The sequence below is a fragment of the Massilia sp. LMS1-1-1.1 genome (assembly GCF_040815535.1).
Lineage (GTDB): Bacteria > Pseudomonadota > Gammaproteobacteria > Burkholderiales > Burkholderiaceae_D > Janthinobacterium > Janthinobacterium aestuarii.
In genome coordinates this window covers 228,051-336,466 of record NZ_JBFPNG010000045.1, presented here as the reverse complement: position 1 = coordinate 336,466, position 108,416 = coordinate 228,051, and the positions used below count along the sequence as shown (strand labels likewise).

The 108,416-nt window shown below is 63.1% G+C and carries 112 protein-coding genes (2 of these 112 cut by a window edge); 68 read left to right on the top strand and 44 right to left on the bottom strand.

All coding sequences use genetic code 11. The annotated features are described in order from the left end of the window. Positions 1 to 1,181: the 5' portion of an exodeoxyribonuclease I gene (gene sbcB, locus MRBLMS1_RS23535; protein ID WP_485882316.1), read on the bottom strand. Its footprint begins 268 nt before the window's first position; the window shows 1,181 of its 1,449 coding nt (coding positions 1-1,181); its start codon is at positions 1,179 to 1,181; the stop codon falls past the left edge of the window. 153 nt (positions 1,182 to 1,334) lie between these two features. Here sbcB and MRBLMS1_RS23530 point away from each other — a divergent pair, with 153 nt between their 5' ends. Beyond that, positions 1,335 to 1,949, top strand: a complete 615-nt coding sequence (locus MRBLMS1_RS23530) for a DUF5610 domain-containing protein (protein ID WP_485882314.1) — start codon at positions 1,335 to 1,337, stop codon at positions 1,947 to 1,949. A gap of 1 nt (position 1,950) precedes the next feature. Here MRBLMS1_RS23530 and MRBLMS1_RS23525 read toward each other — a convergent pair whose 3' ends face one another. The 5 genes from MRBLMS1_RS23525 to MRBLMS1_RS23505 form a co-directional block, all read right to left on the bottom strand. Next, complete coding sequence (locus MRBLMS1_RS23525; RefSeq protein WP_128140368.1) at positions 1,951 to 2,916, bottom strand: GGDEF domain-containing protein; 966 nt, start codon at positions 2,914 to 2,916, stop codon at positions 1,951 to 1,953. Positions 2,917 to 3,176: 260 nt separating this feature from the next. Next, complete coding sequence (locus tag MRBLMS1_RS23520; protein ID WP_034781728.1) at positions 3,177 to 3,554, bottom strand: HPF/RaiA family ribosome-associated protein; 378 nt, start codon at positions 3,552 to 3,554, stop codon at positions 3,177 to 3,179. 185 nt (positions 3,555 to 3,739) lie between these two features. Continuing rightward, a complete protein-coding gene (locus tag MRBLMS1_RS23515; protein ID WP_485882311.1) occupies positions 3,740 to 4,405 on the bottom strand; it encodes a DUF1345 domain-containing protein in 666 nt (221 codons plus the stop codon). 38 nt (positions 4,406 to 4,443) lie between these two features. After that, positions 4,444 to 5,715 carry an MFS transporter gene (locus tag MRBLMS1_RS23510; RefSeq protein ID WP_485882309.1) on the bottom strand — a complete coding sequence of 424 codons (1,272 nt, stop codon included), beginning with the start codon at positions 5,713 to 5,715 and terminating at the stop codon, positions 4,444 to 4,446. An 83-nt stretch (positions 5,716 to 5,798) separates the two neighbouring features. Further along, the gene (locus MRBLMS1_RS23505) at positions 5,799 to 6,824 is read right to left on the bottom strand and encodes a CDP-6-deoxy-delta-3,4-glucoseen reductase (protein ID WP_485882307.1); all 1,026 of its coding nucleotides are present in this window, start codon (positions 6,822 to 6,824) and stop codon (positions 5,799 to 5,801) included. A gap of 12 nt (positions 6,825 to 6,836) precedes the next feature. Between MRBLMS1_RS23505 and MRBLMS1_RS23500 the strand changes: the two genes are divergently transcribed. From MRBLMS1_RS23500 to MRBLMS1_RS23485, 4 genes are all read left to right on the top strand, one after another. Further along, positions 6,837 to 7,754, top strand: a complete 918-nt coding sequence (locus MRBLMS1_RS23500; RefSeq protein WP_485882305.1) for an SDR family oxidoreductase — start codon at positions 6,837 to 6,839, stop codon at positions 7,752 to 7,754. Positions 7,755 to 7,837: 83 nt separating this feature from the next. After that, positions 7,838 to 8,098, top strand: coding sequence for a hypothetical protein (locus MRBLMS1_RS23495; protein ID WP_128140363.1), 261 nt, complete (start codon positions 7,838 to 7,840; stop codon positions 8,096 to 8,098). A gap of 187 nt (positions 8,099 to 8,285) precedes the next feature. After that, positions 8,286 to 8,555, top strand: a complete 270-nt coding sequence (locus MRBLMS1_RS23490) for a hypothetical protein (RefSeq protein ID WP_485882302.1) — start codon at positions 8,286 to 8,288, stop codon at positions 8,553 to 8,555. Positions 8,556 to 8,797: 242 nt separating this feature from the next. Continuing rightward, the gene (locus MRBLMS1_RS23485) at positions 8,798 to 9,037 is read left to right on the top strand and encodes a hypothetical protein (RefSeq protein ID WP_029496207.1); all 240 of its coding nucleotides are present in this window, start codon (positions 8,798 to 8,800) and stop codon (positions 9,035 to 9,037) included. A gap of 87 nt (positions 9,038 to 9,124) precedes the next feature. Here the strand turns inward: MRBLMS1_RS23485 and MRBLMS1_RS23480 are convergent, their stop codons facing one another. The 3 genes from MRBLMS1_RS23480 to MRBLMS1_RS23470 all read right to left on the bottom strand — a co-directional run bounded on the left by MRBLMS1_RS23480 (position 9,125) and on the right by MRBLMS1_RS23470 (position 13,840). Then, entirely contained in the window at positions 9,125 to 9,838 is a 714-nt protein-coding gene (locus MRBLMS1_RS23480; protein WP_139090239.1) for a glycine-rich domain-containing protein, read from the bottom strand. Positions 9,839 to 10,025: 187 nt separating this feature from the next. After that, entirely contained in the window at positions 10,026 to 11,873 is a 1,848-nt protein-coding gene (locus tag MRBLMS1_RS23475; protein WP_485882299.1) for a sensor histidine kinase, read from the bottom strand. A 200-nt stretch (positions 11,874 to 12,073) separates the two neighbouring features. Continuing rightward, positions 12,074 to 13,840: a glutamine--tRNA ligase/YqeY domain fusion protein gene (locus tag MRBLMS1_RS23470; protein WP_456148699.1), complete on the bottom strand. Its 1,767-nt coding sequence runs from the start codon at positions 13,838 to 13,840 to the stop codon at positions 12,074 to 12,076. A gap of 161 nt (positions 13,841 to 14,001) precedes the next feature. On the opposite strand from MRBLMS1_RS23470, the gene MRBLMS1_RS23465 reads away from it, so the two are divergent. The 4 genes from MRBLMS1_RS23465 to MRBLMS1_RS23450 all read left to right on the top strand — a co-directional run bounded on the left by MRBLMS1_RS23465 (position 14,002) and on the right by MRBLMS1_RS23450 (position 16,568). Continuing rightward, entirely contained in the window at positions 14,002 to 14,295 is a 294-nt protein-coding gene (locus MRBLMS1_RS23465; RefSeq protein ID WP_010395442.1) for a DnaJ domain-containing protein, read from the top strand. A 93-nt stretch (positions 14,296 to 14,388) separates the two neighbouring features. Then, positions 14,389 to 14,901 carry a hypothetical protein gene (locus MRBLMS1_RS23460; protein ID WP_034759931.1) on the top strand — a complete coding sequence of 171 codons (513 nt, stop codon included), beginning with the start codon at positions 14,389 to 14,391 and terminating at the stop codon, positions 14,899 to 14,901. Then, a complete protein-coding gene (locus MRBLMS1_RS23455) occupies positions 14,891 to 15,676 on the top strand; it encodes a hypothetical protein (protein WP_076567276.1) in 786 nt (261 codons plus the stop codon). The genes MRBLMS1_RS23460 and MRBLMS1_RS23455 overlap by 11 nt, the downstream gene beginning before the upstream one ends. A 19-nt stretch (positions 15,677 to 15,695) precedes the next feature. Next, on the top strand, positions 15,696 to 16,568 hold the full coding sequence (locus MRBLMS1_RS23450) for a hypothetical protein (RefSeq protein ID WP_485882295.1): 873 nt from the start codon (positions 15,696 to 15,698) through the stop codon (positions 16,566 to 16,568). 70 nt (positions 16,569 to 16,638) lie between these two features. Here MRBLMS1_RS23450 and MRBLMS1_RS23445 read toward each other — a convergent pair whose 3' ends face one another. Beyond that, positions 16,639 to 17,541 (bottom strand): LysR substrate-binding domain-containing protein, encoded by a 903-nt coding sequence (locus MRBLMS1_RS23445; protein ID WP_072454357.1) that lies wholly within the window; start codon positions 17,539 to 17,541, stop codon positions 16,639 to 16,641. A gap of 107 nt (positions 17,542 to 17,648) precedes the next feature. On the opposite strand from MRBLMS1_RS23445, the gene MRBLMS1_RS23440 reads away from it, so the two are divergent. After that, positions 17,649 to 18,932 (top strand): MFS transporter, encoded by a 1,284-nt coding sequence (locus MRBLMS1_RS23440; RefSeq protein WP_485882293.1) that lies wholly within the window; start codon positions 17,649 to 17,651, stop codon positions 18,930 to 18,932. A 206-nt stretch (positions 18,933 to 19,138) separates the two neighbouring features. Next, positions 19,139 to 19,465, top strand: a complete 327-nt coding sequence (locus MRBLMS1_RS23435; RefSeq protein WP_128140358.1) for a hypothetical protein — start codon at positions 19,139 to 19,141, stop codon at positions 19,463 to 19,465. Positions 19,466 to 19,484: 19 nt separating this feature from the next. On the opposite strand, the gene MRBLMS1_RS23430 is transcribed toward MRBLMS1_RS23435, so the two are convergent. Both MRBLMS1_RS23430 and MRBLMS1_RS23425 read right to left on the bottom strand, forming a co-directional pair. Next, positions 19,485 to 20,387, bottom strand: a complete 903-nt coding sequence (locus tag MRBLMS1_RS23430) for a LytR/AlgR family response regulator transcription factor (protein ID WP_485882290.1) — start codon at positions 20,385 to 20,387, stop codon at positions 19,485 to 19,487. After that, on the bottom strand, positions 20,384 to 21,487 hold the full coding sequence (locus MRBLMS1_RS23425) for a sensor histidine kinase (RefSeq protein ID WP_485882288.1): 1,104 nt from the start codon (positions 21,485 to 21,487) through the stop codon (positions 20,384 to 20,386). Before MRBLMS1_RS23425 ends, MRBLMS1_RS23430 begins: the two co-directional genes overlap by 4 nt. Positions 21,488 to 21,684: 197 nt before the next feature. Here MRBLMS1_RS23425 and ugpQ point away from each other — a divergent pair, with 197 nt between their 5' ends. After that, positions 21,685 to 22,428 carry a glycerophosphodiester phosphodiesterase gene (gene ugpQ, locus MRBLMS1_RS23420; RefSeq protein WP_485882286.1) on the top strand — a complete coding sequence of 248 codons (744 nt, stop codon included), beginning with the start codon at positions 21,685 to 21,687 and terminating at the stop codon, positions 22,426 to 22,428. Between the two features lie 103 nt (positions 22,429 to 22,531). Here the strand turns inward: ugpQ and MRBLMS1_RS23415 are convergent, their stop codons facing one another. After that, positions 22,532 to 24,589: a TonB-dependent receptor domain-containing protein gene (locus tag MRBLMS1_RS23415; RefSeq protein WP_485882284.1), complete on the bottom strand. Its 2,058-nt coding sequence runs from the start codon at positions 24,587 to 24,589 to the stop codon at positions 22,532 to 22,534. A 158-nt stretch (positions 24,590 to 24,747) separates the two neighbouring features. Between MRBLMS1_RS23415 and MRBLMS1_RS23410 the strand changes: the two genes are divergently transcribed. The 6 genes from MRBLMS1_RS23410 to MRBLMS1_RS23385 all read left to right on the top strand — a co-directional run bounded on the left by MRBLMS1_RS23410 (position 24,748) and on the right by MRBLMS1_RS23385 (position 32,292). Then, a complete protein-coding gene (locus MRBLMS1_RS23410) occupies positions 24,748 to 25,203 on the top strand; it encodes a Fur family transcriptional regulator (protein ID WP_034759891.1) in 456 nt (151 codons plus the stop codon). A gap of 121 nt (positions 25,204 to 25,324) precedes the next feature. Then, entirely contained in the window at positions 25,325 to 27,937 is a 2,613-nt protein-coding gene (gene alaS / locus MRBLMS1_RS23405) for an alanine--tRNA ligase (protein WP_485882282.1), read from the top strand. A gap of 237 nt (positions 27,938 to 28,174) precedes the next feature. Next, complete coding sequence (locus MRBLMS1_RS23400) at positions 28,175 to 28,402, top strand: sulfurtransferase TusA family protein (RefSeq protein ID WP_010395510.1); 228 nt, start codon at positions 28,175 to 28,177, stop codon at positions 28,400 to 28,402. A gap of 243 nt (positions 28,403 to 28,645) precedes the next feature. Next, positions 28,646 to 29,395, top strand: coding sequence for an electron transfer flavoprotein subunit beta/FixA family protein (locus MRBLMS1_RS23395; RefSeq protein WP_034759884.1), 750 nt, complete (start codon positions 28,646 to 28,648; stop codon positions 29,393 to 29,395). 81 nt (positions 29,396 to 29,476) lie between these two features. Continuing rightward, positions 29,477 to 30,409 carry an electron transfer flavoprotein subunit alpha/FixB family protein gene (locus MRBLMS1_RS23390; RefSeq protein WP_034759881.1) on the top strand — a complete coding sequence of 311 codons (933 nt, stop codon included), beginning with the start codon at positions 29,477 to 29,479 and terminating at the stop codon, positions 30,407 to 30,409. A gap of 92 nt (positions 30,410 to 30,501) precedes the next feature. After that, entirely contained in the window at positions 30,502 to 32,292 is a 1,791-nt protein-coding gene (locus MRBLMS1_RS23385) for an acyl-CoA dehydrogenase (protein WP_456148708.1), read from the top strand. 136 nt (positions 32,293 to 32,428) lie between these two features. Here the strand turns inward: MRBLMS1_RS23385 and MRBLMS1_RS23380 are convergent, their stop codons facing one another. After that, the gene (locus tag MRBLMS1_RS23380; RefSeq protein ID WP_070303695.1) at positions 32,429 to 33,052 is read right to left on the bottom strand and encodes a glycine zipper 2TM domain-containing protein; all 624 of its coding nucleotides are present in this window, start codon (positions 33,050 to 33,052) and stop codon (positions 32,429 to 32,431) included. A gap of 136 nt (positions 33,053 to 33,188) precedes the next feature. Further along, entirely contained in the window at positions 33,189 to 33,623 is a 435-nt protein-coding gene (locus MRBLMS1_RS23375; RefSeq protein ID WP_070303694.1) for an NINE protein, read from the bottom strand. 288 nt (positions 33,624 to 33,911) lie between these two features. Between MRBLMS1_RS23375 and rpsP the strand changes: the two genes are divergently transcribed. The 10 genes from rpsP (at position 33,912) to MRBLMS1_RS23325 (ending at position 41,407) form a co-directional block, all read left to right on the top strand. After that, positions 33,912 to 34,163 carry a 30S ribosomal protein S16 gene (gene rpsP / locus MRBLMS1_RS23370; protein WP_010395524.1) on the top strand — a complete coding sequence of 84 codons (252 nt, stop codon included), beginning with the start codon at positions 33,912 to 33,914 and terminating at the stop codon, positions 34,161 to 34,163. Positions 34,164 to 34,176: 13 nt separating this feature from the next. Continuing rightward, positions 34,177 to 34,734 carry a ribosome maturation factor RimM gene (gene rimM / locus MRBLMS1_RS23365; protein WP_058051091.1) on the top strand — a complete coding sequence of 186 codons (558 nt, stop codon included), beginning with the start codon at positions 34,177 to 34,179 and terminating at the stop codon, positions 34,732 to 34,734. Positions 34,735 to 34,784: 50 nt separating this feature from the next. Further along, positions 34,785 to 35,531, top strand: coding sequence for a tRNA (guanosine(37)-N1)-methyltransferase TrmD (trmD, locus tag MRBLMS1_RS23360; protein ID WP_046685326.1), 747 nt, complete (start codon positions 34,785 to 34,787; stop codon positions 35,529 to 35,531). A gap of 131 nt (positions 35,532 to 35,662) precedes the next feature. Beyond that, the gene (rplS, locus tag MRBLMS1_RS23355) at positions 35,663 to 36,046 is read left to right on the top strand and encodes a 50S ribosomal protein L19 (protein WP_010395528.1); all 384 of its coding nucleotides are present in this window, start codon (positions 35,663 to 35,665) and stop codon (positions 36,044 to 36,046) included. 195 nt (positions 36,047 to 36,241) lie between these two features. Continuing rightward, positions 36,242 to 36,901 carry a CoA pyrophosphatase gene (locus MRBLMS1_RS23350; protein WP_456148709.1) on the top strand — a complete coding sequence of 220 codons (660 nt, stop codon included), beginning with the start codon at positions 36,242 to 36,244 and terminating at the stop codon, positions 36,899 to 36,901. Between the two features lie 97 nt (positions 36,902 to 36,998). Continuing rightward, positions 36,999 to 37,958 carry a CobD/CbiB family protein gene (locus MRBLMS1_RS23345; protein ID WP_034759859.1) on the top strand — a complete coding sequence of 320 codons (960 nt, stop codon included), beginning with the start codon at positions 36,999 to 37,001 and terminating at the stop codon, positions 37,956 to 37,958. Between the two features lie 225 nt (positions 37,959 to 38,183). Continuing rightward, positions 38,184 to 38,519 carry a DUF3579 domain-containing protein gene (locus tag MRBLMS1_RS23340; protein WP_029496213.1) on the top strand — a complete coding sequence of 112 codons (336 nt, stop codon included), beginning with the start codon at positions 38,184 to 38,186 and terminating at the stop codon, positions 38,517 to 38,519. Between the two features lie 81 nt (positions 38,520 to 38,600). Then, positions 38,601 to 39,050: a CBS domain-containing protein gene (locus tag MRBLMS1_RS23335; protein WP_485882275.1), complete on the top strand. Its 450-nt coding sequence runs from the start codon at positions 38,601 to 38,603 to the stop codon at positions 39,048 to 39,050. 78 nt (positions 39,051 to 39,128) lie between these two features. After that, the gene (locus MRBLMS1_RS23330) at positions 39,129 to 39,947 is read left to right on the top strand and encodes an AraC family transcriptional regulator (RefSeq protein ID WP_485882272.1); all 819 of its coding nucleotides are present in this window, start codon (positions 39,129 to 39,131) and stop codon (positions 39,945 to 39,947) included. After that, positions 39,944 to 41,407 carry a nitrilase-related carbon-nitrogen hydrolase gene (locus tag MRBLMS1_RS23325; RefSeq protein WP_485882270.1) on the top strand — a complete coding sequence of 488 codons (1,464 nt, stop codon included), beginning with the start codon at positions 39,944 to 39,946 and terminating at the stop codon, positions 41,405 to 41,407. Before MRBLMS1_RS23330 ends, MRBLMS1_RS23325 begins: the two co-directional genes overlap by 4 nt. Positions 41,408 to 41,599: 192 nt before the next feature. Here the strand turns inward: MRBLMS1_RS23325 and MRBLMS1_RS23320 are convergent, their stop codons facing one another. Continuing rightward, a complete protein-coding gene (locus tag MRBLMS1_RS23320; RefSeq protein WP_034759852.1) occupies positions 41,600 to 42,340 on the bottom strand; it encodes a GntR family transcriptional regulator in 741 nt (246 codons plus the stop codon). A gap of 459 nt (positions 42,341 to 42,799) precedes the next feature. Here MRBLMS1_RS23320 and MRBLMS1_RS23315 point away from each other — a divergent pair, with 459 nt between their 5' ends. From MRBLMS1_RS23315 to MRBLMS1_RS23305, 3 genes are all read left to right on the top strand, one after another. Next, a complete protein-coding gene (locus MRBLMS1_RS23315; protein WP_181877898.1) occupies positions 42,800 to 45,451 on the top strand; it encodes a TonB-dependent receptor in 2,652 nt (883 codons plus the stop codon). 124 nt (positions 45,452 to 45,575) lie between these two features. Then, a complete protein-coding gene (locus tag MRBLMS1_RS23310; RefSeq protein ID WP_485882269.1) occupies positions 45,576 to 46,898 on the top strand; it encodes a glycoside hydrolase family 18 protein in 1,323 nt (440 codons plus the stop codon). After that, positions 46,895 to 48,007 carry an acyltransferase family protein gene (locus tag MRBLMS1_RS23305; protein ID WP_485882267.1) on the top strand — a complete coding sequence of 371 codons (1,113 nt, stop codon included), beginning with the start codon at positions 46,895 to 46,897 and terminating at the stop codon, positions 48,005 to 48,007. The genes MRBLMS1_RS23310 and MRBLMS1_RS23305 overlap by 4 nt, the downstream gene beginning before the upstream one ends. Here the strand turns inward: MRBLMS1_RS23305 and MRBLMS1_RS23300 are convergent. From MRBLMS1_RS23300 to MRBLMS1_RS23250, 11 genes are all read right to left on the bottom strand, one after another. Next, the gene (locus tag MRBLMS1_RS23300) at positions 48,004 to 49,206 is read right to left on the bottom strand and encodes a DUF5009 domain-containing protein (protein ID WP_485882265.1); all 1,203 of its coding nucleotides are present in this window, start codon (positions 49,204 to 49,206) and stop codon (positions 48,004 to 48,006) included. The genes MRBLMS1_RS23305 and MRBLMS1_RS23300 overlap by 4 nt on opposite strands. 80 nt (positions 49,207 to 49,286) lie before the next feature. Then, positions 49,287 to 50,594 (bottom strand): tetratricopeptide repeat protein, encoded by a 1,308-nt coding sequence (locus MRBLMS1_RS23295; RefSeq protein WP_139090255.1) that lies wholly within the window; start codon positions 50,592 to 50,594, stop codon positions 49,287 to 49,289. Between the two features lie 160 nt (positions 50,595 to 50,754). Further along, the gene (locus tag MRBLMS1_RS23290) at positions 50,755 to 51,888 is read right to left on the bottom strand and encodes an ABC transporter ATP-binding protein (protein ID WP_485882263.1); all 1,134 of its coding nucleotides are present in this window, start codon (positions 51,886 to 51,888) and stop codon (positions 50,755 to 50,757) included. Positions 51,889 to 51,902: 14 nt separating this feature from the next. Next, positions 51,903 to 53,231 (bottom strand): MFS transporter, encoded by a 1,329-nt coding sequence (locus MRBLMS1_RS23285; RefSeq protein WP_485882261.1) that lies wholly within the window; start codon positions 53,229 to 53,231, stop codon positions 51,903 to 51,905. A gap of 26 nt (positions 53,232 to 53,257) precedes the next feature. Beyond that, positions 53,258 to 54,106, bottom strand: a complete 849-nt coding sequence (locus MRBLMS1_RS23280; protein WP_436482744.1) for a carbohydrate ABC transporter permease — start codon at positions 54,104 to 54,106, stop codon at positions 53,258 to 53,260. Between the two features lie 12 nt (positions 54,107 to 54,118). Beyond that, on the bottom strand, positions 54,119 to 54,991 hold the full coding sequence (locus MRBLMS1_RS23275; protein ID WP_485882259.1) for a carbohydrate ABC transporter permease: 873 nt from the start codon (positions 54,989 to 54,991) through the stop codon (positions 54,119 to 54,121). A 4-nt stretch (positions 54,992 to 54,995) separates the two neighbouring features. Beyond that, positions 54,996 to 56,255 carry an ABC transporter substrate-binding protein gene (locus tag MRBLMS1_RS23270; protein ID WP_485882257.1) on the bottom strand — a complete coding sequence of 420 codons (1,260 nt, stop codon included), beginning with the start codon at positions 56,253 to 56,255 and terminating at the stop codon, positions 54,996 to 54,998. A 132-nt stretch (positions 56,256 to 56,387) separates the two neighbouring features. Further along, complete coding sequence (locus tag MRBLMS1_RS23265; protein ID WP_034759831.1) at positions 56,388 to 57,401, bottom strand: SIS domain-containing protein; 1,014 nt, start codon at positions 57,399 to 57,401, stop codon at positions 56,388 to 56,390. Then, complete coding sequence (gene nagA / locus MRBLMS1_RS23260) at positions 57,391 to 58,503, bottom strand: N-acetylglucosamine-6-phosphate deacetylase (protein ID WP_139090264.1); 1,113 nt, start codon at positions 58,501 to 58,503, stop codon at positions 57,391 to 57,393. The genes MRBLMS1_RS23265 and nagA overlap by 11 nt, the downstream gene beginning before the upstream one ends. After that, positions 58,500 to 59,234 (bottom strand): GntR family transcriptional regulator, encoded by a 735-nt coding sequence (locus MRBLMS1_RS23255; protein WP_046685618.1) that lies wholly within the window; start codon positions 59,232 to 59,234, stop codon positions 58,500 to 58,502. The genes nagA and MRBLMS1_RS23255 overlap by 4 nt, the downstream gene beginning before the upstream one ends. 2 nt (positions 59,235 to 59,236) lie before the next feature. After that, positions 59,237 to 60,109: a glucosamine kinase nucleotide-binding domain-containing protein gene (locus tag MRBLMS1_RS23250; RefSeq protein ID WP_485882254.1), complete on the bottom strand. Its 873-nt coding sequence runs from the start codon at positions 60,107 to 60,109 to the stop codon at positions 59,237 to 59,239. Between the two features lie 348 nt (positions 60,110 to 60,457). Between MRBLMS1_RS23250 and MRBLMS1_RS23245 the strand changes: the two genes are divergently transcribed. After that, positions 60,458 to 60,745, top strand: a complete 288-nt coding sequence (locus MRBLMS1_RS23245; RefSeq protein WP_034759823.1) for a hypothetical protein — start codon at positions 60,458 to 60,460, stop codon at positions 60,743 to 60,745. A 51-nt stretch (positions 60,746 to 60,796) separates the two neighbouring features. Here MRBLMS1_RS23245 and MRBLMS1_RS23240 read toward each other — a convergent pair whose 3' ends face one another. Next, positions 60,797 to 61,069: a hypothetical protein gene (locus tag MRBLMS1_RS23240; protein ID WP_485882252.1), complete on the bottom strand. Its 273-nt coding sequence runs from the start codon at positions 61,067 to 61,069 to the stop codon at positions 60,797 to 60,799. 421 nt (positions 61,070 to 61,490) lie between these two features. Between MRBLMS1_RS23240 and MRBLMS1_RS23235 the strand changes: the two genes are divergently transcribed. The 8 genes from MRBLMS1_RS23235 to bufB all read left to right on the top strand — a co-directional run bounded on the left by MRBLMS1_RS23235 (position 61,491) and on the right by bufB (position 69,028). Beyond that, entirely contained in the window at positions 61,491 to 62,015 is a 525-nt protein-coding gene (locus tag MRBLMS1_RS23235) for a hypothetical protein (protein ID WP_139090270.1), read from the top strand. 51 nt (positions 62,016 to 62,066) lie between these two features. Beyond that, complete coding sequence (locus MRBLMS1_RS23230; RefSeq protein ID WP_485882249.1) at positions 62,067 to 63,710, top strand: ExeA family protein; 1,644 nt, start codon at positions 62,067 to 62,069, stop codon at positions 63,708 to 63,710. Position 63,711: 1 nt separating this feature from the next. Next, positions 63,712 to 64,386, top strand: a complete 675-nt coding sequence (locus MRBLMS1_RS23225; RefSeq protein WP_485882247.1) for a general secretion pathway protein GspB — start codon at positions 63,712 to 63,714, stop codon at positions 64,384 to 64,386. 100 nt (positions 64,387 to 64,486) lie between these two features. After that, positions 64,487 to 65,959: an alkaline phosphatase family protein gene (locus tag MRBLMS1_RS23220; protein ID WP_485882245.1), complete on the top strand. Its 1,473-nt coding sequence runs from the start codon at positions 64,487 to 64,489 to the stop codon at positions 65,957 to 65,959. A gap of 94 nt (positions 65,960 to 66,053) precedes the next feature. Further along, complete coding sequence (gene mobB, locus MRBLMS1_RS23215; RefSeq protein WP_485882243.1) at positions 66,054 to 66,590, top strand: molybdopterin-guanine dinucleotide biosynthesis protein B; 537 nt, start codon at positions 66,054 to 66,056, stop codon at positions 66,588 to 66,590. Positions 66,591 to 66,647: 57 nt separating this feature from the next. Beyond that, positions 66,648 to 66,848 carry a YjfB family protein gene (locus tag MRBLMS1_RS23210; protein WP_086141004.1) on the top strand — a complete coding sequence of 67 codons (201 nt, stop codon included), beginning with the start codon at positions 66,648 to 66,650 and terminating at the stop codon, positions 66,846 to 66,848. A 237-nt stretch (positions 66,849 to 67,085) separates the two neighbouring features. Further along, a complete protein-coding gene (locus MRBLMS1_RS23205) occupies positions 67,086 to 67,388 on the top strand; it encodes a BufA1 family periplasmic bufferin-type metallophore (RefSeq protein WP_485882241.1) in 303 nt (100 codons plus the stop codon). 17 nt (positions 67,389 to 67,405) lie between these two features. Beyond that, positions 67,406 to 69,028, top strand: coding sequence for an MNIO family bufferin maturase (gene bufB / locus MRBLMS1_RS23200; protein ID WP_485882239.1), 1,623 nt, complete (start codon positions 67,406 to 67,408; stop codon positions 69,026 to 69,028). Positions 69,029 to 69,032: 4 nt separating this feature from the next. Here the strand turns inward: bufB and MRBLMS1_RS23195 are convergent, their stop codons facing one another. The 3 genes from MRBLMS1_RS23195 to fumC all read right to left on the bottom strand — a co-directional run bounded on the left by MRBLMS1_RS23195 (position 69,033) and on the right by fumC (position 71,153). Continuing rightward, positions 69,033 to 69,317: a hypothetical protein gene (locus MRBLMS1_RS23195; RefSeq protein WP_034759786.1), complete on the bottom strand. Its 285-nt coding sequence runs from the start codon at positions 69,315 to 69,317 to the stop codon at positions 69,033 to 69,035. A 124-nt stretch (positions 69,318 to 69,441) separates the two neighbouring features. Continuing rightward, entirely contained in the window at positions 69,442 to 69,663 is a 222-nt protein-coding gene (locus MRBLMS1_RS23190) for an RNA-binding S4 domain-containing protein (protein ID WP_035825476.1), read from the bottom strand. Between the two features lie 95 nt (positions 69,664 to 69,758). Next, positions 69,759 to 71,153: a class II fumarate hydratase gene (gene fumC, locus MRBLMS1_RS23185; RefSeq protein WP_485882236.1), complete on the bottom strand. Its 1,395-nt coding sequence runs from the start codon at positions 71,151 to 71,153 to the stop codon at positions 69,759 to 69,761. 172 nt (positions 71,154 to 71,325) lie between these two features. On the opposite strand from fumC, the gene MRBLMS1_RS23180 reads away from it, so the two are divergent. Then, positions 71,326 to 72,432: a type IV pilus assembly protein FimV gene (locus MRBLMS1_RS23180; protein WP_485882234.1), complete on the top strand. Its 1,107-nt coding sequence runs from the start codon at positions 71,326 to 71,328 to the stop codon at positions 72,430 to 72,432. A 416-nt stretch (positions 72,433 to 72,848) separates the two neighbouring features. Here MRBLMS1_RS23180 and MRBLMS1_RS23175 read toward each other — a convergent pair whose 3' ends face one another. Continuing rightward, the gene (locus MRBLMS1_RS23175) at positions 72,849 to 73,145 is read right to left on the bottom strand and encodes a flagellar protein FliT (RefSeq protein ID WP_139090283.1); all 297 of its coding nucleotides are present in this window, start codon (positions 73,143 to 73,145) and stop codon (positions 72,849 to 72,851) included. A gap of 243 nt (positions 73,146 to 73,388) precedes the next feature. Between MRBLMS1_RS23175 and MRBLMS1_RS23170 the strand changes: the two genes are divergently transcribed. The 3 genes from MRBLMS1_RS23170 (at position 73,389) to MRBLMS1_RS23160 (ending at position 76,549) form a co-directional block, all read left to right on the top strand. Next, entirely contained in the window at positions 73,389 to 75,473 is a 2,085-nt protein-coding gene (locus MRBLMS1_RS23170; RefSeq protein WP_485882231.1) for a M13 family metallopeptidase, read from the top strand. A 70-nt stretch (positions 75,474 to 75,543) separates the two neighbouring features. Beyond that, complete coding sequence (locus tag MRBLMS1_RS23165) at positions 75,544 to 76,188, top strand: class I SAM-dependent methyltransferase (RefSeq protein ID WP_485882229.1); 645 nt, start codon at positions 75,544 to 75,546, stop codon at positions 76,186 to 76,188. A gap of 175 nt (positions 76,189 to 76,363) precedes the next feature. Further along, on the top strand, positions 76,364 to 76,549 hold the full coding sequence (locus tag MRBLMS1_RS23160; RefSeq protein ID WP_034759763.1) for a CsbD family protein: 186 nt from the start codon (positions 76,364 to 76,366) through the stop codon (positions 76,547 to 76,549). A 69-nt stretch (positions 76,550 to 76,618) separates the two neighbouring features. On the opposite strand, the gene MRBLMS1_RS23155 is transcribed toward MRBLMS1_RS23160, so the two are convergent. From MRBLMS1_RS23155 to MRBLMS1_RS23145, 3 genes are all read right to left on the bottom strand, one after another. Next, a complete protein-coding gene (locus tag MRBLMS1_RS23155; protein WP_485882227.1) occupies positions 76,619 to 78,826 on the bottom strand; it encodes a S9 family peptidase in 2,208 nt (735 codons plus the stop codon). Positions 78,827 to 79,017: 191 nt separating this feature from the next. Further along, positions 79,018 to 79,857: a PhzF family phenazine biosynthesis protein gene (locus tag MRBLMS1_RS23150; RefSeq protein WP_485882225.1), complete on the bottom strand. Its 840-nt coding sequence runs from the start codon at positions 79,855 to 79,857 to the stop codon at positions 79,018 to 79,020. An 18-nt stretch (positions 79,858 to 79,875) separates the two neighbouring features. After that, on the bottom strand, positions 79,876 to 81,270 hold the full coding sequence (locus MRBLMS1_RS23145) for an MATE family efflux transporter (RefSeq protein WP_072454390.1): 1,395 nt from the start codon (positions 81,268 to 81,270) through the stop codon (positions 79,876 to 79,878). Positions 81,271 to 81,459: 189 nt separating this feature from the next. Here MRBLMS1_RS23145 and MRBLMS1_RS23140 point away from each other — a divergent pair, with 189 nt between their 5' ends. From MRBLMS1_RS23140 to MRBLMS1_RS23120, 5 genes are all read left to right on the top strand, one after another. Beyond that, positions 81,460 to 82,149 (top strand): beta/gamma crystallin family protein, encoded by a 690-nt coding sequence (locus tag MRBLMS1_RS23140; protein WP_485882222.1) that lies wholly within the window; start codon positions 81,460 to 81,462, stop codon positions 82,147 to 82,149. 277 nt (positions 82,150 to 82,426) lie between these two features. Further along, positions 82,427 to 83,422 carry a beta/gamma crystallin-related protein gene (locus tag MRBLMS1_RS23135; RefSeq protein ID WP_485882220.1) on the top strand — a complete coding sequence of 332 codons (996 nt, stop codon included), beginning with the start codon at positions 82,427 to 82,429 and terminating at the stop codon, positions 83,420 to 83,422. Between the two features lie 159 nt (positions 83,423 to 83,581). Continuing rightward, entirely contained in the window at positions 83,582 to 84,268 is a 687-nt protein-coding gene (locus MRBLMS1_RS23130; RefSeq protein ID WP_128140320.1) for a beta/gamma crystallin-related protein, read from the top strand. 96 nt (positions 84,269 to 84,364) lie between these two features. Further along, a complete protein-coding gene (locus MRBLMS1_RS23125) occupies positions 84,365 to 85,285 on the top strand; it encodes a DnaJ C-terminal domain-containing protein (RefSeq protein ID WP_319992454.1) in 921 nt (306 codons plus the stop codon). Between the two features lie 3 nt (positions 85,286 to 85,288). Next, a complete protein-coding gene (locus MRBLMS1_RS23120; protein ID WP_485882217.1) occupies positions 85,289 to 85,600 on the top strand; it encodes a MerR family transcriptional regulator in 312 nt (103 codons plus the stop codon). Between the two features lie 3 nt (positions 85,601 to 85,603). Here the strand turns inward: MRBLMS1_RS23120 and MRBLMS1_RS23115 are convergent, their stop codons facing one another. Both MRBLMS1_RS23115 and MRBLMS1_RS23110 read right to left on the bottom strand, forming a co-directional pair. Next, positions 85,604 to 85,831, bottom strand: coding sequence for a hypothetical protein (locus MRBLMS1_RS23115; protein ID WP_034759733.1), 228 nt, complete (start codon positions 85,829 to 85,831; stop codon positions 85,604 to 85,606). Between the two features lie 157 nt (positions 85,832 to 85,988). Next, on the bottom strand, positions 85,989 to 86,906 hold the full coding sequence (locus MRBLMS1_RS23110; protein ID WP_034759729.1) for a LysR family transcriptional regulator: 918 nt from the start codon (positions 86,904 to 86,906) through the stop codon (positions 85,989 to 85,991). A gap of 134 nt (positions 86,907 to 87,040) precedes the next feature. On the opposite strand from MRBLMS1_RS23110, the gene MRBLMS1_RS23105 reads away from it, so the two are divergent. The 3 genes from MRBLMS1_RS23105 (at position 87,041) to MRBLMS1_RS23095 (ending at position 88,808) form a co-directional block, all read left to right on the top strand. After that, positions 87,041 to 87,646, top strand: coding sequence for an FMN-dependent NADH-azoreductase (locus MRBLMS1_RS23105; RefSeq protein WP_485882214.1), 606 nt, complete (start codon positions 87,041 to 87,043; stop codon positions 87,644 to 87,646). Positions 87,647 to 87,798: 152 nt separating this feature from the next. After that, positions 87,799 to 88,305, top strand: a complete 507-nt coding sequence (locus tag MRBLMS1_RS23100) for a hypothetical protein (RefSeq protein ID WP_485882212.1) — start codon at positions 87,799 to 87,801, stop codon at positions 88,303 to 88,305. Positions 88,306 to 88,634: 329 nt separating this feature from the next. Further along, entirely contained in the window at positions 88,635 to 88,808 is a 174-nt protein-coding gene (locus MRBLMS1_RS23095; protein ID WP_223278830.1) for a hypothetical protein, read from the top strand. On the opposite strand, the gene MRBLMS1_RS23090 is transcribed toward MRBLMS1_RS23095, so the two are convergent. Beyond that, positions 88,790 to 88,966, bottom strand: a complete 177-nt coding sequence (locus MRBLMS1_RS23090; protein WP_485882210.1) for a TIGR02450 family Trp-rich protein — start codon at positions 88,964 to 88,966, stop codon at positions 88,790 to 88,792. The genes MRBLMS1_RS23095 and MRBLMS1_RS23090 overlap by 19 nt on opposite strands. Positions 88,967 to 89,101: 135 nt before the next feature. On the opposite strand from MRBLMS1_RS23090, the gene MRBLMS1_RS23085 reads away from it, so the two are divergent. Together MRBLMS1_RS23085 and pncB are read left to right on the top strand one after the other, a co-directional pair. Further along, positions 89,102 to 89,965 carry a cysteine hydrolase family protein gene (locus tag MRBLMS1_RS23085; RefSeq protein ID WP_485882208.1) on the top strand — a complete coding sequence of 288 codons (864 nt, stop codon included), beginning with the start codon at positions 89,102 to 89,104 and terminating at the stop codon, positions 89,963 to 89,965. A gap of 79 nt (positions 89,966 to 90,044) precedes the next feature. Beyond that, entirely contained in the window at positions 90,045 to 91,235 is a 1,191-nt protein-coding gene (pncB, locus tag MRBLMS1_RS23080; RefSeq protein ID WP_070303660.1) for a nicotinate phosphoribosyltransferase, read from the top strand. Positions 91,236 to 91,243: 8 nt separating this feature from the next. Here the strand turns inward: pncB and MRBLMS1_RS23075 are convergent, their stop codons facing one another. The 3 genes from MRBLMS1_RS23075 to MRBLMS1_RS23065 form a co-directional block, all read right to left on the bottom strand. Further along, on the bottom strand, positions 91,244 to 91,543 hold the full coding sequence (locus MRBLMS1_RS23075; RefSeq protein WP_128140312.1) for an antibiotic biosynthesis monooxygenase family protein: 300 nt from the start codon (positions 91,541 to 91,543) through the stop codon (positions 91,244 to 91,246). 83 nt (positions 91,544 to 91,626) lie between these two features. Continuing rightward, a complete protein-coding gene (locus tag MRBLMS1_RS23070; protein WP_485882205.1) occupies positions 91,627 to 92,100 on the bottom strand; it encodes a host attachment protein in 474 nt (157 codons plus the stop codon). Between the two features lie 27 nt (positions 92,101 to 92,127). Then, positions 92,128 to 92,538, bottom strand: coding sequence for a hypothetical protein (locus MRBLMS1_RS23065; RefSeq protein WP_128140310.1), 411 nt, complete (start codon positions 92,536 to 92,538; stop codon positions 92,128 to 92,130). Positions 92,539 to 92,709: 171 nt separating this feature from the next. Between MRBLMS1_RS23065 and MRBLMS1_RS23060 the strand changes: the two genes are divergently transcribed. From MRBLMS1_RS23060 to MRBLMS1_RS23045, 4 genes are all read left to right on the top strand, one after another. Further along, a complete protein-coding gene (locus MRBLMS1_RS23060) occupies positions 92,710 to 93,291 on the top strand; it encodes a DJ-1/PfpI family protein (protein ID WP_128140309.1) in 582 nt (193 codons plus the stop codon). Between the two features lie 64 nt (positions 93,292 to 93,355). Then, a complete protein-coding gene (locus MRBLMS1_RS23055; protein ID WP_485882202.1) occupies positions 93,356 to 94,588 on the top strand; it encodes a GAF domain-containing sensor histidine kinase in 1,233 nt (410 codons plus the stop codon). Positions 94,589 to 94,620: 32 nt separating this feature from the next. Beyond that, on the top strand, positions 94,621 to 95,268 hold the full coding sequence (locus MRBLMS1_RS23050) for a response regulator (protein ID WP_034759680.1): 648 nt from the start codon (positions 94,621 to 94,623) through the stop codon (positions 95,266 to 95,268). 155 nt (positions 95,269 to 95,423) lie between these two features. Continuing rightward, entirely contained in the window at positions 95,424 to 96,119 is a 696-nt protein-coding gene (locus MRBLMS1_RS23045; protein ID WP_034759676.1) for a Crp/Fnr family transcriptional regulator, read from the top strand. A gap of 7 nt (positions 96,120 to 96,126) precedes the next feature. Here the strand turns inward: MRBLMS1_RS23045 and MRBLMS1_RS23040 are convergent, their stop codons facing one another. Beyond that, positions 96,127 to 97,320, bottom strand: a complete 1,194-nt coding sequence (locus MRBLMS1_RS23040; RefSeq protein ID WP_485882199.1) for an MFS transporter — start codon at positions 97,318 to 97,320, stop codon at positions 96,127 to 96,129. 87 nt (positions 97,321 to 97,407) lie between these two features. On the opposite strand from MRBLMS1_RS23040, the gene MRBLMS1_RS23035 reads away from it, so the two are divergent. Both MRBLMS1_RS23035 and MRBLMS1_RS23030 read left to right on the top strand, forming a co-directional pair. Next, the gene (locus MRBLMS1_RS23035; RefSeq protein WP_485882197.1) at positions 97,408 to 97,875 is read left to right on the top strand and encodes a winged helix-turn-helix transcriptional regulator; all 468 of its coding nucleotides are present in this window, start codon (positions 97,408 to 97,410) and stop codon (positions 97,873 to 97,875) included. Further along, complete coding sequence (locus MRBLMS1_RS23030) at positions 97,872 to 99,092, top strand: D-amino acid dehydrogenase (protein WP_485882195.1); 1,221 nt, start codon at positions 97,872 to 97,874, stop codon at positions 99,090 to 99,092. The genes MRBLMS1_RS23035 and MRBLMS1_RS23030 overlap by 4 nt, the downstream gene beginning before the upstream one ends. Here MRBLMS1_RS23030 and MRBLMS1_RS23025 read toward each other — a convergent pair. Together MRBLMS1_RS23025 and MRBLMS1_RS23020 are read right to left on the bottom strand one after the other, a co-directional pair. Beyond that, positions 99,067 to 100,146 carry a hypothetical protein gene (locus MRBLMS1_RS23025; protein ID WP_485882193.1) on the bottom strand — a complete coding sequence of 360 codons (1,080 nt, stop codon included), beginning with the start codon at positions 100,144 to 100,146 and terminating at the stop codon, positions 99,067 to 99,069. The genes MRBLMS1_RS23030 and MRBLMS1_RS23025 overlap by 26 nt on opposite strands. A gap of 67 nt (positions 100,147 to 100,213) precedes the next feature. Continuing rightward, entirely contained in the window at positions 100,214 to 101,248 is a 1,035-nt protein-coding gene (locus MRBLMS1_RS23020; protein ID WP_485882191.1) for a MerR family transcriptional regulator, read from the bottom strand. A 339-nt stretch (positions 101,249 to 101,587) separates the two neighbouring features. Here MRBLMS1_RS23020 and MRBLMS1_RS23015 point away from each other — a divergent pair, with 339 nt between their 5' ends. From MRBLMS1_RS23015 to MRBLMS1_RS22980, 8 genes are all read left to right on the top strand, one after another. Continuing rightward, a complete protein-coding gene (locus MRBLMS1_RS23015; RefSeq protein WP_034760300.1) occupies positions 101,588 to 102,598 on the top strand; it encodes a zinc-binding alcohol dehydrogenase family protein in 1,011 nt (336 codons plus the stop codon). Between the two features lies 1 nt (position 102,599). Beyond that, positions 102,600 to 103,736: a mannitol dehydrogenase family protein gene (locus MRBLMS1_RS23010; protein ID WP_485882189.1), complete on the top strand. Its 1,137-nt coding sequence runs from the start codon at positions 102,600 to 102,602 to the stop codon at positions 103,734 to 103,736. 114 nt (positions 103,737 to 103,850) lie between these two features. Continuing rightward, positions 103,851 to 104,768: a GntR family transcriptional regulator gene (locus tag MRBLMS1_RS23005; RefSeq protein ID WP_485882187.1), complete on the top strand. Its 918-nt coding sequence runs from the start codon at positions 103,851 to 103,853 to the stop codon at positions 104,766 to 104,768. 25 nt (positions 104,769 to 104,793) lie between these two features. Further along, entirely contained in the window at positions 104,794 to 105,129 is a 336-nt protein-coding gene (locus MRBLMS1_RS23000) for a UxaA family hydrolase (RefSeq protein ID WP_072454408.1), read from the top strand. After that, positions 105,126 to 106,349, top strand: a complete 1,224-nt coding sequence (locus MRBLMS1_RS22995) for a UxaA family hydrolase (RefSeq protein WP_485882184.1) — start codon at positions 105,126 to 105,128, stop codon at positions 106,347 to 106,349. The genes MRBLMS1_RS23000 and MRBLMS1_RS22995 overlap by 4 nt, the downstream gene beginning before the upstream one ends. A gap of 11 nt (positions 106,350 to 106,360) precedes the next feature. Further along, entirely contained in the window at positions 106,361 to 107,380 is a 1,020-nt protein-coding gene (locus MRBLMS1_RS22990) for an aldo/keto reductase (protein ID WP_485882182.1), read from the top strand. Continuing rightward, entirely contained in the window at positions 107,377 to 108,207 is an 831-nt protein-coding gene (locus MRBLMS1_RS22985) for an amidohydrolase family protein (protein ID WP_485882180.1), read from the top strand. The genes MRBLMS1_RS22990 and MRBLMS1_RS22985 overlap by 4 nt, the downstream gene beginning before the upstream one ends. Positions 108,208 to 108,330: 123 nt before the next feature. After that, a protein-coding gene (locus MRBLMS1_RS22980) for an L-rhamnose mutarotase (RefSeq protein WP_485882178.1) crosses the window boundary here: on the top strand, positions 108,331 to 108,416 show its beginning. The gene runs 244 nt beyond the window's last position; the window shows 86 of its 330 coding nt (coding positions 1-86); it begins with the start codon at positions 108,331 to 108,333; its stop codon lies off the right edge, out of view.

Here is a 108,416-nt window from a genome sequence, read left to right as displayed (position 1 = left end):
GCCGTGGCCAGCTTGGCCGGCGTTTCGCGGCGCAAGGATTCGAGCAGGCGGCGGTCGTCGTTGCTGACGAAACCGTTATACAAATCCTCATCCACGTCCAGCGCGACATTCGCGCCAGGGCGCTGGAACACTTCGGCCCAGATCGCATCCATGTTCGGCGCCGTCGCGGCCAGCTGCGCGTTGACCTTCGCGGCGTCCACGTCGATGCCCCATTGCGCGGCCATGGCCGGCGACAGGGTTTTCAGGTTGCCGACCAGCATGGGCGATTTGTTCAGGTGCACGCTTTTCACAGGCAGGCGCGTCATGCCTTCGGGCATGGCTTCCTTGCGCGTGAACAGCCGCGTGCGGATGGTGTCGGCGTCCAGCTGGAACAGTTCGCGCGGGTCGTAAGCGCAATCCCAGACGAGGATCTCGTTCTTGTTGCTCGGGTGCGTGGCCAGCGGCCAGACGACGCCCACGCAGCCCCGTTCGGCGGGGAACATGCCCGACACGTGCAGGAAAGGCTGGCGCTCGCCGGCGGCCAGGTGCATGCCCATTTCGCTGGCGACCCGGTCCTTCTTGTGCAGGGCCAGGCAGAATTCGAACAGTTTCGGCTGTTTCTGCTTGATCAGGCGGGCCAGGGCGATGGTCGCGCGCACGTCGGACAACGCATCGTGCGCCGCCTCGTGGGCCAGGCCGTTGGCCTTGCTCAAGTGTTCCAGCTTAAAACTGGTCTGGCCATCGTCGCGTTTCGGCCATTCGATGCCTTCCGGGCGCAGCGCATGCGTCATGCGCACCACGTCGAGGATGTCCCAGCGGCCGCAATGGTTTTTCCATTCGCGCGCGTACGGGTCGATCAGGTTGCGCCAGAACAGGAAACGCGTGACTTCATCGTCGAAACGGATGGTGTTGTAGCCCACGCCGATGGTGCCCGGCTCCGAAAAGGCCGCTTCGATGGTGGCGGCGAACTGGTGTTCGGGCACGCCCAGCTGCAGACACTGCTGTGGCGTGATGCCCGTGATCAGGCACGATTGCGGGTCGGGCAGGAAATCATTGGCAGGCTGGCAATACAGCATGATCGGTTCGCCGATCTCGTTGAGCTCGGCATCCGTGCGGATGGCGGCGAACTGGGCCGGGCGGTCACGGCGCGGCTGGGCGCCAAAGGTTTCGTAGTCGTGCCAAAGAAAGGTCTGGTTAGTCATTGATGGTCAATACTTGGTTACTTGATTGGTTATCCGGGCCGTAAACGCGCCGCTGCTACAGTTTTCTGAAAACCTGCCGATACTACACGAGAGGATGGTCATCATCGAGTTTCCCGCATGGTGGCATACATTGCCCGTTCAAGGAGGTCTATCGTGTCAATTCCCATCGCCGCAGGCGGCAATTCCAACCCTTCCGTGACTTCCGTCAGTACGGGTGTTGCCGGCAAGGACGAGAAAGTCCAGCAAAAGGACGGCGTCAACGCTGAAATGAGCGTCAACGACCGGACGAAGCTGCAATTGAACGCTTCCATCATGCAGGCGTCGCTGAACGTGTCGATCGGTTCCGAGAATGAGCCGCTGGCGCTGCTGTACAAGACGGCCATCACCAACATCAATGAAGCGCTGAAGGGCCAGTACGGCGACGATGCAATCCAGAACGCGGCGTCGCAGGACAATAGCGCCGAAGCGACGGCGAGCCGCATTGTATCGCTGTCGACCGGTTTTTTTGACGCCTTCAAGAAACAGAATCCCGACCTGGATGACGATGCGGCCCTGACCAAGTTCATGGATACCATCAGCGGCGGCATGGAAAAAGGCTTCAAGGAAGCGCGCGATATCCTGGAAGGCTTGAAAGTGCTGGGTGGCGATATCGCCGGCAATATCGACAAGACCTATGAACTGGTGCAGAAGGGCTATGCGGATTTCATCGCCGCGCACAGCAGCAAGAAGGATGAGGCTGCCAAGCCTGCCGACAGCAAGGTCGCCTGATCTACAGCATGACCTGGTTGCGTCCGCCTGCCTTCGCGCGGTACAGCGCCGCGTCGGCGGCCGCGATCAGCGCATGGTCGTCCTGTTCGGCCGCCAGGCTGGACACGCCGAACGAGCCCGTGATGTGCGGCAGCGCGCTGCGCATGTCGGCGAAGATGACGGCTTGCTGCATCCGTTCGCACAGGCGTTCGGCCACCCGCAGGGCCACGTGTTCGTTGGTATCGGGCAAGATCACCATCATTTCCTCGCCACCATAGCGCACGGCAAAATCCGTGGGCCGCAGGGCCGCGCCCAGCACTTGCGCGGCGATGCGCAGCGCCTGGTCGCCCGCCTGGTGGCCGTGCGTGTCGTTGAAACGCTTGAAATGGTCGAGGTCTATCATCACTAGCGACAGCGGCGAGGCACTGGCGTGGGCGGTGACGATCATGTTCGGCAGTAAATCCGTCAGCCAGGCGCGATTGTACAAGCCCGTCAGGCTGTCGACCATCGACAGCTGGCGGTAGAATTCGCCCAGTTTCTGGCGGCGGCGCAGCAGGGCATTGGCGGCGCGGATGCGGAAGGACAGCAGCCGCAGCAGGTTGCGTGCCAGGCCGTTCGATTGCTCGATCAATTCCCAGACGACGGCCGCGTCGATCACCAGCAAGTCGGTTTCTTCCAGGGCGGAAATGGCGGCCAGGTTGCTCGCTTCATCGAGCACCGATTGTTCGCCCACGCTTTCGCCGGGCAAGACCTTGCTGACGGTGCCGTCATCCATGCCCGTGTGGATGTCGGCGGCCACGGCCAGCGAACCGCGCAGGACGATGTACAGGCAAGTACCCTGTGTGTCGGCAATGGCTTCGCCCGCTTCGAGGCGCATGACGGGGCAGGGCGCCAGCATGGCGGCCGTCTGGCTATCCGCCCCATCGCGAAATAACTGTAAATCGCCGATGTTGCAGCCTGAAGCGCCGAAGTTGCCGATCTGTTCCACAATCACACTTTCAAAAAGCCGGCGCGCGCGAGCAGGGGGCCGGTAGCTTCATGATAGCGTAAAGCGGCCTTGGCTGTAACGGCAAATGCTTGCTTGATGTCACTTACTGTGAGAAATACGACAATTATTTCATTGCGGTGTTAATGCGCCGGAATGCTTGCTGTTTTGCTATGGGTGTTGTCGCGCAGGAAGGTGGCCCAGATGTGCAAAGGCAGCCTTGAACGGCTGCCTCAGTCTCTGGAAATCCTGCGGGTGGGGAGTTACTCGGCGGTTTCTTCCGCTTCGGCCGTATCGATCACGGCATTCTTGCCGGTGGCGTGGCGCTTGCTGTCTTGCAGGCGGCCCAGGGCGCTATCGATGGCGCGTTTCAGTTTGTCGGTGGCGCCGGCAACGGATTGATGCACGGTGGCGTTCTGTTCGGTCACGGCAATCGGTTGATAGCCAGCAACGCGTGCTTCCATGACGCAGCGAATATCGTCTGCGCCGCCTTTCGGGCCATTCGTGTCGCTGATGTGGACTTCGATGCGGGTCAGGTTGTCGCGGAAGCGGTTCAGTGCGCTTTCAAGTACGGATTGCACATGTTCGTTCAGTCCAGCGGTGTTGGCGATGGTGCTGTCGGTATGAATATTGATTTGCATATGCTTACTCCTGTCAATTCAAAAAAAACCCATCTCAGGCGTGCTGCGGCCTGGTTGCTGCCCCATGCACATGACCTCTGTGCATGGAACTTATCTTACTCCTCTTTCCAGTATTTCAAGAGGGTGCGCACGATTAAGATGAGCTTAACCCTTCAGCCAGGTCAAGTTTCCACTACGAAATTATTTCAACCATTGATCAGGCCGGCGGCGATATTGATCGACAGCCCCAGCACGACCAGGTTGAAGAAAAAGCTCAGCACGGATTGCCCCAGCACGATCTGGCGCATCATGCGCGTCTGCACGGAAACGTCCGACGTTTGCACGGCCACGGCGATGGTGATGGCGAAATAGAGAAAATCCCAGTAATCGGGGTTTTGCTCGTCGTCGGGAAACTTCAGGGGGCGCAGTGCGGGATCGGCCTGGTAATACAGGTGGGCATAGTGGAAGCAGAACAGGGTGCCGACGAGGAACCAGGAACCGACCAGGGTGAGTATCGTCAGGCCGTAGTGCAGCGCGCGCTCGTCCGGCGCCAGGTCTTTCATCGAAGACAGCTGCGAGACGATGGCCACCAGGCTCATCACGGAAGCGACGGACAGGGCCGACAAGACTGTTGCCGCCCGCTCGTCCTGGCGCGCCGCCATGGCTTTGACCTTGTGATGGTTGGCGCGCATCATCATCCAGGCCATCGTCGCCAGGTAGAACCAGACGGCCACGTTCCACGCCGTCAGCAAACGCGTCATCTGTTGCCACGATGCGGGCAGCAGCAGGCCGGCCGCCACGCCGATGACCGTGGCCATGCTCAGGTGGGGGCGGCTGCGGATGAAGCTGCGGAACGGAAACGTGATTTTCATGGTACGGGTTCGTCAGTGGCGATAGCGCATCTTAGGCCTTATGAACTTGCCGTGGTAGCCGTCCTGGCGGCCGCTTCCTTCTCGTGGTGGGGGAAGCGGTCCATGCGCGACAGCACGGGGAACAGCACGGCCCAGATGCCCGTCACGGCCAGGGTGGCGGCGCCGCCGAAGAGTACGGCGCGCACGAGGCCGAACCAGCCGGCCGTCAATCCCGATTCGAATTCGCCCAGCTCGTTCGAGGCGCCGATGAAGACGGCATTCACGGCGCTGACCCGGCCGCGGATTTCGTCGGGCGTCTCGAACTGCACCAGCAGGTGGCGGATGTAGACGCTGACCATGTCGCCGGCGCCCATCAGGAACAGCGCCGCCAGCGCCAGCGGGAAATAGCTGGTGCTGCCCAGCACCAGGGTGCCCAGGCCGAAGACGGCCACGCCGCCGAACATCCATGGGCCAACCCTGCGCGTGATGGGGAAGATGGCCAGCGCGATCGAGCACAGGGCTGCGCCGGCCCCGGGCGCCGTGCGCAGCAAGCCCAGGCCGCTGGGGCCGATATGCAGCACGTCGTGCGCGAGCGCCGGCAGCAGCGCCGTGGCGCCGCCGAACAGGACGGCGAACAGGTCGAGCGAAATGGCGCCCAGCACGATGGGTTTCGACCAGACGAAGCGCAAGCCTTCGAGCAGGGTATGCCAGCTGACGGGTTCGCGCTTGACCACCTGCGGCGCCGGCGTGGTGGCGCGCATCAGCAGGACGGACACGACCAGCAGCGCGGACGAGATCAAATACACGACCTTGGGGCCGAAGTAATACAGTAAGCCACCCAGGGTAGGCCCCAGGATGATGGCCACGTGCGAACTCGACGAGCTGAGCGCGACGGCGCGGCTGAAGTGTTGCGTGGGCACCATGTTGACGAGCACGGCCTGCGTGGCCGGCATCATGAAGGCGCGCGCACTGCCGAACAGCACCAGCACGGCAAACACGGGCCAGACGATGGAGAGCCCACTCAGAGTGAACGCCAGCAGGGCCAGCGCGCAAGCGAGCTGCGCCGCCAGGCACCAGGCGATGATGTTGCGGCGGTTGTAGCGGTCGGCCACATGGCCTGCCGGCAAAATCAATACGAGGAAGGGCGCGAATTGCGCCAGGCCGATCAAGCCCAGGTCGAACAGGCTGCCCGTGATCTGGTACACCTGCCAGCCGATGGCCACGCTTTGCATCTGCACGGCCACCGTGCCCAGCACGCGGGCGGACAGGTAAAAGGCGAAGTTGCGGTGACGCAGGGTACTGAAGCCGTTGCCGGCGAAAGCGAGAGACATGAAATTTCCAGGAAGCAGCGGGGTAGAGCGGTGGTGGCAGCGGGCGCCGCACCAGCCGCGCCCCGCTGTCTGGACGGTGACGCTTACTTGGCCAAGTCGGCTTCCGTGGTGAAGGCGTCCGCGTAAAACTCGTCGTCTGGCAACTGGCACAGCTGCACGAAGTCGCGGTGGGCCGAATCGACCATCACGGGCGCGCCGCAGGCATATACCTGGTGGCCCGACAGGTCGGGCAAGTCGGCGATGACGGCCTGGTGCACGAAGCCCGTGCGGCCGCTCCAGCCGTCTTCCGGCAAGGCGTCCGACACGACAGGCACATAGGTGAACTGCGGCAAGTCGGCGGCCCACTGGCGGCACAGCGCATCCATGTACAGGTCGTGCGGACGGCGCCCGCCCCAGTACAGGGTGATCGAGCGCGTGGATTGCTCGTTGATCATGTGCTCGACGATGGCTTTCAAGGGTGCAAAGCCCGTGCCCGAGGCCAGCAGCACGACGGGCTTGTCGGAATCTTCGCGCAGGAAGAAGGTGCCCATCGGGCCTTCGAAGCGCAGGATGTCGCGCTCCTTCATGGTGCCAAATACCTGGTCGGTAAACAGGCCGCCCGGCAGGTGGCGGATGTGCAGGGTCACGGGGCCGCCGTCGGCGGGCGCGCTGGCCATGCTGTAGCTGCGGCGTTTGTTGTCGCGCAACAGGATTTCGATATACTGTCCGGCGCGGTAGTTGAGGCGCTCGCTGGCCGGCAACTGCAGGGTCAGCACGACGACGTCGGGCGCGACTTTTTCGATGGTGGTCACGCGCGACGGCATTTTCTTGATCGGGTAGTCGCTGCTGCCCGCCACTTCGCGCGCTTCGATGACGAGGTCGGCGTCCGTGGTGGCGCAGCAGAACAGGGAAAAGCCGGCCGCTTCCTCTTCCGGCGTCAGGGCGCGCTGCTGGTGCGCCTTGTGTTGGACGGTGCCGGAAACCACTTTGCCCTTGCAGGAACCGCAGGCGCCATTTTTACAGCCATACGGCAAGCCCACGCCGGCGCGTATCGCCGCCGCCAGCACGGTTTCGTCCGCTTCGCAGCTGAACTGGTGGCCGCTGGGCTGAACAGTAACTTGAAAAGTCATACAATCCTTGAGATGAAAAATATGTTAATGCACTCTTTGCGCAAGCCGTCAGGCTTGCCGCGCCTGCTGATCCTGGGCTGCGGCGACGTCGGCATGCGCTTGCTGCCCCTGCTGCGCGCGCGCTTTCGCGTCTTTGCCGTCACCAGCCAGTCGGCGCGCTGCGCGCAGTTGCGGGAAGCCGGCGCCGTGCCCATCGTGGCCAACCTCGACGACCGGGCCAGCCTGAAACGGCTGGCGGGACTGGCGACGATGATCGTGCACCTGGCGCCACCCTTGTCGTCGGGCTTGCTGGACCGGCGCACGCGCAATCTGGCCGCCATTTTACCCGAGCATGCACGCATGGTGTATGTGAGCACCAGCGGTGTGTATGGCGATTGCGCTGGCGCCTGGGTCGATGAAACGCGGCCGACGGCGCCAGCGAATGCGCGCGCGAAGCGGAGGGTGGACGCCGAACAGGTCTTGCGCGGCTGGGGCGCGCGACGCGGCGCCAAGGTGGCCATCCTGCGCGTGCCCGGCATCTATGCCGACGACCGCCTGCCCTTGAAACGCTTGCGCGAAGGCACGCCGGCCCTGGCCGCGGATGACGATGTGTACACCAACCATATCCATGCGGACGACCTGGCGCGCATCATCGAGCGGGCCTTGTGGCGCGGCAAACCGGGACGCGTATATCACGCCAGCGATGACAGCGAACTCAAAATGGCCGAGTATTTCGATGCCGTGGCCGACACGTTCGGCCTGCCGCGCCCGCCGCGCCTGCCCCGTGCCGCGCTGCGGCAGGTGGTCACGCCGATGCTGCTGTCGTTCATGTCCGAATCGCGCCGACTGCACAATACGCGCATCAAGCGCGAGCTGGGCGTGCGCCTGCGCTATGCGCGCGTGGCCGATGCCTTGCGGCCGCTGTCCGCCGATGGCGCCGGCATCGGGTAAAATGGCCGGTTATCTGCGCACTTTGCTGGGCCGGCGCGCAGCGCGCCGTTCCCGCGCTGCGCCACTCACTTAAGGAAGACAGCATGAGCACCCTCACTTACGAAGCATACCTGGACGAGGTCACCACCGTCCTGACGGAACTGTACGACCTCGACGACGAAGCCGCCATCAAGCTGGTCGTGGCGGCGCAGGACGCCGAATTTTTCGTCCCGCACGATGCGCATGAAGAAATGCGTACTGTCGAGCAAGCCAAGAAAGATGCGGTCACCCTGTTCGAGCGCAAGCAGAACCGCCAGCAAACGCAGGAAAAACAGCAACAGCGCGTGCGCCAGCAAAAGAAATAAGACGGAAGCAGGCCGTGGGGCAGTACGGGTTCCGGCGCAACACCGGGGCCGTGCCATTTGATGCACCGCAAACGCGCCATGGCGCGCTGGCGATATGGTGAGCAATGTCGTCACGCGTCTGGGCTCTTGTGGCGGGCTCTGCATCTACAACCAGCGTGACGTTGTTTCCCGTCAGCAGGAGCGAGCCATGCGAGCAACGAGTCACCCCAGCAAGGAGCAAGTGCGCGCTTATATGCGCCGGCGCGAACATGCGCTGCAACCCCCACCACCGCCCGATGAAATTCGCCGGCAACTGGCCTGGTGCCGCGCGGACGATTCCCCATGCACTTGCCCGCTTGCCACCCCGGCCGGCGTGGCCGTGCAAGGCTGGCATTTATCCGCAGAAATGGCCCGCCTGGGCACCCTCATGGCCATAGCCTGGCTCATGCATAGCGGTGTTGCTCATCGTAAAAATTGATGACGTGCAGCAAATTTTTCCGATTTGAGTTATCCTCTAGCACATTCCAAGTGCGTCAATTCTCTTCAATTATCACAATTTTGCTCTAAGTTACGCAAAAATCAACAATAGCGTGTATTATATTGTTTGTGGCGTAAAAGCCGCATAAGTGATGGCGCTTTTTAGTGTGTTTACCCTGAATTAGTGCAGAAGAGACATTCTGTTTTTTCTTGCTCTAATACAACAAGTACGGATTTTTGATCATGTCTCTCAAACAAATTACCTCTTTGCCTACCTACAACCCGAATCGCGTCCTCGATGCGATCATCGACAAGCTGCAACTGAAAAACGATGCCGCCTTGTCGCGAGCTCTGGAAGTGGCGCCACCTGTTATCAGCAAGATTCGTCACAACACCTTGCCGATCGGCGCCACGATCCTCATCCGCATGCATGAAATCAGCGATTTCAGCATTCGTGAACTGCGCGAGTTGATGGCTGCCTAAGAGCGCCTGACAGACGGCAAACTGAGAGGTGCCGTCTGGGTAAGTCAGGCTTGCCGCGTGCGGCAGCCACATCTGTTTTCCGCTTTTCTATTGCGGATCGCGGTTCAATACCGGACGATCAACATAGAAGCGCCCCATTTCCAGGCCAGTCGAAGACGATTTGACCACCGCTGCGGTAAGTGAGGCAGGCGCGCTGGAAAATGCGGTGCTGGCAGCCCCCGTCGCGCGGCCCGAATACGCCGTCGCCTGCACGGCCGCACTGGAAAACGCCGTTTGCACGGCCCGGCCCGAGTATGCCGTTGCCTGTACTGCCGCACTGGAAAATGCTGTTTGGACAGCCCGTCCTGAATACGCAGCCTGCACCGCCCGTCCCGAATACGCCGCCTGTACGGCGCGCCCCGAATACGCCGTCTCCGCGCGGATATAATCTTCTCCGAACGTTTGCTCATACAGCTGCTTCATGCGCTCGCCCACGCGATGGTGCGCTGCTTCGTCGTCTTCGCCGCGCAGGCCGATGTAGGGGAAGTGATGGAGGAAGTAACCGAACACCTGTTCGCAGTCGGCCGCATATTTCAGGGTGTCGAGGATGTGGTAGTGCCAGAAGGTATCAACGTCCATCAGCGGCGCTGTTTCTTCTTCCGGAAACTGTTTCATCAGGATCAGGAAGCGGCGGTATTCGAATTCCACCGCATTTGCCTTTTCCAGGCTCCATCCTTCGCCTGACTCCCGGTGCATCAGCTTGACCTTGATCGCGTCCAAATCCAAATCGGCAATTGCCTTGAAACTGTCGTTCGTATCCATGAATGTCCTTTTGTAAAGAGCGTTGTGGGAAATACGGTGAAACAAGGGAAAGCGGTGGGATGTACTCCTGGCAAATGGTCGAGGAATGCCTGGCCCATGGCGGGCGGGCGCTGAGTTGTTCTACACCAATATTGCATCTAATTACAAAATATGCAAGCTGAGCTTGCTCCATGCGAACGCGCGCCCGTCAGTTGCTGACCCGGCTTTCTTCCTGGTAGGGAAACGCGGTGGCGTCCGCACCCAGCGGTACGCTGACGTGCACGCTCATGCCGGCGCCGGGGCTGCTTTCGATGTAAAAAGTGCCGCCTAGCAATTTTATGCGCTCCTCGATGCCCACCAGGCCAAACGAGCCCAGCTTGTTGCGCCCGTCGATGGCGGCGCCCACGCCGTTGTCGCTGATGCTCATCGATACCGTATCGCGGCACTTTTCCAGTTTGACTTGCACGCGGCTGGCATGGGCATGCTGGGAAATGTTGCTGAGCGACTCTTGCAGGATGCGGAACAGGGCCGTCGCGCATTGGTCGCTGAGGCAAATGTCGTCATGGCTTTCGCTCACTTCGCAAGCGATGCCCGTGCGCTGGCGAAATTGCGCCACCTGCCATTCGACGGCCGCATTCACGCCCAGGTCCAGCACGGTAGGGCGCAAATCGTTGATGATCTGCCGCACGCTCTTGATGGTGGCGTCGATCTGCTCCAGGGTCGAGCGGGCGCGGGCGTTCAGGCGCGGGTGGCGGCGATGCGTGCGCGAGGCCAGCATGTCGGCGTCGATGCGCAAGACCAGCAGGTTCTGCCCCAGGTCGTCGTGGATTTCGCGCGCGATGCGCTTGCGCTCTTCTTCCTTGATCTGGTCGGCATGGGCCGCCAGGCGGCGCAGTTTCTGATGCGACAGCTGCAGACGGATCTGGCTGGCGCGCAATTCCTCCGTCATGCCGTTCGCCATCTGGATGGCGCGCTGGCGCGACGATGCCAGAGTGTGGAACAGCATGTATAGCAGCATGGTGCTGGCAAAGCCTATCAGCAGGGCCAGCCATGGCAAAAAGACGTCGAAGCGCGTGTACAGGTCGCTCTTGCGCACGCTGAACAGCGCTTGCCACACGCGGCTATTGTGTTCGATCAGCATCGTGCTGCTCAGGTAGCGGCCGGAATTGCCGGGCAGCCACCATGGCGCATGCATGCCCGCCGTCGTGCTGTCGAAGATGGGACGCATGTCGTGCGGTAAGTCTAGCGGTGCGCGCGCCTGCGGGCCGATATCGAACAGGGTCAGGCGGACGTTGCGCACCGGCATGTCCGCCAGCGCGCTGCGCATCATCGTTACCAGGTCGTAACCGATTCCGACGGAACCCTGGTACGCCGCGCGCCGCTGCTCCACCGTATCGACCGGCATGCCAAAGTGGTACACGGGCAGGCGCATGGCCATGCCCGTCAATTGGGGACGGCCTTGCATAGGCACGGGCACGCCGGAATTGCTGATGTTGCCGGAATCGCGTGACTGCGCCAGCATTTCGGCGATCAGGGGGCGCGAGGCGATGTCATAGCCATATTTTTCAGGGGCGCTGGCAATCGGTTCGATATACACCAGCACGGAATAGTGCGCGCGCGGGGCGGGTGGATGGATGGCAAACGCCGGATAGCCGTCGCGCCCGGGCGGATAGTCGCGCTGCATGGCCGCTTCGAAGGCGGCACGCTGCGTCTCGTCCAGTTCCTGGCTGTAATTGAGGTTCATCACCCCCGGATAGTTCTGTTGCAGGGCGATGTTCGCCACGTAGCGGTGGAATTGCTCACGGCTCACGTGTTCGTTGGCGTGGAACAGGCTGGCCGTGCCGCGCAGCAGGTTGGCATACGACTTGACGCGCGATTCGATGTTTTTCTGGGTATTGCGGGCCAGATTGTTGAATAGCTCGCTGGCATCGTTTTCGATCGACAGCGAGGCGGCCATATAGAACAGCAGGCCCACCATCGTCGACATCACGAAGCCGAGCAGCCACTGCGGCCTTTTTTCAGCAGATAAGGGGTGTTCGCCGGCAGTAGAAGACATCGCCATCCGCATCAGGAAGAGGAATCGGGTGCCGCCTGGGCGACGGAGGCTAGGCTGCGTTGTACAAGCACTATTAAAATTGTAAATTGCTCAATAGCTGCCTAATATACAAAATTATCGTTATTATAGTCAACAAGCAATATTTCTCGTTGAAACGAAAAAAAACCGCCGCAGCGGTTTTTTTTGTGTGCCGTCAGCCTTTATTTGGCGGGCTGCCAGCTGTCTTTCAGGGTGACGATGCGGTTGAAGACGGGCTTGCCAGGCTGGCTGTCGACACGGTCGGCCGCAAAATAACCGTGGCGCTCGAACTGGAAGCGTTCTTCCGGCTGGGCCAATTCAGCGCCCGGTTCCAGCCACGCTTGCACCACTTCCTTGGCCAGCGGATTCAAGGCCAGCTTGAAGTCCTTGCCGCCCGCGTCCGGCTGCGGGTCCGTAAACAGGCGGTCGTACAGGCGCACTTCCGCGGGAATGGCCGTCGGTGCGCTGACCCAGTGCATATTTCCCTTGACCTTGTAGTTGGCGCTGCCTTCCGTGCCCGACTTGCTGTCCGGGAAGTAGGTGCAATGCACGGCGATGACCTTGCCGTTTTCATCCTTGTCGTAGCCCGTGCACTCGATCACGTAGCCGTAGCGCAAACGCACGCGGCTGCCCGGCTTGTCGTCGATCGGCGGATACAGACGGAAATAGCCCTTGTTCGGCACTTCCATGAAGTCGTCTTCCTCGATCCACAGCTCGCGCGAGATGGGGAAGGTGCGCAAGCCGCGCTCGGGAAAGTGCGGGTGCACGGGCGCCGTGCATTCCACGCTTTCGCCTTCGGGGAAATTGTCGATGATCAGTTTCAATGGACGCAGCACGGCTACCGAGCGCGGCGCTTTCGGGTCCAGGTCTTCGCGCAAACAGCCTTCGAGCACGCTGTAGTCGATCCAGCCGTCCGATTTCGTCACGCCCGTGCGTTCGCACATCAGCTGAATGGCTTCCGGCGTGTAGCCGCGGCGGCGCATGCCCACCAGGGTCGGCATACGCGGGTCGTCCCAGCCGTCGACGATTTTTTCTTCCACCAGCTGGCGCAGCTTGCGCTTGCTGGTCACGATGTAGGTCAGGTTCAGGCGCGAGAATTCGTACTGGTGCGGCACCGGCTTGGCGAAGAAGCCGCCGGCCGACAGCGTTTCCAGCAGCCAGTCGTAGAACGGGCGGTGATCCTGGAATTCCAGCGTGCAGATCGAATGCGTGATGTTTTCCAGCGCGTCCGAGATCGGGTGCGTGTAGTCGTACATCGGATAGATGCACCAGGCGTCGCCCGTGCGGTGGTGGTGCGCGTGGCGGATGCGGTAGATGGCCGGGTCGCGCAAGTTCATGTTCGGCGAACTCATGGCATCTTCGCTCATCTTCGCGCGCAGGATGTGTTCGCCATCCTTGAACTGGCCCGCCTTCATGGCGCGGAACAGGGCCAGCGATTCGTCGCGCGGACGGTCGCGGAAAGGCGAATTCTTGCCGGCCTGGCCGAAATTGCCGCGGTTGGCGGCCATGTCTTCGGCGCTCTGGCTATCCACGTAGGCAAAGCCGGCCGTGATCAGGTATTCGGCCATCGCGTACAGCTGGTCGAAATAGTCGCTCGCATAGTGCAGGTGGCTCTGGCCATCGGCATGCTTCGGTTCCCAGTCAAAGCCCAGCCATTTCACGCTGTCCATGATGGTGTCAACGTATTCCTGCTCTTCCTTGGCCGGATTGGTGTCGTCGAAGCGCAGGTTGCACTGGCCGGCGTAATCGCGCGCCAGGCCGAAGTTGACGCAGATCGACTTGGCGTGGCCCACGTGCAGGTAGCCGTTCGGCTCCGGCGGGAAACGCGTGATCACCTGGGGCAGGCCGGGACGCACATGGGCGCCGGCAGCCAGGTCGGCTTCGATGATGTTACGCAAGAAATTGGGCGCCAGCGCTGGCGCGGCGGTATTCGGTTTATCGTTGCTCATTGATCAATGCGGAAGAGTGACAGTAAAGAGCATTTTACCGTACCGCAAGCGCTTTATAAGCACGTATTTGGCCCCATATCCGAGCATGCAAGCGACGCCGACGCCGTTCTATAGGATAATTCGCCTTTAATTAGTAGAAAAACGTGACCCCGGAGCCTTTTATGGAAAATTTATATAACGTCCTCGGTGTCGCGCCCAATGCCAGCGACGATGAAATCAAGAAGGTTTACCGTTCGCTGGCCATGCGCTTCCACCCCGACCGCAACCAGGCCCCCGGCGCCGAGGCGCGCTTCAAGAGCGTCACCAAGGCCTATGAAATCCTGGCCGACCCGGCCAAGCGCGCCGAATACGACCAGAGCGTGAACCACCGCATCATCATCGACCCGGAAGCGGAAGCGTATGCGCTGTGGTGCGGCGTGTTTCGTTTACATGGCACAGTATTACCTGCCGACTAAACCGCTGCGGCCCGCTTCAGCCGGCCCGAATTACTTGAAAACAACAACAACGGCGCTTTTATCAGCGCCGCGCATTACATTGGAAAGCACAGCATGAGAAGAGTACACCCTGAATTCGCGTATCAGTCGCGTGAGCTGGAAGGCCAGATCGAAGGCATCCTCGGCGATCCGCCGAACCGCAAGAACTACAAGAGCATGGTCGATGCATTGGTCGGCGAATATGCGAGCGGCGGCGGCATCGAAGACGTGAACATGCTGGCCTTCGCGCTGGTCGACCACATCACCTTCAGTGACCCGAAAGGCTTGCTGGCCGAAAGCGAAGACTACGAGTTCGGCGACCCGGCCCGCGTGTTTTCCATGGCCGCGTGCGCCGCGCCGGAAGCGGCGAAGATGTACGCCGCCATCGAAGAGAGCTTCCCCGACCTGGCGCGCCAGGCCATCATCACGGCTTTCCTGCACAAGAACCCGCGCCTGTGGGACGACGACGACCAGTCGCTCGACCAGCTGGCCGCCAATGACGATGGCGACGACGATCACGACGAAGACGAAGCCACCGACGATTTCGCCCAGATGTTTGACCAGGATGGAGATGACCATGGCCGATAATGAACAAAAGAGCAATCTTCCCGCGCTGACGAAACAGGTCACGGAATTGGTGTTGTCCGGTTCGCTGGGCCACGCCGAGCAGGCGTTTGCCGATGCGGCCGACCAGTATGGCGATCTGGCCGTGGTGGAAGTGCTGAGCGCCATCCCGCCACAGGTAACGGCCCTGCATCTGGCCGGCTTTGACGGCGGCAAGATGTCGCTGGCAACCTTGCTGGTACCGCCGAAAGCGTGGGCCGACAGCCTGGCCTTCATCGCCGCCACCTGGAGCGACGACCAGATCGAGGATGATCCGGAACGCATCGCCGAAGCCCTGTTCGCGCACATCCACGGCGTGGTGTTTTCCACCGACGACGCCGAGCGCCGCCGCGAGCTGCTGCTCGAAGCGTCCGCCACCGACTGGGGCGCCACGGCGTTCGCCATTTTGTTCTCGATGGCGCCGAAGGAAATCCTCGAAGTGGCGGGCGAAATCGTCATCAAGGGACCGTACGTGACGGGCGTGACCTCGTCCGACAACGACGTCGTGCCGCTGGCCATCGAGCTGGCGCAAGCGAATGAAGACGGCTGGGACCGCTCGTTGTTCGAACTGTTCCCCGACTTCCGCCACAGCGCCGACCTGGCCGACGCGGAATACTCGGACGACCCGGACGAAGAGCCGACTATGTTGCAGCGTAGCACCAAGGAATTGCTGTACCGCTTGCGCAAGCAAGTGCCGAGCACGCGCAGCGCGCCACGCTCCAGCACGCGCCGCAGCCTGGGCACGGGCATTTTCTCGTAATGAAAGCAGGGAACGTCTAATGCTGCCAGCAATTGTTGTAGAGAATCTTCCGCGCCTCGTGCGCGCCATCAAACTGTTGCAGGGCGACCCGCGCGAGGACGCGGCCCTGAACCTGGCCGACGAATTGACGGGTATCACGGCCATGGTGGCCGAGAAGTTCACGAATGAACGCACGGCCGACGGCATCCAGAAAGCGCTGTACCTGACGGTGGGTGGCGTGTCCCTGGGCCTGGAACAGGCCGTCACGCATGAAGGCGACCAGGCCGCGCTCGATTTCCTCGTCGAGCACGGCGCCGAGCACGCGTTCCAGGTGGGCTTTCGCCTGATCAAGGAACTGTCGCAGCTGCCCGAAGACGCCCTCGTCGGCGAATATGATCAGGACCCCGTGTACCTGCAGCGGCGCCTGCGCGAGCTGTTCATCGATATTTGCCAGGCCGACCCGAACCAGAACTGGGCCGGCTATGAAAAGTATGCGGTTCAATTGCAACAGCGCAAGGAAGTGCAAGCCGTCGTGCGCCTGGCAAGCTGGCTGCGCCGCCACCACGACAACGGTCCCGTCAGCGACAGCGACTTGAATGCCGAGGGCGTCATCGCCCTGGCCATCATCTTCGCCATCGAAGGCGGCGGGCGCATCATCGCGCGCACGGGTCAAAAGGAATTCGAGCGCTTCGTGCGTTCCGTGCGCAAGAACAAGCCCGACTTCGAGGAAGGCTGGGCCGCCCTGGTGGCCAAGGTGCCCGTGCAGCACCATCCGGTATTGCTCGACCGTATAGAGTCGTACCGCCGCAGCTGCACCGTCGTGCATAAAATCCTCACGCGGGCCAGCATGAAAAGCCTGTTCGAGGACCTGGAAAATTATGCGGGTTCGGAGCTGGACGCGGATTATTCGTGATGCGAGCAATTGTCGGCTTACGCCCTTTGGGCTAAGCCGACCTACGCAGACCTACGCCGGCCTCATCGGCCTATTCTTTCTCTTCCATGGCCGCTTCCTCGGCCAGTTTCACAAACGCCGCGACCAGCGGCGACGTCTCTTCTTCCCGTTGTGCAAGCAATAAACTGGTCGTCGCCTGCGGGTCGGCGATGGGGCGGTAGCACACGCCATCCATGCGGATGCGGTCGAATGAGGCGGGCAGCACGGAAATGCCGCAGCCGGCCGCCACCAGGCCGATGATGGTCGACGCTTCGCCCGCTTCCTGCGCCACCTGGGGCACGAAGCCGGCCGCCTTGCACAGGCGGAAGATCTGCGGATAAATCCCCGTGCCCGCATCTTTCGGGTACATGACAAAGCCTTCGCCTGCCATATCGGCAATGGCAATCGCGTCCTTGGCCGCCAGCGCGTGGTCGACGGGCAAGACGAGGAACAGCGGATCCTGGCGCAGTTGCGTCAGCTTGATATCGGATGGATACGTTGTTTCCGGCGGACGCACGAAGCCCAAGTCCATCGTCCTGCCCGAGATCGCTTCGAGCTGGTGCAGGGTCGCCATTTCGTGCAGGGTCAAGGTGACGTGCGGGAATTGCTGGCGGTAGCGGTTGATGACGGTGGCGAAGTAGGGCGTAAACGGCGTGGAAAAGGTAAAGCCGATGCGCAATTCGCCCGCTTCGCCCCGCTGGGCCCGGCGCGCCGTGACAGCCGCTTGTTCTGACAGGGCCAGGATGCGCCGCGCATCGTCGAGGAAAAGACGGCCTGCTTCCGTCAGCCGCACGGAGCGCTTGTTGCGCTCGAACAACTGCGCGCCCAACTCCGCTTCCAGCGCCTGGATTTGCTGGCTCAGTGGCGGCTGGCCGATGTGCAGGCGCTCGGCCGCGCGCGTAAAGTGCAATTCCTCGGCGACGGCGACAAAGTAACGGAGGTGGCGCAGTTCCATATTCGTCCAGTAATCGTTTTAAAGTATGAGTTGGGCCTTGAATATATATTGGACGATATGAGTTGGCAATCCTAAGATGAAGACTCGCTCCTCTTTGAAACATGGCCATGTCTGATTCATCGCTTGCTTACGCCTCTGCCGCCACCCCGGTCCTGTCTCCTGTTGCCCCCGCCGCTCCCGCGCCCCGCACGGCCATCGCCAAAGGTACGGCGGAATTCAAGCGCAGCAACCGCGCCCTGTTCTTTGGCGGCTTTTCCACCTTCAGCTTGCTGTACTGTATCCAGCCACTGTTTCCGCTGCTGTCGCACCAGTTCCATCTGACGCCCGCGCAAAGCAGCTGGTCGCTCTCCGTGTCGAGCGGCTTGCTGGCGATCTCCTTGGTACTGCTCAGCGCCGTGTCGGACCGTGTCGGGCGCAAGCCCTTGATGGTGGCGTCGATGTTTTCCGCCGCGATACTAACCATTTTGTCCGCGTTCGCGCAGGATTATGCGCAGTTGCTGGCCATCCGCGCCGCGCTCGGCATTGCCCTGGGCGGCATGCCGGCCGTGGCCATGGCTTACCTGGGCGAGGAAATCGAGGGCCCGTCCCTGGGCCTGTCGATGGGCCTGTATATTGCCGGCAGCGCGTTTGGCGGCATGTCGGGACGGCTGGTCGCGTCCATGCTCAGCGATTTCCTGTCGTGGCGCTGGGCCTTGGGCGTGCTGGGCGTGGCCGGCGTGCTGGCGGCGGCGGAGTTCTGGCGCAGCTTGCCCGCGTCGAAAAATTTCGTGCCCAGTACAAAGGGTTGGAACGCCTTGCCGCACGCCATCCGCCAGCATTTTTCCGACCGGGGCTTGCCGTGGCTGTTCTGCCTCGCGTTCGTGCTGATGGGCTGTTTCGTCAGCCTGTATAACTACATCGGCTACCGCCTGCTGGCTGCGCCATTCGGCTTGCGCCAGAGCACGGTCGGCTTGCTGGCCTTTTTGTACCTGATCGGCATCTTCAGCTCCGTCTGGGCGGGCCGCCTGGTGGACCGCCTGGGGCGCCGGGGCGTGCTGTGGATCATGCTGTCGCTGATGCTGTCCGGCATTTTATTGACCCTGTTCGATTCGCTGCCGCTGATCGTCATCGGCATGGCGCTGGCCACCTTCGGCTTCTTCGCCTCGCACTCGATCGCCAGCAGCTGGGTCAGCCGCCGCGCGCGCGCGCCGCAGGCCCTGGCCTCGGCCTTCTACCTGCTGTTCTATTACCTGGGTTCGAGCCTGATCGGTTCCGCCTCGGGCATGATGTGGGGCTTCGACGGCTGGACGGGCGTGGTCATCATGCTGGGTCTGTGCCTGGGCGGCGGCGTGCTGATCGCCTTGCGCCTGCGCCATTTGCAGCCGCTGGGGGCGCGCGAAGCGGCGGGCTGAGTCCGGCTATTTGAGACACATGCCGATCATCGTTTCCCCGTTCTTGCCGGCGCGCCGGTGATCTTGTCGATGCGGCTGCCCTTGGCCTCGTTCGCACCGATCTCCTCGATCATTGACGCCTCATACCATTTCGACGCGATGGCCGCTGGTGGGGAACCCTGTGCCGGCTTGACGATCCAACTACAGACACTGTGGGAGGACACATCATGATGCAGGTTAAGGAAGTGGCACGGCGCTTTGGCGCCATCGAACACGCGATCGGCCAGGCGGCCCAGCTGTGCGGCAAACAGCAGGGCATGCCGATGGACTTGAAGGATTGCATCAACCAGCTGGACCAGCAAAAGAGCGCCGTGCGGCAAGCCATCGACACGCAAGACGATGCGCGCATCCGGCAAGCCGTTGACCAGATGGAATCGCTGGGCGACCGCGCCAAGCGGGCGTGCGGTGCGGCGACCAGCGTGACGCCGGAAATGAAGAGCGTCGTGCTCAAGGTCCACGATGAGTTGTCTGACCTGAAGCACCAGATGCACTAGGCCTTGGCTCTTGCGCGTCTTACATCTGGCGAAATAGATGAGCATATAAAGGGCTGACGCGCAGTTGCGCCGGGTGCTGGCGCAGGGTCAGCGACAGCTTGCCCGCCTCGTCGCGCACGGCCGTGGCGATGGCGCTGGCGTTGACGATGGTGCCCCGGTGGATTTGCCAGAATTGTTGCGGGTCCAGCTGGGGCAGGAGTTCCTTCAGGCTCGTGCGTATCAGCGCTTCGCTGTCCTGGCACACGACGTTGATGTATTTGTCCAGCGCTTCGAAATACACGACGTCGGCCAAGGCGATCATGCGCACGCTGTTGCCCACGGCCGCCCGTATCATTTGCAGGCGCGGCGCGGGCGGCAGCATGGCTTGCAGCTGGGCAAGCAGGCGAGCCATATTGTCATTGCTGGCGGTTCCGGCTGCCGGCGCTGCTGTAGCGGTCGTCGCTGGCGCTGAGGTTGCTGTTAATGTTGCTGCTGCTGCTGCTGCTGTTGCTGCAGCGGTGCCGTTGCCAACGCCTTTGCCAATGCCGCTGTCGCGCAAGCGCTGCTGCAAGCGTTCCACCGTCTTGGCCAGGCGCGCATCGTTGACGGGTTTCAAGACGTAATCGGCGGCCGCGTGCTCGAAGGCGGCCAGCGCATATTCATCGTAGGCGGTCACAAACACGATGTGGGGGAACGCGATGCCGTCCGGCCATTGCTCTGCCAGCTCCTCGGCCGCTTCCAGGCCCGTCTTGCCTGGCATCTTAATGTCGAGAAACAGAATGTCGGGCTGCAGCGCCAGGCCTTGCCGCAAGGCTTCCACGCCGTTGGGGCAGGTGGCGACAATGTCGAGTTCCGGCCACAGTCGCTGCAAGGCGTGTGCGAGGGCGGCGGCGAGTATGGGTTCGTCTTCGGCGATCAGGGCGCGCGGGGTGGGGCTGGTCATGGCGTGGGGCTCGCGGTGGTGGAGTGAATCGGTAATTGAAGGCGGGCGACGGCGCCTGCCGCCGGATTGGCGTCCAGTGACAGGCTGGCTGCATCGCCATGCATGCCGCGCAGGCGTTCGCGGATATTTTCCACGCCCAGCTGCGTGCCCTTGGTCTGGCCCGGATGGTCGAGGCCCAGGCCATCGTCGCTGACGGTGAGCAGCAGCACGCCACCGTCCGTGGATGCCTGCACGTGGATATGGCCGCCTTCGATCTTCGGTTCCAGGCCGTGCTGGATGGCGTTTTCCACCAGCGGCTGCAGCAGCATGGGCGGTACCTTGATCTGGCGCAAGGCCGCGGGCAAGTCCAGCGTAAAGCGCAGGCGCGCGCCCATGCGTATCGACATCAGGCCCAGGTAGGCTTGCATCAGGGAAAACTCCTGTTCCAGGGTGGTGGATTCGGCGCGCGAGGAAGAGAGGGTGGCGCGCAAGTACTGGATCAGCTGGTCGAGCAGCAACTGGGCACGGTCCGGGTCAAAGCTGATCAGGCCCTGCAGGTTGGCCAGGGTATTGAACAGCATGTGCGGCTCGATTTGCGCCTGCAGCAACTGCAGTTGCGCCTGCATGGCCTGGCGCGCCACGGATTCGGCGCGGGCTTTTTCCTCGGCTGCTTCCATTTGCAGGCGCGCAATTTTTTCGCGGCTGCCAAAGAACAGGATGGCCGCCCCGGCCGCCGCCAAGGTGAAAACCGTCATGCCGACATTGCGTGGCGACATGGACACGGGCGCGGGAACGTCGATATTGGCCAGCCAGCCGAACAGCATGGTGCCGCCGACTTGCGCCACGGCGGCACTGACGATGATGAGGGCAGTGAAGGGCAGCCTTGGGGGGCGGCGTCCCTCTCCCCACCATGCCAGGCGGATGCCGTCGATGAGCAGGAAGGCGATGCCGCCGATGCACATGGATGCAAGCAGGTTGAGCCAGAAGCTTTGCCCACCGTTCATCACGAAGGTGATGAAGAGGGCACACAGGACATTGAGCAGCAGCGCATAACGGGCGTCGCCCAGCAGGCGCCGGTAGGGAAAGCCCGTCTTGCGGGGGGCGGTGTCGGTAGTGTGCATGCGGGACCGCTTTCGGGTGGGCGTTCGGTTGGCAATGCGGCAATTATGGGCGGCTCTGCAAGCGGGCGCAACGCCGATGCGACGAAACAGGGAGCAGACGGCGCCAATCGCCTGATCGCGTCCTTTACATGGCGGCCCTTGCACGCGATGATGGCAAGATGTCTTGACCGACAACCTCCTCATGATAAAGGAATACCATGTGGCCTTACCCACGCACCCTCGCGCACCGCGGCGGCGGCACCCTGGCGCCTGAAAATACCGTGGCCGCCCTGCGCTGCGGCCTGGCCTACGGCTACCGCGCCGTGGAATTCGACGTCATGCTGGCGTCCGATGGCGTGCCCGTCGTCGTGCACGATCCCGAGCTGGGCCGCACCGTGGCGGGCAGCGGCCGTATCAATGACTACACGGCCGCACAGCTGGGAACGATGGAGGCGGGCGCCTGGTTCGGCCCGCAATTCGCGGGCGAAGGCGTGCCTACCTTTGACGCCGTGGTGGCGTATTGCAAGGCCCAGCGCATCTGGATGAATATCGAAATCAAGCCGGCACCCGGTTTCGACGCGCCCACGGGCGAGGCAGTGGCGCGGGCCACGCGTGGCTATTTTGCAGAGGAAATCGCCGCTGGCGAATTGCTGCCGCTGCTGTCGTCGTTCAGCATTGACGCGCTGGAAGCGGCACGCCAGACGGCGCCGGAACTGGCGCGCGGCTGGCTGGTCGAAGAAATACCTTCTGATTGGGCGAAAAAGGCAAAGGAACTGGACGTCGTGGCCATCCATTGCGACCACCAGCCACTGACGCCGGAACTGGCGCGAGAGGTCAAGGAGGCGGGATACGGGCTGTTCTGCTACACCGTCAACACGCCGGAGCGGGCCAGCGAATTGCTGGCCTGGGGCGTGGATGGGTTTTGCACGGACAGGATCGATATTATTCGATCCATGGCGTAGGTCGGATTAGGCGCGCAGCGCCGTAATCCGACAACATTGTTGGCGCCGCTGGTGTTGTCGGCTTACGCGCTTGCGCGCTAAGCCGACCTACGTTTCAAACAGCTTAGAAAGTTACCCGCATGCCGACCGTCAAGTTACGCCCCATCAACGGCGCCGCATTCTTGATGAACGAGGTATGGCTGTACGCCAGTTCATTCGTCAGGTTGTTCGCCTTGATGTAGAACTGGGCTGGCGTCGTGCCGATGCGCGTGTCGTAGTTGGCGGAGAGGTTCAGCATGTTGTAGCCCGGCGTTTCCGTTTCAAACGCTGCCACTTTACCCTGCTTGCCCACGCGGTAGAACTCGGCCACGCCGCTCCATGCCTGCCAGTTGGCGTCGAACTTCACGCCGAAACGCTGGGCCGGGATGCGCGGCAAGTTGCCGCCGCCGTCGGCCAGCTTGGCCCGCACGTAGTCGCCGAACACGCTGGCGCCGAACATGGGGTTCAGCTGCTGGCGGATCTGCCCTTCCACCCCCGTAAACGTGGCGTCGCGCTGGGCGTACTGGATCAGCTGGAAGCCTTCGTGGCTGTCCAGGGTGGAGCCGAAGATGTAGTTGTCGACCTTGTTGCGGTAGGCGCTGGCCGAGAACGTCGTGGCGCCTGCATATTTGCGCAAGGTCAAGTCGATATTGTTCGACGTTTCCTTGCCCAGGTTTTCATTACCCAGCTCATATGTGGCTGTGGCCATGTGCACGCCGTGCGCATACAGTTCCTCGGCGCTGGGCAAACGGTGCGTGCGCGAGATGGTCGAACCGAGCGAGTACTGGGGTGCAAATTTCCACACGGCACCCAGGGAGACCGAGGTGCCCTTGGCGCTGCGGTCCTGCAAGGTGGCGCTGTCGACCGTAATGTCTTGCCATTCGTGGCGCAAGCCCGCTTCGAAGCGCCATTGGTCGAGCTTGTATTCCTCGACCAGGAAGGCCGCGTGTTTCTTCGTTACCGTCGGCGCCACGTACGCTTCCTCGCCCAGGGCGGAGAAATCGCGCTTCGACGTTTGCAGGCCGACCACGCCGCGCCAGCCGAAGACGGGATGGTGTTCCATTTCCAGGCGTGCATCGTGGCCCTTGTTCTTGAAGGTGGTGGCGATTTCCGTGCCTTCGATTTCATCGTGCTTGTAGTCGGTGAACGAAGCGCGCAGGCGCAGCTTGGCGAAGCCGGGCACGGGATCACGCAATTCGCCGCGCACGTCCCAGCGTTCGCTTTTCAGTTTCACGTAGGGAACGGCACCATCTTCGTGGTCGTGGTCATGTTCTTCTTCATCACCGTGGTCGTGGCCTTCGTGGCCGCCGCAATGCAGGTGCGTGCCGTGCGGGTGGCAGCTTTCGAATTCATGGTTGTGGCCGGGCAAGCCGTATTCCGCGTGCTGGCTGGTGAAGGCCAGGCCCAGGAAGCCCCGCTCGCCCACCCACGACACGCCCACGCTGCCCGTGTCCGTCTTGTTGTAGCTGCCGCCTACTTTCGAGCCGCCTTCCCAGCCGCTGCCGACCTTATATTCTTTTGCATCGCGCTTGACGCCTTCCGCGTGGAAGGCGATGTTGCCGGAGCCGCCGGTCACTTCAAAGGCGCCCGCCTTTTCGCGCGCGGCCGAGTTGGCGCGCACTTCCGCACTGCCTTCAAAACCTTTCGCCGGCACGCGCGTGGGGATTTTCTTGTCGATCACATTGACGACACCGCCGACGGCACCACCGCCGTAGGCCAGCGCGGACGGGCCGCGCAAGACTTCAATCTGTTCCGACAGCATCGGCTCGGCCGCGACGGCATGGTCGGGGCTGATGGTCGACGCATCCTGCACTTCGGCGCCATCGGACAGCACCTTGACGCGCGGGCCATCCATGCCGCGGATGATGGGACGGCTGGCGCCGGCGCCGAAATGGCTGGACGTGATGCCGGGCTGGCCGGCCAAGGTTTCGCCCAGGGTCGCTTCGCGGGCGCGCACCAGTTCCTCGCCTTCGAGTACGGTAACGGGCGTGCTCATGTCGTCGCTGCCCAGGGCCAGGGCGCTGGCCGAGACGGTGACGGCGGGCAAGGTTGTCGCCTGCTGCGCCAGTGCGCTGGCGGGAGCGGCAAAGGCCAGCATGATGGCCAGCGCGAGGGGAGTGGGTTGGTGAGGGCGGACGGACATGGGTAAAAGTTCCTTATCGGCTATCGGTGTTGGCAGGGTTGGGGCAGTGCGTGAAAAGGAAATAGCCTGCCCTAAGTTGATAATGATAACCCATTATCATTATAGTGTGACAGTTTTTCCGGACAGTAGATACAGGTGGATGGTGTATTCTGTCGGCTATGGAACGCACAACACGTCAAAAAACCGCTATTCAAGCCGCCATCGAGTCGGCCCAGCGCCCCTTGTCGGCGCAGGAAATCCTCGAACAGGCCAGCTTGCAAGTGACGCAGCTGGGCATCGCCACCGTTTACCGCAACTTGAAGTCCCTGGTGCTGGAAGAAAAGGTGCACGTGGTGACCTTGCCGGGCGAAAACCCTCGCTACGAGTCGAACACGGCGGCCAATCACCACCACCACCATTTCCAGTGCACCACGTGCCAGCGCGTGTTCGACGTGCATGATTGCCCGGGCGACTTGAAACGCATGGCGCCGCAAGGCTTTGTTGTCGAGCGCCACGAACTGACCCTGTACGGCCGCTGCGCCGACTGCAATGCCGCCGCTGGCGTCACGGGGGCCGCGGCCGCCAAGGCCAAGCCCGCGCCACACGCCTGCGCCAGCCACCACGACCCGGCCTGAGCGGGCGGGGCGGCATGCGTGGGCAGGCTTGCAACAATGCTGGCTGCCCGGCGCCAATTCCCGTACCTAGATCACGTATAATCTTCCCTTTAAAGCTGCCGCCACTCTTTGCCAAAAAAACATGAAATCAACTGAAATCCGCGACAAGTTCCTCAAATTTTTCGAGTCCAAGGGCCATTCCATCGTCCGTTCCAGCTCCCTGGTGCCAGGCAACGATCCGACCTTGCTGTTGACGAACAGCGGCATGGTGCAATTCAAGGATGTGTTTACGGGCACGGACAGCCGTCCCTACACGCGCGCCACCTCGGTGCAGCGCTGCGTGCGCGCCGGCGGCAAGCACAACGATCTGGAAAACGTCGGCTACACGGCGCGCCACCATACTTTCTTTGAAATGCTGGGCAACTTCAGCTTCGGCGACTATTTCAAGCGCGACGCGATTCAATACGCGTGGGAACTGCTGACCAAAGTCTATGGCTTGCCGGCTGACAAGCTGACCGTCACCGTCTACATCGAAGATGACGAAGCGTACGATATCTGGGCGAAAGAAATTGGCGTGCCTGTCGAGCGCATCATCCGCATCGGCGACAACAAGGGTTCGCGTTATGCCTCCGATAATTTCTGGCAGATGGCGGACACGGGCCCATGCGGTCCTTGCACGGAAATCTTCTACGACCACGGCGCCGACATTCCTGGCGGCCCACCGGGCTCGCCTGACGAAGACGGCGACCGCTTCATTGAAATCTGGAACCTCGTGTTCATGCAGTTCAACCGCGACGAAGCGGGTGTCATGCACAAGCTGCCGAAGCCTTGCGTCGACACGGGCATGGGCATGGAGCGCCTGGCCGCCGTGCTGCAGCACGTGCATTCGAACTATGAAATCGACCTGTTCCAGCATTTGATTCGCGCCGCCGCGCGCGAAACGGGCGCCACGGACCTGGAAAACAAGTCGCTGCGCGTGATCGCCGACCACATCCGCGCCGCCGCCTTCATGATCGTCGACGGCATCATCCCGGGCAGCGAAGGCCGCGCGTATGTCCTGCGCCGCATCATCCGCCGCGCCTTGCGCCATGGCCACAAGCTGGGCCAGACGAAACCGTTCTTCTACAAGCTGGTGGCGGATCTCGCCATCGAGATGGGCGGCGCCTATCCGGAGCTGGAAGAAGCGAAAGACAACGTCGCCAACATGCTGAAGGCCGAAGAAGAGCGTTTCGGCGAAACCCTGGAAACGGGCATGAAAGTGCTGGAAGCGCAGCTGGCCAAGGATGCCACGGGCATCGATGGCGCCACCGCTTTTACCTTGTACGAAACCTACGGCTTCCCGCCGGACCTGACGGCCGACATCTGCCGCGAACGCAACATCATTTTCGACCAGGCCGGCTACGACGCGGCCCTGAAGGAAAGCCAGGAACTGTCACGCAAGGGCGGCAAGACGCACAAGGACAGCAAGGTCGAGTACACGGGCGAGAAAAACACCTTCGTCGGCTACGATCAATTGACGTTCAGCGGCAAGGTCGTCGCGCTGTACGCGGCCGGCACGCAGGTCACGGAATTGAAGGCGGGCCAGGAAGGCATCGTCGTGCTCGACACGACGCCGTTCTACGCGGAATCGGGCGGCCAGGTGGGCGACCAGGGCGTGATCGCCTCGGGCGCTGGCAGCTTTGCCGTCAGCGACACCCTGAAAATCCAGGCTGACGTGTTCGGCCACCACGGCGTGCTCGAATCGGGCGTGCTGAAGGTGGGCGACGCCGTCTCGGCGCAAGTCGATACGGCCAAGCGCGCGCGCACCATTCGCAACCACTCGGCCACGCACTTGATGCACAAGGCCTTGCGCGAAGTGCTGGGTAGCCACGTGGCGCAAAAGGGTTCGCTGGTCGATCCGGACAAGACCCGTTTCGACTTCAGCCACAATGCGCCGATGACGGCCGAGCAAATCGCCGCTGTGGAAACCATCGTCAATAAAGAGATCCTGGAAAACCGTGCCACGCAGGCCCACTTGATGTCGTTTGACGATGCCGTCAAGCATGGTGCGATGGCTCTGTTCGGCGAGAAATACGGCGATGAAGTGCGCGTGCTCGACATCGGCAGCTCGAAAGAGCTGTGCGGCGGCGTTCACGTGCAGCGCACGGGCGACATCGGCCTGTTCAAGATCATCGGCGAAAGCGGCGTTGCCGCCGGTATCCGCCGCGTCGAAGCCGTGACGGGCGAGGGCGCGCTGGCGCTGGTGCAAACCATCAACCGCCGCCTGGTCGAAGCGGCCAATGCACTGAAGGCGCAGCCGGAAGAACTGACTGCCCGTATCGGCCAGGTGCAGGACCACGTGAAGGCGCTGGAGAAGGAACTGGCCGCGCTGAAATCGAAACTGGCCTCGGGCCAGGGTGATGAACTGGTCACGCAAGCCGTCGACGTCAATGGCATCAAGGTGCTCGCGGCCGTGCTGGACGGCGCCGACGTGGCCCGTTTGCGCGAAACCATGGACAAGCTGAAGGACAAGCTGAAAACGGCCGCCATCGTGCTGGCCAGCGTGGCGGACGGCAAGGTCAGCCTGATCGCCGGCGTGACGGCGGACGCGACTTCCAAGGTCAAAGCGGGCGAGCTGGTGAACTTCGTTGCACAGCAAGTGGGCGGAAAAGGCGGCGGACGCCCCGATATGGCGCAGGCTGGCGGTACCGATCCGAGCGGTCTGGCGAACGCCCTGGCTGGCGTGCCGGCCTGGGTCGGCGAGCGCGTGAAATAAAGCGTAAGCTAGCAGGCATGCGGGGTTTTCGCTCCACAGCCCCTTGAAAACGGCCCGCAGACGGTGTTTGCGGGCCGTTTTGCCGTGTGGAATCTCGTTGTGACACCACAACAGCCGATGAACTATTTTGGTGCAGCGCGTCAATGCCCCTGATTTAGAGTAGTATGTCGAAAATCAGTACAACAAAACAATGGTGGGATATTGATGATGAGCGACACACTACTTGATACCGAGATTATGGAATTTCACAAAGAACTCGACGCGCGGGGCTTGAATTGCCCGTTGCCGATTCTGAAGGCGAAAAAGGCTTTGTCAGAGCTGCAGAGCGGGGAAGTGCTGCGCATCATGGCAACCGATCCCGGTTCCGTGCGCGACTTCCAGGCTTTCGCCAAGCAAACGGGCAATGCCCTGCTGTCGCACGTGCAGACGGGTACCGAATTCGTCTTCCTGATGCAACGCAAATAATTCTGCCAGCCGGGGCCGCCGTGGCGCGGCCTGGTTTTCCTTCCCGAGCCAGCCCTTTTGCTGCCCTGCAGCGTAGCGGCGGACACCCCTGAAATCCCCGAAGCTGGACAGTTTAGATGGATTGCTCTAACAAAAAATCGCACGATCGTGCTTAAATTCGGTTCAAGATTCAAATTTCTCTTATAATCGAACGCACAATCAGCACTTGATCCGTCATTTTTATAATTTCCCAAAGGCATAGCTATGAAAGTCTTGGTACCCGTCAAACGCGTGGTCGACTATAACGTCAAAGTCCGCGTCAAGAGTGACGGCACTGGCGTCGATACCGCCAACGTCAAAATGTCGATGAACCCTTTCGATGAGATCGCGCTGGAAGAAGCGATGCGCCTGAAAGAAGCCGGCAAGGTCACTGAAGTGGTCGCCATCTCCTGCGGCGTGACGCAGTGCCAGGAAACCCTGCGCACGGCCATGGCCATCGGCGCCGACCGCGGCATCCTGGTGGAAACGACGACCGAACTGGAACCGCTGGCCGTGGCCAAGCTGGTGAAATCCCTGGCCGAGAAAGAACAGCCGCAACTGATCATCCTGGGCAAGCAAGCCATCGATGACGACAGCAACCAGACCGGCCAGATGCTGGCAGCCCTGCTGGGTTGGCCGCAAGCCACGTTCGCCTCGAAAGTCGTGCTGGAAGACGGCAAAGTCACCGTCACCCGCGAAGTCGACGGCGGCCTGGAAACCCTGGCATTGACCTTGCCAGCGATCATCACCACCGACCTGCGTTTGAATGAGCCACGCTATGTGACCCTGCCGAACATCATGAAGGCAAAGAAAAAGCCGCTCGAGACCGTCAAGCCGGAAGACCTGGGCGTCGACGTTGCGCCACGCCTGAAGACCCTGAAAGTCGTCGAGCCAGCCAAGCGCTCGGCCGGCATCAAGGTCCCGGACGTCGCTACCCTGGTCGCCAAGCTGCGTACCGAAGCCAAGGTTATCTGAGCGGTTTGCCGCCAAAACATAAAATCTGGGGTCAGACCCGGCGGGTCTGACCCCGGCACTTGCTAACTATTAGGAATAATCATGGTCGCATTAGTTATTGCTGAACACGACAACGCTACCTTAAAGGGCAGCACCCACCACACCGTGACCGCGGCTGCCCAGTGCGGCGGCGACGTGCACGTACTGGTCGCAGGTTCGAACGCATCGGCTGCCGCCGCTGCCGCCGCGCAAATCGCCGGCGTGACGAAAGTCATCGTGGCCGACGCGCCATATTTTGCCGACGGCCTGGCCGAAAACGTGGCCGAGCAAGTGCTGGCCATCGCCGGCAACTACAGCCACATCCTGGCGCCAGCCACCGCCTACGGCAAGAACATCCTGCCGCGCGTGGCCGCCAAGCTGGACGTGGCGCAAATCTCGGAAATCACCAAGGTCGATTCCCCTGACACCTTCGAGCGCCCGATCTACGCCGGTAACGCGATTGCCACCGTGCAATCTGGCGACAAGATCAAGGTCATCACCGTGCGCACCACCGGTTTCGACGCGGCTGCCGCCACCGGCGGTTCGGCTGCCACCGAAACCGTCGCCGCCGTTGCCGACGCCGGAAAATCGGCCTTCGTGGGCCGCGAACTGGCCAAGTCCGACCGTCCTGAACTGACCGCCGCGAAAATCATCGTGTCGGGCGGCCGTGGCATGGGGTCGGCCGAGAACTTCCACATCCTGGAACCGCTGGCCGACAAGCTGGGCGCCGCCATGGGTGCGTCGCGCGCCGCCGTCGATGCCGGCTTCGTGCCGAACGACTGGCAAGTGGGCCAGACGGGCAAGATCGTCGCGCCATCGCTGTACATCGCCGTCGGCATCTCGGGCGCGATCCAGCATCTGGCCGGCATGAAAGACTCGAAAACCATTGTCGCCATCAACAAGGATCCGGAAGCGCCGATCTTTGCCGTGGCCGACTACGGCATCGTGGGCGATCTGTTCGAGATCGTGCCGCAACTGGTGAAAGAACTGGGCTAATTTAAACCCACACAGGTTTTGTATATTGCAAAGCCACGCCGGCCCGCCCCACACGGCGAGCCGCGCGTGGCTTTTTTCTTGGAGAAAAGAAGATGAGCTATCAAGCCCCGCTGAAAGACATGTTGTTCGTGATGAACGAACTGGCCGGCCTGGCCGAAATCCACACCTTGCCGGGCTGCGAAGACGCCACGCCCGACACGGCTGAAGCCGTGCTGGAAGAGAACGCCAAGTTCTGCGGCGGCGTGGTGGCCCCTTTGAACGGCCCCAGCGACAAGGAGCCGAGCTTCTGGCATGACGGGCAAGTGACGACCTCGAAAGGCTTCAAGGAAGCGTTCAAGGCCTACGGCGAAGCGGGCTGGCAGGGCGTGCAGCATCCGACCGAGTTCGGCGGCCAAGGCTTGCCCAAGCTCCTGGCCACGCCGTGCATCGAAATGCTCAACTCGGCCAGCATCTCGTTCGCCCTCGTCGCCCTGCTGTCGGACGGCGCCATCGAAGCACTGCTGACGGCCGGCAGCGACGAACAGAAAGCTGTCTACCTGGAAAACCTGGTGTCGGGCAAGTGGACGGGCACCATGAATCTGACGGAGCCGCAAGCCGGTTCCGACCTGGCCGCCGTGCGCACGCGCGCCGTGCCGCAGGACGATGGCACCTATAAAGTATTCGGCACGAAGATTTTCATCACGTACGGCGAACACGACATGGCGGAAAACATCGTCCACCTGGTGCTGGCCCGCACGCCGGACGCGCCCGCCGGCGTGAAAGGCATCTCGCTGTTCATCGTGCCGAAATTCCTCGTCAACGCGGACGGCAGCCTGGGCGCGCGCAACGACGCGCACTGCGTGTCCATTGAGCACAAGCTGGGCATCAAGGCCAGCCCGACAGCCGTGCTGCAGTTCGGCGACCACGGCGGCGCCATCGGCACCCTCGTGGGCGAGGAAAACCGCGGCCTCGAGTACATGTTCATCATGATGAACGCGGCCCGCTTCGGCGTGGGCTTGCAAGGCATCGGCCTGGCCGAGCGCGCCTACCAGCAGGCCGTGGCGTTCGCCAAGGACCGCGTGCAGTCGCGCGACCTGGCCGGATCCAGCGGCCCCGTTTCCATCATCCACCACCCGGACGTGCGCCGCATGCTCATGTCGATGCGTTCGCAAACGGAGGCGGCGCGCGCGCTGGCCTACGTGGGCGCGGCCATCAGCGACGTGGCGCACCACCATCCCGATGCGGATGTGCGCGCGGAAAGCCTGGCGACGTATGAATACCTGGTGCCCGTGATCAAGGGCTGGGCCACGGAAATGTCGCAGGACGTCACGCGCGATGGCGTGCAAGTGCATGGCGGCATGGGTTTCATCGAAGAAACGGGCGCCGCCCAGCATTACCGCGACGCCAAGATTCTCACCATCTACGAAGGCACGACGGCCATCCAGGCGAACGACCTCGTGGGCCGCAAGACGGTGCGCGACGGCGGCGCCGTGGCGAAAGCCATCATCGCCCAGGTGCGTGCCACGGAAGCCCAGTTGGGCGAGCTGACGGGCGCCGACTTCCAGGCCATGCAGCGTCACCTGGCCGAAGGCAGCGCGGCCCTCGAAGCGGTCGTGGAATACGTCGTGGCGAACATGAAGACGGACATCAAGGCCGTGTTTGCAGGCAGCGTGCCGTACCTGAAACTGGCCGGGATCGTGCTGGGCGGCTGGCAAATGGCGCGCGCGGCCGTGGTGGCGCAGCAAAAGCTGGGCGAAGGCAGCGGCGACGCCGCGTTCTACAAGGCGAAAATCGCCACGGCCCGCTTCTTTGCCGACCACATCCTGTCGCAAGCGCCAGGACTGCGCGCCACCATCATCGACGGCAGCGCCGGCGTAATGGCGCTGTCGGAAGAGCAGTTTTAAGTTGCATCCTTGCCGGTGACTGCCGGCTGAATGCAAAAAAGCGCTGGAGATCACTCTCCAGCGCTTTTTTTAACCCCAAAAGCAAATTCCGGGGTCGTACCCTCAGGGTACGACCCCGGCCTTTCTTGGGTTCAGCTTACCTTCTGGCAATGCCATTACCCGAATTGCGCACGAGGTCGCCAGCAGCCAGCCCTGGATCCTGATCAAACGCGAAGTCAGCCTTGGCGCCCGTCTCGTATTGCACGGTGACGGTCCACGTCTTGGCGTTCTTCATGTGGCCTTCGACTTGCTTGCCGGCATACGCGCCGCCAGCGGCGCCGGCCAGGGTGGCCAGGTCCTTGCCGCGTCCGCCGCCGACCTGGCGGCCCAGCAGGGCGCCGGCCACGCCGCCGCCGATCATGCCCAGGGCGCCGCCTTCGCCGGCTTTTTCAGTGACGTTGACTGCCAGCACCTTGCCGCACTCGGCGCAGATCTGCTGGGCTGGCTTGCTGTTCTGGCCTGCATACGAGTTGCCGGCCTTTTGCGCGGCCTTGGCGTTGATGATGGCCTGGTCGTATTCGCCCTTGGCGTCGCGCAGGCATTGCATGCGGGCTTTCGAGCTGGTTTCTTCTGCGCACAATTTCTTGTCGTCCGCGTAGCGGGTGCTGGCTTGCTTCGTGTCGTACGCGTATTGCGCCTTCGGCGACAGGTTTTGCGCGAAGGCGGAGGTGCTGAACAGGGCCGTGACGGCAACTGCGAGGATGAGTGGGCGACGAATCATGATCTTCTCCTAGGGGGTGTTAAATGAACCAGTAATGTCGGCATTGTGAATGCAGTATAGAGGAAAATCATGATTGCTTACCAACACTTACATGTCCGTGCGGTGCGCCTTGATGGTGGTGGTTGCCACATGGAAATTAACCGTAGGCGCCGCCTGTGTACAGCAGGTCGAACAGGCGCGCCATGGTGGCGATCAGCACGCCCGCGCCTAGCATCAAGGTAGCGACCAGCACGACGGCCAGGGGCCAGCCCGTGTCGGACGCGCGGCCGGAGGCGGCGTTGTAGCGCGCATCCCATTTGTCGTCCGGCATCAGGCCCAGCACCAGCGCTTCCAGGAAGCCGCCCAAGGCGGACAGGGTCAGCGGCAATATCTGGTAAAACCAGTCCGCGTCGGGAAACAGCTGGCGCAGCAGCAAGCTGGCGGGCAGGGCGGCCAGGTGTAGCCAGCCCCAGCGGTCCTTGGCGCCGTGCAGGTAGAAGCGGTGGGCGCCCAGGCAGCCCAGCAAAAAAGCCAGCAGGCTGGTGAATGCCTTGTTCTTGTGCGACTGTTGCAAAATGGTAGCGGTGGTCATGGGACTCCAGAGTTGCTCATCGGTAAAGATTGTCAGTATCGGTCATTCCCTGCCGCAACGATAGCACTTTCGTGCCGTGTTCAGGCGATGCTGACGCGTGCCGGCGCCGCCTGGACGTGGCATCGGCGGCACGATACACGCACGCGCCTATTGCGTCTTCGGCCATGACTGGTCATAATGTTTGATTAGCCCAAATTACACGCCCGTCATCATAACGCTTGCTGCCTGGCGGTAAAGCGCGCTATAATTTGCGGCTTTTTCCGCCTCAGCACACTTTTTGGAAATATTATGGTCGTTATTCGTTTAGCTCGTGGAGGCGCCAAGAAGCGCCCGTTCTTCAACATCGTCGCTACTGATTCGCGCAATCGCCGCGATGGTCGCTTCATTGAGCGTATCGGTTTTTACAACCCGATGGCGCAAGGTGGCGAAGTTCCACTGCGTATCACCGCAGACCGTCTGGCCTACTGGCAAGGCGTTGGCGCACAATTGTCGCCAACCGTTGCTCGCCTGGTAGCTAGCAACAACAAAGCAGCAGCTTAATTAGATCACTGGTTTGACGGTCAAGACTGCATCCGGGGTGAAAGTCCCCGATGACCTGGTACAGGTAGGCTATGTCTCCGGTGCCTATGGCATTGCTGGCGGAGTCAGGATCACTCCTTTCTCCGACGATGCGGATGCATTATTAAGCGTCAAAACCTGGTGGTTTGATAAACCGACCTTGCATGATGTTCAAGTCAGGCAAGCGAAGTTACACGGCGGCGACGTCGTGGCCCAGCTGGTGGGTGTGGTCGGGCGGGATGCCGCAGAAGCGCTGAAAGGCGTCTCTGTGCAAATTCCGCGTAGCCATTTCCCGACGCTGACGGCCGATGAATTTTATTGGTCCGATCTGATCGGACTGACAGTCGAGAATTTGCAAGGCGAGTGCCTCGGCACAGTGCACGACATGATGAGCAATGGTCCGCAGTCGATCTTGCGCGTTACGCCCGTCGCCACTGCTGATGAGACCGTTGAAAAGGCGCCTGAGCGCCTGATCCCGTTTGTTGGCCAGTTTGTCATTAACGTTGACAAGGCCGCCAACAAGATCACGGTCGACTGGGGCCTCGATTATTAAACCGCCTGCGCTTAACAATGCGCCGGGCAAACTTTGCAGGATGGTGAGCGATGCAATTTGATGTCGTGACCCTGTTCCCGGAAATGTTTGCCGCGCTGACGCAGTCGGGTGTGACCCGGCGCGCCTTCGAGCAGGGGAAATGTGGCTTGTCGCTGTGGAATCCCCGTGATTTCACGACCGACAATCACCGTACCGTGGATGACCGCCCGTATGGCGGCGGCCCCGGCATGGTGATGATGGCCCGTCCCCTCGAAGCGACAATTACTGCCGCGAAGCAACGCCAGACCGCATTGGGACTGGCGGCGCCCCGCGTGGTGTTCATGTCGCCGCAAGGCCGTCCGTTGACGCACGAGCGCGTCACGCAGCTGAAAGCCGAACCTGGTTTGGTGATCCTGTGTGGCCGCTATGAAGCCGTGGACCAGCGTTTGCTGGACCGTTGCGTCGACGAGGAAATCAGCGTCGGCGACTTCGTTTTGTCGGGCGGTGAATTGCCTGCCATGGCGCTGATGGATGCGGTGATCCGCCTGTTGCCGGGTGTCTTGAACACCGAGGCATCGGCCATCGAGGACAGCTTCGTCAATGGCTTGCTCGATTCGCCGCACTACACGCGGCCGGAAACATATGAAGGTATGGCCGTGCCGCCCGTCTTGATGGGTGGCAATCATGCCGAGATCGTCAAGTGGCGCCGCCAGCGCATGCTGGAAGCGACCGCGACAAAGCGGCCTGACCTCTTGGTCAGTGCGCGCGCCGCCGGCTTGCTCAGCAAGACCGACGAAAAATTCTTGGCCAGCCTGTAAGCCGTCTCCGGACGGCCGGCAGGGTGGCCAGTAGTGCCGGGCATGTTGCCCATATTGTGTTACCCATCCTCTACCGGGCGGATACTTGCTATCCACAGTGCGCCGGCATGATGGTTTTCGGAGTGTTAAAAATGGACTTGATTCAACAATTAGAGCAGGAAGAAATTGCTCGTCTGGGTAAAACCATTCCTGAATTCGCACCAGGCGATACCGTTATCGTCAGCGTCAACGTAGTCGAAGGTACGCGCAAGCGCGCCCAGGCTTACGAAGGCGTCGTTATCTCCCGTCGTAACCGTGGCCTGAACTCGAACTTCATCGTTCGCAAGATCTCGTCCGGCGAAGGCGTTGAGCGTACGTTCCAACTGTACTCGCCGCTGATCGCTTCGATCGAAGTGAAACGCCGTGGTGATGTTCGCCGCGCCAAGCTGTACTATCTGCGTGAGCGTTCGGGTAAATCGGCGCGTATCAAAGAAAAATTGCCAAATCGCCGCGTTGTGGCGAAAGCAAGCGCGTAATATCAGCGTCTGCGTTGGGAAAAGGGTGCCTCAGGGTGCCCTTTTTTTTATGGTGACACCTGGCCAAACCTGCTGCGCGTCGGTATAGGCAGCCTGCGATGCTCACCGTGCTAGAGCACGGTTGCGCGTCTCGGCTACCTCTTCCTTCCGCGCGCGACGCTTTTGCCAGGTGCTTTTAATCATGAGGGAGGGGCAATGGCCACCATCGCATTTGATCCCAAACAACTTGCCATCGATTCGATCGCCGGCGAGGCGGCGCTGGACGCCGTGCGCCTGACGCCGGACTGGCTGCGCCAGCGCCTGGCAGAACAGCCCGACTGGCAGCCCGAGATTACCCAGGATTTCCTTTCCGCCCGCGCCGTGCCCGTGCGCGCCGCCGTACTCATTCCCCTCGTGCAACGCCCGCAAGGCTTGACCATCTTGCTGACCATGCGCACGGACCACCTGAGCAGCCATGCGGGGCAGGTCAGCTTTCCCGGCGGGCGCAGCGAAGCCTTCGATGCGTCGCCTATCGCCACGGCCCTGCGCGAAACGGAAGAAGAAGTGGGCCTGGCGCGCGAGCACATCGAAGTGCTCGGTTGCCTGCCCGACTACCTGACGGGCACCGGCTACCAGGTCACGCCCGTGGTGGGCCTGGTGACGCCGCCGTTCGAGCTGCGCGCCGATCCGTCGGAAGTGGCGGAAATCTTCGAAGTGCCGCTGGCTTTCCTCATGGATGGCATCAACCATCAGCGCCTGTCGGTGGAATTGCCGGGCGGACGGCGCTCGTTCTACGCCATGCCGTACGAGCGCTTCTACATCTGGGGCGCAACCGCCGGCATGCTGCGCAATCTGTTTCACCTCTTGCGCGCGTAAAATGGCCTCCTGCACGTAATAAGTTTGATTCCAGCACTGCACTGCGCTATCGTAGCGGGCATTGCGGTATTGCTGAAAAAGACAAAAAGGACGTTTGATGACATTTCTCTCCATACTTTGCGCATTGCTGATCGAGCAGCTCAAACCTTTGCGCGCGGACAATCCGATCTACGCCGAAATCAAGAGCCTGGCAATGCGCATGGAGACCTGGTTCAATGCCGGCCATGCCAACCACGGCCGCATGGGCTGGTTCCTCATGATTGGCGTGCTGATGGTGCCGACGGCAGGCATTTACTGGCTGTTGCAGCATTATCAGCTGACCCTGCTGGCCTTTGCCTGGAACGTCCTCATCGTCTACCTGACCCTGGGCTTTCGTCACTACAGCCATTACTTTACGTCGATCCAGCTGGCCCTGAGCGCCGGCGACGAAGCGACCGCGCGCACCTTGCTGGCCGAGTGGACCAAGCTCGACACGGTGGGCATGGAAGCGAGCGAAATCGCCCGCATCGCCGTGGAAAAAGCCCTGGTCACCACGCACCGCAACGTGTTTGGCGTGTTCTTCTGGTTCCTCATGCCGCTGGGCCCTGCCTGCGCCGTGATGTACCGCGTGGCCGAATACCTGGCGCGCGCCTGGAACGAGCCCGAGCACATGCGCAATGAAGCGTTCGGCCAGTTCGCCGCGCGCGCCTTTTACTGGATCGACTGGATCCCCGTGCGCCTGACGGCCGTGGCGTTTGCCGTGGTCGGCAATTTCGAGGATGCCATCTATGCCTGGCGCAATTTCGCCCAGCGCTGGCAGGACGAGGCCATTGGCATCATCCTGACGGCAGGCGGCGGCGCCATGGGCGTACGCCTGGGCACGCCAGCGGAAACGGCGGCCCGCGTGCTCGTCACGCCGGACATGGCCGTCGATGACAGCGACAGCGAAAGCGATATCCTGCCTGGCGAAGAGCCGGGTGCGCGCGCCTTGCAGAGCACGGTGGGCCTCGTCTGGCGCGCCTTGCTGCTGTGGATGCTGCTGTTGTTGCTGATGTCGGGCGCCGTTTTCCTCGGCTGACGCGGGCGCACACGCGCCATCCATGCGCCTTGCGCGTGGAACAAGGTTAAAATAGGGGCTGGCGCGTGATGCGTGCCGGCCCCTGTTTGCATCGTCAGGGCAGATCGAGGTAGAACCCAAGTCTTCTATAAGATATAATACTGGCTTACCGCAGCAAACGTAGTTGAATTACCAGCCCGGCCTACCCGCCGGGGCCATTCACGCAATCCAGTCCCGACAAGCCACATGGCCGAGTTATCTCAAAAAACAGGGGAACTCTCAGACGAGTTCTTCATCCTTGGTCTCACCAGCAATGGCAAGCAATTCCGACCCAGCGATTGGGCCGAGCGCCTTTGTGGAGTGATGTCCTGTTTCAATCCCGAAGGCGGCGGGCGCAATGCGCACCTCCAGTATTCGCCCTACGTGCGCCCGACCGTCGTCAATGGCGTCAAGTCGGTGGTGGTCAACACCAAGCTGCGCGAGATCGAGCCGATGGCGTTTCACTTCGTGCGCGAATTTGCCAAGGATAACGACCTGCAAATCGTCGAAGCCTGCTTCCTGCCGCCCCCCGAAGAAAAGTAAGATCGTTTCAATTGATGTGCCTCAAACCCGCCACGGCGGGCTGGCGTAGCGTGGACACTCTGCCTCAAACGGAGTGGCGACATGCGTATCGGCGACATCTGTACCCTGCACACCATCCATTGCCAGCGTGACACCAGCGTGCAGGACGCGGCGCTGCTGATGCGCCAGCACCATGTGGGCGACCTGATCGTGGCCGAACAGCCAAACGGCGAACGCGTGCCCATCGGCATCCTCACCGACCGCGACATCGTCATTTCCGTCATCGCCCTGGGCCTCGACCCGGCCAGCCTGCTGGTGGGCGACATCATGAGCGCGCAGCTGCTCACCGCCAGCGAAGACGAAGACGTCTACGACATCATCGAACGCATGCGCATCAACGGCATCCGCCGCCTGCCTGTGGTCAACAGCCTGGGCGCGCTCTCGGGTGTCGTCAGCATCGACGACCTGCTGGCCTTCCTGGCCGAAGAGATGGCCGAGCTGGCGCGGATCAGCAGCGGCCAGCTCGTACATGAAACGCGCACGCGCAAATAAGTCCGCATTGCGCAATTCCAATCAAATCCTCGTTACTCGAAAATGCTACAGTCGCTGCTCGTTCAACGGGAAGCGTTCATGCATTATCTGGCCAAGGCACTCTGGTATATCGAATCGCATTATGCGCAGAATCTCTCGCTCGGTGACATCGCCCGCGTGGGCGGCGCCTCGCCGTATCACCTGACGCGTGCGTTTGGCCTGGCCACGGGCCACTCCGTGATGCGTTATGTGCGGGCCCGCCGGCTCAGCGAGGCGGCGCACGCGCTGGCCCAAGGCGCGCAAGACATCCTCGCCGTCGCCCTGGAAGCAGGCTATAGTTCCCATGAAGCATTTACGCGGGCCTTTCGCGACCAGTTCCATGTCACGCCGGAAAAGGTGCGGGCCCAGCGCCACGTCGCCAACCTCGCGCTGGTGGACGCCATCAAAATGGATGTGGCGCCAGGCGTTCCCCTGGAAGCGCCCCGTTTCGAGCAGGGACCCGCCTTGCTGGTGGCGGGACTCGTCGAACGCTATCGCGCAGAAACGGCTGCCGGCATCCCCGCCCTGTGGCAGCGCTTCCTGCCCCATGTGGCGCCCGGCCAGCTGGTGTATGGCGTGTGCTGCAACAATGACGACGCAGGCAATTTCGATTACCTGTGCGCCATGCCGGTCAGTGACTTTTCCCAGGCACCCGATGGCTGGACGCGGCTGCGCATCGCCCCGCAGCGCTATGCCGTGTTTTATCACCGCGGGCATATTTCCACCATCCGCGCCACCTGGCGCACGGTGTGGAACGAGTGGCTGCCCCGGTCGGGGCTGGAAGTGGCCGACGCGCCCGACTTCGAACGCTACGACCGGCAATTCGATCCCGCCAGCGGTGTTGGTGGCGTGGAAATCTGGCTCCCCTTGAAAGCATGAGCATGCTCAATACCTTGTCTGCACCAGCCCTGTTCGCCGGTGGCGCCTCGCTGCGCCAGCGCCTGCTGCAAATTGCCGCCGCGCTGACGGCCGGCCTGCCCCTGTACTGGGTGCTGGGGCCGCAGCCGCTGGGCCCGCTGGCCTGGTGCGCGCCGCTGCCCGTCCTGTGGCTGGCCCTGCGTTCGTCGCGCCGCGATGCGGCCTGGATGACGTTGCTGGCCGCCATGCTGGGCTTGTCATCGAACCTTACTTATTTCCGCCTGCTGATGCCCTTGCCGGCCGTGCTGGCCGCGATCACCGTCAAGGCGCTGCTGTGGCTGCTGATGGTGCTGGCCACGCGGCGCCTCGTGCTGCGCTATCGGGCAAACTGGACGGTGCTGGCGTATCCCGTGCTGTGGGTGGCCATCGATACGCTGATGGCGGCCTTGCTGCCGGACGGTAACTGGGGCAGTCTCGCGTATTCGCAGGCGGATAACCTTGCCGTGCTGCAGGTGGCGGCCCTGGCGGGCGTGCCTGGACTGCTGTTTTTGCTGTGCCTGGTGCCCTCCGCGCTGGCCTTGCTGCTGGCCGGCGGCCGCGCGTATACGCCAGCGGCGGGTGCGGCCGTGTTGCTGCTGGCAGCGGCGTTCGCCGGTGGCGCCTGGCGCGTGCACGGTGCCCCGGTATCTGGCGGGCCGCTGGCGGGGCTGGCGGCCATCGATGACTTTATCGGCCCGGCCACGCCGTCGGCGCGCGCGCAAGCCATCTGGGACCAGTACGCGCGCCACGTCGAACAATTGGCCGGGCAGGGCGCCAGGCTGGTGCTGTTGCCGGAAAAGATAGCGGTGCTGGCGCCTGAGCAGGCGGATGCCGTGCGGCAGCGTTTCCAGGCGCTGGCGCGCAGCACGGGCGCGTGGATCACCGTGGGTGTGGGCGTGCAGGACGCTGCCGGCCGGCGCAACCTGGCCTGGTTGTTCGCGCCCGATGGTGCCGCGCCCGTCAGCTATCAGAAACATCATCTGGCGCCGCCCGAGCGCGAGTTTCTTGCCGGCGGCGCGTTTGCCGTGCAGCCGGTGGCGGGCCAGGCCATGGGCCTGGCCATCTGCAAGGACATGCATTTTGCCTCCCTGGGGCAGGCGTATGGCGCGGCCGGGGCGCAAACGATGCTGGTGCCGGCCTGGGACTTCCAGTTGGACGCCTGGATGGGGGCGCGCATGACGGTCGTGCGCGGCGTGGAAAACGGTTATGCCGTGCTGCGCGCGGCGCGCGAAGGCAAGCTGACGGTCAGCGATGCGTATGGACGTGTGCTGGAGGAGCGGGCCAGCAGCGCCATGCCCGGCAGCACCTTGCTGGCGCCGCTGCCGGCGTACCCGCCCATTGCCACCTGGGCCGGGTGGCTGGGGCCGCTGTTCGGCTGGCTGTGCGTGGTGCTGGGTGTGATGTTGCTGTGCGTGGGCCGCCGCGCCAGCCCTGCTGTCTGATGGGTGGTGCACCGTTTTGCTGCAATGCGCAAAACCGCATTGCGCGGCCTTTTTTATATTCCCGCGCAGGCCGCCGCATAATCGCCGACTATGATTGCACCATTGCCCTGCATATTGAAACGCGATGCCGGCATATATATTGCACCGCAATAAGTGGTGTTATCTGGTATTGCTGAAATGGAGTGGCTGGTATTAATTGGTACTTAATTCAGCCACGAAGTCATACATATCGCCGCGGAAGTAGGAGCGGCAAAATTCCACGGCGCGGCCATCGCGCAAAAAGCCCAGCCTTTCCACCGACAAGCCCGCGTCGCCTTCCTCCGCCTGCAGCAGGCTGGCCTGCTCCCCCGTCAATAAAAGCGCGCTCAGCCGCTGCAAGGCGCGCACGGGCCGGTTGCCCGCCTGTTCCAGCGCGTCGTACATCGATACGTCGACGGCGTCGAGCGCCGGCAGGCAACTGGCGACGATGGTCGCGTATTCCAGGCACATCGGCACCTCGTCCGCATAGCGGATGCGGTGGAAGCGGTACACGGGCGCGCCCGGCGACAGCCGCAGGCGCAAGGCCTCTTCCGGCGTCACGGTACCCTCTGCGCGCTTGAGCCACACGCTGCGTGGCGTGCGTCCGCGCGCGCGCATGTCTTCGGAAAACGAGGTCAGCTTGGCGAAGTTTTTCTCGATACGCGTATTGATGAAATTGCCCGAGCCGGGACGGCGCACCAGCAAGCCCTCGTTGACGAGGCCATCGATGGCCTTGCGCACGGTGATGCGCGAAACGGCCAGGTCGCTGGCCAGCTGGCGCTCGGCCGGCAGGGCTTCGTCGGGGCCGAGGATGCGCTTGTCGATCGCTTCGCGCAGCGCGCGCTGCAGTTGCTGGTACAGGGGCAGGCTACTCGTCTGCCCCAGGCCTTGCATGATGTGAGCCAGGGTTGTCATACGCTGAGGGTCTCCGTTACGGCGCGTTGCAGACGCGCTCTGTATCTGTTTTGTGTCGCTGGATAATACCAAAAAAGACCGTTGTAAAACCAATTTGAATTATCAGGCCGGCAATTTATGCATGGTCCCGCTGGTATTTAACGCGCCCACACGGGCTACAAATTGATTTCGGTGAAGTGGTCTGTGTGATTCAAACAACGTTATAAAAAAAAAGTTGCAACTGGTAGTGTTCTGGTATTGGATAGTAGTATATTGGCGTTGAATTGGTTTTGTAAGTGGTTGTGCCGAAGGGTCTGCAGCATGCCGCGAGAGTGGGCGGGCTGGAAAGAAGACCTACGTTAAAAATGAAAAGGTTCCAATCCTGGGACCTAAATCAAGGGGGAGTACATGAAACGCAATTTGACAGCTAGCTCTGCAGCACGCAATTTGACGCCTATCGCCGCTGCTGTGGCTATGTTGATGGCAGGTGCGAGTTTCTCGGCGCATGCGCAGGAAGCCGTGACAGCCAAGCCGGCAGCAACGGCTGAAGTTGATGAAGGCCAGACCGTCGTCGTGACGGGTATCCGCGCATCGCTGCAACAATCCTTGAACCAAAAACGCAATTCCGACAGCCTGGTCGAAGTGATCACGGCTGAAGACGTGGGCAAGATGCCTGACAAAAACATCGCCGACTCGCTGCAACGCGTGCCAGGCGTCAGCGTCGCCGCTGCGGGCGGCAACGAAGGCAGCTTTGGCGAGAATGACCGCGTGGCACTGCGCGGCACACCGTTCGGCCTGACCCTGACCACCTTCAATGGCCACTCGGTCAGCAGTGGCGACTGGTTTGCCGACAACATCATTGGCGGCGGCCGCAGCGTCAGCTTCTCGCTGTTCCCATCCGAACTGATCGGCCGCGTCACCGTGCATAAAGGTTCGCAAGCGAACCTGCTGGAAGGCGGCGCACAAGGCGTGATCGATATCGAATCGCGCAAACCGCTGGACTTCAAGAAACAAATTACGGGCCAGGTCAGTCTGGGCGCCGTGTACTCGTCCAACTCGGGCAAGAAAGATCCGCAAGTAAGCGGCATGCTGAACTGGAAGAACGATGCCAACACCATGGGTGTGATGGTGCAGGGCTTCTATCAGAAGCGCAAACTGAGCCGTGTCGGCCAGGAAAATGGCGTCTGGTATGACGGCGTTGCCGCGGATTCGGCAGTCGCTGGCGCCTTGCCGGGTTCGGCCGGTGGCCGCGTCAACTACATGGGCGGCACCGCCTGGTTCGAACAGGAACGCACCCGCAAGGGCGGCCTGATCGACGTGCAAATCAAGCCTACCAGCGCGCTGACCCTGGACTTCACCCTGTTCCATTCCGAACTCGATGCGCCGAACATCAACCATAACTTCATCCAGACCGTAGGCCTGGAAACGGGCAGCAAGGGTGGTTACCCTGTCGGCAACGTCAGCGGCACCTACAAGGGCGGTATCGTCACGGGCCTGCACACCACCGTGCCAGCCAATTGCGGCGCCGTCTGCGCCGGCTATTCCAGTGCCGTGCAGGAAGAGTTCAGCCGTCCTGTGGCGGAAAGCAAGTCCGACTTCTTCAATATCGATGCCAAATACCGCGTCAACGACCGCCTCACCTTCTCGGGTAAAGTCGGCACGACCAAGGGCGTCGGCAACACGGAAAGCGGCGCACTGGGCGTTTGGATGCCTTGGACGGGCGGCGGCTACACCCAGAACGGCGCCAGCCATGGCGTGATCTACGATACCCCGGGCGCGAACAAGTTCTCGATCGGCGGCCGTCAGGCAACGCCTTACACCTACGGTTCGCACGTCACCGCGAACGACAAGGAAACCTATGGCCAGATCGACGGCATCCTGAAACTGGACCTGCCAGCGATCTCGTCGGTGGAATTCGGTGCCCGCGTCGCGGAACACAAGCGTGACCTGACCGCCATCGGCATCGTCGCCAAGCCTTCGCTGGGCGTCACCGCCAATCTGCCGATGGATGGCCTGACCTCGTTCCCAAGCAACTTCAAGGACCTGGGCGTGAACGGCGCCGGCTACTGGACGTTCTCGCAAGCGAGCGTCAACAAGTGGCTCAAGGATAACGCCACGTACCAAGGCAACCTGCGCCAGTCCGAGTTCAACATCAAGGAGCCGACCCAGTCGGTGTACGCGATGGCGAACTTCGGCACGGAAGGCTTGTCGGGTAACTTTGGCGTGCGTTATGTACACACCAAGGAAGACGTCAACCGCTATGAGCTGAACCCGGCTGCTCAGTACGAAATCAAGAACTACACCAACACGTACAATGATTTCTTGCCTAGCGCCAACTTCCGTCTGGATGTGACGAAGGATATCATCGGCCGTTTCGGCATCAGCCGCACCATGGCCCGTCCTGAACTGGGCATGATGGCAGGCCTGGATCTGCGCGACAACCAGCTCGACGGCAACGCCGGCAATCCTAACCTGCGTCCTATCCGCTCGAACAACGCCGACATCGGCGTGGAATGGTACTTCGCGCCGAAATCGATGGTTTCTGCTGGCATCTTCTACTCGTCGCTCGATGGCTATGTAACCTACGGCAAGGGTGTGACGACGTTCTACAACCAGTTGCAGAACAAGTTCACCCAGTATGAAGTTGGCACGCCAACCAATACCACGGCGGAAGTCAAGGGCCTGGAACTGTCGTATGTACAAGCGCTGCCAGCAGGCTTCGGTGTGAACGCCAACTACACCTATACCGATGGCAAGGAAACGGGCAACGTCAAGGGTTCGCCATGCGGTGATTTCGGCGAATGCACGATGATCGGCACCTCGAAAAACGCGTATAACATTGGCGCGTTCTTCGAGAACGACAAGTTCAGCGCACGCCTGACGTACAGCTACCGTTCGGAATTCCTGAACGGTACCTCGCGCCGCAGCGCCGCCTACCAGGCTGGCATCGGTGGCCTGTCCGCATCGATCGCCTACCAGCTGACGGAGAACCTGGCCATCACCCTGGACGGCAAGGACCTGAACAATCCACTGTCACGTTCGACCATCAAGACCCCTGGTTCGGATGACATGCCAGGCGCGTTCTACAAGAACGGCCGTCAGATCTACCTGGCACTGCAAGGCAAGATGTAAGACGTTTTATGTAGTTGATGCCCCCCGGCGGACACCCGGGATGGCATGACAATGGCGGAGCGCAGCTGGCTCCGCCATTTTTTTTATTGCAAGATGCTTTTCTTTACATGGTGGGATACTTCCGATGACTTTACACGCAATGCTGGCTTGCTTCGCCTGCGCGCTGCCGCTGGCCGCCTCCGCCGCTCCCGCCGCTCCCGCCGCACCCATCTTCGCGCCGGAAGTGGTGGCCTACTATCCCGGCTGGAAATCGGCCGATTTTCCCGTTAACGAACACAATATTCGCGCTGGCAATGTCAGCCTGATCCAGTATGCGTTCGCCGACATCTGCTGGGATGGCGAACATGGCAACCCGGCACCCGATGGCGGCGGCGTGAGCGTTTGCCTGGATGCACAGGGCCAGCCTTCCCGGCCAGCCAATGGCAGCATCGTGCTGCCGGCACCGCAAGCCGATGCCGACAACTTGCGCAAGCTCAATGCACTCAAGCAAGGTCATCCACGGCTGCGCGTCCTGCTGTCAGTGGGCGGCTGGATCTGGTCGAACCGTTTTTCGGACGTGGCCGCCACGCCGGCCGCACGCCAGGCATTCATCGCTTCCGCGCTGGAGCTCGTGCGCCGTCACGGTCTCGACGGCATCGATATCGACTGGGAGCATCCGGCCACGGGGGGAATCCCCTGTATCGAAGGCAAGGTCTGCCACCGTAGCGGCGACAAGGAAAACTATGTGCGTTTGGCTAGCGAACTGCGCAGCGCCTTCGAGCAGGCGGGCAAGCAGGATGCCGGCCGCCATTACCTGATCACCATCGCCGCCGGCGCGCATGCCAGCCTGAGCGACGACAGCGATGCCGCGCCCGGCTGGATGGCCCGCCTGGCGGCGCAGCTGGACTGGATCAACCTGATGACGTATGACTACCGCGGCGTGTGGGATGCCGAGAATGGCCAGCTGGCGCCCTTGTATGCCGACCCGGCCGATCCGCAGCGCGACAAGGCTTTGCATGCGGACGCCACCGTGACGCGTTTCCTGCGCGCCGGCGTGCCTGCTGACAAGCTGGTGCTTGGCGTGCCATTCTATGGCTATGGCTGGAAACAGTGCGCCCCCGGTCCCCACGGCGACGGCCTGTACCAGCCTTGCCAGGGCGCGGCCAGCGGTAATGACGGTACGCCGACCTTCACTTACCGGCACCTGATCGAACACGGCTACCTGGCCGATGGCAAGGGCGCGCGCGGCTTCCAGCGCCATTGGAATGCCGGGTCGCAAGTACCGTATCTGTACAACCGCGACAGCGGCGTCTTCATCAGCTATGAAGATGCGCAATCGCTAGCCCATAAAGTGCGCTATATCCGCGACAAGGGTTTGCGCGGTGGCATGTTCTGGGAATTGAGCGGCGATGCGCAGCACGTGCTGGGTACGGCCCTGGTGCCCATCCTGAAAGGGGCGCAGCCATGAACCAGCGCTACCTCGCCCTCGACGTCCTGCGCGGCCTGACCGTCGCCCTGATGATCGTCGTCAATACACCGGGCGACTGGGGCAGCGTGTATGCGCCGTTCCTGCATGCCGAATGGCATGGTTTTACCCTCACGGACCTCGTCTTTCCCAGCTTTCTGTTTGTCGTCGGCAATGCGCTGGCCTTTGCGCTGAATAAATATGAAAACCTCGGCCATCGCGCCGTGCTGGGCAAGCTGTGCAAGCGCAGTGCGCTGATCTTTTTACTGGGTTTCTTGCTGTACTGGTTCCCCTTCTTCAAGATCGACGATGCGGGCCAGTTCGCCTGGTCGCCGCTGTCGCACACGCGCATTCCCGGCGTGCTGCAGCGCATCGCCGTGTGCTACCTGGCCGCGGCCCTGATCCTCCATTACTGGAAGACGCGGGGCGCGCTCGTCTTCAGCGCCTGTGCCTTGCTCGGCTACTGGGCCATCCTCGCGGCTTGGGGCGACTACAGCTTGCACGGCAACGCGCCGGCCAAGCTCGATTTGATCTTGCTGGGTGACAGCCATTTGTACCACGGCGAAGGCATCGCCTTCGATCCGGAAGGTATCCTCGGCACCTTGCCAGCTATCGTCAATGTGATTGCCGGCTATCTGGCGGGCAGCTTCGTGCGCCGGACGGCGCCGGCGCAGCTGCGTGCCGCGCTGTATCGGCTGGTGGTGGCCGGCGTCATCTGCGTGGCCGTGGCCCTGTGCTGGAACGAGGTATTCCCGATCAACAAAAAGCTGTGGACCAGCTCTTACGTGATGCTCGGTATCGGCCTGGACTTGCTGCTGCTGGCGCTGCTGATGTTCGTCATCGACGTGCGCAAGGTCACGGGCTGGACCTACTTTTTTGAAGTCTTCGGCAAGAACACGCTATTCATTTATCTGGTGTCGGAAGTGCTGGTGATCATCGCGTTTACCGTGCGCACCGGTGGCGGCAACCTGTATCAGTGGCTGTATCAGCACTGGTTTACGGGCTGGGCGCCGGCGCGCGTGGGCTCCTTGCTGTTTGCCGTCAGCTTCATGCTGCTGTGCTGGCTGATCGCCTATTTCATGGACAAGCGCAAGATCTACATCAAGGTCTAAAACTTTAACTTCAAGCCGTAACGCGTGGCCACGGCCGTCAACAGCAGCATCAGGGCGGTGACGGCGGCCGCGTTCCACAGGCCGGCCGCGCCGCCCGTCTCCCAATACGGCCACCAGAAGCGCGGCAGGTGCAGCACGGCCGCCAGTTGCTGCCACAGGTCGGGCACTATGTAGGCGAACAGGGCATTGGTGCCGGCGGGCAAGAGCACCACGGCCCAGGCACGCCAGCGCCACACGTCGATGACGATGTAAAACACGAGGAACAGGGCCAGGATGAGGGCGCTGCACACGAGTGTGTAGGATTCCGTCGCCGCGATCTTGTTGATGTGGTGATACGGCCGCAGCAGCATGCCGGCCGCGAACAGGCCCAGCGCGAACCATGCCATGAAGCGGATGCGCTGCCCATGGCTCAGGGCGGCGCCCCGCAGGAACAGCTGGCCGACCAGGGTGCCGGCCAGCACGTTGGCCGCCGTCGAACCGAGCACTTGCGGCACGTTGACGAAGGTGTTGATGCCTGCCGGCAGGAAATCGAGGCTGCCCGCCGTGCCGCCCATGTACAGCGCGAGCAGCAGGGCAAACATGCCCATCAGGGCCATGCCGTTGCCCCGGCACGCCAGGTACAGCAAGCTGCACAGCAAATAGGACCAGCCTATCATGCCGAGGATGCCCCACCACGACGGTTGCAGCCAGGTGCTGGAAAATTCCGCGTTCAGTTCGCCGCGGAACGTCGCCAGCAGGAACAGCATCAGGACGCCGCCCACAGCCAGCTCCAGCTTGCCCGCGCCCTGGCGCCACAGCAGGATCATGGCCACATAAAACAGCAGGAAGTACAAAGCCTGCGGCAGCGGCGCCGCCTGCGCATCGTAGCGGTAGGCGTTGGCCAGCACGACGCCGGCCAGCATCAGGCTGGCGGAGCGCCACAGCAGGCGCCCCAGCAAGGTCGGCGTGACGTGGCCGCAATGGCGCTGCAAGGCCAGCGGTATGGCCATGCCGACCATGAACAGAAAGCCGGGAAAGACCAGGTCGGGCATGGTGATGCCGTCAGCGCGGGGACCCGCATGTTCGAGCCACCAGGCAATGCCGGGCATGCCGGCCAGGTAGTTGACCCAGATCATGATGACGATCACGCAGCCGCGGAAGGCGTCCAGGCTGGTCAAGCGTTCGGCGGCGGTGGCAGTGGCGACAGTGGCTGGCGGCATGGAAGAATGAAAAAGGTCGAAAAAAAAGCAGCCCCGGCGTGAGCCGGGAACTGCCTTGCGCATGCTGGCGGGAGCGGGAATTACTGTGCCGCTGCTGCCGGTGCCGCCGCTGCCGTGGCAGGACGGTTCAGCCACAGGATCCAGTAGCGGGCCAGGTCGCCCACGCCGTCGCCGCCCTTGACTGTTTCCAGTACCTTTATGGCATCGTCTTTCTTGCCAGCCATGGCGTAGGAATAACCGAGGCGCAGCTTGGCGTCTTCTGGACGCTTCAGGCCGCCCTTGGCGATGCCTTTCTCGATCAGGTCGATACCTTTGTCGAACTGGTCCATCGTCACGAAGGCGTAACCGAGGTTGATCAAGCCCGTGCCATCCTTGCTCTTCATGGCCGATGCTTCGCCGCTGGCGATGTTTTTCGCATCGTCCGCGGCAGCCTTGCTGGCCTGGTCACGCAGCTTCTTGTGCTTGGCGGCACTCGCGCCCGTACCCAGCACGCCTTTGGCAAAGCCCGCGTCCAGCACTTTTTTCGCTTCCGTCGGGAAGGCGTTTTGCAAGGCGATTTCAGCCATGTCGCTGTAATCTTGCGGCGGCATGGTGCCCACGGCCTTGAATTGCAGGCGCAGCACGTCGAGTGCGAAGCGGTCGGAATAGCCGGCCTTGCCTTGCAAGCGGCCCAGCAGGTCGCTCCAGTAGTCGTCCGACGGGTAGTAGCGCACCAGGTTTTCCATGGCGATCAGATAGGTGGCCGGATCCTTGCTTTTCGAGCCCGTGTTGGCCAGTAATTGCAGTTCTTCGATGGTCGGCGTCTTGCCCGCTTGCTGCTTGGCCGTCACGTCAGCCATCAGTTCCTGTTTCGCGCGCGCGAAATCATTGCTGAAGTAATAGGCGCGGATGATGTAGGGACGCACGGTGGCCACGTCGCCTGTTGCCGTCTGGTAACGGGTGAACCATTTGATGGCGTTCGGGTAATCTTTGGCGTTGTAGTGGTAGTTGGCCAGCGCCTGGATGAAGTCGCCTTCCGATTTCTTGTCCAGCTTGCCCGATTCGATGACCGCTTCCAGCGCCGTCATGGCCATAGGCGCATTGTTGGTGGTCGAGGCCAGCGCCACGCGCAGGCGGTTCAGCACGAACGTTTCATACGGCGTCAGGGCCGGAATGGCGGCAGCCTGGTCGATGCGGCTTTGCACGTCGGCGTAGTTTTTGGCATCCATCGATGCCTTTACGGCGGTCGGATCGAGCAGCTTGAACACTTCAGGGCGTACCGAATCGGCCGGGGCGGCGGCGGCGGCGGCGGCCGGCTTGGCATCCTGCGCGTGCGACAGGGATGGCAGGACATTGAGGCCGATGGCGGCCAGGAGCAGGCTAAGGCGTGCAAGACGGAATTGGGACATGGGTTATCCTTCAATCAATAACAAAAATACGCACCGGCACTGGCAGCCGCAACATCGTGTAGTAGCATTGCCAGAGGGGCAAGGAAGCTCGAAAAAATACATTTCTGCCAGTCTGTCTGCACAAGTCAAACAGAAGCGGCATGATACAAAACGGCTATTGTCACATAAACGGCTGAGCGGGTGCGGCAAACGTGCGCGCCAGGGCTTGCCCTTTGGCATCGAACAGCAGGCAGCGCTGCGGCGGCAGGTGCAGGCGCATGGCGTCGCCTGCGTGGCGCAAGCCTTCTTCGGCCGGCAGCTTGACGGCCAGCATCTCGTTCACACCCGGCATGCTGGCGTAAACGATGGCCACGTCGCCCAGGTATTCCACATGGCTGACGGCCGCGTCGACGACGTTGCTGCCCGGAGTGCCCCCGTGCTGCAGGCTGACATGCTCGGCGCGTACGCCCAGGGTCAGCTGGTCGCCCGGCGCCACGCCATCGCCGTGCGCATCGACGTCGATGACGGCGCCGCTGGGCAGGCGCACGGCCACGGAACCGGGGCCGCAGGCGACGGCCTCGCAAGTGATGAAGTTCATCTTCGGCGCGCCGAGGAAGCCGGCCACGAACAGGTTGCCGGGATTGTTATACAGTTCGTGCGGACTGCCCACCTGCTCGATGCGCCCGCCGTTGAAGACGACGATGCGCTCGCCCAGGGTCATGGCCTCGACCTGGTCGTGCGTGACGTAGATCATGGTGGTTTTCAGTTCCTGGTGCAGGCGCGAAATCTCCACGCGCATCTGCACGCGCAACGATGCATCGAGGTTCGACAGCGGTTCGTCGAAGAGAAAAACCTTGGGTTTGCGCACGATGGCGCGGCCGATGGCAACGCGCTGGCGCTGGCCGCCCGACAGGTCTTTCGGCTTGCGTTTCAACAGCGGCGTGATCTGCAGGATGTCGGCCGCGCGCTCGACGGCGGCGCGCACCTCGGCCTTTTTATGTCCTGCCAGGGAGAGGGCGAAGGCCATGTTTTCGAACACCGTCATGTGCGGATACAGGGCATAGCTCTGGAAGACCATGGCCAGGCCCCGCTCGGCCGGCGCGATATCGTTGGCCAGCTGGCCGCCGATATGCAGCTCGCCGTCCGTGATGTCTTCCAGCCCCGCGATCATGCGCAGCAGCGTTGATTTGCCGCAGCCGGACGGCCCCACGAAGACGACGAATTCGCCGTCGCGGATATCGAGGTCGATGCCGTGGATGACGGGGTGCTTGTCGTCGTACAGCTTGACGATATTTTTTAATGCGATATGTGCCATGAAATGCTTCTATCCTAGCTTGCGCTGGCCGGCGCGGAGGTGGCGCCGGCGTCAGATGGGTCGGAGGTATCCTTCGGGCCGATGCGCATGAAGCGCGACAGGATCAGCACGGGCACGGCCGACACAAGCACCCACAGGAAAAAGGTCTTGTAGCCGAGCGCCGTCTGGATGTCGCCGCTGATCATCTTGAACAGCACGAAGCCGAGCTGCATCACGCCGGTGGCGAACGCATAGTGGGCCGTCTGGTACTTGCCCACGGAGACCACCTGCATCATGAACAGGATCAGGCCGACGAAGCCGAAGCCGTAGCCGAACATCTCGACGCTGAGCGCGGCCGTGATCAGGGGCAGGTCGGTCGGCATGCTGTGGCTCAGGTAGTAGAACACCAGGTTCGGCAAGTTCATGGCCAGGATCAGGAAGAACATGGCGCGCTTGAGGCCCAGCCACGACGTGAAGTAGCCGCCACCGATGCTGCCCAGCAGGAAGGCGACGGTGCCGGCCGTGCCGTACACGGCGCCCACTTCCGTCGTCGACAGGCCCAGTCCCCCCAGTTCGCGCGCTTCGCGCAGGAACAGCGGGCCGATGGTCTGCACTTGCGCCTCGCCCGCGCGGAACAGGATGATGAAGGCGATCATGCCCCAGATGCCGGGCTTTTTCAGGAAGTCCACCAGCACGTCCCACAGGGTGCGGCTGATGCCAGCCACGCTCTTGTCGGCCACGGTCGCGTTGCGCACCTGCGGCAGCGCCCACAGGTGGTAGGCGGCCAGCGACAGCATCATGGCGCCGATGATCAGGAAGATCACCGACCAGGCGGGCTTGATACCGATTTTCTTCTCCAGGTAGCCGGCCAGGATCACCAGGCCGCCCAGCGAGATGAACTTGCCCGCATTGAAAAAGGCGCCTTGCCAGCCCGCGTAGGCCGCCTGCTGCTTGTCCGACAGGCTGGCGATATACAGGCCGTCGCAGACGATGTCGTGCGTGGACGAGGCCAGCGCGGCGACGAACAGCACGGCGATGCAGGCGGCGAACCACAGCGGCGTTTGCAGCGCCAGCGCGATCTGGCCCAGGCTCAGGCCGCCAAGGAACTGGAACAGCACCACCATGGTCTTCTTGCTCGACGCCAGTTCCAGGAAGGGGCTCCACAGCGACTTGAAGACCCAGGCAAAGCCGATCAGGCCCGTCCAGCGGGCGATCTGGTCGTTCGGCACGCCCATGCTCTTGAACATCAGGCCGGCCACCAGGGCCACGGCGTAGAACGGCAAGCCCTGGGCGAAGTACAAGGTGGGCACCCAGGTGATCGGGCTGCGTGCTTTTTTACTGATGCTGATGCGCTGGTCGTGCATGGAGGCTTCCTTATCGAGAGACGTTTTCATTTGACTGCGCCGTCCATGCCGCGCATGAAGAAGCGTTGGGTAAACAGGAAGGCGAGCAGCGTCGGCACGATGGTGATCAGAGTGCCGGCCGCGATCACGCGCGTGCTGCTGCCGAAGGTGCCGCGCAAGTACAGCACGCCCACCGACAGGGGGAATTCATCGGGTTTGCTCATGACGATGGAAGGCCAGATGTATTCATTCCACGATTCGACGGCCGTCAGGATGCCGACGGTGGCCAGCCATGGCGTAATCAGCGGCAGCATGATGCGGCTGAAGATCACCCACTCGGATGCGCCGTCGACACGCGCCGCGTCGATCAGGTCTTGCGGCACTTCCTCGAACGCCTGCTTGAGCAGCAAGATGGCTACGGCCGTCACCACGTTGGGCAGGATTACGCCCGTGTAGGTATCGACCAGGCTCATTTGCGTGATGGTGATGAAGTTGACGAGGAAGTTGACCTCGGACGGCAGCACCAGGGTGGCCAGGATCAGGCCGAACACGAGTTTGCGGCCGCGGAATTTCAGGCGCGCCAGCGGATACGCGGCCAGTGAACACAGCAGCAGTTTCCAGAACACGGTGAACACGGCGATCAGCACGGAGTTCTTGAAGAACGACCAGATCGGGATGGCATTGAACACTTCGATGAAGTTGTCCAAGGACGGCGCCTTCGGCCAGAAGGTGGGCGGAAAAGCGAAGATATTGCCTTCCGTGGAAATGGCCGTCACCAGGGTCCACCAGAAAGGGAAGACGCAGACGACGGCGATGGCGCACAGCACGGCGTAGTGGCCAGCGTATTGGCCAATGAGCTGCAGGCGCGTTTTCAGGGGGCGGGAGCGGAGTTTCATGGTCATTCCCGGTTAGCGGTGCTTCGGTTTCAGATAGCGCAGGCACAGCAGGGCGATGGCGATGCAGAACAGCGAGACGACGAAACTGGCCGCCAGCGCGCGCGGCAGTTTCAAGTGTTTGAGGCCCTGGTCATACGCGTAGTACAGCGCCGTGAAGGTGGAATTCATCGGCCCGCCCTGGGTCAGCACGTCGACTTCCTGGTACGCCTTCAGGGCCGCCAGTACGGACAGGATGGAGCACAGCATGATGGTGGGGCGCAGCATCGGCACGGTGATTTTCCAGAAACGCTGCCAGCGGTTGGCACCATCGAGCATGGCCGCTTCCTGCATGTCCGACGGTATCGATTGCAGGGCCGCCAGATACATCACCATGTACCAGCCCAGGCCGCGCCACAGGGTCACGAACATGACGGCAAACAGGGCCAGACTGTCGTTCGACAGCCAGCCCACGGGTGCATTCACCAGTTTCAACGTCATCATCACGTAGTTCAAGGCGCCCTGTTCATGGAACATGAAGCCCCACATGATGCCGACCACGGAAACGGTGGTCACCACGGGCACGTAGAAGGCGGCGCGGAACAAACGGATGCCGGGCAGGCGGTTGTTTACCAGCACCGCCAGCACGATGGCGCCCACCTGCACGAAGGGCACCATCAGCAAAAACATCAGCGAGTTTTTCAGGCCCGAGACGAACATCTCGTTGTTGAAGATGTAGCGGAAGTTGTCGAGGCCGACGAAGCGCGTCTCGCGTATCAGGCTGTAGTCGGTAAACGCCAGCACGGAGCCATAGCCGACGGGCCAGAAGGAAAAGGCGGCCAGCAGCAGCAGGGCGGGAGTCAGGAACAGCCAGGCTTGCACGGTGTGGCGGTGGGCGAGTTTCATCATGTCCTTAGTGGCGCGGCAGGGTGGCCAGCTTGCGGTTCCAGATGGCGACGGCCTGGTCCAGCGCCTGCTTGACGTCCTGCTTGCCCGTCACGCCCGCTTCGACGGCTTTCACGAGCGAGCGGCGCAACTCGTCGTAGTCGTCGATGCCGGCCACGTACAGGGTGCGCGAGTGGCCCATCGACAGGGCGCCGGCAGCCACCGCTTTTTCGGCCGCGCCCGCGTTTGCTGGCGTGGCGAGGAAGAACGGATCGGCCGCCGCTTTCACGGTGGTGGGAAAGACGCTGGCCTGGCGCGCGAAGGCCAGCTGGTTCTCGTCGTTCGTCAGGAAGCGCGCGAACTTGCCGACCGACGGCAGCTGGCGCGCCGGCACGCCTTTCGGGATGGCGAAGTGCACGAGCCAGCCGCCGTCGGCGATGCCGGTGGGGCCCAGCGGCGCGGGCGCCACGTCGGTGATGGCGTAGATGTCTTTCGCGTCGCCGCGAATGCGCTGCATGGCCGTCGGCGGCGCCAGCAGCATGCCCAGGCGGCCGCCCTTGTAGGCGTCGATCACGGCCGGGAAATTGTCTTCGGCGAACAGGCTTTCTTTCAATAAGCCGCCGGCCTTGTAGGTGTCGGCCAGTTTCTGCACCAGCGCCACGTGCTGCGGCGAATTGAAGACGGCGCGGTTGTCGGTGATGACGGCCAGGCCCTGCTGCATGAACAGGCCGTCGATCTTGGACAGGGCCGGGGCGATGCCGGCCTTGCCCGTGCGTTGCGCGATCTGGCGCGCGTACGCCAGCTGTTCATCGAGGCTGGCGGGGCCACGCTTAAGGCCCGCCTGCTTGAAGATGGCGGTATTGAAGGCGATCACCGCGACATTGCTGTACATGGGAAAACCGTAGGTGCGGCCCTTGAAGCGCAAGTCGTCCAGGGCGCTGGGAATGTAGCTGGCGCGCGCTTCCTTGATCAGGCCATCGACGGGTGTGAGCAAGCCGTCGCGCGCAAATTCGTCGGCCCAGGGCACGTTCAGGCTGACCAGCGCGGGCGGCGTGCCGGACACGATGCGCGTGACCAGCTTGGTCTGGATGATGTCCCACGGGAAGTCGATCCATTCGATCTTGACGCCGGGATTCTGCGCCTCATAGCGCGCCACCACCGCATGGAAATACGGTGTGAACTTGGGCTTCATGCTGAAGGTCCAGAATTCGATTTTCTCGGCAGCCCATGCCTGCGGCGCGAGCAGGCCCGCGCAGGCAACAACCGCCAACAGTCTCTTGATCGTCATTTTTATCCTGGAGCGTGGCGCTCCAATGTCCATGAGTCCGCGGCGCGGGTACATGCCCTTGCCGTCGCTTATATTCGGGTGCTTCTGACGGCAGCCGCGCCCCGTGCCGGGGGCGAAGCTGCCGGGTAGTGCCTAGTTGGTCTTGGTGACCTTGCTCAAGTGACGCGGCGCATCCGGATCCATGCCGCGCGCGGCCGACAGTTTTGCCGCCATCACGTAGAAGGACTGGATGGCGACGATCGGATCGAGGTCCGGCGTGGCCGCCACGGGCAGGGTCAGGTCGCGCTCGGCCACATCGGCGGGCGCCGCCAGCAAGACCTTGGCGCCGCGCCCGCGCATCTCAGTTGCCAGCTGCAGCAGGCCGGCCTGGGTCGGGCCGCGCGTGGCGAAAATCAGCAGTGGGTAGCCGTCTTCGATCAGGGCCATCGGGCCGTGCTTGATTTCGGCGCCGCTGAACGCTTCCGCCTGCAGGGCCGAGGTTTCCTTGAATTTCAGGGCCGACTCCAGCGCCACGGGGAAACTGATGCCGCGTCCGACGACCATGATGTTGCGGGCCGGGGCCAGCACGTCGATCGCCGGCGACCAGTCGACGCGGGTCGCTTCGAGCAGCGCCTCGGGCAGCGCTTCCAGACCGCCCAGCAGCTCGGGGTCGTTCTGCCACTGGGCCACCATGCGGGCACCGGCGACCAGGCTGGTAATAAAACTCTTGGTGGCGGCGACGCTTTGTTCCTTGCCCGCGCGCAGGGGCATGGCCCACTCGGCGGCGTGCGCTAGCGGCGAATCGATGTCGTTGACGAGGGCCACGGTGGTGGCGCCGCCGTCGCGGAAGTAGCGGATCGGCTCGACCACGTCAGGGCTCTGGCCCGATTGCGAGATCGAGATGGCCAAGGTGTCGCGCGTCACCAGCGGCGACTTGTTCAGGGTGACCAGCGACATCGGCAGCGAGGCCACGACACGGCCCAGGCGCGCCATGATCAGGTAGGCGACGTAGTTGCAGGCGTGGTCCGAGCTGCCGCGCGCGATGGTCAGCGCGGTCGAGAACGAGGTGCTCCTCAATTTGCGGCCCAGTTCCGCGTAGCGTTCCGTGTCGCTGGCCAGTTGCAGGGCGACGCATTCGGCGGCGGAAATGGCTTCTTTAAGCATCATTGAGGTCACAGATTTCTCCTTCTATATACACAGCTTTGAGTTTGAGATCGCGATCGAGTACCACCAGATCGGCGTAAGTACCGGGGGCCAGCCGGCCGCGTTCTTCCAGGCCCAGGTAATCGGCGGCGTTGGTCGACACGCGCTTGGACGCGTCGGCCAGGTCCAGTCCCAGTCCCACCAGGTTGCGCAGCGCCTGGTCCAGGGTCAGGGTGCTGCCCGCCAGTGTGCCGTCGGGCAGGCGCACGCCGCCCATGCATTTCTGCACGGCGTGGCGGCCCAGCATGTATTCGCCGTCCGGCATGCCGGTGGCGGCCGTCGAATCGGTGACGCAATACAGGCGCGGGATGGCGCGCAGGGCCACCTTGATGGCGCCCGGATGCACGTGCAGCAGGTCGGGGATCAGTTCCGCGTATTCGGCGTGCGCCAGGGCGGCGCCGACCATGCCCGGCTCGCGGTGGTGCAGGCCGCTCATGGCGTTGAACAGATGCGTGAAGCCCATGGCGCCGTGCTCGAGCGCGGCCACGCCGTCTTCGTACGAACCGAGCGTGTGGCCGATCTGCACGCGCACGCCGGCGTCGGCCAGCGCGCGCACCAGGTCCAGGTGGCCGGCGATTTCCGGTGCCACGGTGATGACGCGCAGCTTGGCCAGCGTTTGCAGGCGTTCGATTTCAGCCAAGGTGGCGGCGCGCGCGAAGTTGGGCTGCGCACCGAGCTTGCCGGAATTGATGTACGGGCCTTCCAGGTGGGCGCCCAGCACGCGCGCCGTGTTCGGGCGGCGGTGGTTGGCGGCGATGCCGATGGCCGTCAAGGCCATGTCGATGTCTTCCGGCGGCGCCGTCATGGTGGTGGCCAGCAGGCTGGTGGTGCCGTGGCGCGCGTGGATGGCCGCGATGGTGTAGACGGCTTCGCCGCCCTCCATGATGTCCTTGCCGGCGCCGCCATGCACGTGCAGGTCGATAAAGCCGGGCAAAATATAGTCGTCGCTGTTGCCCGACGGGTGGAGGGAATTGCCCTCGATGCTGTCGACCCGCTCGCCGAAGGCGATGGCGCCGTGGATCCAGCCGCCTGGGGTAAGGATATTGCCTTTGATAGTGCTGCTCATCTGCGCGACTCCGCTACGAATTCATAATAATCACTGCGGCAATACGAGTGGGTCAGTTCCACCGCTGCGCCGTTGTCGAGATAACTGACACGGGTGATGTGCAGCATGGCTTCACCCGTCTTGATATTGGCCAGCTTGGCCTGTTCCGCCGTGGCGTTGACGGCGCGGATATGCTGCAGCGCGCGCATCGGGATGGTGCCGCGCGACTCCAGGTAGCCATACAGCGAATCGGTCACCTGCTGCGGATCCGGCATGTACAGCGCGGGAATGGTGGTCGTCTCGATCGCCATCACCACTTCGTCTGCCGTGCGCAGGCGGCGCAAACGCGCCACCGGCATGTGCGGCGACAGTCCCAGCGACAGCAGTTCCAGCGGTGCGGCCGAGCCGATGTCGCGCTGCAGCCAGCGCGAGCCGGCCGTAAAGCCCCGCTGGCGCAATTCTTCCGAAAAGCTCGTCAGGCGCGACAGCGGCTGTTCCAGCTTGGGCGTGATATAGGTGCCCGAGCCGCGCTTGCGCGTCAGCATGCCCCGGTCGCACAGCATGTCGATGGCCTTGCGCGCCGTGACGCGCGAAATTTCCAGGATGTCCGACAGCACGCGCTCGGAAGGCAAGGCCTGGTTGGCGCGCCAGTCGCCGCTGGCGATGCCGTCCGACAGCATGTTCGCCAGCTGCATGTAGAGCGGCGTGTCGCTGGCCGGATTGGGTTTGAAGGTGGACAGTTTGGCCAGCATGGTCATTGCTCCTGCAAGTGCTTGCGTATCAGGCGCAGACCGCCTGCGGCCGAGTCGCCCTGTGCCGGCACGACCAGTTTCAACAGTTCCGCCGGCAGATAGCCCGACAAGGGTGCCGCCAGGCCGCCGCACAGGGCCACGGGCAAGGCGCCGGCCGGGTCGAGCGCCCTGGCGATCAGCGCGATCTGCCGGCCCGCGTCGACCAGGATGGTGTGCGCCACGGCGTTGCTGGCCGCGTGTTCGAGCACCAGCCGTGCCAGTTGCGCAAAATTGGTCTGGCTGGCTTCGGCCAGCCACACTTGCATGGCGTCGCGCTGGCCGCCGCAGGCGTCGATGACGGCCGTGGCGAAAGCGCTGCCGGGCACGCGCCCGTCGACCACTTGCTGCGCGTGGTTGATGGCGCGCATGCCGATCCAGGCGCCGCCCGCCTCGTCGCCGGAGGGGAAGCCCCAGCCGCCCACTTCATGGCGGCTGCCGTCCGCGTGCAGCACTTCGCCCACGCTGCCCGTGCCGATGGCAACGATGGCGCCCGGCTGGCCCGCATGCGCGCCCAGCAGGGTGGTCAGGGCATCCGATTCCAGCGCCACAAAGGCGTAGCCGGGATTGTGTTCGACGAAGCTGGCGGCCCACTGTTTGTTGTGCACGCCGGCCAGGCCCAGGCCGATGGCCATGCGCTGCAATGACGGCTGTTCCAGGCCGACCGTGCGGAAGGCCACGGTGACGGCATGCGCCACGGAGGTCCAGGCCCGTTCGATGCCCAGCCCTAGGCCGGAGGGGCCGCTTTGTCCCTGTGCCAGCTCCTGGCCGTCGAGGCGCGCCAGGCGTACGCGGGTACCGCTTCCCCCGCCGTCGACGCCGATTATGTATTCGATCATGGTGTGCAGTCCCGCGTTTGGTTGAGTGCGCCTGTCTCGGTTCTTTTATTTGTCGGGCGGCGAAAAAGCTGAAGGCACTATATTGTCGCCCCGATGGCTTGTCAACAGGTATTTAAGTGGTATTGATAATTGCGTTGCGCGGCGTCGCGCCATGCCCGAGGATGTGATGGCAAGTTATTGTTATTAAAGGAGTTTTTGTGGATGTTGAATGGTATTGAAATTGGCCTTGTTTAATGCCAATTTTTTGCAACTGGTCTGTTGTTGGGTGTGTGATATTGCTTGTATGCATGCTTGGCAAGGGGCGCCATGAAGAGTAAAGTCCGCCTTTTACACCTGAGTTGGAAGAGCATGATGAACGACAAGGCAGCAAAGAGCGAGTACTGGGACGACTGGCAGCAAGAGGCGCTGGCCGCCGGTGTGTCGGCGCCGCTGGCCGCGCTGGGCATGGAAATGATGCGCACGCACCGCAAGAACCGCTGGCCGAAGGATTTCCTGGGCCGCGAAAGCGATGGCCCGGTCATGATCGAAATGTGCCTGGAAGATGAAGCGGAAACGGAATTGTTCTTTATCGAGAACCTGTATCCCTACGATGCGGCGCTGATCGAAAAGACGCGCCGCCGTCTGTGCCTGCACTGATCGTGCGCTGACGTGTGACTGGAACGGCCGCCTTGCGCGGCCGTTTTCACGTCAGGTGCTGAATTTTTCGCTGCTGGCGCGCACGCGCATGCGCAGGCTCAGCAGCATGATGGTGACCAGCAGCAGCGAATGCGGGCCCGGTTCATGCGAGCCAGGGACGCGCCGGCTGGCGTCCGGCGAATGGAAATGGGCCAGCCGCGTGGCGAGGGTGGCGGGCGCCGTCTGGTAGGCGGCCATCTGAAGCGGCGGCGTGCCTGCCGCATGCGCGTTGCCAGCGGCCCAGAGCGACAGGGCCGCGCCCAGCAAAATCATTGTTCTCATCATATTGCCTGTTTCCGCCGAGGGCTGTTCTAAGTTGATTACACATGGTCGTGCCGTATGCCGGCCATGTCCTGTCCCCAGTTTGTATGCTTGTTTCCGTGCTGGTCACGCCGCACCGGAATGATATCTATTTATAAATTGCGTGTATTAAAACACAATAAAATAAAAATGCAAACGTCTTTTTGCAAATAAGCGCATGCGCTGCCCGTGCTTGCCGGGCGCCGTCTGTCAATTGCATGGGGGAAATGACGTGGCATTTTCATGGGGGAGTGTCATAATGGCCCAGGCATTTCCGCCCAGGCATGGAGTAGATGATGAGCAAGGCACAGGACAGCAAGAAAGAAGCCAAGAAGGAACCGGCCAAGACCATGAAGGAAAAGAAGGAAGCCAAGAAGGTCAAGAAAGAAGAGCGCAAGCGCTGATCATGCGCGTGCGCCGTTCATTGATGCGCCCGTGGCGTGCGCCGGCCCTGCTGGCGGCGTTCGCCCTGCTGGCCTGCGGCGTGCCCGTGTCCGGCGTGCTGGCGCAGCAAAAGCCGCCGCCGTCCACGTTCGGGCAAGTGGTGGGCAATGCCGTGCTGTGCATCGACCAGATCGACAACAAGGCCTTTTATGCGTATCTGCTGACGGCCTTCGGCCCCGCCTACAAGCATGAAGGGGGCGCCTACTGGTTCCGCACGGACGCCACCTTGTGGGGCGCGCCGATTACCGACGTGATTGTCAGCGACGATACCAGTCCCCTCGTCTTCATGGGCGTGGTGGCGGACTCGACGCCGGAAAAGCTGGAGCCGGCCATTCGCGGCGTCTCGGGCCTGCGTTTCAATAAACTCGACAATTCCGCCTTTCCTGTCCGTGGTTCCGTGCCTGGCAGTAAAATCGTCTACTTCCGTAGCAAGGCGAAAGTCTATTGCGCCAAATACAAGCCGTTGCCGCCCGCCCGCACCCGATGAGGGTATCGGCTTGCCGCCGCGCATTTTGATCGTTTCATCCGCAGGGTCTCCATGTACACGCATTATTTCCAGCTCAAGCAATCGCCGTTTTCGATCGCCCCCGATCCGCGCTACCTGTTCATGAGCGAACGCCACCGCGAAGCGCTGGCGCATTTACTGTATGGCGTGGGCAGCGGCGGCGGCTTCGTGTTGCTGACGGGCGAAATCGGCGCCGGCAAGACCACCGTGTGCCGTTGCTTCATGGAACAGATTCCGGAAAACTGCCAGCTCGCGTATATCTTCAATCCGAAACTGTCCGTCGAGGAATTGCTGCTGTCGATCTGCGAGGAATTCCGTATCGCCCTGGCGCCCGGCGTGGCCAGCGTGAAAGGCTATGTCGACGCCATCAATGCGCACTTGCTGGCCAGCCATGCGCAGGGCAAGAACAATGTGCTGATCATCGATGAAGCGCAAAACCTGTCCGCCGCCGTGCTGGAACAATTGCGTTTGCTGACGAACCTGGAGACGAGCGAGCGCAAGTTGCTGCAGATTATCCTCATCGGCCAGCCGGAATTGCGCGCCATGCTGGCCCGGCCTGACCTCGAGCAGCTGGCGCAGCGCGTGATCGCCCGCTATCACCTCGGTTCGCTGACGGCGGACGAGACGGCAAGCTACATCCGCCATCGGCTGGCCGTGGCCGGCTGCACGGCGCAAACGCCGTTCGCGCCGCGACTGATGGCGCACATTCACGCCATGAGCCACGGCGTGCCGCGCCGCATCAACCTGCTGTGCGACCGTGCGCTGCTGGGCGCCTACGTGGAAAACCAGCCGCAAGTGACGCGCCAGATATTGCACCGCGCCGCCGAGGAAGTGTTTGCGGAAGAGGGCAAGCCGGCTGCCGGACGGGGCTTGCGCTGGCCGCAGGTGGCGGGCGGCGTGCTGGCCGGCGCCGTGGTCACGGCCGCGCTGGCCTGGCATTTCATGCCGCGCCCGTCCGCCGTGCCTGCTGCGCCTGTCGTGGCCGCCTCAGTGCCGGCCTCCGCCTCCGCCGTGGTGGCTGCCGCCGGATCCGCATCAGCATCCGCGCCAGTCAGCGTGCCGGACCGCAACGCCGTGCTGCGCCAGCTGGCCAGCCTGTGGGGCGAGCAGTTGCCGGCCGGCGATGCTTGCCAGGCGGGCACCCGCGCCGGCTTGCGCTGCCTGCACAGCCGGGGTGGTATCGCCGAGTTGCGCGTGCTGGACCGTCCCGCCATGCTGGCCTTGCGCGATACGGATGGCAGGGAACAGCTGGCGCTGCTGACGCGCGTGCAGGACGGGAGCGCCACCTTGATGCTCGATGGCAAGCAGCAAAGCCTGCCGCTGGCCCAGCTGGCGCAGCGCAGCGATGGCAGTTTCACGACCTTCTGGCGCGCCCCGCGCAGCTGGCGCGATGAAGTGCCGCTGGGCGCGCGCGGTGCCGACGTGGACTGGCTGGCGCAGCGCCTGGCGCAACAGCGGGGCTTGCCGGCGCCGGCCGCCAATCTGCCGCTCGATGCCGAGATGCAAGGTCAGCTGCGCGCTTTCCAGCAAAGCCAGAACCTGCGGGCCGATGGTCTGGCAGGCCCGAAAACGTATATACGCCTGATGCAGCTCGGTGACAACGCGGAGCCGCGCCTGAGCAGTGCAGCTCCTGCCGTGGCAGCGCCCGCTGCGACGGCGATGGTGGCGGGGAAATAAGATGTCCTACATACTTGAAGCACTGAAAAAATCGCAAGCCGAACGCCAGCTGGGCGAGTTGCCGTCTATCCACGCGCCGCAAGTGCAGTTGCACGATGGCGCAGCATCGGGCGCCGCGAGTCGCGCGCCCGTCTGGCTGGCGCTGGGCGGCGTGGCGGTGGCCGTGGCTGTCGCGCTGCTGCTGTGGCAGCCTTGGCAGGTGGCGGCCACGGCACCTGCGGTTGCACCTGCCGTGCTGGCCCAGGCCGTGCCCGCGCCGCTGCCGGCAGTCGTCCCGCCAGCAGCGCCCGTGCCCGCGCCAGTGGCCGTGCCCGTTCCCGTGCCGCCAGCGGCCACCGCCGCGCCCGTGCACCATGCCAAGCCCGTGGCGGAACCGAAGCCGGAGGCGCCAGTCCCCGCTCCGGCGCCGGCCGTGCCCGTACCTGCGCCGGCGGCCGCGGCCGAAGAGGCCGTGCCCGGCATGCGCGACTTGCCCGAGCCGATACAGCGGCAAATCCCCCCGGTCGCCATCGGCGGCTATATCTATTCGAAGAATCCGGCCGACCGCCTGCTGCTGATCGACAAGGTCCTGCGCCACGAAGGCGAGGAGCTGGCGCCCGGCCTCGTGCTGGAAAAATTGCAGCCGAAGGCGGCCATCTTCAGTTTCAAGGGCTACCGCTACCGCGTGCCATACTGAGTTGTTGTGCATCAAGGCCGGGTAACAGTAGCTGAACCATACTGGCCTGGCCTGGTCGAACCAGGGTCGCTGCGACCGTGTGCGCGGCCGGGGAGTTCCGATGATTGCTGCCGCAGCTGGTGAGGGTGCTTTTGATGCGCATGGCCTGGGAAACCTGGCGCGCATCGACCATATCGTCGTGCTGATGATGGAAAACCGATCGTTCGATCACATGCTCGGCTACCTGAGCCTGGAAGGCGGGCGCACCGACATCGACGGTTTGCAGGCCAGCCATGCCAACGTGCATGCGGGCGTGAGCTACCCCGTGCACCATTTGCGGCGCACGGCCTTTGGCCCGCAGCAAGACCCGTCGCATACGGGCATGTCGGTGGCGCAGCAATTGCAAAACAATAATGGCGGCTTTGTCGGCGATTATGCGCAAACGCATCCGGGCGACCCCGACATCGGCCTGGTAATGGGCTACTACAATGGTGCCGACTTGCCCATGTACGATTTCCTGGCGCAGCAGTTCTGCGTTTGCGACCGCTGCTACAGTTCGGTGCCTGGCGCCACCTGGCCCAACCGCCTGTATGCCATCAGCGGCAAGGCGGCCGGCAGCCGCGACAGCAAGCGCGTGCCCCTGTATACGAACAAATCCTTCGTGCGGCACCTGGACCGCGCCCAGGTCAGCTGGAAATTCTATTCCGCCTGGAAGCCCTGGAGCCTGGCGCTGACGGACGACCATTACCGTTCGTCCGAGCTGTACGAACCGTTCGGTTCCAGCGCGCGCCGCTATGGCTTCATCGGCGATGCGCTGGCGGGCGCCTTGCCCTCGGTCAGCTGGATCGATCCGCATTTTTTTGAGGGTGACGATCACCCGCCGGGCGATATCCGCGCCGGCCAGGCGTTCGTGGCGCAGGTCTACCAGGCCCTGTCGCGCGGGCCGGCCTGGGCGCGCACCTTGCTCATCCTCAGCTATGACGAGCACGGCGGGTTTTTCGACCATGTGCCACCTGGCCCCGCCATCGATGACGATCCCGCGTTTCGCCAGTATGGCGTGCGCGTGCCCATGCTGCTTGTGTCGCCGCTGATCGCACCGGGCAGCGTCAGCCACGAGGTATACGACCACACGTCGATCATCAAAACCATCTTGCAGCGCTTTTGCCGCAGCGCCGATGGCGCCTTGCCCCAGATGGGTGCGCGCGTGGCGGCCGCCAGCGGCCTGGGCGCCGTGCTGACCCTGGCGCAAGCGCGCGCGGCGCCCGCCGTACCCGCTGCTGTGCTGGCGCAGCGCGCCGCATGGGAAGCGGATGTGCGGGCGCAGGATTTTACTCCGCTGGCGCCCGCTTGCCAGCCTGATGGCGAAGTGGCCGTCGCTGCCGCCGTACCGTTCCAGTCCGATGCCGAGGCGGGCGCGATCGCCGCCCACCGGCAATTGGCGCGCACGGCCAGAAATGCGCAGGCGGCAAATAATAAAACAGCGGGCAAAACGGCGGGCGCGACAGCGCCGAAGCCGGCGGGCAGACGCCGGCGGCAGGGCGGCAAGACGGCGCCCGCCGGTGCCGTGAATGGCGGAAAACCTGTGCTCGCTTGACCTTGGCGATGCGCCGGGCAATGCGCGGCGCCTGCGCCGGCGGTCGCGCCCGTGGGGCTGCGTATAATCATTCCTTCTCAAACAAGGAGTGACCATGCACGATGCGATGCCCGCCCACCCGGTACTCGGTGTGATCGGCCGTTCCGGTAGCGGCAAGACGACCCTGCTGGAATTTGTGGTGAAGGAACTGGCGGCGCGCGGCTTGCGCGTCAACCTGGTCAAGCACAGCCACCATGACCTGGCGCTGGAGCCGCCGCAAAAGGACAGCGCCCGCCTGCGCATGGCGGGGGCGGCGGAAGTGCTGGTGGCGTCGCCGTACCGTTTTGCCATCGTGCACGAGCTGCGCGGCGCGCCCGAGCCCAGCCTGGCGCAGCAACTGGCCCGCATGGGATCGGCTGACCTGACCCTGGTGGAGGGATTCAAGACGGATCCCATTCCCAAGCTGGAAGTGTTCCGCCCGGAAGTGGGGCAGGCGCCCCTGTATCCGCATGACCCGCATGTGATCGCCGTCGCCTCCGACAGCTCGGCGCCGGCCGACCTGCGCGAGGGCGTGCAATGGCTGGACTTGAATGCGCGCGAGCACGTGCTGGCCTGGTTGCTGCTGCAGTTGGAAAATAAGCTGGAAAAATAAGCTAAAGGTTTGCCGCGGCCATCCGTTAATACTGGTAGAACCTCATTGGAGAAACGTATGGACGTCGGAAGCATTGCTCAACTGTCAACCACGATGGCGGAGACAGGCACGCGGCAAGCCGTTGGCTTGACTGTCCTGAAAAAAGCCCAGGATATCCAAAGCTCGACTGCCACTGCCTTGCTGGCAGCACTGCCACCGGTACAGGCGGCACCCAGCCTGCCGGCTCACCTCGGCAACCGCATCAATACGACTGCCTGAGCGCAGTCCTGCGGCGCCCGCTTGGCGCTCGCCATCGATACGCCCACACCACCGTCATCAACGGTGGCGCGTGGGCGTTTTTGTCTGCCTTCCTGTCCCTGTGAAATGCAGTAATTGAGCCTGGTTCGCCATGGCGCGGCCGATTCAGTAGAATGGCGTCCATCGCCTCGCGTTGCCCATCGTGCAGCCCGGGGCGTGCCCACTTACCGATTACTTTGACCCAGCAAGAGGAATCCCATGAATAAACGTCAAGCTCTCATCGCCGCTGCCCTGGCGGGCATCTGTGCCGGCGCCACCATCAACGCGGTCGCGCACGACGGTCCCGCCCCTGGCGACAAGGAAAAATGCTATGGCGTAGCCAAGGCGGGGCAGAACGATTGCGCTTCGTCCGATGGCGCGCATTCCTGCGCGGGCCAGGCGGAGGCGGACAACCTGCCTACCGAATGGGCCTATGTTGCCAAGGGCACGTGCGAACAGGCGGGCGGCTCCGTCAAGCCCATCAAGGCCGGCAAGGCTGCAAAACCGGCCACGCAGCCGTAAGCACCCGCCGCCCGCCCATGCCGCCGCCCATCCAGACGCTTGCCGGCGTCGGCCTGCGCGCCGCGCATTACCGCGATTTTCTGGCGCGCCGGCCCAGGGTGGGCTGGCTGGAAGTGCACACTGAAAACTATCTGCAGCCGTCCGGCTGGGACTGGCACGTGCTGCAGACCCTGCGCGAGGATTACCCGATCAGCCTGCATGGCGTGGGCCTGGGCCTGGGCTCCGCACACGGCTTTTCGGAAGCGCACCTGCAGCGCGTGCGCGCCGTGGTCGAGCGCATCGAGCCGACCCTCGTGTCGGAGCACCTGTGCTGGGGCGCCGTAGCGCAGCAGCAACTCAACGATCTGTTGCCGCTGGCCTTGAATGGCGCCGCCCTCGATTTGCTGTGCGCCAGAGTGGGGCGCGTGCAGGATGTGCTGAAAAGGCCGATCTTGCTGGAGAATGTTTCCACTTACCTGCGTTTTGCCGACGATGCCATGAGCGAGGCGCAATTCCTGGCGGAACTGGCGCGCCGCAGCGGCTGTGGATTGTTGCTCGATATCAATAACCTGTATGTGAACCAGTGCAACCACGGCGAGGACGCCATGCTTGCGATGCAATCCATCGCGCCGGGCAGCGTGGGCGAACTGCACCTGGGCGGCCATCTGCTGACGCCGCACGCCGTGGTCGACCACCATGGCGCCGCCGTGGCCGAGCCCGTCTGGGACTTGTATGCGGCCGCCTTGCTGCGCTTTGGTGCCATTCCCACCCTCGTCGAATGGGATACGGACTTGCCCGCCCTCAATGTCTTGCTGGGCGAGGCGGACAAGGCGCAGGCCATGCTGGCGCGCCATGCGCCGCAAACGCCCTGGCAGGGGGCGGTACTGGCTGCGCCGCCACCGCCCGCGTCGCTTGACGCGCTGGCAGCTGGCCAGCAAGTGTTTGCCACGGCCTTGCTCGATACCGCGGCAGCCCTGCCATCGTTCGCGGGAGAACCGGTGCCGCAGCGTTTCGCCTTGTATCGCGGCAGCTTGAGCGCCACCTGGCGCCGCACCTTGGGCCACGTCTATCCAGTCGTGCTGGCGCTGGTGGGCGAGGCATTCTTTGCCGGACTGGCGCGCGCGTATGGCCGGCAGATGCCATCCGATAGCGCCGATTTGAATCAGTTTGGCGCGCGTTTCGCCGACTTTCTCGCCGTGTTCCCGCCCGTGGCCGACTTGCCCTACCTACCGGACATGGCGCGCCTGGAGTGGGCCTTGCACCTGGCCCACTACGCGGCCGATGCGCAGGGCCTGGCGCCCGAGTCGCTGGCCGCCCTGCATCCCGATCAATTGGAAACGCGCTGTTTTGCCTTGCATCCCGCTTGCGCCTTGCTCGCATCGAACTGGCAAGTGGCGGCCCTGTGGCAGGCGCATCAGGAAGGGGAAGGGCAGGGGATGTTTCCGCGGGATATGCAGGTGGCCAGCTGGGCACTCGTATGCCGGTCGCGCTGGAAGGCGCAGGTGCTGGTACTCGATGCGGCGGCGCATGCGGCCTTGCTGGCCTTGCGGCAGGGACAGACGTTTGGCGCCGCGCTCGATGCGGCATTCGCGCTGGACCCGGCATTCGACCTGGCCGCACACTTGCGCCAGTGGCTGGCGCATGCGGTGTTGACGGCGTAACGGTTTATTCGAAGGCCCGCAGCAGGCGCGCTTCGCCCGTCTGATCGCGGTACAGGGCATTCGCGGCCAGGGTGGCGTCCATCATGCGCGTCACTTGCTCTTCTTCAAAGCGGGCCAGTTCGGCAGTGGCCGCGACGAGGGCCAGTTCCAGTCTGGCGCGCGCGCTCTGGTACAGGCTGCTGGTGTATTTGTCTGTGTTACGCAGCAATTCTTCCGCGTTTTCTATGACCTGGCGCAAGTCGCCGATCAGGCGTTCCTGGCTGCGCGTACCTTGTTCGGGATGGTCCATGGCGCTCCCCTTCTGCAATCGATATTTTTCTGGCAATAACGACGTGTTTGCAGCTTGACAAAGGCAGCCGGCTGGCGGGGTGCTGGCTGGACGCATGGGGCCGCTTTCGCGCCCCATGCCGGGGTCAGACTGGAGCGACGACCGTGATACGGATATCGCCCACGCTGACGACCTGGCCGGCGCGGATCTTGGCGGTCTTGCGCAATTCCTTCTTGCCATCAACCTTCACCACGCCGCTATCGACCATGACCTTGCCTGCGCCACCACTGTCGCACAAGCCGACCAGCTTCAATAGCTGGTTCAGCTCGACGAATTCGGATGTTAAATCAAAGCTTACTTTTTGCATTGTATCCCTTATTGCAATGATGTGTTTTCAACACTTGATGACGACCTCAACTAACTCGTAGTTTACCTGAAGCCGCCAGCAATGCAGGGTGGAAGTCAGCTTTTGTTGGGGCGCGTCATCTCCAGGGGCACGATCCACGCACTGAATTGCTCTTCCGTTACAAAGCCCAGGGCCAGCGCCGCTTCCTTCAAGGTCGTGCCTTCGTGCTGGGCCTGCTTGGCGATTTGCGCCGCCTTGTCGTAGCCGATGTGCGGCGCCAGCGCCGTGACCAGCATCAGGGAACGCTCCATCAGTTCGGCGATGCGTGCGCGGTTCGGCGCGATGCCGTGCGCGCAATGCTCGTCGAAACTGCGCATGCCGTCGCCCAGCAGGCGCGCGCTTTGCAGGAAGTTGTGTGCAATCAAGGGTTTGAAGACGTTCAGCTCGAAATTGCCCGAAGCGCCGCCCACCGTGATGGCCACGTCGTTGCCGAACACCTGGCAGCACAGCATGGTCAGCGCTTCGCACTGGGTGGGGTTGACCTTGCCCGGCATGATGGAGCTGCCCGGCTCGTTTTCGGGGATCGTGATTTCGCCGAGGCCGGAGCGGGGGCCGGACGCCATCCAGCGCACGTCGTTGGCGATCTTCATCAGGGCCGTGGCCAGGGTTTTCAGCGCGCCATGGGCGGCGACGAGGGCGTCGTGGGCGGCCAGCGCGGCAAACTTGTTGCTTGCCGTTTCGAACGGCTGGCCCGTCAGGCACGCCAGTTCTTGCGCGATGCGGCCGGCAAATTCCACGTGGGCATTCAAGCCCGTGCCGACTGCCGTGCCGCCGGCGGCCAGCTGCAGCAGCGGCGGCAGCGATGCCGTGATGATGTGTTCGGCGAAGTCCAGCTGCGCCACGTAGCCGGAAAATTCCTGGCCCAGGGTCAGCGGCGTCGCATCCTGCAAATGGGTGCGGCCGATCTTGACGATGTCGGCAAATTCCGTCGCCTTCGCATCCAGGGTGGCGCGCAGCTGGCGCAGCGGCGGCAAGACCGTGTTGGCGACGGCCAGGGCGGCGGCCACGTGGATGGCGGTCGGGAAGATGTCGTTCGAGGACTGGCCCAGGTTGACGTCGTCGTTCGGATGCAGCAGGCGCTCGGCGCCCCGCAAGCCGCCGATCAGCTCGGAACCGCGGTTGGCCAGCACTTCGTTCATGTTCATATTGCTTTGCGTGCCAGAGCCCGTCTGCCAGACGGCCAGCGGGAATTCCGCGTCGTGCTTGCCAGCCAGTACTTCGTCGGCCGCCTGCGTGATGGCAACGGCTTTCTTGCCATCCAATAATCCCAGGTCCAGGTTGACGTGGGCGGCCGCGCGCTTGACGGTGGCCAGGGCGGCGATCAGTTCAGGCGGCATCTTTTCCGTGGAGATATGGAAGTGCTCGAGCGAGCGCTGCGTTTGCGCTCCCCACAGCCGGTCGGCGGGTACGTCGATCGGGCCGAAACTGTCGCGTTCAATTCTGCTACTCATGACATCCCTTTCATCGATAGAGGTGGATCGAGTGTACTCCAGGCGTCAAAAATGCACAGGGTGATGCTGTATTGCATCATTTTTACCCTGGGCCATCTATATTTTTGCGATTTCCTGCCGTTAAAGACAGGCGAGTCCCGATTATCTATCCTGTTATCAAAGCGATCAGTCCATGCAGAGCAGCATCCTTCCCCGTTGGTCTTTGATCGCGTGCGCCGCCGCCAGCCTGGCCTTGCCGTCTGTGGCGGGCGCGGCCGAACTGGGCGAGATGGCCGTGCTGTCCCATGTGGGCCAGCCCCTGCTGGCCGAGATCGAACTGATGGCCCTGGCGCCCGAGGAGACCAACGGCGTGGCCGTGCGCCTGGCCTCGCCCGATGTGTACCGCGGTGGCGGCATCGGCATGGACCCGGCCCTGCAGACATTGACGATCAGCCCGCTGGAACGCGGGGGGCGCCACTATGTGCGCGTGAGTACCCGGCAAGCGATCCAGGCGGGTCACGTGCATCTGTATTTATTGCTGGGCAATGGCAGCGGCGCCGTCGTGCGCCTGGGGACCTTGTGGCTGACGCCGGCGCCGCCCGCTGCTGCCCCCGTCAGTGCGCCAGTCCGGCCTGCCGTTCAGGCGCCCGTGCCAGCGCCGTTGCCGTTACCACGTCCTGTGCCCGTCGCCCCGTCGCCCGACGCCGCCGCGCTGGCGGCCCGCGCGCGCGCCGAGGGCCTCGTGCGTCCGGCGCGCGTGTTCGTGCCGCCGCCCGTCGCGCCCACGCCTGCGGCTCCGGTGCAGCAGCGCCCGGCACCGGTGCGCCGCGCCACGGCGCCCGTGGCCGCTTGCGCGCCCCAAGCCGATATGGAGCAGGCGCAAGCGTGCGTGGCGCTGGATGAGAAAAACACGGCCCTGAATGCAAAGCTCGGCGAATTGGAGGGCAAGATCGGCGCCTTGCAAAAGGCGCTGGCTCTGCCGGCTGCCGCTGCACCGGTGGCGGCGGAAGTGCCGCATGCCAAGCCCAAGCCCCTGCATGCGGCGCCCGCCGCTGACAAGGACAAAAAGGCGGGCGGCAACGGCCTGTTGTGGCTAGGTATCGGCACCTTGCTCTTTCTGCTGCTGACGGCCGTCATCGTGTATGTCGTGCGCAAGCGCAGGCAGGCGCCTGGCGCGCCGTCGAAATACTGGGTCTTGCTGCGCAAGCCGTTTAGCCGCAAGAAGAAGGATGTGCCCGTGCTGACGGAAGCCGTGGAAGATGGGGCGGCCGAGGCGGAACCGGAGCCGTTCTCGCGTTAAAGAGATGGCAAGACGGCGCCGAAATTTGATGTAAAAAAAGATATTGAAAAAATACATGGAAACGCCGGCCAATCACGTTGCCTGTTTTTCAAAGATGGTGCTATGATGAATTCAGTGGACTTGCTCTACGACAAAACAGCCCCAGCCTGGCGCAGTCACCAACGATAGCGTGGCGCGGCAAACAGGTGTAGCGTTGCATAAACGCCTGGGTCTGGAAGCGGTTCGCGATGCCGACGATGTGCTCGCGAACGCCGGATGCAACCGGCAGCGAGGCGACGCCAGGAGATACCTGGGGCTCGCCTTCCAAATTCCCCCTCCTTGCTTTCCGGGTGCCGCAGATGGCGCGCTCCCTGGCATGGCGGCAGACGTAAAAAAAGCACCCGCGGGTGCTTTTGTCGTTTCTGGTGCGGCAAGCTTTACATGCGTGCGCGCGAACCCTGCATGGCGTTCGGCAACTGCGTCATCCATGGTTCCGTGATGGTGCGGATTTCGCGGTCGTTGGCCAGGATTTGCTTGAGCAAGTCGATCTTGCGCAGGCGCGAGGCGCCGGCCAGGGCGGGCACCTTGCCCGTCATGGTCGCGCTGGCGGCGCTGGCGCACTGGTTTTCCAGGGTATCCAGGCCATCCCAGTCGCTCGAACGTGCGGCTACGACCATTTTATTGGTCATTCCTGCAATATTTTCGTACATCGAGAGAACGTCGTTGGAGGTCATGAGCACACCCGTAACTAGTGAATGGATTACCGCTTGTCCAGATTAACGGCAGGTCCAAGGGGAACTTGAGGGTATTTTTGAAAAAAAGTGAAAATAATTTAGATGATTGCTTGGCGGCTGCCGGAGTCGCCCGTCAAGCCGCATGCCTGCTGGCGCCGTGGTGGCAGGGGAGTGTGTTGCGGTGCCTCAAAACGCGTTATGATTTTGCACACTACTGTCGTTACTTTGCCTGAAAGGATCACCATGCGCGTTGTCACTGCCGCCGCTTCCTCTTTCCCTGCTTCCTGGCGCAAGCGCGCCATGGTGCTGGCCCTGTCCGGCATCGCGCTGGCCGGGGGCGCCGTCCACGCGCATGCACAGGAGGCGGCCGCCAGTCCCGCCGCCGCGATGGCGGCGCCCACGGCTGTCTTGCCCGGCGACGACTTTTATGATTATGTGAATGGCGACTGGCTGCGCAGCACGGAGATTCCCGCCGACCGCAGCAGCTGGGGCTCGTTTGCCATCCTCGCCAACGCCACCAACGAGCGCATCATCGCCCTCGTCGAAGGCCTGGCGGCGGCGCCACAGGCCGATGCCTCCGCGCGCCAGGTCAGCGATTTTTACCGTTCCTGGATCGATGAAGCGGCTATCGAGGCAAAAGGCTGGGCGCCGATCAAGCCGCTGCTGAAGAAGATCGATGGCATACGCGACCAGGCAGGACTGGCCCGCGCGCTGGGCGAGAGCCTGCGCGCCGATGTCGACCCGCTCAACGCCACCAATTTTTATACGGAAAACCTGTTCGGCCTGTGGGTGGCGCAAGACTTGAACGACACCACGCGCAATGTGGCCTATCTGCTGCAGGGCGGGCTGGGCTTGCCCGACCGCGCCTTTTACCAGAGCGACAACGCCCGCATGCAGGGCTTGCGCACGGGCTATCAGGCGCATATCGCCGCCATGCTCAAGCAGGCCGGCTACAGCGATGCGCCGGCCCGCGCCGCGCGCGTGTTTGCGCTGGAGCAGCAAATTGCCGCCAGCCACGCCAGCCGCGAGGATTCGGCCGATGTCGCCAAGGGCAATAACGCGTGGCGCGCCGCCGACTTCGCCAGCAAGGCGCCTGGGCTGGACTGGAAAGCCTTCTTCCAGGCGGCTGGCCTGGGCAAGCAGACGGATTTCATCGTCTGGCATCCGACGGCCATGACGGGCAGCGCGGCCCTGGTGGGTAGCGTGCCGCTGGCCACCTGGAAGGATTTTCTGGCCTTCCACGCGATCAACCATTTCAGCACGACCTTGCCGAAGGCGGCCGCCGACCAGCGCTTTGCCTTCTATGGCAGCGCCCTGAGCGGCACGCCGCAGCAGTCGCCGCGCAGCAAGCGCGCGCTGGCCGCGACGAATGCGGCCCTCAGCGACGCCGTCGGCAAGCTGTACGTGGAACGCTATTTCCCGCCTGAATCGAAAGCGCGCGTGCAGGACATGGTGACGAATATCGTCGCCGCCTTCTCGCGCCGCATCGACAAGCTGGACTGGATGGCGCCGGCCACCAAGGCGCAGGCGCAGGAAAAACTCAAGACCCTGTATGTGGGCGTCGGCTATCCGGAACGCTGGGAGAATTATGCGGGCTTGCGCGTGGTGCGCGGCGATGCGCTGGGCAATGTGCAGCGGGCGGAGCAGTTCCATTACCAGCAGGAGCTTGCCAAGCTGGGCCAGTCTCCCGACCGCAAGGCCTGGGCCATGCCGGCGCAGCTCGTCAACGCCGTCAACCTGCCGCTGCAAAATGCGCTGAACTTCCCGGCCGCCATCCTGCAGCCGCCATTCTTCGATCCGACAGCGTCCGACGCGGCCAACTATGGCGGCATCGGCGCCACCATCGGCCACGAGATCAGCCACAGTTTTGACGACCAGGGCGCGCAGTTCGACGCCCAGGGCAAGTTGCGCGACTGGTGGACGCCAGCCGACCTGGCGCATTTCCAGTCGGCCTCGAAGCAATTGGTGGCGCAGTTCGCGGCCTACAAGCCGTTCCCCGACCTGGCCGTGAATGGCCAGCTGACCCTGAGCGAAAACCTGGCCGACCTGGCCGGCGTGGCGGCCGCGCATGACGCGTTCACCCTGTCGCAGCAGGGCAAGCCGGCGCAGCCGGGCGCGGACCGCGATTTCTTCACCGGCTACGGCGTCAGCTGGCGCAGCAAGGCGCGCGAGGCGGCGGCGCGCCAGCAAATCCTCACGGATGGCCACGCGCCGGCGCAATACCGCGCCGCTACCGTGCGCAACCTCGACGCCTGGTACCCGGCCTTCGACGTCAAGCCGGGGCAGCAGCTGTACCTGGCGCCGGAACAGCGCGTGCGCGTCTGGTAGCAAATGGTGACGGTGCCGGCACGCAGCGCGCCGGCACCGTAAAATGGCGGAACATATCGACAGGACCGCCATGAAGCCGACCCCACCGCAAGATCAGCAAGACCCCATCCACGCTATCACCGAACGCACCCTGGCCCATTACGACGCCAGCGCCGAGCAGTTTTTCGAAGGCACGCGCGACCACGACGTCAGCCAGAACATCAGCGCGCTGCTGAACGCCATCGGCCGCCCGGCGCCTGTGGAGATTCTCGACCTCGGCTGCGGCCCGGGCCGCGATCTGAAAGCGTTCACGGCCATGGGCCACCACGCCACCGGTGTCGATGGCAGCGCCCGCTTCGTCGAGATGGCGCGCGCCTACAGCGGCTGCACCGTATGGCAGCAGGATTTCGTCGACCTCGACTTGCCTGCCGCGCAGTTCGACGGCGTGTTCGCGAATGCCGTGCTGTTTCACGTGCCCAGCGCCGTCCTGCCCGGCGTGCTGCGCGCCTTGTACGCGTGCCTGAAACCGGGCGGCGTGCTGTTCAGCTCGAATCCGCGCGGGCAGAACCAGGAAGGCTGGAACGGCGCGCGCTACGGCAGCTATCACGACGAAGCGACATGGGCCGCATATGTGCAGGCGGTCGGATTCAGCCTGGTCGAGCAGTACTACCGTCCGCCCGGCTTGCCGCGCGAACAGCAGCCTTGGCTGGCGACGGTATGGCGCAAAGCGGGCTGATTTCGCGTAATTAGCTGATTTTTGGCATGTGTTAGGGACCGTACATAGTTTTTGCAACCTCAAGCGTAGTATGGACACATCGACACGCAGCAAGCAGTTTGCAACGGCGTGTGAGCCGCAGTACCGGCCCTTCGGGGCAGGACAACAGATGTACCAACTACAGTGAGGATCCATCATGAACAAAGATCAAGTCGAAGGTAAACTGAAGGAAGTCGGCGGTAAAATCCAGGAAGCCGCTGGCAAAGTCGTCGGCAGCGAAGAACAGCAAGCCAAGGGCCTGGCAAACCAGGTCGAAGGCAAAGTGCAGAAGAAGGTTGGCGACGTCAAGGATGCGGTCGAGACCGTCACGCGCAAACCGTAATCTGACGCACGCATAAAAAAACCGCCGCCTGTCGCGAGACAGGCGGCGGTTTTCATGTGTGGGCGCGCTTTACTTCGCTACGCCCAGGTTCTGCTTGAAGAACATCTCGATTTTCTTGTACACGTGGCGCTGGCCCGCGCGCGACGAGATGCCGTGCTTGGCGCCCGGGTACGTCATCAGGTCGAACTGCACGCCGCGGTTCACGAGCGCGTCGATCAGGCGCGTGCTGTTGCTGAACAAGACGTTGTCGTCGGCCATGCCGTGCACCAGCAGCAGCGGCGACTTCAGGCCGTCGAGGTGGGCGAACACGGTGCTGGCCTTGTAGCCGTCGACGTTTTCCTTCGGCATGCCGAGGAATTGTTCCGTGTAGTGGGTGTCGTACAGCGACCAGTCGGTCACGGGTGCCACCGAGACGCCCATGGCGATCTTGTCGGACGCTGCCGACAGCAAGCGCAGGGTCATGAAGCCGCCGTAGCTCCAGCCGAACACGCCGATGCGTTTGGCATCGACGAAGCTTTGCTTGCCCAGCCAGTCGATGCCCACCAGTTGGTCGGCCACTTCGGCCGCGCCCAGGTTGTGATAGATGGCGTCCGTGAACGCGCGCTCGCGGCGCGACGAACCGCGGTTATCGAGGCGGAAGACGACAAAGCCTTGCTGCGCCATGTACTGGTCGAAGTTGTTGCCCCAGCGGCGAGCCACGTGCTGCGAGTGCGGGCCGCCATACGTCGACAGGTAGACGGGATAGCGTTTGCTTGCGTCGAAGTTCGACGGCTTGACGATCGAATAGTACAGCGTCTGGCCATCGTTGGCCTTCAGGGTGCCGTACTCCGTCGGCAGGTGGTCCGCCTTGTATTTGGCGTACGGGTGGCTCGCGTTCAGCGCGTTTTCTTCCAGCCAGCCCACCATGGCGCCGTCCGGGCGGCGGATGCTCACTTGCGGCGGCGTGGCCGGGTCCGAATACGTGTCGACGAAGACTTCGCCATTGCGCGAGAACGTCGTGTCGTGCCAGCCATCGGCTTTCGTCACGCGCTGCGGCTTGTCGGCCGTACTGCCGTCGAGCGCCAGCGCGTAGGTCTGCTTGTCGATCACGGCGTCGCGGTTCGACGCGACGAATACTTTACCGGTTTTCTGGTTCACGGCCAGCACGCTGTCGATGCCCCATGCGCCGGATGTGACCGGGTGCAGCAGCTTGCCGCTCATGTCGTACAAATACAGGTGATTGCGGCCCGTGCGCTCGGACGACCACAGGAAGGTGCCGTTCGAAAGGAAGCGCAGGTCGTCATGGATGCTGACCCAGGTCTTTGACGTTTCCGTCAGCAGGGTGCGCTGTGCCAGCGTGCTTGCATCGACGGCGACCAGGTCGAGGGTCTTCTGGTCGCGTGACTGGCGCTGGTACACGAGCGACTTGCTGTCCGCGCTCCAGTCGGCGCGCACCAGGTAGATGTCCGGGTTCGTACCCAGCTCCACCTGGCGCTGCGCGCCCGTTTCCGGCGAGACGATCAGCAGCTGCACCAGCACGTTCGGGTCACCGGCGGCAGGGTAGCGCTGCTCGACGACGTCCGTGCGGTCGGCGAAGATTTCAAAGCGGCGCACGACGGGCACCGGCGCTTCGTCGTAGCGTTTGTAGGCGATGGCGGAATCGTCGGGCGCCCAGTAGTAGCCGGTGCGCTGGCCCATTTCTTCCTGCGCCACGAATTCGGCTTCGCCGTTGCGTATCGTGCCCTTGCCATCGGTGGTCAGCTGGCGTTCCTGGCCCGACTTCAGGTCGATCACATAGATGTTCTGGTCGCGCACGAACGAGACGTAGCGGCCTTTCGGCGAGATTTTCGGATCGAGCACATTGCCCTTGGCGACCAGGCGCGCCTTGTCCGGATGGGCCGCATCGACCAGGTACAGATTGCCGGCCAGCGGCACCAGCAGCTGCTTGCCATCGGGCGACCAGCTGTAGCTGAGAATGCCGTTCAGGCTGGCCGTGCGCTCGCGTTCGCGGCGCGCCTGCTCTTCGGGCGAAATCGTTTCATTCGGCACCAGCGCCTTCGAGTCGACGAGGCGGTGCGTGCTCTTGTCCTTCAGCTTGAATTCCCACAGGTCGAGCTGGAACTGGTTGTCGGCGCGGCCGCGCAGGAACGTGACTCGCTCGCCATCGGGCGAGACCTTCAGGTTGCGCACGCCGGGGCCGGCCAGCGCCGGATCGGCGTGGATGCGTTCCAGGGTCAGCTTTTCAGCCGATGCGGGAACGCTGGCCATCGCGGCCAGAAAACAAAGAATAAAACGCATGGATGTCTCGGTAGTTGGAAGGATGAAGGGCACTGCATGCATAGGCGAACTTGAGCGTTGCCTAAGCGTAAGACGATACCAGAGCGTGCTTCTTTATGCGATAGCGCTGGACACGGAATATGGACGTGCTGGCCGTATTTCCTTCGTGAAAAATATCCAAGCGCCACCCATTCCATGGCGCTTTACGCGGTTCAGGCCAATATCGACCCCGCGACGATGGTCAGGCAGGCGCCGCCTATCCAGGTGTGGCCATCGCGGAAGCTGACGGACACGCGGCCGTCGCGCTGCAGGCAGGTGCCCTGGCGGACAGTGTAGTCGCCGCCTGCCAGTAGGTGCGCGATGCAGGCGTTGGCGCTGCCCGTGACGGGGTCTTCCACCAGCGCGCCATGTTCGCTGAGCAGCGCGCGCACTTCGTAATCGGCTGGCCCGCCCGCAGCGTGCGGGCCATACAGCGCCAGGCCATCGGCCCCGGAGGCGGCCAGCAAGGCCGTCAGCGATGCGATATCGGCGCGCACGGCCAGGCAGGCGGCGGCGCTTGCCAGCGGCACGCACAGCCAGCGGATGCCCATGCCGACGACGGTGCCGGCAGCGGCTGGCGCGCCGGCCAGCGCGGTTTGCAGCAGCGGCAGCAGCGCCGGGTCGAGCGCGCGCGTGGTGCACGGCGGCGCCTGGAACGCCAGCACGCCGCCCGCCTGCCGTTCAATGTGCACCAGGCCCACGCCGCATTCCTGCACGATGCGCGCGTCTTTCGGCTGCATGCCGGAGTCGAGCAGGGCGTGCGCCGTGCCCAGGGTCGGGTGTCCGGCGAACGGGAATTCCATCTCGGGCGAAAAAATCCGCACGCGGTAGTCGGCTGCCGGGTCGCACGGCGCCAGCACGAAGGTGGTTTCCGACAGGCCCGTCCAGCGCGCAATCGCCTGCATCTGCGCGGTATCGAGGCCATCGGCGTCGAGCACGACGGCCAGCGGATTGCCCATGAACGGCACCTTGCTGAAGACATCGACCTGCTTGAAGGAGCGCGGCTGGGGCATGGCGGATTCCTTGAAAGTTTAGGGCGCTGCGCGCAGGCGCTGCAGCGACAGCCGGTTCAGATACCAGGTCAGCAGCACGGCGGCCACCGTCAAGCCCGTGACGAGGCCGATCCAGAAACCGGCGGCGGCCATCGGCTCGGCCGGCGACCAGATGAAGCCTTGCGGCGCGAGGCCCAGCACATAGCCGATCGGCAGCGAGAAGCCCCAGAAGGCCAGCAGCTGGATCAGCATCGGCTGGCGCGTCACCTTGTATCCGCGGATGGCGCAGGACGTGGCCACCTGCGTCGCGTCGGACAGCTGGAACAGGGCGGCAAACAGCAGCAGCTGCGCGCACAGCGCCTGCACCTGCGGGTCCGACGTGTAGGCTTGCGCGATCTGGTGGCGGAAGATGGTGATGACGGCGGCCGAGACAATGGCCGCCGTCAGCGACATGGCCACGCCCACCCACGAAATGAAGCGGGCCTTGCGCAAATTGGCTTCGCCAACGGCATGGCCCACGCGCGTGACCAGCGCGATGCCGAACGTGAGCGGCACCATGAAGACGACGGACGAGAAATTCAGGGCAATCTGGTGCGCCGACACCTGGATCACGCCGAAGCGCGCCACCAGCAGGCTGATGACGCCAAAGGCGCTCACTTCGGCAAAGTAGGTGACGCCGATGGGCAGGCCCAGGCGCAGCATGGGGCCGATGGACGACAGCTCGGGCCATTCCCAGTGCGTGAATGGATACGTGGCGCGGTAGGCGGGCGCGATCCTGATCCAGGCCAGCATGGCCAGCAGCATCATCCACACGCAGCAGGTGGTGGCCACGGCGCAGCCCACGCCGCCCAGTTTCGGCATGCCCCAGTGGCCGTAGATCAGCAGGTAGTTGACGAAAATGTTCAGCGCCAGCGCGGCCAGCGCGATCACCATCACGGGCTTGGTCTGGTTGATGCTGGTGCTGTAGCCGTACAGCGCGCGGTAAGCGGCGAACGGCGGCAGCGCGCAGCTGATGATGTGCACGAACAGCTTGGCCTTGGCTGCGACGGCCGGTTCCAGCATCAGATGGTCGAACACGAGCGCTGCCATGTTCGTCAGCAGGCAGGCGACCAGTCCCACGAGCAGCGCCTTCCACAGCGACTGGCGCACGATGTGCGGCACCCGGTCATGGCGCGCGGCGCCGATTTCATGCGCCACCAGGGTATTGATCGCCATCATGATGCCGCTCACGGTGACGAGCACGATGGACCAGATGGCCGCGCCCAGCGACACGGCCGCCAGTTCCTCGGGGTTCGTGTGGCCCGTCATCGCCACGTCCGCCGCGCCCATGCCGACGGTGGCCAGCTGGCCGATCAGGATGGGCCAGGCCAGCTTCCACAGCGACGAGACTTCAGTGCGGATGGCGGGCAGGGTGAACGAGGTAGTGTGTGGCATGGGTGGAAAGCTTGACTAAACACAAGATTCTACCGGCATTCGCCGTGCTTGTCCGCCGTGGCGCCCCGGGCGCTCGGGCACGGTAATCATTTGTTACAGCTAAGTGGGCCAGTCGCGGATAGACTGCGCGCTCTATTTGGCAAAATGACCAAATAGTCAACCTCAGTACCCTGACTATGGAGTAAGACCATGTTGAAGAAAGCCTTGAACTGCGCCCTGTTGCTGGGCGCCGCCATGACGGCCGAACTGGCCGGCGCCGGCGAACTGACCCTGTATTCGCGCGACGATTATCACGGCCGCTCGCAGACCGTGCGCGATGCCGTCGCCGACCTGGAAGACGTCCGTTTCAACGACACGACGCAAAGTATCCGCGTGCGCTCGGGCCGCTGGGAAGCGTGCGAGGAAGCCGATTTCCGCGGCGATTGCTTCCTGCTCGAGGCGGGCGAGTATCCGTCGCTCGATGACCGCGCCAACAAAATCACGTCGCTGCGCGAAGTGCGCGGTGGCTGGGATGGGCATCCGGGCCGCGATCGTGACCGTGACCGTGACCGTGACCGTGACCGTGGGCGAGACCGGGACGGCCGCTGGGAACGCGACCGGGAGCACGGCCATTTGCCAGGGCGCTCGCTGGGCGGCGAACTGACCTTTTACACGCGCGACGATTTCGCTGGCCGCAGCTTGAGCGTGCGCAACGCTTCAGCCGACTTGCGCGAGCGCGACTTCAACGACACGGTGCAAAGCGTGCGCGTGCGCTCCGGCTATTGGGAAGTGTGCGAGGACGTGGGCTTCCGTGGCCGCTGCCGCACCTTGGAACCGGGCGAGTACGCGAGCCTGGAGCGCATGAGCAACCGTATCTCGTCGGTGCGCGAAGTGCGCTGATGCGGGTCAGCTAGTACCTCAAATTGCAATAACCGGTTCGCGCAGGGCCGGCTATTGCTTTTGGTAACAATTTCTTGTGCTTTTTCCATACTTTGTTACACCGTTTTTTCTACGGATGGCTACACTGACATCAGTTGTCATGTCGATCACTTGCCTTTGCCTTGACCGGCCTTGGAAAGCGTCGCCGACCTTCCGCTCCGGCTGGCACTTGTTACAATGGCATCCTGGCGTTTTGGCCAGGCAAATCATCACCAAAGAATGAAGAATGGAGTTAATCATGACGGGCCCTTTCAAACACACGCTGGCATGCGCGGCCACCTTGCTGCTTTCGCTGGGGGCCCATGCGGCCGCCCATGCGGGCGATATCACCTTGTTCGAAGACGTTGATCTGCGTGGCCGCGCAGTGAACCTGCGCGAGACGACGGACGATCTGTCGCGCATGGGCTTCAACGACAAGGTGTCGAGCATCCTGGTGCGCTCGGGTACCTGGGATGTGTGTACGGATGCCGGTTTTCGCGGCAATTGCCGCACCCTGGGGCCGGGCGAATACCGCTCGATGCCGGGCATGAACGACGCCATCAGTTCGGTGCGCGAGTCGGGGCGCGGCGATGGCTACAATCCGGGACGTCCCGGACGCGATCCCGACCGTGGCCATGGCGGCGGCTATGGCCGTGGCGGCACCCTGGAAGTGTATTCTGGCGCAGGCCAGAATGGCGGCTCGGCGCGACTGAACCGCGACACGGACGACTTCGTCAATATCGGTTTCAATGACCGCACCAGCAGCATCGTCATCTATAACGGCTACTGGCAGCTGTGCAGCGATTCGAACTACAACGGCGTATGCCGCATCTTCGGCCCTGGCCGCCACGACGACCTGGGACGCGGCCTCGATGGGCGCGTCTCGTCGGCGCGCATGGTCGACGAGCGCGAAGCGCGCCGCCAGCAGCAGTACGATAACCAGTACCAGCGGCCGCAGTACGATCAGCCGCAATATCCGCAATACCAGCAGCCGCAGTACCCGCAGCGCGGCGCCGTGCTGCTGTTCCCCGAAGCGGGCATGCGCGGCGAACCGCTGGCGCTGGACCGCAATGCGGAAGACCTGGTGCGCTACAATTTCAACGACCGCGCCTCGTCCATCGTCGTCAACGAGGGCCAGTGGGAAGTGTGCAGCGATTCGAACTTCCATGGCCGCTGCGAAGTGATCGGGCCGGGCGAATACGGCCGCCTGAACGCCATGGAAAACCAGATTTCCTCGCTGCGCCGCGTACGCTGATTTTTTCTGCCACCAAGCAGACAGGCCGCCTGCCGGGTTGATCCCGCCAGGCGGTTTTTACATTCGCTGCCGTGCGCTGACATTTGCTTGCCCTTTGTTACACTCGCCGCCTGCCGCCTGGTCTACACTGGCGAAAATGTCATCAGTATTGGAGTTGTCATGGTTTTATCTTTCCGGCCCGCGCTGTTGTGCGCCGCCACCTTGCTCGCCCCCCTTGCCGCATCCGCAGGCGAAATCACCTTGTTCGAGGACGCCGGTTTCCGTGGCCGCCCCGTGACCCTGCGTTACGACACGGGCGACCTGTCGCGCATGGGCTTTAACGACAAGACCTCGAGCATCATCGTGCGCTCGGGCACGTGGGAAGTGTGCAAGGACGCCAATTACCGTGGCAACTGCCGTACTTTCGGACCTGGCCGCTACGGCAGCATGCCGGGCATGAACGACGCCGTTTCCTCCGTGCGCGAAGTGGGCCGCCCGGGTCATGGCGGCGGCGATCACCGACCGTATCCGCCACGCCCGCCGCGTCCCGAGCCGGATCGCCCCTATCCCGGTTATCCCGGTCACGGCCACGGCGGCGGCCACCGTCCCGACGCGAATGGCGCCGTGTTGCTGTTCCCCGATGCCGGCATGCGCGGCCGGCCCGTGCGCCTGGACCGCGAAGTGCACGACTTGAGCCGCTATGGTTTCAATGACCGCGCCGAATCGGTCGTCGTCAATTACGGCCGCTGGGAATTCTGCGTCGACGCCAACTTCCGCGGCCGCTGCGTGGTGATGGGACCTGGCAGCTACGGCCGCCTGCACGGTGGCCTCGACCGCCGCATTTCTTCGGTGCGCCGCGTGCGCTGATCCCGCCGCCGGGCGGCGCTGTATTGTGCGCACGCTGTCCTTTGACCAATTCGTGTACTCTTCCCATAGGCACTTCAACCATGGGGAGCAGGCACGGTGGAATACAAGGACTACTACAAGGAACTTGGCGTCGATAAGACGGCGTCCGAGGCCGATATCAAGAAAGCGTACCGCAAGCTCGTGCGCAAATACCATCCCGACGTGAGCAAGGAGCCGGACGCCGACAAGCGCACCAAGGCCCTGAACGAGGCCTACGGCGTGCTGGGCGACGCGGAAAAGCGCGCGGCCTACGATGAACTGGGCCGCAACCCGGGCGCACAAGGCCAGCCATTCCGGCCGCCGCCGGACTGGGGTGCCGGCTACGAATCGTCGGGCGCCGACGACAGCGATTTTTTTGCCGACCTGTTCGCCCACGTGGGCGGCCGGCGCCGCGCCAACAGCACCTTCCAGATGCAGGGCGAGGACAGCCACGCCGCCATCACCATCGACCTGCAGGACAGCTACCAGGGCGCCAAGCGCCACATTGTCATGCGCGTGCCCGAAGCGGATGCGCAAGGCCACGTGGTGACGCGCGAGCGCACCCTGGAAGTGACGATACCGAAAGGTGTCACGGAAGGCCAGCAGCTGCGCATGAAGGGGCAGGGCAATCCCGGCAGCGGCGGCGCGCCCGCCGGCGATTTATACCTGGAAATCCGCTTCCGGCCCGATGCGCGCTACAAGGTGGAGGGACGCGACGTCTTCGAAACGGTGCCTGTCACGCCATGGGAAGCGGCGCTGGGCGGCGACATCGACGTGCCTACGCCATCGGGCACGGTGACCGTCACCGTGCCGCCCAATTCGCAGACGGGACGCAAGCTGCGCCTGAAGGGGCGCGGCATTCCCGCCGCCCAGCCGGGCGATCTGTATCTGCTGCTGGAAGTGGTGCTGCCGCCGGCGAATGACGACAAGGCGCGCGAACTGTATGCAACCATGGCGCGCGAGATGGCTTTCAATCCACGCCAGAAGCTGGGAGGCTAAATCATGACAAACAAGGTAATTGGCGAATTGCTGGAAGACCGTGCCCTGAGCCTGGAAGAACTGGCGCGCGCCTGCGCCGTGGAGCCGGACTGGGTGGTGCAGCACGTGCGGACGGGTGTGCTGCTGCAGGACGGTCCGCCGGCGGGCCAGCTGACGGCCTGGCGCTTCACGAGTCTGGACCTGGTGCGTGCGCGCCGCCTGCATGAAATCGAATCCGTGTTCGACGCGAACGCCGAACTGGCCGCGCTGGTGGTCGACCTGTCGGAAGAAGTGGCGCGCCTGCGCCGGCGCCTGCGCGTGCTGGGCGTCGAGTAGTCCTCAGGCAGGATCGCCGTGCCGCTGCACGGTGATCCTGCCGATATAAAACTGCCCGTCGACGACGACGCGGTGCGGTATGCCGGCCACGTCGAAGCCGGGACCGCCGTCTTCCATCCACTCCTGAGCCAGCGAATCGAACTGCTGCGGCGTCATGCGCAGCATCTGCGCCGTGATGACGAAACGCGCGCCAGGTTTTTGTTTGTTGACGAAGTCGTCGATGCCGGCCATGTGAATCCTTGTGATTGAAAGTTGACTCCGGGTGACCCCGTTAACGGCCGGGGTCAGACCCCCGGAAACGTTGGCACTGAGCCTTGCGTTAGCGGTGTTGAGGGTCTGCCCCCAGACTTCCGCTGCGGGTCACTATCATACCTTCACTCTCACTTAACTAGAACCCTGCCTCTGGCAGCAACGGCAACTGCTCCGCAAACCGCTCCGTCAGCCACTTGCCCGCCTGCCCCGGCGGCGTGTCGGCGCGCTGGATCAAGTAAATCGGGTAATTCTCGCCATTGTCGACGGCCAGCGGCAGGTGCACCAAACGGCCTTCGGCCAGGTCCTCGCGCACCATCGCTTCGGGCATATTGCCCCAGCCCAGGCCCGCGCGCAGCAGCGCGTGCTTGGAACCGAGGTCGCCCAGGCGCCAGTTGCGCAATCCCAGTACGCCGAAATCCTGGCCCTCCGTCAGCACGCTGCGGTCGCTGAGCACCAGCTGCACGTGTTCGCGCGCCACGCTCGAGGCAATCGGCCCGGCCAGCTGCGCCAGCGCGTGGCTGGGCGCGGCCACGGGAATCAGGCGCACATGGCCGACGGCCATACGCTCGAAGACGCTGGCCGTGGCCGTCATCCAGCCACCGAGGCCGATGTGGCAGCTGCCATCCATCACCAGTTGCGCCACGGCGCCCATCGCTTCGATGCGCAGGCGCAGGGCGACGGTGGGGAACTGCGCCTGGAACGCCTCGAGCACGCGCACCAGCACGCAGGTGGGAAACATCACGTCGACCACCACCGACACTTCCGCCTCGAGCCCGCCGGCCAGCGCCTTGGCCCGCGCGCGCATGCCGTCGACCTTCAGCGCCACGGCGCGCGCATCGGCCAGCAGTGCCTTGCCCGCGTCCGTCAGCGTGGGCTTGCGTTTGCCGCGGTCGAGCAGCACCACGTTCAGCTGTTCTTCCAGGTTGGCGATGGTGTAGCTGATCACCGATTGCGTGCGGTGCAGCTGGCGCGCCGCATGGGCGAAGCCGCCCGCGTCGATGACGGCGACGAAGACGCGCAACTGGTCGAGCGATGGCTGGCCCGGTTCTCTCATGATAACTCCATATCTAAAAATTCGATGCTAACCATTTATATTTACATGGTTTCATCGATAGTAGACCCGAATTATGATGTGTGCAAGTGCAGCAAACGCCGCACCCCCATCTATCGTTCTTGAAGGAGTGCATCATGGCAAACGTACTACACATCAATAGCAGCGTGCGCAACAGCGGTTCCCTGTCGCGTCAATTGTCGGGCGAATTCGTCGCCAAACTGGCCGCGCAAGGCGACACCATCGTCGTGCGCGACCTGGCCGTGCAACCGGTGCCGCACCTGACGGAAGAAGTCATGGGCGCGTTCTTCACGCCAGCCGAGCAGCGCAGCGCGCAGGCGGCAGCGGCCGTGCAATTGTCCGATACCCTGGTCGATGAATTGCTGGCCGCCGACGTGCTGGTGCTGGCCGCGCCCATGTACAACTTTTCCGTGCCCTCGACCCTGAAGGCGTGGATCGACCACGTGGCGCGCGCGGGCCGCACCTTCCAGTACACGGCCAATGGACCAGTTGGCCTGGCTACGGGCAAGAAAGCCTATATTTTCACGGCCAGCGGCGGCGTCTACAGCGAAGGCCCGGGCGCCGCGTATGACTACCTGAGCACCTATCTGCGCACGGCGCTGGGCTTCATCGGCATCACGGACATCGAATTCGTGCAAGCCGAAGGCGTGGCCATGGGCGAGGATGCCGTCACCAGCGCGATCGCCAAGGGCCGCGCGTCGATCGAAGCCCTGGCTGCCTGAGTTTGCCGCCATCTAGTTCCAAAGAGGGATTGCCAATCTGTTATGGTTGACATAAGCTTGCCGGCGGCACGCCCCGTGCCAGGCCGGCGAGCCGTTCGCCATGAAAGTCCCTCATGCACAAGTTGGCAAGCGCAGTATTGTTCGGATGTTCCTTGTTTTCAGCTGGCATTGCGCTGGCGCAGACGGCACCCGTTGCGCCACCCCACGTGGGCCGCCATGCTTCCACGCCCGAAGATATCCGCGCCATTGAAAAAGTTGTCGCCGACTTCCAGGCGGCGCTGATCGCCAAGGATGTCAAGCTGCTGTCGTCGCTGATGCTGCACACGAACATCCTGTTCGCCTCGCCGGCCGATGACGCTTTCATCCAGAAAATGCGCGACACGACGGACGTCCACTTCGACGGCGTCGCGGCGGCCGGCTACGTCGGCTTCGCCAACTACATCAAGCGCGAACCCCTGCGCACGGAAGAAAAATTCTACAACGTCAAGATCACCCAGGACCGCCATGTCGCGTGGGTCAACTTCGACTATGAATTCCTCGTCGGCGACAAACTGTCCAACTATGGCGTCGAAGCGTGGCAGATGGTCAAGCGCGATGGTCAATGGAAAATCCTCAGCGTCGTCTGGTCCATGCATGCCGCAGCCGAGGCGGCGAAATAGGGCAGGCGCCTGCGGCGTTCCGTACAGAGTTGCCTTCTCATAATTTTTTCGCATCGTCTATACTTTCAGTGGGCGTGCCGCCATGCCTCAAGTGAGGCAGGCTTCCAAGTTTTTCCCTGTGCCGCGTAATAAAAAGCAGATAAGTGAGTCAGTATCCTGAGCAAGCGCGATTGCATGTATTCCAACCCTACGCCGGGTAGGGCCGTTGAGACAGGCTACCCGGGGATGTCATTTTTGGAGCAAACATCGTGCCGATAAAGTACGTTGATACGTATGAAATAAATTACACGGCGGAACCCTTACGCGGTTGCAAACTGTGGGGCGCCTATGTGTCCCTGTACACCCCCTCGAACAATCCCATGCACAGGAACAATATCGTCAAAAAGCACCGCGTGCTGGCCGACCATCCGTTTTCGACGGAAGCCGAAGCCGTCAGCGAGGCGGCCGAGGTGGCATTGAAGCTGGTCGAGCGGCGCCAGCGCCGTTATGTTTTCCATCCTTGATGCCACTGCGCCGCATCCTGCAGCGCGCGCCAGGGCAGGATCTGCACTCTGCCGGAATGCACGGCTTCCAGTTCCACGTGCGTGACGGGTTCATCCTGCGTGGCTGCGGCGCATACCTTGATGACGAGAAAATGTTTTTCCTTGTTGATGGGTGTCACCGCTGTCCATTTGCTGTTGAGTAATTTGTTTGGACGCAAGTTATTGCGATGTGGAAGGTGCATGACGGGCCCGGGATTGGCGTGATGGCGATGTTGCCATTATCATGCAAGTTCCCGCCACGCACGAGGATCGCCATGAAACGCCAGCTGCACCTGCTCGTCATCGACCCGCAAAACGATTTTTGCGACCTGCCCGCCGAATGGCTGCCTGCCGGCACCGCACCGGCCCTGGCCGTGCCGGGCGCCCACGCCGACATGCTGCGCGTGGCGCAGCTGATCCGTGAAGGGGGCAATGGCTTGACGCAAATCAGCGTGACGCTCGACGCCCACCACCGCTACGACATTGCCCACCCCGCCTTCTGGCGCACGGGTGATGGCGGCGCCGTGCCGCCGTTCACGCAGATCACGGCCCAGCAAGTGCGCGACCGCTTGTTCCTGCCTGCCGCCAGCGATGCCTTGCCGCGCGCGCTGGCTTACCTTAATGCCTTGCAGAAGGCGGGGCGCTATCAATTGATGGTGTGGCCCGTGCACTGCGAGATCGGCAGCTGGGGCCAGAATATCCACGCGGCCGTGCGCGCCGCCTACAACGCGTGGGAAGTGGATCACCTGCAAGTGGTTGCCAAGCTGAGCAAGGGTTCGAATCCGTGGACCGAGCATTACTCGGCCGTCATGGCGGAAGTGCCCGACGCACAGGATGCGGCCACCCAGCTCAACCTGGCCTTTCTCGCCACCTTGCTGCCGGCACAGCAGATTTATGTCACCGGCGAAGCGGGCAGCCACTGCGTGAAAGCCAGCACCGAGCACATCGCCGATTACCTGGAAGGGCAGCAGGGCAAGCAGGCCCTGTCGCGCCTCGTCTTGCTGACGGACTGCATGAGTCCCGTCACGGGCTTTGAAGCGCAGCAGCGCGACTTCCTTGCAGCCATGCACGAGCGCGGCGCGCGGCTGGCGACATCCGCCGACGTCTTGCCCGAGTTGTTGGCCAACGCAGGCGATTGAGGCTGTCCTGCAAGCGAACCCTGCTGAAATGCTTGCGGTGGCGTACTATTCTGGCTTCAGGAAGTTGGAGAAAACACACATGACCCCGATAGTGCGCAGTTTGCTGGAAACCGATCTGTATAAATTTACAATGTGGCAAGCCTTGCTGCACGGTCATCCGAATACCCATACCGAATACGAATTTGTCTGCCGCAACGCCACCGCCTTTCCCCTGGCCGAACTGAAGGGCGAGCTGGAAGAACAGCTCGACCACCTGTGCTCGATGTCGTTTGCCGACGACGAGCTGGCCTATCTGCGCACTTTGCGCTTCATGAAGAGCGACTTCGTCGACTTTCTGACGGTGTTCCGCTTCCAGCGCAAGTTCATCGACGTGAGCACGGACGGCGACACCTTGCTCGTGCACGCGGCCGGGCCGCAGGTGCATGTGATGGGCTTCGAGATTTTCGTGCTGTACATCATCAACGAACTGTATTTCCGCCGCTTCGATCTCGATGCGGCCATGCGCGAAGGGCGCCACCGCCTGGGCTTGAAAGTGGAAGCCGTCAAGGAATTCGGCAAGCTGCCGCGGCGCAAGCATCCATTTGAATTTTCCGACTTCGGCGTGCGCCGGCGTTTTTCCGGCGCCTGGCACGACGAGGTGGTGCAGCGCCTGGCACGCGAAGTGCCCGAGTATTTCAAGGGCACGTCGAATGTGTACCTGGCGAAAAAGCTCGGCATCGTGCCGATCGGCACCATGGCGCATGAATACATGCAATCGTTCCAGTCGTTCGGCGTGCGCCTGCGCGACTTTCAAAAGGCGGCGCTCGAGGACTGGGTGCAGGAATACCGGGGCGACCTGGGCATCGCCCTGACCGACGTGGTGGGCATGGATGCGTTTTTGGCCGACTTTGACCTGTATTTCGCCAAGCTGTTCGACGGCTTGCGCCACGATTCGGGCGATCCTGTCGAGTGGGGAGAGAAGGCGCTGGCCCACTACGCGGCCCTGCGCATCGACGCCAATACCAAGCGCCTCGTGTTTTCCGACGGCCTGGACCTGGACAAGGCGTTTGCCCTGTACCAGCATTTCGCCGACCGCATCATGACGGGCTTTGGCATCGGCACCAATCTCACCAACGATGTCGGCTTGACGCCGCTCAACATCGTCATGAAACTGGTGCGCTGCAATGGCCAGTCCGTGGCGAAACTGTCCGATTCGCCGGGCAAGACCCTGTGCAAGGATGAGACCTTCCTCGCCTACCTGCGACAGGTGTTCCACCACCCCGCAGTGTAGGTGCCTGTCTAGAACCCCGTCACCACTGTATCCATGTGCTCGACCTGTGGCGGTGCGGCGAAAAATTCACCGACCAGGCCGCGCCATGCCTGGAAGTCGTCGCTGCCGCGGAAATGTACGGTATGGTCTTCCAGGGTTGTCCAGCCCACGACCAGGCGGTAGGCATCGCCGTTTTCGATCGAGCGCTCCAGGCGCATCGACTCGCAGCCGCGTGCGCGCTGGAACAAGGGGACGGCTTTCGTCACAGCCGCTTCGAAGGCAGCGTGCGTGGCGGATTTGATCTGGATATGGGCAATTTCAAAAATCATGACAAGTTCCGGTTTTGAAAGAAAGAACGCAGATCTTGCCACAGATTGTGCCCGCTTGCGGATGGCGATGGGGCCGCTGCCGTTCAGCTCTCGCCGCCGTCCCTGTCCAGCGCTTGCTGCAAATAGGCTTCCAGCTGGGGCACGTTCATGCTGGCGACATCCCTGGCCAGGGCATGGCTGAGCCGTTTTTCCACCTGGGTATCGAGGCTTAGACGCAACTGCCCCAGGAACTTGGGCGCGGCTACCAGGCACAGCTTGTTGTAGCGCTGTTGCTGCAAGCCCTGTTGCAGCACTTGCGCGATATGCCGTGCAAACTGTGCGTTCGCATGCTCGACCGGCGTCACCTGCGGCTCGGTCGTGTGCGCCTGCGTGCCCGCCTGCGTCCCCGCGCGCATGCCGCTGCCGAAGCGTCCGCTGGCATCGCTGTTCAAGGCGTTCTCGTTTTCACGGCCCGCCGGATTGACAAAATCTTGCAGCTCGCCCAGCTGGTTTTGCTGTCCCAGCGCAAACAGCCGGGCCCGGCTGCTGTCGGCCACTACCACCCATGTGACGTCCATGCTTGTTCTCCTTGCTGTGCGCGCCGGCTAGCGCGACAGGGCCGCCATCGCGTCGTGCCTGTCCTGGTCGCAGCGGGCCGTGCGCTGTTCGATATCGCTGCCGCCACACGCTTGCACGATGGCGTGCGCGCGCTGCTGTTCCTCGGCGTGGCGCGTGGCCACCACCAGGCGGACCATGCCGCGGAACGCCGTCTTGCCGTAGTTGCGCCGGTACATATGGTTGTCGCCGCCGAACAGGGCATTGATCGCCCGTTCCAGCCGGCTGGTGAGGGTGTCGCAATTGCCGACCGTGAAATTGCCCTGCACGGGGCCAGCCTCGTCGTCGCCCGCGTCCAGCTGCACGGCGTGAGAAGGGAAACCTTCGGCCAGCAGCCGGTTGCGGGCGCGCTCGGCATCGGCTAAATGGTCGAAGATACGTATCAGTGTGCTGCTGTCCATGGCCCTGCCTTTCAACGAGGTGTGCTTGATTTGACCGGCAAGGCTGCAAATAATTCCGCCTCAGCCTGTAAAATCCTCGATCAAGGCGCAAAAGTTTGATAAATATCCAGTATGGCTGCCAAGTCGCGCTAAGATACGTCTTGCGGGATCAATCTTTCATAGGAGAACCAAATGGCAGCGAAAAAAATTCTGTTTTTGACCGGCGATTTTGCAGAAGATTATGAAACGATGGTGCCGTTCCAGGCCCTGCTGATGCTCGGTCATACCGTGCATGCCGTCTGTCCCGGCAAGAAAAGCGGCGAGACGATCAAGACGGCCATCCACGATTTCGAGGGCGACCAGACCTACACGGAAAAGCCGGGCCATCTGTTCACCCTGAACGCCAGCTTCGACGAGATCAACCCGGCCGATTATGATGCCGTGATGATCGCCGGCGGCCGTGCGCCGGAATACCTGCGCCTGAACGAGAAAGTCATCGCCGCCGTGCGCCATTTCGCCGAGGCGGGCAAGCCTGTCGCGGCCGTCTGTCACGGTGCGCAATTGCTGGCTGCTGCCGACGTCATCCGTGGCAAGCGTATTTCCGCCTATCCCGCCTGCGCACCGGAAGTGAAACTGGCGGGCGGCACGTATGCCGATATCGCCGTCACGGACGCCGTCACGGATGGCCAGTTCGTCACGGCGCCCGCCTGGCCCGCGCATCCGGCCTGGCTGGCGCAGTTCGTCAAGCTGCTCGGTACCGAGATTCATTTGTAACCTTCACCAGCCCGGCAGGCCGCAGCGCTTGCCGGGCGCCCCACTTTTCAGATTCGAGTTCGTCATGCATGCGCCGCGCAGTCAACCTTCCCGCAAACAACTTCCAGCGTCGCGCTGGCGCCAGCGCCGCCTGGCGCAAGCCGCATCGGGCCTGAGCGCCGCGCAGGAACGCCAGCTGGCCACCCTGCACGAGATTTCCACCTTGCTGGCGGGACAGCACGCCATCGATGCGCTGTGCCGTGGCTTCCTGCGCCACGTGATGGAGTTCGCGCAGGCCGAGGGCGGCACCGTGCGCATCCTCGATCCGCAGCAGGACACCGTGCACATCATCGTGCACGAGGGCATTTCCGAGGCCATGGTGGAAGAGGAACACTGCATCCGCAACAACGATTGCCTGTGCGGCGCGGCCGTGGCGCAGGGCGTGATCCAGATCCGCGATTTCCGCCAGGTCGAAGCCTTGCAGCGTTACCGTTGCCAGGACGAAGGTTTCATTGCCATCGCCGTCTTCCCCATCCTTGCGCGCGAGCAGGTGGTCGGCAGTTTTTCGCTGCACTTTGCGCGCCCGCAAGCCGTGCAGGCGCAGCAGCAGGGCTGGCTGGAAACCCTGGGCCAGAGCCTGGGCATCGCCATTGAAAACCAGCGCCTGATCGCGCGCGAAAAGGAATTTGCCGTCGCGCGCGAACGCAGTCTGCTGGCCGAAGGCTTGCATGACAGCATCGCGCAAAGCCTGAACTTCATCAGCCTGCAAGTGCAGATGCTCGACGACTCCGTGCGCCGCGGCCAGCTCGACGAAGCGGCCGAAGTGTTGCCGCTGATGCGCATGGGCGTCGAGCAAAGCTACCAGGACGTGCGCGAATTGCTCGTCAATTTCCGCACGCGCTGGCATGGCAGCGACCTGGAAAGCAAGCTGTCGGAAGTGCTGGCCAAGTTCGAGCTGCAGACGGGCGTGATCGGCACGCTGGAAATGAGCGGCAACGGCGCGCCGCTGGCGCCCGAGCAGCAGTTGCAGATCCTGTTCATCGTGCAGGAAGCGCTGTCGAATATCCGCAAGCACGCGCAAGCGAGCAACGTGGCGCTGCGCGTGGACAACGGGCGCGATTTTGCGCTGCAGGTGCGCGACGATGGCGAAGGCTTCGCCGCCAACCTGCGCGACAAGAAAACGGAATTGCAGATCGGCTTGCGTATCATGCAGGAAAGAGCCGAGCGGCTCGGTGCGCAATTTGCCATCGACAGCACGCCCGGCGGCGGCACGACGATCTCGCTGGCCTTGCCGGCAGCCCGGCGCCAGGCCGCGTAACAAATGAATCATCTTTATCAGGCAACAAACACGTGAACGCACCAATCAAAATCCTGCTGGTCGACGACCACACCTTGCTGCGCAGCGGCGTCAAGCTGCTGCTGCAGCGCAATCCTCAATTCCAGGTGGTGGGCGAGGCATCGAACGGGCTGGACGGCGTGCGCCTGGCGGCCGAACTGCAGCCCGACGTGGTGCTGATGGACTTGAACATGCCCGGCGTGACTGGCGTCGAGGCGCTGCAGCTGATCTTGCAGGACCTGCCGCAGATGGTGGTGCTGATGCTGACCGTGTCGGAAAACGCAGCCGACCTCGGTGCGGCCCTGCGCGCGGGCGCACGCGGCTACTTGCTGAAAAATATCGAAGCCGAACAGCTGGGCCAGGCCATTTGCCGCGCCGCCGCCGGCGAATCCGTGATCGCCGACGCCATGACGGCCAAGCTCGTATCGCAGTTCCGCGCGGGGCAAAACGCGCCCCAGGAAGACTATGACAAACTGACGCCGCGCGAACGCGAAGCCATGGCCTGCCTGGCGCAAGGACTGAGCAACAAGGAAATCGCGCGCCAGCTCGACGTGGCCGAAAGCACGGTGAAAATCCACGTGCAAAACATCCTCAAAAAGCTTAAGCTCAGCAGCCGCGTGCAGATCGCCGTCTACGCCGTCGAACGTGAGTTAAGCAAATAGAGATCAAACAAAGCGCAAATAGTGGGCAAGGAATCCGCGATTGTTTGATCTGCATGGCGTTCCGGCCTAGACAACCCTAGTTCCTTTGACGTATGGCCTTGACCGTGCCTGCGCATTACACTCTTAGTCATTCGCTAATCTAATAAGAGAGTGTCATGCATAAGGTCAACGTCGATGGCTTGCTGTCGAGCCAGGCTCTGTTCCGCCATATTTCCCCTTCGCAATTAGAGCAATTGCGCCAGGATGTCGTGCGTGTCGAAGTAGAAAAAGGCAAAGTGCTGTTCCGCAAGGGCGAAGTGGCGGAAGGCGCCTACGTGGTGGTCTTCGGCCTCGTCAAGCTGAGCGTGTTTTCCATGGAAGGTACCGACAAGGTACTGGAACTGATCCGTCCAGGCCAGAGCTTCGGCGAAGCCATGATTTTCCTCGATGAACCATATCCGTTCTGCGCCGAAGCGCTCGAGCACTGCCTGCTGCTGCGCATCCCGCCACACGCGCTGCTGCGCCTGCTGGACCAGTCGCCCCGCATCGCACGCCAGATGATGAACAGCCTGTCGCACCACCTGATGGGTTTCATCCGCAACGTGGAGCGCTGCTCCGTGCAGAACGCCACCCAGCGCGTGGTCGAGTATTTGCTGCAGGCCTCGGACCAGCAGCGTTCGAACGAAGTCAAGCTGGACCTGAAGAAAAGTTTATTGGCATCGTTCCTGAACCTGGCGCCCGCCACCCTGTCGCGCGTGCTGCACCAGCTGACGGACTTGCACCTGATTAAAGTCAGCGGTTCGCTGATCCAGATCCAGCCCGATGCCTTGAAAACCTATCGCCATGGTTCCGCCACGGCCATGCTGAATTAAGCGTTGATCACTCAGTTTTTTCAGCAGGCAAGGTCAGCCGCCAGAACAGCAGGGCGAGCAAGCTGACCGCCGCGCCCAGCGCGCATACCCCATGCCAGCCCGCCAGCGCATACACGCTGGTGGCGGCTATCGCACCGAGTCCGCTTCCCACCGCATAAAACAGCATGTAGCACGCCACCAGGCGGCTGTGCGCGTCGCTGTCCTGCTTGAAAATCAGGCTCTGGTTCGTCACGTGGATGGCCTGGCCCGCCAGGTCCAGCGCGATGATGCCGACGATCAAGGGCCACAGGGCAGCGCCCGCAAAGCCCAGCGGCAGCCACGCGGCCAGCAACAGCAGCAGGGCCGCGCCCGTCGTCCACTGCGCGCGGCCCTTGTCCGCCATGGCGCCCGCGCGCGCCGCGCCCAGCGCACCGATCACGCCAACGAGGCCAAACGCGCCGATGGCCGCATGGCTATAGCCTTGCGCCGTCAGGGGCAGCACCAGGGCGCTCCAGAAAATATTGAAGACGGCAAACATCAGCAGGGCCAGCATGCCCCGTACGCGCAACACCTTGTTGTGCAGCAGCATGTCCAGCATCGAGGCGAGCAGGGCGCCATACGCGAGCTTCTGGCCTTGCGACTTGGCCGGCGGCAGCATGCGCCACAGCAGCAGCAACAGGGCGCAAGCGATGGCAGCCGAAACAAAATACACGGCGCGCCAGTCCGCCACATCGGCCACCACGCCGGACAGGGTGCGCGCCAGCAGCAAGCCGATCACCACGCCGCCCTGCGCCATGCCGACGACTCTCCCCCGTTCATGGCTGGCCGCCGCGCTGGCCGCGTAGGCGATCAAACCCTGCGTCATGGCCGTGCCCAGCAAGCCGACCATCAGCATGCCGCCCAGCAAGGCTGCCGTGGACCGGGCGCAGCCCAGCGCCACCAGGGTGATGGCCAGCATGCCCAGCTGGAACAGGGTCAGCCGGCGCCGGTTCAGCATGTCACCCAGGGGCACGAGCAGCAGCAGGGCCAGCGCGCAGCCGATCTGCGTGGCCGTGATGACCATGCCGCTGGCCGCTTCCGTCATGCCGAACTCGTGCGCCAAGGTAGCGAGTAAAGGTTGGGCGTAATACACATTGGCCACGCTGAGGCCGGCCGCCGTGGCAAACAGCCAGACGAGGGTGGGAGGAAGTGTTGTCGTGATGGGGGAGTTCGTATCGCGCATGGTCTTGTAGATGGTTTCAAATTAAAACCAGTTGGAGTCTACGCCGAGAAGTTTTAAAATGCAACCACTCAATCCTGGAGAATGCCCGTGGCCAAGCGCAAGAGCCTGAAAACCGACCCCTGTCCCGTGGCGCGTGCGCTCGACGTGATCGGCGAGCGCTGGTCGCTCCTGATCGTGCGCGACGCTTTCGACGGCATGCGCCGCTTTGGCGAGTTCCAGAAAAGCCTGGGCGTGGCGAAGAACATCCTGGCCGACCGCCTGCACACCTTGGTGGAAGAGGGCATCTTTACGGTTGCGCCCGCCTCGGACGGCACGGCCTACCAGGAATACGTGCTGACGCAAAAGGGGCTGGCGCTGTTTCCCGTCGTCGTCGGTTTGCGCCAGTGGAGCGAGGCGCAATTGTTTGAAGCGGGCGAGGCGCATTCGACCTTGCTGCAACGTGATACGCACGCGCCCGTGCGCAGAATGGACGTGCTGGCGCCGGACGGCCGCGTGTTGCAGGCGGGCGACACGGTCGTGCACAAGGTGGAGCAGAAAATGGAATCTGAGGCATGAAGCGCGTGGTCGTGCTGGGCGCAGGCATCACGGGCGTGACGACGGCGTATGCGCTGGCCAAGCGGGGCGTGCACGTGACCCTGATCGAACGCCACCGCTATGCGGCCATGGAAACCTCGTATGCGAACGGCGGGCAATTATCGGCCTCGCATGCGGAAGTGTGGAACCACAAGGCAACGATACTGAATGCCCTGAAATGGATGGCGCGGCGCGATGCGCCCTTGCTGCTCCATCCCTGGCCCAGCTGGCACAAGCTGAGCTGGTTTGCGGAGTTTCTCGCTGCCATGCCGGCCTACGAGCGCAACACCATCGCCACGGCCCGCATGGCGATCGCCGCGCGCGAACATCTGTTTGCGTGGGCGCAAGCAGAAAACATCGACTTCGATCACCGCCGCGCCGGCATCCTGCACGTCTACCGTGACAAGGCCGGTTTCGAGCGGGCGGCCGGCGTCTCGCGCCTGCTGGCACAGGGCGGCTTGCAGCGGCGCGCCGTCACGCCGCAGGAAATGTGCGCCATCGAACCGGCTTTGCAGGGCGACTTCTACGGCGGCTACTACACGGACAGCGATTCCACGGGCGACATCCACAAATTCACCAGCGGCCTGGCCGATGCCTGCGTGCGCCTGGGCGTGGCCTGCCGTTATGGTGCGGAAGTCACGGCGCTGGCGCGCGAGCACGGCAAGGTGCGCGTCGCCATGAGCGAAGACAGCAGCCTGTTCGATGCCGTCGTCATTTGCGCGGGCACGGCCAGCCGTGCCATGGCGGCCAGCCTGGGTGACCATGTGAACGTATATCCAGTGAAAGGCTATTCGATCACCGTGCAATTGGATGACGCCGCCAGCCGCACGGCGGCGCCGAAGGTCAGCCTGCTCGACGACGCGACCAAGCTGGTCAGCAGCCGCCTAGGTGAAGACCGGCTCAGGGTGGCGGGCACGGCGGAATTCAATGGCGTCAACCACGACATCCGCGCCGACCGCATCCGCCCGCTGCTGCAATGGGTCGAAGAGTGCTTTCCTGGCGTGAATACGCGCAAGGTCGTGCCCTGGGCCGGCTTGCGTCCCATGCTGCCCGACATGCTGCCAAAAGTGGGGCCGGGCAAGGCTCCGGGCGTGTACTACAACACGGGCCACGGCCACCTGGGCTGGACCCTGGCGGCGGCCACGGCGGAGATGGTGGCGGAAGTGCTGGTGGCTAGTTCTTCGGCAGCAAATCGCTGAGCGCGGCGCGCCCTTTGACGGTGAGGAAAGGGCCGACCTTGTTGTATGGCAGTAAAAAGTCGTTTTCGCAGCCGCTGCCGTTCGGGTCTTGCCAGAACGATACGCCTTCCGGTTTCAATGACAGGTGGAAGCGGCCGCGGCCGTCGTAATCCGTGCCCTTGCATTCGGCATCGATCTTCACGTCCTTGAACAGGGCCTGGCGCAGGCGGTCCGGCAATTCGGCCTTGTCGTCGCCATCGCTGGCGCTGGCGCCAAACCAGTTCCACACGTCCGTTTCCTGGCCCGTTTTCACGTCCCAGGTGCGGAACTTGATGGAGATGCCGCTGGCGCCATAGCCGGCCGCCCAGCGGTAGAACTTGACCGTTACCCAGCGCGGCGACCAGTAGGTGGGATCCGCATACACTTCGTCTTCCGTCGTGAAACCGTTGCGGCCCAGGTATTCGCGGCGCGTGGCATAGAAGTCTTCCAGGTCCTTCTTGTTCTTCGCCAGTACGCCGCGCAGCTGCGCATTGATTTTCGCGATGCCATCGCCGGGCGCCATCAGTTCCACGGTGATGGTGTCGCCCACTTGCAGGTTGCGGTATTGCTTGCCTTCGAAGGTGACGGGTTTGCTTACCTTGGTGCCGGGAAAATCTTCCAGCGCCAGGTTGTAGGCATCGCTGGCGCACGACGGATGGTCGCGGTCGCCCGCCGCTTCCAGCAGGGTCAAGGCCAGGGGCAGGGTCTTGCCGCTTTTCGGATCCGCCCAGGTGCCGGTGACCTTCTCGCCTTGCGGCGCGTTCAGCGACCATGTGCCCGTCGTATTGCCTTTGGCGTCGAGTTCCTGCCACAGCGTCTTGCCGTTCGGTTTGGCCAGCATGATAGGCGTCTTGTAGCGCGTGTAGTAATAGCTGCCGCTGCGGTCCGCGCCTTGCGTGGTGCTGGGCTGGTTGAAGCAGGCGACGATATTGGCCTTGCCCACGGTGCCCTGCCACACCCCTTGCACGGGCGGCTCGGCGGCCATGGCGGCATTCAGGGCGGGCAGGGTCAGGCAAGCAAACAGAAAGCGGCGCATCGGTTAATCCTCTCGTGGGCGAAGGCCGATTCTACATGGCCGCGCCCACGAGATGCCACACCTGAACCTATGCGCCGGGGCGCTCCTGCGCCACGATCGCCATCGCCGCGCCCAGGTATTGCAACATGGCTGCGTCGACGAAGCTGCCCTCCGTCAGACGCGGTTCCTGCTGGTGCGCCTGGCGGAACTTCAGCTGCGTGGCCGGGTCTGTGCCCGCGTAGGAGCGGAACAGTTCCAGCCACTGCCGCGCCAGCTGCAGCACGGCCGGATCGGTGGGTGGCGTGCGCGCATCGATGGCGGCGCGCACGGCGGCGATCAGGGCCGGCCACTCGCCCGAACGCTTGCCGTAGTTGGCCACGAGGTGCGCGTATTCGTGCTCATCGAGGAAGGGCCGGTACAGCGCCATGCGCGAGGCATTGAAGGCGGCGAGGATGAACTGCATCAGGTCCGCGTCGATGCTGGTCGTCGCCTGCATCGATGGCTCCTGCGCATGCATGTCGTTCAGGCGCGCGAACAGGCCCGGGTGGGCACCCGTGTCGCGCACCAGTTTGACCATCCATTCCGTGGCCAGCGCCTGCGCTGGCGCATCGCCGGGACCTGCGCCCGCGTCCCTGACGGCGCGCACTCTCATTACCAGTGCTTTCCATTCCTGTTCCACGGCCGCATCGGATAGCAGCGGCAGTTGTTGCAGTTCTTCGTGACTAAAGTATTTGTCGTACATGGTCATCAACTCCATAGTGGTGAGCCACTCGGCCAGTTCCGGCGCCTGCCCCTGCGTCAGTTGCGTTTGCAGGGTGCGCAGGCGTTCACGCAGGGTGGAAGCCTGTGCGATCTGGCGCTCCAGCATGGCGATTTGCCGCGCCACGATGGAGGAGAGCGGCAGCTCCGGGCCGGCGAGGGCGTTGGCGATATCGGCCAGCGACATCCCGAACTTGCGCAGCGCCATGATCCGGTGCAGCCGGTCCATGTCGCCGTGCTGGTACAGGCGGTAGCCAGCTTGCGTGCGCGCCGAAGGCGAGAGCAGGCCGATGCTGTCGTAGTGGTGCAGGGTGCGGATGGTCAAGCCCGTGAGCCTGGCCAGTTCACCGATTTTCAACAGCATCGTCTTCTCCTTGTCTTCAGTGCGTGTCACCACGATGGAGCCTGACGTAACGTCAGGGTCAAGCAGGAATGTAGCAGAGGCCTCGAAAAAACCCGCAAAAGAATCCGTTGACCTTCATTTTTTTGTACGGTATATTTATAAAACCGAACGACAGCTACAGCAAAACAAACGGGTTCGGGCCAGGCGGCATGACGGAGTAATCGTTGTGCGGCGCAGCAAGACGCGCCATTGGCAGGGCTGGAAAGACAATCCGCACAGACGGATTTTTTTCACAGTTGGTTTGTACGTTAAATATAATATGCCACCGGCAAGATCCGGGCGGCGAGAGAGACGACCATGATGAAAAGTATCGTTTGCGATACCCCCGGCAGTTTGCGCATGGAACAGCGCCCCGTGCCCGTGCCCGGCGAGGGTGAAGTGCTGCTGCGCATACGCCGCGTCGGCATCTGCGGCACCGACATGCATATCTTCCGCGGCACCCAGCCTTTCCTCAGCTATCCGCGCGTGATGGGCCATGAATTGTCCGGCCATATCGACAGCGCGCCAGCCGGCTCGCGCCTGGCCGTGGGCGACCAGGTCTATGTGATGCCCTACCTGTCATGCGGTACTTGCGTGGCCTGCCGCCAGGGCAAGACCAACTGCTGCACCCGCATCGAAGTGCTGGGCGTGCACCGCGACGGCGGCATGACGGAATACCTGGCGCTGCCCGAGCGCTTTGTCTTCAAGACGGAAGGCATCTCGCTCGACGACGCCGCCATGATCGAATTTCTCGCCATCGGCGCGCATGCCGTCAAGCGCGGCGCGGTCGATGCCGGCAAGCGCGTGCTGGTGGTGGGCGCCGGCCCGATCGGCATGGCCGTGATGCTGTTCGCGTCCTTGAAAGGCGCCGACGTGACGGTGCTCGACGGCCGCGCCGACCGTTTGCAGTTCTGCCGCGACGCGCTCGGTATTACCCGCACGGTGCAGCTGGGCGACGGCGACAAGGAGCAGCTGTCGGACGCCACCGGCGGCGAATTCTTCGATGTGGTGTTTGACGCCACCGGCAATATCGCCGCCATGGAACGGGGCCTGGACTTTGTCGCTCACGGCGGCGCCTATGTACTGGTCTCCATCGTGCGCGACCGCCTGTCCTTTTCCGACCCTGAATTCCACAAGCGCGAAACGACCTTGCTGGGTAGCCGCAACGCCACCGTCGACGATTTCGAGGAAGTGGTGGCGGCCATGAAGGCGGGCAAAGTTCCCACCGCGCTGCTCAATACCCACCGCACCACGCTCGACGAATTTACGGGCGTGCTCGATCGCTGGATGCAGCCCGAGGCCGGTGTCATCAAGGCCATCGTCGAGGTCTGAGATGAACGATCTCAACCCCATACTGCAATTTGGCACCAGCCGCTTCCTGCAGGCGCACGCCGACCTGTTCGTCAGCGAAGCGGCCAAGACAGGCGAGGCGCTGGGCCATATCACCATCGTGCAAACGACCGGCAGCGCGCAGGGCGCGGCGCGGGTGGCGGCGTTTCGCCAGGCCGGCGGCTACCCGGTGCGTATCCGCGGCTGGCAGGACGGCGCGCAAGTTGACGAGGAGCGCCGCGCCGACACCGTCACGCAAGCGTGGCAGGCCGGCAGCGACTGGCGACAGGTGCGCGATGCGGCCGTGGCCGCGCGCGTGATCATCTCGAATACGGGCGATACGGGCTACCAGCTCGATGACGGCGACCACGCCGGCATGCTCGATGGCGTTACTGTTCCCGCCAGCTTTCCCGCCAAGCTGCTGGTGCTGCTGCATGAGCGCTTCCTGGCCGGCGCCGCGCCCGTCTCGATTTTTCCGTGCGAACTGGTGGCCGACAACGGTCATGTATTGCGCCAGGTGATCGTGACATTGGCGCAGCGGTGGCGCTGCGATGCCGCGTTCATCGGGTATCTGCAAACGGGCTGCCTGTGGATCAATTCCCTCGTCGACCGCATCGTTTCCGAACCGATCGAACCGATAGGCGCGGTGGCCGAACCCTATGCGCTGTGGGCCATCGAGGCGCAGGAAGGCATGCTGCTGCCGTGCCGCCATCCGCAGCTGGTGGTGACGGACAGCCTGCGCGAGTATGAGCAGCGCAAGCTGTTCCTGCTCAACCTCGGTCACACGTATCTGGCGCAGCTGTGGATGGAACGGGGTAGCCCGGCCGGCATGACGGTGCGCGAGGCGATGGACGATGGCGCCATGCGCGCCGCGCTGGAAGCCCTGTGGCACGAGGAAGTGCTGCCCGTGTTTGCCGCCATGGGCGCGCGGCACGGCGACGCCGCGCTGGCCTATGTGTCGCAGGTCAGGGAGCGCTTCGGCAATCCCTTCCTCGCGCACCGCCTGGCCGACATCGCGCAGCACCACGCCGGCAAGATCGAGCGCCGTATGGCGCCCGTGGCGGCGCTGGCGCGGCAGCTGTGTCCCGCCCTGGCGCAGCCTCGCCTGCGCGCCATGCTGGCGCCGGGAGCGCAGCCATGAACGCCCCGCTCAGCGCAGTTGTTTCTTTTTTAGCATGCCGATCCAATCCGATATCGACTAAAATGGCCCACTCATCCACTTTCCCTTTCGCTGGCATAGCGCGTTCATTCATCCATGTCCAAACCCGCCACCGTCTTCAAGCGCAGTACCAATCTGCTGTTGCAATTTCTCGCCGAGAATGTCGCAGTGGGCGAGATGCTGCCGACGGAGCAGTTCCTGACCACGATCTGCCAGGGCAGCCGCACGGCCATCCGCAGCGCGATCGCCTACCTGTCGACGCGGCGGCTGATCGCCAGTCCGGCGGACCGGCGCTTGCTGCGCAAACCCATACCGGGCGACTACTTCGATATCTCCGAATTGCAGTCGGGGGCCGAGCGCATCCAGCAGGTGCTGATGGAACGCGTGTACCAGCGCGACATGCCGCCCGGCGCGGAGTTTTCGGAAGCGGAACTGGCGCGCGAGGCGGGCGCCAGTACCGTCAGCGTGCGCGAATTCCTGATCGGCTTTTCGCGCTTCGGCCTGATCGAAAAGAAACCGCGTGGCGGCTGGCGCCTGTGCGCGTTCGACCGCTCGTTCGCCACCGAACTGGCGGACATGCGGCGCATGTTCGAGATGGCGGCCGTGGAGCAGTTTGCGCACCTGCCGCTTGGCGATCCGGCGTATGCGGAACTGGCGCGGCTGATCAGGCAGCACGAGAAGCTGGCAGCCAGGATCGACACGCGCCACAATGCGTTTCCGGCGCTGGACCGCGAGTTCCACACCTTCCTGATCGGCCTCTTGAACAACCGCTTCGCGCAGGGCTTCTACGATATCGTTTCGTTCGTGTTTCACTATCACTACCAGTGGGACAAGGGCGAGGAAAAGGGCCGCAACAAATACGCGGTGCAGGAACACCTGGCGATCCTGCGTGCGCTGGCCGAGCACGACGTGCCGAAGGCGCTCGAGGCCATGCGCTCCCACCTCGATTCCTCGCGCAGCACCATGCTGTCCTCGATCGGCACGCGGGAAAAACTGAGCCAGCCGGCCGCCTAGCCGTCTTTGCCGGGGAGGGTGCGCCATGAGCCTCGCTTCCCAGCCTAGCAGCCTGCTGCTGATGTCGCCCGAGGATAACTGCCTGATCGCCAGGACAGCCCTGGCCAGCGGCGACGTCGTCGCCATCGACGGCGTGCCCGTCACCCTGGCGCAAAACATCCACATCGGCCACAAGGTGGCGCGCCGCGCGCTGGCCGTGGGCGACAAGGTGCTGCGTTACGGCGCCCTGATCGGCAGCATCACGGCCCCCGTCGCCATCGGCGAGCATATCCACACGCACAATCTGGCAAGCGATTACATCCCCACGTTTACCCTGGGCCAGGACGGCCACCATTTCCTGGACAAGGACGACCAAGCATGAACGCTCCCGTAACGACACCCGCCCTGTCGGGCTACCTGCGCGCCGATGGCCGCAAGGGCATCCGCAATATCGTGGTCGTGGCCTATATGGTCGAATGCGCGCACCATGTGGCGCGCCTGATGGTCAACGCCTTTCCCGGCCAGCCCGTGCACCTGATCGGCTTTACGGGCTGCTTCCCCAATGAATACGCGGACCAGGTGATGCGCCGTTTGCTGACGCACCCGAACGTGGGCGCCGTGCTGCTGGTTTCCCTGGGCTGCGAAGGCTTCAACAAATATGGCCTCTCCAGCGCCGTGGCAGACAGCGACCGTCCCGTGCACACGATCACGATCCAGGAAAACAGCGGCACGCGCCCCAGCGTGAGCAGCGGCGTCGAGTGGATCAGCTGGGCGCTGGAACACCTGGCGCAGCAGGAGCGCGTGCCGATGGGGATCGATGAACTGGTCGTCGCCACCATCTGCGGCGGCTCCGACAGCACCAGCGGCATCAGCGCCAACCCGGCCGTCGGCGTCGCGTTCGACACCCTGATCGCCGCCGGCAGCCCCTGCATCTTCGAAGAGACGGGCGAACTGGTGGGCTGCGAATACCACATGCAGCGGCGCGCCGTCAGTCCGGATCTGGGCAATGCCATCGTCGAAACCGTGGCCAAGGCCGCCCGCTACTACACCATCATGGGCCATGGCAGCTTCTCGCCGGGGAACGCCGATGGCGGCTTGACCACGCAGGAAGAAAAGTCGCTGGGCGCCTACGCCAAGAGCGGTTCCTCGCCCATCGTCGGCATTTTGAAACCGGGCGACCAGCCGGACGGCGGCGGCTTGTACCTGCTCGACGTGGTGCCGGACGGTGAACCGCGCTTCGGTTTCCCGAATGTGTCGGACAACGCGGAAATCGTCGAACTCATTTCCTGCGGCGCCCACATCACCTTGTTTACCACGGGCCGCGGTTCCGTGGTCGGCTCGGCGATCTCGCCCGTCATCAAGGTGTGCGCCAATCCGCAAACCTTCGAGCGCCTGGCCGACGACATGGATATCAATGCCGGCAAGATCCTCACGGGCGAAGCCAGCCTCGAAGAAGTGGGCGCGGAGATCGTCGCCGCCGTGCTGAACGTCGCCAACGGAGAACTGAGCCGCTCGGAAGACCTGGGCCACCAGGAATTCGTGCTGACCTATAAACAATTCGACGCGGTGGGGCCAGGCTGTTTCCCATTGCGCGCCGCTTGAGGGCCGAGTCCATGGATGTCACGCAATTGCGTACCTTGCCGCGCGGGGGCCTGTCGCTGCCCTGCATCGGCATGGGCTGCGCGCCGATAGGCGGCTTGTACCAGCCCGTCAGCGACGCGCAGGCGCGCGCCACCTTGGATGGCGCCTGGGATGCCGGCGTGCGCTTCTTCGACACGGCGCCGTTCTATGGCTATACCCAGTCCGAACGCCGTCTCGGTGCGGCGCTGCGCGAGCGGCCCCGCCATGAATTTGTGGTCAGCACCAAGGTGGGAAGGCTGATGCGGCCCGACGCCTCCGTGCGCCCCGGCGACGACGGCTTTGCCGCGCCGCTGCCGTTCCGTCCCCATTACGACTACACGTATGACGGCGTGCTGCGTTCCCACGAGGACAGCCTGCAAAGATTGGGTCTGGAGCGCATCGACATTCTGTTCGTGCACGATATCGGCAAGGCCACGCATGGCGAACACGATCAGCAATACTGGCGCCAGCTGACGACCGGCGGCGGTTTTCGCGCCCTCGATGAACTGCGCGCCAGCGGCCAGGTGAAAGCCGTGGGCCTCGGTGTCAACGAGTGCGAGATCGTGCTGCGCGCGATGGCGGAATTCGACCTCGATTGCACCTTGCTGGCCGGCCGCTACACCTTGCTGGAACAGGCTTCGCTGTCGCCGTTGCTGGACGCCTGCGTGGAACGCGGCAACGCCATCGTGATCGGCGGCCCGTTCAACTCGGGCGTGCTGGCCGGGAACGGAAAATTCAACTACGCCGATGCGCCGGCCGCGATACTCAAGCGCGTGGCGCGCCTGGACGCCGTCTGCCGTGAATTCGGCGTGCCGCTGCAGGCTGCGGCACTGCAGTTTCCGCTTGCCCATGCTGCCGTCGCTTCCTGCATCCCGGGCGGCCAGGACCTGGCGCAGCTGCGGCAAAACCTGGACTGGTTCGCCACGCCGCTGCCCGACGCCCTGTGGCTGGCGCTGCGGGACGCGGACTTGCTCGATGCGCGCGCGCCGCTGCCTGCGGGAGTGGCCGCATGATGCGCATCGACGCCCACCAGCACTTCTGGCAGCTGGTCGCGCGTGCCGGCAGCTGGCCGCCGCCATCGTTGGCCGCCATCCACCGCGATTTTGCGCCCGCCGACCTGGCGCCGCTGCTGGCCGCGCACGGCATCGCCGGCACGGTGCTGGTGCAGTCGCTGCCGTCGGCTGCCGATACCGATTACCTGCTGGCGCTGGCGGCAAAGACCAGCTTTATCCGCGCCGTCGTGGGCTGGACCGATTTGCTGGCGCCTGACGCGCCGGCCAATATCGCCCGCCTGGCGTCGCAGGCGAAGCTCAAAGGCTTGCGCCCCATGCTGCAGGATCTCGACGACGATCAGTGGATTGCCAATCCCGCGCTGGCGCCGGCCCTGGCCGCCATGGTGGAACACGGCTTGCGGCTGGACGCGCTGGTGCTGCCGCGCCACTTGCCCGCGTTGCTGCAATGTGCCCGCGCTTATCCGCAGCTGGCCATCGTGATCGACCATGCGGCCAAGCCGCCGGTTGCCGATGCCGCCTTCGGCGCCTGGCGTGCAGACATGGCGCAGCTGGCCGCGCTGCCGAACGTGCGCTGCAAGCTGTCCGGGCTGGTGACGGAAGCGCGGCCCGGCTGGAACGTGGACGACCTGCGCCCCTATGCCGCCCATGTGCTGGACGTGTTCGGCTCCCGGCGCGTGATTTGGGGCAGCGACTGGCCCGTGGTGGACCTGGCCGGCGGCTATGCGGCGTGGCTGGCCGCCAGCGAGGCGCTGCTGGCGCACCTGGGGCAAGAGGACAGGAACGATATTTTCGGACGCAATGCGTGCCGGTTTTATGGTTTTGATTGAACGCTAGTGGTGCGCTTGTTGGCTTACGTCGGCCAAGGCCGTCTAAGCCAACCTACGAATTACCGCGATGCCAACTGTAGGTTGGCTTAGCCGGTACGGCGTAAGCCAACAAAAGGAGTCGCAATGCAAAGAATGGGCATGGTCATCGGCATCGCGCCGGAGCGCATCGCTGAATACAAAACCCTGCACGCCGCCGTCTGGCCGCTGGT

What these genes read in the sequence shown, in the direction of transcription:
- MRBLMS1_RS23395 (WP_034759884.1), top strand. Translation starts at nt 28,646, where the DNA reads ATGAAAGTCTTGGTACCCGTCAAACGCGTGGTCGACTATAACGTCAAA.
- MRBLMS1_RS23015 (WP_034760300.1), top strand. Translation starts at nt 101,588, where the DNA reads ATGAAAAGTATCGTTTGCGATACCCCCGGCAGTTTGCGCATGGAACAG.
- MRBLMS1_RS23510 (WP_485882309.1), bottom strand. Translation starts at nt 5,715, where the DNA reads ATGTCTCTCGCTTTCGCCGGCAACGGCTTCAGTACCCTGCGTCACCGC.
- MRBLMS1_RS23415 (WP_485882284.1), bottom strand. Translation starts at nt 24,589, where the DNA reads ATGTCCGTCCGCCCTCACCAACCCACTCCCCTCGCGCTGGCCATCATG.
- MRBLMS1_RS23480 (WP_139090239.1), bottom strand. Translation starts at nt 9,838, where the DNA reads ATGGATACGAACGACAGTTTCAAGGCAATTGCCGATTTGGATTTGGAC.
- MRBLMS1_RS23490 (WP_485882302.1), top strand. Translation starts at nt 8,286, where the DNA reads ATGCGAGCAACGAGTCACCCCAGCAAGGAGCAAGTGCGCGCTTATATG.
- MRBLMS1_RS23245 (WP_034759823.1), top strand. Translation starts at nt 60,458, where the DNA reads ATGATGAACGACAAGGCAGCAAAGAGCGAGTACTGGGACGACTGGCAG.
- MRBLMS1_RS23485 (WP_029496207.1), top strand. Translation starts at nt 8,798, where the DNA reads ATGTCTCTCAAACAAATTACCTCTTTGCCTACCTACAACCCGAATCGC.
- MRBLMS1_RS23085 (WP_485882208.1), top strand. Translation starts at nt 89,102, where the DNA reads ATGAAACGCCAGCTGCACCTGCTCGTCATCGACCCGCAAAACGATTTT.
- MRBLMS1_RS23270 (WP_485882257.1), bottom strand. Translation starts at nt 56,255, where the DNA reads ATGACGATCAAGAGACTGTTGGCGGTTGTTGCCTGCGCGGGCCTGCTC.
- MRBLMS1_RS23505 (WP_485882307.1), bottom strand. Translation starts at nt 6,824, where the DNA reads ATGACTTTTCAAGTTACTGTTCAGCCCAGCGGCCACCAGTTCAGCTGC.
- MRBLMS1_RS23435 (WP_128140358.1), top strand. Translation starts at nt 19,139, where the DNA reads ATGATGCAGGTTAAGGAAGTGGCACGGCGCTTTGGCGCCATCGAACAC.
- bufB (WP_485882239.1), top strand. Translation starts at nt 67,406, where the DNA reads ATGCCGCCGCCCATCCAGACGCTTGCCGGCGTCGGCCTGCGCGCCGCG.
- MRBLMS1_RS23495 (WP_128140363.1), top strand. Translation starts at nt 7,838, where the DNA reads ATGAGCACCCTCACTTACGAAGCATACCTGGACGAGGTCACCACCGTC.
- MRBLMS1_RS23330 (WP_485882272.1), top strand. Translation starts at nt 39,129, where the DNA reads ATGCATTATCTGGCCAAGGCACTCTGGTATATCGAATCGCATTATGCG.
- MRBLMS1_RS23460 (WP_034759931.1), top strand. Translation starts at nt 14,389, where the DNA reads ATGAGAAGAGTACACCCTGAATTCGCGTATCAGTCGCGTGAGCTGGAA.
- MRBLMS1_RS23045 (WP_034759676.1), top strand. Translation starts at nt 95,424, where the DNA reads ATGCATAAGGTCAACGTCGATGGCTTGCTGTCGAGCCAGGCTCTGTTC.
- MRBLMS1_RS23250 (WP_485882254.1), bottom strand. Translation starts at nt 60,109, where the DNA reads ATGATCGAATACATAATCGGCGTCGACGGCGGGGGAAGCGGTACCCGC.
- MRBLMS1_RS23290 (WP_485882263.1), bottom strand. Translation starts at nt 51,888, where the DNA reads ATGGCACATATCGCATTAAAAAATATCGTCAAGCTGTACGACGACAAG.
- MRBLMS1_RS23120 (WP_485882217.1), top strand. Translation starts at nt 85,289, where the DNA reads ATGACAAACAAGGTAATTGGCGAATTGCTGGAAGACCGTGCCCTGAGC.
- MRBLMS1_RS23265 (WP_034759831.1), bottom strand. Translation starts at nt 57,401, where the DNA reads ATGATGCTTAAAGAAGCCATTTCCGCCGCCGAATGCGTCGCCCTGCAA.
- MRBLMS1_RS23175 (WP_139090283.1), bottom strand. Translation starts at nt 73,145, where the DNA reads ATGACCTCCAACGACGTTCTCTCGATGTACGAAAATATTGCAGGAATG.
- MRBLMS1_RS23300 (WP_485882265.1), bottom strand. Translation starts at nt 49,206, where the DNA reads ATGCCGCCAGCCACTGTCGCCACTGCCACCGCCGCCGAACGCTTGACC.
- MRBLMS1_RS23190 (WP_035825476.1), bottom strand. Translation starts at nt 69,663, where the DNA reads ATGCAAAAAGTAAGCTTTGATTTAACATCCGAATTCGTCGAGCTGAAC.
- MRBLMS1_RS23325 (WP_485882270.1), top strand. Translation starts at nt 39,944, where the DNA reads ATGAGCATGCTCAATACCTTGTCTGCACCAGCCCTGTTCGCCGGTGGC.
- MRBLMS1_RS23115 (WP_034759733.1), bottom strand. Translation starts at nt 85,831, where the DNA reads ATGGCCGGCATCGACGACTTCGTCAACAAACAAAAACCTGGCGCGCGT.
- MRBLMS1_RS23110 (WP_034759729.1), bottom strand. Translation starts at nt 86,906, where the DNA reads ATGAGAGAACCGGGCCAGCCATCGCTCGACCAGTTGCGCGTCTTCGTC.
- MRBLMS1_RS23025 (WP_485882193.1), bottom strand. Translation starts at nt 100,146, where the DNA reads ATGCGCCGCTTTCTGTTTGCTTGCCTGACCCTGCCCGCCCTGAATGCC.
- MRBLMS1_RS23335 (WP_485882275.1), top strand. Translation starts at nt 38,601, where the DNA reads ATGCGTATCGGCGACATCTGTACCCTGCACACCATCCATTGCCAGCGT.
- MRBLMS1_RS23165 (WP_485882229.1), top strand. Translation starts at nt 75,544, where the DNA reads ATGAAGCCGACCCCACCGCAAGATCAGCAAGACCCCATCCACGCTATC.
- MRBLMS1_RS23105 (WP_485882214.1), top strand. Translation starts at nt 87,041, where the DNA reads ATGGCAAACGTACTACACATCAATAGCAGCGTGCGCAACAGCGGTTCC.
- MRBLMS1_RS23440 (WP_485882293.1), top strand. Translation starts at nt 17,649, where the DNA reads ATGTCTGATTCATCGCTTGCTTACGCCTCTGCCGCCACCCCGGTCCTG.
- MRBLMS1_RS23230 (WP_485882249.1), top strand. Translation starts at nt 62,067, where the DNA reads ATGTACACGCATTATTTCCAGCTCAAGCAATCGCCGTTTTCGATCGCC.
- MRBLMS1_RS23475 (WP_485882299.1), bottom strand. Translation starts at nt 11,873, where the DNA reads ATGTCTTCTACTGCCGGCGAACACCCCTTATCTGCTGAAAAAAGGCCG.
- MRBLMS1_RS23155 (WP_485882227.1), bottom strand. Translation starts at nt 78,826, where the DNA reads ATGCGTTTTATTCTTTGTTTTCTGGCCGCGATGGCCAGCGTTCCCGCA.
- MRBLMS1_RS23195 (WP_034759786.1), bottom strand. Translation starts at nt 69,317, where the DNA reads ATGGACCATCCCGAACAAGGTACGCGCAGCCAGGAACGCCTGATCGGC.
- MRBLMS1_RS23295 (WP_139090255.1), bottom strand. Translation starts at nt 50,594, where the DNA reads ATGTCCCAATTCCGTCTTGCACGCCTTAGCCTGCTCCTGGCCGCCATC.
- nagA (WP_139090264.1), bottom strand. Translation starts at nt 58,503, where the DNA reads ATGAGCAGCACTATCAAAGGCAATATCCTTACCCCAGGCGGCTGGATC.
- MRBLMS1_RS23145 (WP_072454390.1), bottom strand. Translation starts at nt 81,270, where the DNA reads ATGCCACACACTACCTCGTTCACCCTGCCCGCCATCCGCACTGAAGTC.
- MRBLMS1_RS23385 (WP_456148708.1), top strand. Translation starts at nt 30,502, where the DNA reads ATGAGCTATCAAGCCCCGCTGAAAGACATGTTGTTCGTGATGAACGAA.
- MRBLMS1_RS23150 (WP_485882225.1), bottom strand. Translation starts at nt 79,857, where the DNA reads ATGCCCCAGCCGCGCTCCTTCAAGCAGGTCGATGTCTTCAGCAAGGTG.
- MRBLMS1_RS23135 (WP_485882220.1), top strand. Translation starts at nt 82,427, where the DNA reads ATGACGGGCCCTTTCAAACACACGCTGGCATGCGCGGCCACCTTGCTG.
- MRBLMS1_RS23275 (WP_485882259.1), bottom strand. Translation starts at nt 54,991, where the DNA reads ATGATGAAACTCGCCCACCGCCACACCGTGCAAGCCTGGCTGTTCCTG.
- MRBLMS1_RS23000 (WP_072454408.1), top strand. Translation starts at nt 104,794, where the DNA reads ATGAGCCTCGCTTCCCAGCCTAGCAGCCTGCTGCTGATGTCGCCCGAG.
- MRBLMS1_RS23070 (WP_485882205.1), bottom strand. Translation starts at nt 92,100, where the DNA reads ATGGACGTCACATGGGTGGTAGTGGCCGACAGCAGCCGGGCCCGGCTG.
- MRBLMS1_RS23470 (WP_456148699.1), bottom strand. Translation starts at nt 13,840, where the DNA reads ATGAGCAACGATAAACCGAATACCGCCGCGCCAGCGCTGGCGCCCAAT.
- MRBLMS1_RS23430 (WP_485882290.1), bottom strand. Translation starts at nt 20,387, where the DNA reads ATGACCAGCCCCACCCCGCGCGCCCTGATCGCCGAAGACGAACCCATA.
- MRBLMS1_RS23220 (WP_485882245.1), top strand. Translation starts at nt 64,487, where the DNA reads ATGATTGCTGCCGCAGCTGGTGAGGGTGCTTTTGATGCGCATGGCCTG.
- ugpQ (WP_485882286.1), top strand. Translation starts at nt 21,685, where the DNA reads ATGTGGCCTTACCCACGCACCCTCGCGCACCGCGGCGGCGGCACCCTG.
- MRBLMS1_RS23340 (WP_029496213.1), top strand. Translation starts at nt 38,184, where the DNA reads ATGGCCGAGTTATCTCAAAAAACAGGGGAACTCTCAGACGAGTTCTTC.
- MRBLMS1_RS23060 (WP_128140309.1), top strand. Translation starts at nt 92,710, where the DNA reads ATGGCAGCGAAAAAAATTCTGTTTTTGACCGGCGATTTTGCAGAAGAT.
- MRBLMS1_RS23075 (WP_128140312.1), bottom strand. Translation starts at nt 91,543, where the DNA reads ATGATTTTTGAAATTGCCCATATCCAGATCAAATCCGCCACGCACGCT.
- alaS (WP_485882282.1), top strand. Translation starts at nt 25,325, where the DNA reads ATGAAATCAACTGAAATCCGCGACAAGTTCCTCAAATTTTTCGAGTCC.
- MRBLMS1_RS23180 (WP_485882234.1), top strand. Translation starts at nt 71,326, where the DNA reads ATGCAGAGCAGCATCCTTCCCCGTTGGTCTTTGATCGCGTGCGCCGCC.
- MRBLMS1_RS22990 (WP_485882182.1), top strand. Translation starts at nt 106,361, where the DNA reads ATGGATGTCACGCAATTGCGTACCTTGCCGCGCGGGGGCCTGTCGCTG.
- MRBLMS1_RS23410 (WP_034759891.1), top strand. Translation starts at nt 24,748, where the DNA reads ATGGAACGCACAACACGTCAAAAAACCGCTATTCAAGCCGCCATCGAG.
- MRBLMS1_RS23305 (WP_485882267.1), top strand. Translation starts at nt 46,895, where the DNA reads ATGAACCAGCGCTACCTCGCCCTCGACGTCCTGCGCGGCCTGACCGTC.
- fumC (WP_485882236.1), bottom strand. Translation starts at nt 71,153, where the DNA reads ATGAGTAGCAGAATTGAACGCGACAGTTTCGGCCCGATCGACGTACCC.
- MRBLMS1_RS22985 (WP_485882180.1), top strand. Translation starts at nt 107,377, where the DNA reads ATGATGCGCATCGACGCCCACCAGCACTTCTGGCAGCTGGTCGCGCGT.
- MRBLMS1_RS23140 (WP_485882222.1), top strand. Translation starts at nt 81,460, where the DNA reads ATGTTGAAGAAAGCCTTGAACTGCGCCCTGTTGCTGGGCGCCGCCATG.
- MRBLMS1_RS23320 (WP_034759852.1), bottom strand. Translation starts at nt 42,340, where the DNA reads ATGACAACCCTGGCTCACATCATGCAAGGCCTGGGGCAGACGAGTAGC.
- MRBLMS1_RS23005 (WP_485882187.1), top strand. Translation starts at nt 103,851, where the DNA reads ATGTCCAAACCCGCCACCGTCTTCAAGCGCAGTACCAATCTGCTGTTG.
- MRBLMS1_RS23065 (WP_128140310.1), bottom strand. Translation starts at nt 92,538, where the DNA reads ATGGACAGCAGCACACTGATACGTATCTTCGACCATTTAGCCGATGCC.
- MRBLMS1_RS23030 (WP_485882195.1), top strand. Translation starts at nt 97,872, where the DNA reads ATGAAGCGCGTGGTCGTGCTGGGCGCAGGCATCACGGGCGTGACGACG.
- MRBLMS1_RS23520 (WP_034781728.1), bottom strand. Translation starts at nt 3,554, where the DNA reads ATGCAAATCAATATTCATACCGACAGCACCATCGCCAACACCGCTGGA.
- MRBLMS1_RS23240 (WP_485882252.1), bottom strand. Translation starts at nt 61,069, where the DNA reads ATGATGAGAACAATGATTTTGCTGGGCGCGGCCCTGTCGCTCTGGGCC.
- MRBLMS1_RS23350 (WP_456148709.1), top strand. Translation starts at nt 36,242, where the DNA reads ATGGCCACCATCGCATTTGATCCCAAACAACTTGCCATCGATTCGATC.
- rplS (WP_010395528.1), top strand. Translation starts at nt 35,663, where the DNA reads ATGGACTTGATTCAACAATTAGAGCAGGAAGAAATTGCTCGTCTGGGT.
- rpsP (WP_010395524.1), top strand. Translation starts at nt 33,912, where the DNA reads ATGGTCGTTATTCGTTTAGCTCGTGGAGGCGCCAAGAAGCGCCCGTTC.
- MRBLMS1_RS23010 (WP_485882189.1), top strand. Translation starts at nt 102,600, where the DNA reads ATGAACGATCTCAACCCCATACTGCAATTTGGCACCAGCCGCTTCCTG.
- MRBLMS1_RS23235 (WP_139090270.1), top strand. Translation starts at nt 61,491, where the DNA reads ATGCGCGTGCGCCGTTCATTGATGCGCCCGTGGCGTGCGCCGGCCCTG.
- MRBLMS1_RS23170 (WP_485882231.1), top strand. Translation starts at nt 73,389, where the DNA reads ATGCGCGTTGTCACTGCCGCCGCTTCCTCTTTCCCTGCTTCCTGGCGC.
- MRBLMS1_RS23280 (WP_436482744.1), bottom strand. Translation starts at nt 54,106, where the DNA reads ATGAAACTCCGCTCCCGCCCCCTGAAAACGCGCCTGCAGCTCATTGGC.
- MRBLMS1_RS23375 (WP_070303694.1), bottom strand. Translation starts at nt 33,623, where the DNA reads ATGACCACCGCTACCATTTTGCAACAGTCGCACAAGAACAAGGCATTC.
- trmD (WP_046685326.1), top strand. Translation starts at nt 34,785, where the DNA reads ATGCAATTTGATGTCGTGACCCTGTTCCCGGAAATGTTTGCCGCGCTG.
- MRBLMS1_RS22995 (WP_485882184.1), top strand. Translation starts at nt 105,126, where the DNA reads ATGAACGCTCCCGTAACGACACCCGCCCTGTCGGGCTACCTGCGCGCC.
- MRBLMS1_RS23055 (WP_485882202.1), top strand. Translation starts at nt 93,356, where the DNA reads ATGCATGCGCCGCGCAGTCAACCTTCCCGCAAACAACTTCCAGCGTCG.
- MRBLMS1_RS23445 (WP_072454357.1), bottom strand. Translation starts at nt 17,541, where the DNA reads ATGGAACTGCGCCACCTCCGTTACTTTGTCGCCGTCGCCGAGGAATTG.
- MRBLMS1_RS23515 (WP_485882311.1), bottom strand. Translation starts at nt 4,405, where the DNA reads ATGAAAATCACGTTTCCGTTCCGCAGCTTCATCCGCAGCCGCCCCCAC.
- MRBLMS1_RS23425 (WP_485882288.1), bottom strand. Translation starts at nt 21,487, where the DNA reads ATGCACACTACCGACACCGCCCCCCGCAAGACGGGCTTTCCCTACCGG.
- MRBLMS1_RS23210 (WP_086141004.1), top strand. Translation starts at nt 66,648, where the DNA reads ATGGACGTCGGAAGCATTGCTCAACTGTCAACCACGATGGCGGAGACA.
- MRBLMS1_RS23455 (WP_076567276.1), top strand. Translation starts at nt 14,891, where the DNA reads ATGGCCGATAATGAACAAAAGAGCAATCTTCCCGCGCTGACGAAACAG.
- MRBLMS1_RS23450 (WP_485882295.1), top strand. Translation starts at nt 15,696, where the DNA reads ATGCTGCCAGCAATTGTTGTAGAGAATCTTCCGCGCCTCGTGCGCGCC.
- MRBLMS1_RS23130 (WP_128140320.1), top strand. Translation starts at nt 83,582, where the DNA reads ATGGTTTTATCTTTCCGGCCCGCGCTGTTGTGCGCCGCCACCTTGCTC.
- pncB (WP_070303660.1), top strand. Translation starts at nt 90,045, where the DNA reads ATGACCCCGATAGTGCGCAGTTTGCTGGAAACCGATCTGTATAAATTT.
- MRBLMS1_RS23390 (WP_034759881.1), top strand. Translation starts at nt 29,477, where the DNA reads ATGGTCGCATTAGTTATTGCTGAACACGACAACGCTACCTTAAAGGGC.
- MRBLMS1_RS23465 (WP_010395442.1), top strand. Translation starts at nt 14,002, where the DNA reads ATGGAAAATTTATATAACGTCCTCGGTGTCGCGCCCAATGCCAGCGAC.
- MRBLMS1_RS23160 (WP_034759763.1), top strand. Translation starts at nt 76,364, where the DNA reads ATGAACAAAGATCAAGTCGAAGGTAAACTGAAGGAAGTCGGCGGTAAA.
- MRBLMS1_RS23400 (WP_010395510.1), top strand. Translation starts at nt 28,175, where the DNA reads ATGGAATTTCACAAAGAACTCGACGCGCGGGGCTTGAATTGCCCGTTG.
- MRBLMS1_RS23500 (WP_485882305.1), top strand. Translation starts at nt 6,837, where the DNA reads ATGAAAAATATGTTAATGCACTCTTTGCGCAAGCCGTCAGGCTTGCCG.
- MRBLMS1_RS23345 (WP_034759859.1), top strand. Translation starts at nt 36,999, where the DNA reads ATGACATTTCTCTCCATACTTTGCGCATTGCTGATCGAGCAGCTCAAA.
- MRBLMS1_RS23380 (WP_070303695.1), bottom strand. Translation starts at nt 33,052, where the DNA reads ATGATTCGTCGCCCACTCATCCTCGCAGTTGCCGTCACGGCCCTGTTC.
- mobB (WP_485882243.1), top strand. Translation starts at nt 66,054, where the DNA reads ATGCACGATGCGATGCCCGCCCACCCGGTACTCGGTGTGATCGGCCGT.
- MRBLMS1_RS23225 (WP_485882247.1), top strand. Translation starts at nt 63,712, where the DNA reads ATGTCCTACATACTTGAAGCACTGAAAAAATCGCAAGCCGAACGCCAG.
- MRBLMS1_RS23020 (WP_485882191.1), bottom strand. Translation starts at nt 101,248, where the DNA reads ATGCTGTTGAAAATCGGTGAACTGGCCAGGCTCACGGGCTTGACCATC.
- MRBLMS1_RS23310 (WP_485882269.1), top strand. Translation starts at nt 45,576, where the DNA reads ATGACTTTACACGCAATGCTGGCTTGCTTCGCCTGCGCGCTGCCGCTG.
- MRBLMS1_RS23255 (WP_046685618.1), bottom strand. Translation starts at nt 59,234, where the DNA reads ATGCTGGCCAAACTGTCCACCTTCAAACCCAATCCGGCCAGCGACACG.
- MRBLMS1_RS23040 (WP_485882199.1), bottom strand. Translation starts at nt 97,320, where the DNA reads ATGCGCGATACGAACTCCCCCATCACGACAACACTTCCTCCCACCCTC.
- MRBLMS1_RS23205 (WP_485882241.1), top strand. Translation starts at nt 67,086, where the DNA reads ATGAATAAACGTCAAGCTCTCATCGCCGCTGCCCTGGCGGGCATCTGT.
- MRBLMS1_RS23315 (WP_181877898.1), top strand. Translation starts at nt 42,800, where the DNA reads ATGGCAGGTGCGAGTTTCTCGGCGCATGCGCAGGAAGCCGTGACAGCC.
- MRBLMS1_RS23285 (WP_485882261.1), bottom strand. Translation starts at nt 53,231, where the DNA reads ATGCACGACCAGCGCATCAGCATCAGTAAAAAAGCACGCAGCCCGATC.